The organism is Sphingomonas caeni, from assembly GCF_026013415.1.
Classification (GTDB): Bacteria; Pseudomonadota; Alphaproteobacteria; order Sphingomonadales; family Sphingomonadaceae; genus Sphingomonas; species Sphingomonas caeni.
In genome coordinates this window covers 55,071-168,873 of the sequence record NZ_JAPDOK010000008.1, presented here as the reverse complement: position 1 = coordinate 168,873, position 113,803 = coordinate 55,071, and the positions used below count along the sequence as shown (strand labels likewise).

Below are 113,803 nucleotides of genomic sequence, written 5' to 3'. Positions count from 1 at the left end.
ATCCCGCGACCAGCAATGCCGCGAGCAGCGCGCTACAGCGGGATATTGTCATGCTTCTTCCACGGGTTCTCGAGCTGCTTCCCCCGCAGCTTGCGCAGCCCCAGCGCGATCCGGCGCCGCGTCGAGTGCGGCATGATCACCTCGTCGATGAAGCCCTTGCTCGCCGCCACGAACGGGTTGGCGAAGCGCGCTTCATACTCCGCGGTACGCTCGGCGATCTCGTCCGCCGTCTTGCCGCGGAAGATGATCTCCACCGCGCCCTTCGCGCCCATCACCGCGATCTCGGCGGTCGGCCAGGCATAGTTCAGATCGCCGCGCAGATGCTTCGACGCCATCACGTCATACGCCCCACCATAGGCCTTGCGCGTGATCACGGTGATCTTGGGCACGGTCGCCTCGGCATAGGCGAAGAGCAGCTTGGCGCCGTGCTTGATGATCCCCGAATGCTCCTGCCCGACGCCCGGCAGGAAGCCCGGCACGTCGACGAAGGTCAGGATCGGGATCCCGAACGCGTCGCAGAAGCGCACGAAGCGCGCGGCCTTTTTGGACGAATTGATGTCGAGGCACCCGGCGAGCACCATCGGCTGGTTCGCGACCACGCCCACGGTGCGGCCCTCCACCCGGCCGAAGCCGATGATGATGTTGGCGGCGTGCGCGGGCTGGAGCTCGAAGAAATCGCCCTCGTCGAGCGTCTTCCGGATCAGCTCGTGCATGTCATAGGGCTGGTTGGCGCTGGGCGGGATCAGCGTGTCGAGGCTGTCCTCGATGCGGTCCCAGGGATCGTCGGTCGGCCGGTCGGGGGCATCGACGCGGTTCGACGCCGGCAGGAAATCGATGAAGTCGCGCGCCGCCAGCAGCGTCTCGATATCATTGTCGAACGCCACGTCCGCAACCGAGGATTTGGTGGTGTGGGTGACCGCCCCGCCCAGTTCCTCCTGGGTGACGACCTCGTTGGTGACGGTCTTCACCACGTCCGGACCGGTCACGAACATGTAGCTCGAATCCTTCACCATGAAGATGAAGTCGGTCATCGCCGGCGAGTAGACCGCGCCACCCGCACACGGCCCCATGATCAGCGAGAGCTGCGGCACCACGCCCGAGGCGAGCACGTTGCGCTGGAACACCTCCGCATAGCCCGCAAGGCTCGCCACCCCCTCCTGGATGCGCGCACCGCCGCTGTCGTTCATCCCGATCACCGGCGCGCCGACCTTCATCGCCATGTCCATGATCTTGCAGATCTTCTGCGCGTGCCGCTCGCTCAGCGACCCGCCGAACACGGTGAAATCCTGGCTGAAGACGAACACCAGCCGCCCGTTGATCGTGCCCGATCCGGTGACCACGCCGTCGCCGGGGACGACCTGCGCCTCCATCCCGAAATCGACGCAGTTATGCTCGACATACATGTCGAGCTCCTCGAAGCTCCCCTCGTCGAGCAGCACCTCGACCCGCTCGCGCGCGGTCAGCTTGCCCTTGGCGTGCTGCGCGTCGATCCGCTTCTCCCCGCCGCCCTTGCGCGCAGCTTCACGGCGCCGCTCCAGTTCCTCGATCGTCGAAGACACAAGTTTCTCCTGTTACGACCCGCCTTAGCTCCGGGGCCGGGCCTGCGCCACCCCGTCTAGCGGGGTTCGACGATCAGCAGCGATACGCCCTGCCGCGGCAGCCCGAAGGCGATATCCGCCCGCCCACGCTTCACGGCAACCGGCGCCGCCCAAGCCTCCGGCACCATCTGCGATGCAGTTTCGAGCGCGGCATATTGATCGCGATTGACCGAACGCGGTGATCCCATCGCGTTCCAGGCGGCGAAGGCGTTGCCATGGCTGCCGTCGACGCGCCACTGGGTCACCCTCGCCACCCGCGCCTTGCCGAGCCCCGTCAGCGCGATCGACACCTGCGCCGAGGGCCCCGCGACATCATCGTCATGATAATGCCAGACGAGGATCGCGATCCTGCCGTCGGCGGTCCGCGTCGCCAGCACGCCGACATCCGGGTCACCCCGGACCCCATCCTTGAGAATCGCGTCGAGCGGCGCCTGCCTCGCGCTCGTCGCCGCCAGCTGCGTCGGCCCCAGCATCGCAAACAGGCGGAAGGTGTTGAGCACCGGCAGGTCGATGCCGTTGCTCGCCAGCTGGCGGTATCCTGCGAACCAGGGCTGGTCCTCGAAGGTGAAGGCCCAGGTCAGCGCGCCTTCGAGGTTGACCCTGTGCCGCGCCGCCAGTTCCCACAGCCGCGGAAAGCTGGCGGCGGTATAGCTCGAATAGACGGTGCCGTTGCGGTAATTGACCCCCGGGCCCGAACAGGCCGCACAGCCTTCCGGATCATTCTCGCCGATCACGATCGGCTTGTCCTTGAGGGCCGGCACGGCCGCGATCTTGGCGAAGCCCTGATCGACGGTGCGCAACTGCGCGTCGAGCCCCATCCGGATATGCCCGTCGACCAGCGTTGGCGCCCCCTTGGCGTGGAAGGCAAGGAAATCGGTCGGCGTGCCCTGCGCCACGACATGCGCGAGGAAGCCGTCCATGAACGTCCCGCCCGCCCCGGCGACATCGGGCCCGCCCACCCGCGCACCGGGCAGCGCGCGGCGAATGCCAGCAACGGTCACGTCGTGGAGCCGGTAGAATTCCTCCGGCGTCCCCTTCCAATAGGCGGACAGATTGGCCTCGTTCCACGTCTCGAAATACCAGCGCAGCACTTCGTCGCGCCCGTATCGCTCCACATTGTGGAGCGTCCAGCGATAGACCAGCTCCTCCCATCGGCCATAGTCCCTGGGCGGATATTGCCAGCCGCCGTCGAAGCTCGAGCCACTGACGGTCGGGCGCCAGTCATGCTGGTAGCGCATCCCCGGCGGAGCGCTCGACAGCGCCTCGGGCATGAAGCCGACCTCGAGATAGGGATGGATGCCCCGTGCGCGATAGCTGTCGATGATCGCGTCGGAGATCGTCCAGTTGTACACCGGATTGCCCGCCGCATCCTCGGTATAGGCGTTGGTGCTCCCCCATTTGAACGCAGGCGTGCCGTCGCCGCTGGTGAGCAGGTTGTGCGCGCGGAACCAGATCTCGCCCGGGCGCAGCGCGCCCAGATGGGTGAGCAGCTTCCGCCCATCCTTCATCGTTGCGTAATTGGGCTCGTCGGCGCCGAAGAAGCGCCAGATCGGGGCGAGTTGCCCCACCGGCGTGCTCGCATCCACCGTCATCGGCACGGCAAAGTCCTGCGCCGAAACGGGCATTGCCAGCAGCGCGGCGGCAAACGCGAGGAGATAGCGCATCACAGCTCCTTCAACGGAATCCGCGTATCGGCCAGCAAGGCGGGATCGGGCGAGAGCCCCGCCACCACCAGCCGCCGCCCGCCGACATAATCCTTGGTCGCGTTGACGCAGTCGAGCGCGATCACCCGGCCCTGCCGCAGATACACCACCGAAAAACTCCGATCCTCCGGACGCCCGCGCACCACCGTCGCATCATGCCCGATCGAGAGCCCGACGGTCTGGAGCTTCAGGTCATACTGGTTCGACCAGAACCACGGCACCGCCTCATAGGCCGCCTCCTGCCCCAGGATCGTCTTCACCGCGACACTCGCCTGGTCGTTGGCATTCTGCACCGATTCCAGCCGGATGACGGCACCTTCTGCGAAGCGGTTCGAATGGAGCGCGCAATCGCCGACCGCGAAGACATCGGGCAGCGAGGTGCGGCACTGCGCGTCCACCAGCACGCCGTTCCCGCCCTCGGCCCCCGCCGCAAGCAGGGGCTCGACCGAAGGCACGATCCCGATTCCGACGATCACCAGATCGGCAGGCACGACTTCACCGTCAGCCAGCCGCACCCCGGCAACCTTGGTCTCGCCTTCAAGCCCCACGACCTGCTCGCCCAGCCGCACCGTCACGCCATGCGCGCGATGCTCGGCCTCGTAGAAGCGCGACAGCGGCTCGCCCGCGACGCGCGCCAGCACCCGGTCCATCGCCTCGAGCACGGTCACCTGCTTCCCGAACTTGCGCAGCACCGCCGCCGCCTCGAGCCCGATATAGCCCCCGCCGATCACCACCACGCGTTCGACGCCCTCAAGCTCACCCAGCATCGCATCGGCATCGGCCCGCGTCCGCACCGTATGCACGCCCGCCAATTCATGCCCGCCGCTCGGCAGCAGCCGCGGCTTGCCCCCGGCCGCCCAGATCAGCGCACCATAGCCGATCATCTCCTCGCCGATGCTGACGACATGCGACGTCGGCCCCACCCGCGTCACCCGCTTGCCGAGCAGCATCTCGATCCCCCGCTCGCCCCAAAAGGCCGCGGGCCGGATCAGGATCCGCTCGAACGCCTTCTCCCCCGCGAAATATTCCTTCGACAGCGGTGGCCGCTCGTACGGATATTCGGGCTCGTCCCCGATCACCGCGATCGAGCCCTCGAACTTGTTCTGCCGAAGCGCGATCGCCGCCTGCGCGCCGGCATGGCCCGCCCCGACGATCACGACGTCATAGCGCTTCACTGGCCGGTAAACTCCGGCTTGCGCTTCTGCAGGAACGCCGTCACGCCTTCCATGAAGTCCGCGGTCTTCGCCGCCGCGCTCTGGTGATCGGCCTCGACCTCCAGCGTGCTCGACAGGGTCCCCGTCAGCGCCGCCGCGACCTGCTTGCGGATCATCCCCAGCGCCTTGGTCGGCATCGCGGCGAGCTTCTGCGCGACGCCCATCGCCTCGTCCATCAGCGCCTCGTCATCGACCACGCGGCTCACCATCCCGGCGTCGCGCGCATCCTCGGCGCTCATCCGCTCGCCGAGCAGCGCCATTTCGAGCACCTTGGCGCGTCCCGCGCTCTTGGCGATCAGCCAGGTCGCCCCCGCATCGGGCACCAGCCCGATATTGGCGAAGGCGAGCAGCAGATAGGCCGAGCGCGCCATCACCACGATATCCCCCAGCAGCGCGAGCGAAGCCCCCGCCCCCGCCGCGGCGCCGTTCACCGCGGTCACCACCGGAATCGGCAACGCCGCGAAGGTCTCCGCCACCGGATGGTAATGCGCCCGCAGCGACACGCCCGGATCGCGCACCCCCATCCCCGCCGCGCTCGCCGCCAGATCGGCGCCCGAGCAGAATGCCCGCCCCTCGCCGGTCACCAGCACCGCGCGAGCGCCTTCCTCGACCGCGCGCAACAGCGTCTCGCGCAGCAGGTCGAGCATGTCGGGGCTCAGCGCATTGAGCCGGTCGGGCCGGTTGAGCCGCACCACGGCCACCTGGCGCTGCATCTCGAACAGAACGTCGCTCATGCCTCTTCCCTTCGCTCCTGCGTCCCCGCTAAGCCCGTCCGCACGAAGCGGCAAGCGACCGCATCCCGGGAGAGAATGCAATGAAGCTCGATTCATCCGTCGCCGCCGTGGTCACCGGCGCCGCCTCCGGCCTGGGCGCCGCTACGGCACGCGCGCTCGCGGCGCAGGGCGTCAAGGTCGCGGTGTTCGACATCCAGGAGGAAGCGGGCCCCAGGATGGCGGAGGAAATCGGCGGCATCTTCTGCCGCGCCGATGTGCTTTCGGACGACTCGCTCGACGCCGCCTTCGAAAAGGCCCGCGCCGCGCACGGTCAGGAGCGCATCCTCGTCAACTGCGCGGGCAGCGGCAATTCGATCAAGACGGCCTATCGCGACAAGGCGACCGGCGAGATCAAGCAATTCCCCAGCGCCGCCTTCGCCTTCATCCTCCAGCTCAACACCGTCGGCACCTTTCGCTGCATCACCCGCGCCGCGGCGGGCATGCTCGCGATCGATCCGGTCGAGGGCGAGCGCGGCGTCATCATCAACACCGCCTCGGTCGCCGCGCAGGACGGGCAGATGGGCCAGGCCGCCTATTCGGCCTCCAAGGGCGCGATCGTCGGCATGACCCTCCCCATCGCACGCGATCTCGCCCGCGACCTGATCCGGGTGAATTCGATCCTGCCCGGCGTTTTCGACACCCCGCTGCTGCGCGGCGTTCCCGAGAATGTCCGCACCGCACTCGAAGCCTCGGTCCCCAACCCCTCGCGGCTCGGCAACCCCGACGAATATGCCAGCCTCGCGCTAGAGATGATCCGCAACGGCTATTTCAACGGCGAATGCGTGCGGCTGGATGGCGCGATCCGGATGGGGATGCGCTGACGGTTCGGGGACAAACCCCAGTCGCGAAGGGCGGGGATTGGGTGGATTGCCGTCTGGCGGCTTTGAGCAGATGAAGGGGCAAATCGGACCTAAGGAGCGGGTCATGTTACGATGGATGGTCGTAGTATTCATTATCCTTAGCTCACCCGCCCTTAGCGCGGCCCCCGCCCCCGGTTCTTCTGCTTCGACGGAGTTGGGATTCAGCGGAGCAGTGCTCACCATACGCAGTTCCGGCATCGAAGCGCGGACGGGCGTAGATCACCGTACGATTGCTCTTCTAACCGCTGACAATAGACGGATCACGATGGCACTAAACGATGGAGGTGGCCGCCTCGGTAATGGGGGGTTGAATCTATATAGCGTCGGTCACGGCAGGTTCGCGATTATGAGCGAGAAAGACTGCGTTTCAATTGATCCGATAAAAGGTGTCCTTGCATCGTGCCCACTGCAGGAACCATGCACCCCGCAGCTAGGGTTGGACGCGGCGTTCCTTGGCCGATTTGATTGGATGAACGGGTTTGACCGTCCGACAGGGGTATTCGGGTGGCGGTTTCGGTATCTCCCTTTTTACGATGCTGCCTGCGCCAAATAAGTCCGCTATTGAGGATTGGCACTGGCCGCTTCGACGACCGGAATGGGTCGAAAGCGATCATGGTGCCCAGGGGTTTGAAAAACAGATGGTCGCCAACCTCTTTTGGCGCCTCCTCTTTAAGCAGCCTTGCCGCTTGCATTGTTGGATTTCAACGGCTTAGCTTGGTACGCCGGAGGCATTCCGGCCGCTCTTTGACATCGCAAATCCATCCGGAACGCAGGCCGCCGGGAAGGTGCGCGGCAGTGTGAAGCTAGTGTCAACTTTCGTTTCGGCGTGTCAGGCGACGACTGCGGTCGCGATCATCCGTTCGATCGCCGCATCGTCATAGCCCAGCCCCGCCAGCACCGCGCGCGTATCCTGCCCCAGCAGCGGCGGCGCGACCGGATCGACCACCGGCGTCCCCCCCAGCTTGAGCGGCGAGGCGACGATCTTCACCTCGCCCGCGCTCGGATGCGGCAGCGTCACCACCATCTCGCGCGCCACCGCCTCGGGCGCGTTCAGCGCCGCGCCGACGCCGCGCACCTCGCCCGAAGGCACCCCGACCTCGCGTAGCCCCTCCAGCCACCACTCGGTCGTCCGCGCCGCGATCAACGGCACGATCTCCGCCAGCAACGCCTCGCGGTTGGTCACCCGCCCCGCATTGGTCGCGAACCGCGCATCCGCCGCCAGATCGGGCCGCCCCAGCAGCTTCCCGCACAAAGCCGAAAACTGCCGGTCATTCCCCGCCGCGATCACCACGCGGCCGTCGCTCGTGTCGAACACCTGATAGGGCACCACCGTCGGATGCCCGTTGCCGAACCGCTTGGGCTCGCTCCCCGAAACCAGCGCCGCGCTCCCGACATTCGCCAGCATCGCCAGCTGGCAATCGTAGAGCGCCAGATCGATATGCTGCCCCACTCCGTCGCGGTCCGCCGCGATCAGTCCTGCCAGCACCGCCTGCGCCGCCGCCATGCCGGTGAACAGGTCCGCAACCGCCACGCCGACCTTCATCGGCTGCCCGTCCACCTCGCCGGTGATCGACATCAGCCCGCCCTCGGCCTGGATGACATAGTCATAGCCCGGCCGCGCGGCGATCGGCGACGTCCGCCCATATCCCGAGATCGAGCAATAGACGATCCGCGGGTTGATCGCCGCGATCGACGCATAATCGAGCCCGAATCTGTCGAGCCCGCCCAGCTTGTAATTCTCGACCAGCACGTCCGCGTCGCGGGCCAGCGCCCGGACGATCTCCTGCCCCTCGGCCGTCGACAGATCGAGCGCGATGCTGCGCTTGTTGCGGTTCGCGCACAGATAATAGGCGCTCTCGGTCCCGGCATAGGGCGGTCCCCAGGCGCGCGTATCGTCGCCGCCTTTGGGGTTCTCGACCTTGATCACCTCGGCGCCGAGATCGGCGAGCACCATCGTGGCCCATGGCCCCGCGAGCACGCGCGAGAGATCGAGGACTTTGCGGCCGGCAAGCGGAGCGGGTCGTGGATCGGTCATGCTCCCCACCTAGCCGCACCTTGCCGCGCGCGCTATCACCCCCGCCAAACAGGGAGAGGCGATATGGGCGAAGCACTGACGGGACTCGAACTCCGCTCGACGGTCACCAGCGCGGGCAAGCTCGTCCTCAATCTCGAGGAGGTGCAGGTCGGCGCCCCCGGCCCGGACGAAGTCGTGGTCCGCGTCGAGGCCGCGCCGATCAACCCCTCGGACCTCGGCCTCCTCCTCGGCCCCGCCGACATGGCCACCCTCGCTGCCGGCGGCACCGCCGAGCGCCCCATCCTCACCGCCGATATCCCCGCCCAGCGCATGCCCGCCATGGCCGCGCGGCTCGACGAATCGATGGCTGTAGGCAACGAAGGCGCGGGAACCGTCGTCGCGGCAGGCGACAACGTCACCGCGCTGCTCGGCAAGAAGGTCGGCATGATCGGCGGCGCGATGTACGCGACCTATCGCAAGCTCGCCGCACAGGGCGTCATGCCCCTGCCCGAAGGCGCCACCGCCGCCGACGGCGCCTCGATGTTCGTCAATCCGCTGACCTCGCTGATGTTCGTCGAGACGATGCGTGCCGAGGGCCACAAGGCCATCGTCCACACCGCGGCCGCCTCGAACCTCGGCCAGATGCTCAACCGCATCTGCCTCAAGGACGGCGTCCCGCTGGTCAACATCGTCCGTAGCGAAGAACAGGCAGCGATCCTGCGCGAGATCGGCGCGGCCGTAATCCTCGACAGCAGCGCCGAAGACTTCCAGGCCCAGCTCACCGAAGCCTGCGCCGCGACCGGCGCCACCCTCGCCTTCGACGCGATCGGCGGCGGCAAGCTCGCCAACCAGATCCTCCACGCGATGGAAGCGGCGGCCAGCCGCGGCCAGCCCTATAGCCGTTACGGTTCGAGCGTGCTCAAGCAGGTCTATATCTATGGCATGCTCGACGTGGGCCCCACCTATCTCGACCGCCAGTTCGGCCTGAGCTGGAGCGTCAGCGGCTGGCTGCTCACGCCCTTCCTGATGAAGGCCGGGATGGAAACCGGCATGCGCCTGCGCCAGCGCGTGGCCGACGAGCTCACCACCACCTTCGCGAGCCACTATACCGCGACGATCGGCCTGGCCGAAGCGCTCAAGCCGGACGTGGCGGCGGCCTATCAGCGCAAGGCGACGGGGGAAAAATATCTGATCGACCCGAGCCGTTAGGGCGATGATCGAGATTGAAGTCTTTGAAGGCGCAGACGACAGGAAGCTGTTGATGGTCGGAACATTTGCCTGCTTGCCGCGCGCCGGGGAGTATCTCGCGGTCGAGGTAGAGGGCTATTTTCGCTATTTCGATGTCGTCGAGGTGTGGCATCGTAAAGACGAAAGCGCGGATGCCTTTCGACCCTGCATCCGCGTCAAACTTGATGACTAGCGGCGAAAGCGTGGAGCGGGTGAAGGGAATCGAACCCTCGTCGTAAGCTTGGGAAGCTTCTGCTCTGCCATTGAGCTACACCCGCGAGCGCGGCGGGTCATATCGGCTGGGGTCCATGCCTTGTCAAATCCCTTTGCGGGGCGGGTGCCATATTCAGGGCATGACGAAGACGCGCCGCATGCCATAAAGCAGGTGCCGAGGGGGGATCGGCGATGAATCAGCGTTTCGGAGGGGCGGCAGTGCGGCTTCCCGGCTGGCCCGAGGGCGCGACGCGCGCGGCGCTGGTCCGGACGGCGCTGGCCTTCCTCGCCGCACAGCTGATCTATTGGCTGATCATCTCGCCCTTCGTCTTCGCGCCGCCGCCGCCCTTGCCGGGCGGGATCGAACTCAGCGCGCCGCTTTATGCCCGGCTCGCATCCCCCGATCCGGCGGGGCTCGCCCAGGCCGAGTTCAAGCCCGGGGAGCTCCCGATCGCCGATTGCTGCGATCCCGGATACCGCGCGGTCCGGCTGACCTTCGACCTGCCCGCGGGATCGCCGCCGCTGGGCATCATGCCGAAGATCGGGGCGGATAATTACCGGATGCTGGTCAACGGTTCGACGATCTACGCCGAAGGATCGATGCGGCTGCCGGGCGCGACCTATCACGGCAATGTCCGCCGCGTGTTCCGCATCCCCGAAGCGGTGCTCAAGCCGGGCAGGAACACGCTCGAATTCATCCTCGTCCGCGACGATGGCGCCCCCTTCTTCTTCGTCGGCGGGGCGACGATCGCGCCGTACGAACCGCTGGCCGCCGCCTTCGCCAGCCGGGCATTCACCCTCAACGACTATCTGACGATGAGCCTCGCCATCGGCGCGGTGATGGCGATTCTGGTGTTCGTGGTGTGGGTGCGCGGCAATCGCCAGGCGGTTTTGTTCTGGATGCTCGCGGTGGTGCTCGGCTGGACGCTGCGGCTGCTCTATTTCTACCTGACCGATCCGCCAATTCACGGCATCGCACGGATGTTCTTCCTGTTCGCGTGCGTCGGCTTCGTGCCGGTGGCGTGGCTGAACCTCGCCAATCACTGGATCGGAGCCCCAAGCAAATGGATCGGGCGCGTGTCGCTCGGGGCCTATGTCGTGCTGCTCGCAGCGATCGGGACGATCTTCGTGTTCGGACTGTGGGACAAGGTCGACACCGTCGATCTGGTGACGCAGTGGTTCGTGCTGGCGATAGTGGTCGCGGCGGCGGGGCTGTTCGGGTGGCGCGTGATCCGCAATCCCGAAGGCAGCTATTGGGAAACTGCGATCTTCGGCCTCTGCCTTTCCCTGATGGCGTGGGACGCGATCGGCGCGGTGGCGGGGTTCGAGTCCGACCAGCATTCGAACCGCGCCATGCCCTTCCTGACGCTCGGCATCGTCGCGGCCTATCTCGCGCGCAACATCCGCCTGTTCCAGTCGTCGCACCAGCTCAACACCATGCTCGAAGGGCAATTGGTCGAGCGCACCGCTGCGCTCGAAGCCGCGCATCTGCGCGAGAAGGAGATGGTGCGCGAGCAGGCGCATGGGGCCGAGCGCCAGCGGATCATGCGCGACATGCATGACGGCCTCGGCAGCCAGCTCATGTCGATGCTGCTGATGGCGAAGCGCGGCCAGGCCGAGCCTGCCGCGATCGCCGATGGCCTGCAGGCGGTGATCGACGAGATGCGGCTGATGATCGATTCGATGGATTCGGTGGGGGAATCGCTCGCCTCGGCGCTGTCGATCTTCCGCGAGCGGACCCAGGCGCGGGTCGAGGGCGCCGGCTTCGCGTTCGACTGGACCAATACGGCGGAGCGCCTGCCCGACTACGGCCCGCGCGACGTGCTGCAGATTTTCCGCATCCTGCAGGAGGCGGTGGTCAACGCGCTCAAGCATAGCGGCGGGGACCGTATCACGGTGCGGATCGCGCCCGCGCCCGATCCGGCCTTCGCGCTCAGGATCGAAGTCGCCGACAATGGGACGGGCATGAAGGGTGCCAGCACCCGCGGCCGTGGGCTGGTCAACATGGCGGCGCGCGCAGAGAGTTTGGGCGGCGCGCTGGCGCTCGACGATGCGGGCGGTACCCGCGTGACGCTCGATTTGCCCGAACGGAGCCAGCGCGCAGCATGAACCGCGAACCCACCAGGCGCATCGCGATCATCGACGACGATCCGATCGTGCGCGAGCATCTGATCGAGATCATCAGCGCCGCGCCCGATCTCGATCTCGCCGGGGTGGCGCCGACGCTTGGCAAGGCGCGCGAACTGCTCGCGCTCGCCCCCGACCTCTTCCTCGTCGATATCGGCCTGCCCGACGGCAGCGGGCTCGATTTCGTCCCCGAGATCAAGGCGGCGGGCGAGGCCAAGGCATTGATCCTGACCTCGTTCGGCGACCGCGAGACCGTGGTCAGCGCGATCCGCGCGGGGGCGGACGGCTATCTGCTCAAGGACAGCGATCCGGCTATCGTGCTCGACGGCATCCGTGTGACCCTGGAAGGCGGCGCGCCGATCAGCGCCGCCGCGGCGGTCTATCTGCTCGAGCGGCTCCGCCATGGCGGGGCGATGATCGAGCCGGCGGTGCAGGAGGATAGCGGGCTGACCCCGCGCGAAGTCGAATTGCTCCAGCTGTTCGCCAGGGGCGGCAGCTACAAGGAATCCGCCCGCCTGCTCGGCATCTCGCCGCTCACGGTCGGCAATCACGTCAAGTCGATCTACCGCAAGCTCGCGGTCCATTCGCGTGGCGAGGCGGTGTATGAGGCGGTGAAGACCGGCCAGCTCCAGCTCTGACCCACCACGTTCATGGCATCATAGCCATGGCATGTCGGCCCTGATTCCAAGGGAATAGCCTCCCCCGAATAGTTTTTCGGGAGGGGTATAGAGTGATCAGGGTTTTCAAGCGCAGCCTGCTGCTCAGCACGGCGATGATCGGCTGCACGCTCGCTTCGGCGGCGCAGGCATCGACGACCACCAACCTGACAATCACCTCGGTCCAGGCGATTGCCGGCCAGTGCCAGATATCCTTCACCGCCAATGTCGCGTTTTCCAGCGCCGACAATAACGGCGCCGATCAGTTCCGAACCGGCATCGGGCCCACCAACGGACCCGTTGCATTCGGCTCGCTGACCCAGTCGCTTTTCGGCGGATCGACCAGCGTTTCGCGATCGATCGCGATTGCCCCGACCCAGCAAGCCACCGCGGCGCTGTTCGTGCTCGTCGAGGACCGGATCCCCAACGGAAGCTTCTTCGTCGAGGAACGGGCGCAGATCCCGACCTCCAGCCTGCAATCCGCGGGCGGCGCGTGCCTGATGCTGATCCCCAATGCCCCTCCGGTCGCCAATGCGGGACCCGATCAGACCGTGCGCGAACTCGCCCCGGTGACGCTGGACGGCAGCGGATCGAGCGATCCCGAAGGCCAGCCGCTGACCTATGCATGGGTGGTTTCCGGTGGCCTGCCCGTCACGCTGACCGGCGCCAACACCGCCAACCCGACCTTCACCGCGCCGACGATCAGCGCCAACAACAACAGCATTTTCCAGCTGACGGTGAGCGACGGCGTGAGCAGCCGCACCGATACCGTCACGGTCAACTATATCGACAATATCGCCCCGGTCGCCTCCCCGCCGGTCCCGTTCCAGACGGTAACGGGCGGATCGACGGTCACACTCCAGGGCGCGGGCAGCGACGGCAATAACGACCCGCTGACCTATCGCTGGAGCTATCTGGGTTCGAACGTGCCGCTGACCGCGCCGACGCTCAGCAATCCGAACAGCCAGAATCCGAGCTTCGTGGCACCCGTGAAGACGACGGGCGTGCAGGAACTCTATTTCAGCCTGATCGTGAATGACGGCTTCGAGGATTCGGTGGCCGCGCAGGTTCAGGTCAATATCGCCGCGAACGTCGCGCCGGTCGCCAATGCGGGCACCAATTTCGCCGCGGGCGGCGGCACCACCGCAACCCTCAACGGCACCGCCTCGAACGGCGGCGACGGCGACCCGATCACCTATAGCTGGACGCAGGTGTCGGGCCCGACGGCGACCCTGACCGGCGCGACCACCGCGACCCCGAGCTTCACCGTCCCCGCCGCCTCCAACGTGGCGCAGACGATGACCTTCCGGCTGTTCGTCAGCGACGGGCTGGCAACCTCCTTCCCGTCCGACGTCACCGTCACCATCCCGACCAACGCGCCGCCGGTCGTCAATGCCGGCCCCGACGCGACCGTGACCGCGGGGAGCCTCGTCACCCTCTCGGGCTCGGGAACCGATCTTGAAAACGATCCGATAAGCTTTGCCTGGTCGCAGAATTCGGGAACACCGGTAACGCTCACTGGAGCGACGACGCTCAACCCGACCTTCACCGCGCCCGCCAAGACGGCCTCGTCACAGGTGCTCACCTTCGCGCTGACCGGCAATGACGGCAACACCACGGGCCAGCCCGACACGGTCGACATCACCGTCCCCGCCAATGTCGGCCCCACGGCCAATGCCGGTCCGCCCCAGACCGTGGGCGGAGGCACGCCGGGCACGCTCAACGGCAGCGGCTCGACCGATGGCGACGGCGATACGCTGACCTATAGCTGGGTGCAGACCGGCGGTCCGCCCGTGACGATCACCGGCGCGAACTCGGCGACCGCCAGCTTCACCGCGCCGCCCTCGACGCTTGCCGCACAGACGCTCACCTTCAGTCTCACCGTCAGCGACGGCATCGGCAGCAACACGGCGAGCACAACCGTGACCATCCCGGTCAATGGCGCCCCCATGGTTTCGGCGGGCCCCGATGTCACCGTCCCCGGCGGCTCGCAGGTTACCCTGGCCGGCACCGCGACCGACCCCGAGAGCGATCCGCTGACCTATCAATGGACCCAGCTGGGCGGCCCCACCGTGACGCTGACCGGCGCCACCACGCTCACGCCGAGCTTCACCGCCCCGGCGCGGACCGGATCGGCGCAGGTGCTGACTTTCGTCCTGACCGCCAATGACGGCACCTCAACCTCCGCACCCGACTCGATCGACGTCACCATCCCCGCGAACGTCACGCCGGTCGCCAATGCGGGACTCGACGTGACCGTCAATGGCGGATCGCAGGTGACGCTCAACGGTGCCGGCTCGGCCGATGGCGACGGCGACACGCTGACCTATCAATGGGTCCAGACCGGCGGGCCGCCCGTGACGCTTTCGAGCTCAACCGTCGCCAATCCGACCTTCACCACGCCGATCGGCGGCGCGCTCGCCCAGACGATCACCTTCGATCTGGTCGTCAGCGACGGCATCGCCAGCTCGGCGCCCGACAGCGTGACCATCTCGGTCAATCCCAACGCCGCGCCGGTCGCCAATGCCGGCGCCGACCAGGGGCCGATCAACAGCGGCCAGACCGTCACGCTCAACGGCAGCGGATCGAGCGATCCGGACAATAATCCGCTGACCTATCAATGGACCCAGATTTCGGGGCCCCCGGTCACCCTCTCCAACGCCGCCGCCGCCAATCCCAGCTTCGTCGCGCCCAATGTCACGGGCACGCAGAATCTGGTGTTCCAGCTCGTCGTCAACGACGGGACGGTGAATTCGCAGCCCGATACGGTGACGATCGCGGTTCGGGCGGTCGGCACGATCACGATCATCCAGCGTGTCGTCGGCGCGGATTCGAGCTTCAGCTTCACCTCCGACGTCACGCCGCTCGCCGGCACGATCATAACCACGAACGGCACGGGGCAGCGCGCCGCCACCCAGGTCTTTGCGGGCCAGCACACGCTTGCCGCCGCGGATACGCGTCCGGCCGGCTATGCGCTGACCTCGATCAGCTGCAACGACAGCGATTCGGTGGTCAATCTGGCCAACCGGAGCGTCGCGATCACGCTATCGCCCAACGAAAATCTGGTGTGCACCTTCACCAGCGCCGATACCCGCACCGCGGCGACCCTGGCGATCCGCAACTTCCTCACCGCGCGCAACGCCGCGATCCTCGCCAGCCAGCCGGACCTGCAGCGCCGGCTGGACCGGCTGAACGGGATGGCGCCGGGCGCGGGATCCGCTTCGGCCTATGGCGTGCCGATCCCGGGATCGGGCCATCTGCCGTTCCAGCTCACGCTGGGCAATTCGGGGATGCGCGCTTCGGCGAGCCTCGGGATGGCCAGCTCGGCGCTGAGGCCGGGCGCGGGCGGCTCGGCGTTCGACATCTGGGCCGAGGGCTATCTATCGACGCTCGGCTATGCGGGTCACCAGGGGCGGTTCAGCATCGTCTATGTCGGTGCGGATTACCGCGTGGGCGACGGCCTGCTGATCGGCGGGCTGGTCCAGTTCGACCGCTTCTCGCATCGCGGCGGATGGACGCCGGGCACGGCCGACGGAAAGGGCTGGATGGCGGGTCCCTATGCCACTGTCCGGCTGGCGCCGCGGCTCTATGCCGATCTCCGTGCCGCATGGGGGACCTCCGACAATCAGGTCTCGCCGCTCGGCACCTTCGTCGACGGCTTCGGCACCCACCGCGCCTTGTACAGCGGCTCGCTGATCGGCGACTTCGATCTCGGCACGAATACCGGAATCCGACCGGAAGTGACGGTTCGATATCTGGACGAGCGACAGAAGGGCTATGTAGACACGTTCGGGGTCAGCATTCCGGGCCAGCGCGTGGGACAGGGCGACATCAGCTTCCGCCCGCACGTCTATCATCTCTTCGATCTCGGCGGAGATTGGACGCTCCGGCCCTTTGCCGAGGGCGAAGGCATCTACACCTTCGGGCTCGACCCGGCCAATGTGCTGGGCAGCGACTTCCGGATGCGGATCGAAGGCGGCGCGGACATCGTCCTGATCGGCCGCTTCCGCATCGGCGTGTCGGGCTTCCACGACGGCATCGGCGGCGGGAGTTACGAGAATAGCGGCGTCCATGTGACGCTCTCGCTCGGCAGGTAGCAAGCGGGAGCGAAGGGAGGGGTGGCGCCGCGGCAACGACGCTCGGCTAGCGGACGACCACCCCTCCCTTCATCACCCCGCTCACATGCTCGAGCAGGCGAACGTCCTCCAGCGGATCGCCCTTCACCGCGACCAGATCGGCAAACCGCCCCGGCGCCACCGCGCCGACATCCCGATCCCAGCGCAGCAGCTGCGCGGCCACGCTGGTGGCGGCCTGGATCGCCTGCATCGGCGTCATGCCGTAGCGGACCATATAGGCGAATTGCAGCGCGTTCCGTCCATGCGGATAGACGCCCGCATCGGTGCCATAGGCGATCATCGCCCCCGCCTTCACCGCCGCCGCGAAGCCCATGCGCTGCGCCTCCGTCGTCTCCAGATTCTTGCGCAGATATTCGGCCGGCCAGCCCAGCCGGCGCCCCTCGGTATCGATATAATCGCCGTTGTAGATATCCATCACCAGCCACACGCCCTGCGCCCTGGCCATCGCGATCCCCTCGGCGTCGATCAGCGAGGCATGCTCGATCGAGCGCACGCCCGATCGGATCGCCGCCTTGATCGCCCCGGCGCCATGCGCATGCGCGGTCGCGTAGCTGCCATTCTCGCGCGCCTCGGCCACCGCCGCGCGCATCTCCTCCTCGCTCAGTTCGAGCCGCCCGGGCTCCGATCCCACCGCCAGCACGGCTCCGCTCGCGATCAGCTTGATCGTGTCGACATGGTGCTGGAACAAGTAGCGCACCTTCTCACGCGCCTCTTGCGGGTTGCGCACCACGCCCAGCCGCATGTCGAACGGGATCGCGACGTCGGGCGCGAAGCCGGTGATGTCGCCCCCGCCGCCGGGAACGGTGATATAGGCCCCGACCACGTTCATCCGCGGCCCCGGAATCCATCCCGCATTGATCGCGTCGCGCAGCGCCACATCGGTCAGCCCGCGATAGCAGCCGACGTCATGGACCGTGGTGAAGCCGCCCATCAGCGTCACCTTGGCGTTCTGCGCCCCCATCATCGCCGCCTCGGCCGGGGAATGCTGGAGGATCGATCCCGGATTGCTGTCGGCGAAATCGGCCAGATGGGTGTGCATGTCGATCAGGCCGGGCATCACCGTATAGCCCGACCAGTCGGTCACCGGCCCGTCCCGGGGCGCGCTCTTCCATGGCGCGACCGATACGATCCGCTCGCCCTCGATCCGGATCAGCTGGTCGGTCAGCACGCGCCCCGCAAGCACATCGATCAGCCGCCCCGCGCGGACGTAACTCACCTGCGCCGAGGCAGGCAGCGCCACCACCAGACAGACACAAAGCGCGATCCAGCGAAACATAGGGCGCCCAAAGACATTCATTGCCATTCCCCCTCTGCCTGGCCTAGCTTTACGCCCGTTCAACAAGGAGACAAGGCATGGCGGGGCGGGCAATCGCAGGTCTATTCGCGCTGGCGCTGGCAGCCACGCTTCCCGGCACCGCGATCGCGCAGAAATACCCCCAGGCCGAAGAGCAGGCGCTCGATCTGCTCAAGCGCGGCATCGCCTTCCGCACCGTCTCCGGCCCCGGCAACCAGACCCCGCAATATGCCAATTACCTGCGCGACCAGCTGATCGCGGGCGGCTTCCCGGCGGAGGACGTGACCGTCACCGTGCTCGGCGATACCGCCTATCTGGTCGCGCGCTATCGCGGCACCGGAAAGGGCAACCTCAAGCCCATCTATGTCTCGGGCCATATGGACGTGGTCGAGGCCAAGCCCGCCGAATGGGAGCGCGATCCCTTCACCCCGGTGATCGAGAAGGGCTATATCTGGGGCCGCGGCGCCAGCGACATGAAGTACGACCTGTCGACGATGGTCGCGACTTTGATCCAGCTGCGCCGCGAGGGTTTCAAGCCGCGGCGTGACATCTTCCTCCTGCTCTCGGGCGACGAGGAGACCTTCATGAAGACCACCGCCGCGCTGGCGGAGCACTATCACGATGCCGAGCTGCTGCTGAACGTCGATGGCGGCGGCGGCGCGATGAGCGAGGAGGGCAAGCCGATCGGCTTCGGCGTCGACGGCGCCGAAAAGACCTATGCCGATTTCGAGCTGAGCTTCACCGATCCCGGCGGCCACAGCTCGGCCCCGCACAAGGGCAACCCGATCTATGCGCTCTCCCATGCGCTCGACCGGATCGGCGCGTATAAATTCCCTGCCCAGATCAACGAGATCACCCGCCAGAGCCTCGCCGCCGCTGCCGAAGGCGAAGAGCCGCATGTCGCCGACGCGCTGCGTCGCTTCGTCAAGGACCCGACCGATGCGGGCGCGATCGACTTCCTGCGCGGCGTACCCGGCTATGTCGGCCAGATCGGCACGACCTGCGTCGCGACGATGGTCACCGCGGGCCACGCCCCCAACGCGCTGCCGCAGACCGCCAAGGCCAATATCAATTGCCGCATCTTCCCCGGCACGCCGGTCGCCGAGGTCCAGAAGACGCTCACCGAGGTCGTCGGCGATCCCGCGATGAAGATCCGCGAGGTCGAAAGCGGCTCGCTCGCCAGCCCCGCCTCGCCGCTCCGACCGGACCTGATGAAGCTCGTCGCCGACGCGATCCATGCGCGCTTCCCCGGCATCCCGATCGTCCCCACCATGGCATCGGGCGCGAGCGATTCGATGCATTTCCGCGCACGCGGCGTGCCGAGCTACGGCATCAGCCCGCTGTTCATGAAGAGTTCGGACGCCTTCGCCCACGGCCTCAACGAACGCACGCCCTTGAGCGAGATCGCCCCGTCGATCGTCTATTACCGCACGGTGCTGATGGCGCTGGCGAAGTAGAGACATATCCTCCCCCGGAGGGGGAGGTGGCAGAAGAAGGCCGACGGAGGGGTAGTCTCCACACGCGATGATGTCGCCTGTGGAGATTACCCCTCCACCGCTTCGCGGTCCCCCTCCCCCTCCGGGGGAGGATTGAGAAGCGTTCCAATCCACCGCCCCGCGATCCCGCTCGCCTCCTCGGGGGTGAAGGTCGCGGGGGCGAGGCACAATTCGAGCCACAGCCCGTCCACCAGCGCGGTGATCCCCACCGCCGCGAGCCTTACTTCGCCCGCCGCCAGCCCGCATTCGGCGAGCAGCGCCTCGACCTCGCCGCGATAGCCGGCATAGATTTCGCCGTGAAGCCGCTCCATGTCGGGGTTGGCCTTGACCAGGCTCCAAAAGGCAATCCAGGTCGCGAGCAGTTGCGGATCGGCGATCGGCGCGCGGAAGCTGGCGGTGACATAGGCCAGCAACCGAGCGCGGGGATCGCTCCCCGCCTCCGCCGCCGCACGGGCCAGCGCCTCGCTCACCTGCCCGCCGGTCCAGGCATAGGTCTCGGCGATCAGCGCGTCGATCCCGTCGAAATAATGCCGCAGCAGCCCCGGCGAGACCCCCGCCTCGGCGCAGATCACCCTGACCGACGCCCCCGCCGCGCCGCGCTCGGCCAGCACCCGTCCCGCCGCCTCGATCAGGCTCTGGCGGCGCGCATCGGGTTCGGCGCGGGTAAAGCTGCGGGACATGGCGCTACCCTAACACGGAAGGTTGCGCGGGGAAGGCGAGTTCTGTTATACATTCGTACAACAACAGGGGCTCAGTGATGGCGCACAGCTTTGCCGATGCGGGAGCGGATCCCGACGACAATCTCAGCCTGCCGGGCTGGATCTACACCGATCCCGAGTTCCAATCGGTCGAGATCGAGCGCGTCTTCCGCCCCTCCTGGCAGATCGTCTGCCACGAAAGCGATATCGCCAGCCCCGGCGACTATCACACGCTCGACTATATCGGCGAAAGCGTGATCGCGATCCGCCAGGCCGATGGCGGGATAAAGGCCTTTACCAATGTCTGCCGCCACCGCGCGATGCGGCTGGTCGAGGGACCCATGGGCTGCGCGAAGAAGCTGGTCTGTCCCTATCACGCCTGGACCTACGAAACCGACGGCCGCTTGACCGGCATCCCCTCGCGCGCCGACTATACCGGACTCGACCCCGGCAGGCACGGCCTCGCGCCCGTCGGTGTCGAGTTGTGGCGCGGCTTCGTCTTCGTGCGCCTCAAGGACGAAGGCGGGCCATCGGTCGCCGAGATGATGGCGCCCTACGCCCATGAGATTGCACCCTATCGTTTCGAGGAAATGCGCACGATCAGCCCGGTCCGCCTGCGCGACCGCCCGGTCAACTGGAAGAATGTCGGCGACAATTATTCGGACGGCCTCCACATCCCCGTCGCGCATCCCGGCCTGACGCGCCTGTTCGGCCGCAGCTATGCGATCGAGGCCCAGTCCTGGGTCGACAAGATGTCGGGCGTGATCCAGCGCACCTCGAAACACCCCTGGGAGGCCTTCTACCAGAAGCACCTCCCCCACGCGCCGCATTTGCCCGATGAAAGCCAGAAGCTCTGGCTCTACTACAAGCTCTGGCCCAACCAGGCGTTCGACATCTATTCGGACCAGATCGACTTCATGCAGTGGCTGCCCACCGGCCCAACCGAATGCGTGCTGCGCGAAATGGCCTTCGCGCTCCCCGATGACCGCCGCGAGATGAAGCTGGTCCGCTACGCCAATTGGCGGATCAACCGCATGGTCAATGCCGAGGACACCTGGCTGATCACCCGCGTCCAGCAGGGCATGGCAAGCCAGAGCTACACCGTCGGCCCGATCGGCGACGGCGAAGTCTGCCTGCGGAGTTTCGCGCGGAAGATCAGGGGGCTGATCCCCGAGGCGCGGCTGCATACGCCGCCGGCGCCGGGGTGGTCGAGAAGGCCGCGAAGTACCTAAGACTCCTCTCCCTTTGGGAGAGGAAGGGGCCCGCCGCGAAGCGGTGGGAAGGTGAGGGTGAATGGCGAGGGCGGTATCAAGTCACCCTCACCCAACCCTCTCCCAAAGGGAGAGGGCTTTAGGAAGCAGAATGACCCAGAAATACGACGCACTCATCATCGGCGGCGGGCATAACGGCCTGGTCTGCGCCTTCTATCTCGCCAGGGCGGGCCTCAAGGTCCGCGTGCTCGAGCGGCGCCATATCGTCGGCGGCGCCGCGGTGACCGAGGAGTTCCACCCCGGCTTCCGCAATTCGACCGCGAGCTACACGGTCAGCCTGCTCCGGCCAAAGGTGATCCGCGACATGCGGCTCCACGAGCGCGGCTGGCGGATCATCGAGCGGACGATCAGCAACTTCTTCCCGCACGAGGGCGGTTATCTGAAGCTCGGCGGCGGCACGGGCCGCACCCAGGCCGAGTTCGCGCGTTTCAGCCAGAAGGACGCCCAAACCTTCCCCAGATATGAGGAAGCCCTCGAACGCGTCGCCGAGGTGCTGCGCGACATGGCGCTCAAGACCCCGCCAAACGCCGGCGGCGGCATCCGCGCGCTTCTCGCGGCGGCGTCGCAGGGCAAGCGGCTCGCGGGCATGAGCCTCGAGGCGCAGCGCGACACGATGGATCTGTTCGTCAAATCCGCCCGTGATTTCCTCAATCACTGGTACGAGAATCCGTACATCCAGGCCGCGTTCGGTTTCGACGCGGTGGTCGGCAACTATGCCAGCCCCGACACGCCGGGCAGCGCATACGTCCTGCTCCACCACGTCTTCGGCGAGATCAACGGCAAGAAGGGCATGTGGGGCCACAGCGTCGGCGGGATGGGCGCGATCACCCAATATATGGCCGAGGCCTGCGCCGACATGGGGGTCGAGATCAGCCTAGAGGCGCCGGTCGCCAAGGTCCTCGTCGATGGCAACAAGGTGACAGGCGTGAAACTCGAAAGCGGCGAGGAGATCGCGGCAAACGTGGTCGCCTCGAACGCTGGCCCCGCCCTGCTCTACCGCCAGCTCGTCGACCGCGCCGACATGCCCGAGGCCTTTGCCCGCCGCATGGACGGTTACAAGACCGGCTCGGGCACCTTCCGCATGAACGTCGCGCTCTCGGAACTGCCCGACTTCGGCGTCCTCCCCGGCAAGGAAAAGGCCGAGCACCACACCGCCGGCATCATCATCTCGCCCACGCTCGACTATATGGACAAGGCGTTCACCGACGCGAAGGCCAAGGGCTGGTCCGACGAACCGATCGTCGAGATGAAGCTGCCCACCAGCGTGGACGACAGCCTCGCCCCCCCAGGCCAGCACATCGCCTCGCTCTTCTGCCAGCAATTCGCGCCAGTGCTCCCCGACGGCCGCTCATGGGACGACGAAAGGGAAAAGGCCGCCGACGTCATCATCGACACCGTCACCAAGCACGCCCCCAATTTCCGCAAGTCGATCCTCGGCGTCCAGATCCACTCCCCGCTCGATCTCGAACGCAAGTTCGGCCTGATCGGCGGCGACATCATGCACGGCCATATGTCGCTCGACCAGCTCTGGGCCGCGCGCCCCGTGCTCGGCCACGGCGATTACCGCGGCCCGATCAAGGGCCTCTACATGTGCGGCGCGGGCACCCATCCCGGCGGCGGCGTCACCGGCGCGCCGGGACATAACGCGGCGCACGAGATTTTGCGGGATCGGAGCCTGCTGGGGCGGCTGTTCGCCTGAAAATTCCTCCCCCGGGAGGGGGAGGGGGACCGCGAAGCGGTGGAGGGGTAGTCGCCACAGGCGACATCGCTCGCGGAGAATACCCCTCCGTCAGCTACGCTGCCACCTCCCCCTCCGGGGGAGGATTATTCCGCCCGCCCCCGCAACCAATACAGCGGCAACGCCGTCACCATCAGCACCACGCTCCACCCCACGGCCTCCATCCCCGTCCCGATCATCACCCAGATCGCAAAGGCGAACCCCAGTGCCGCCCAGGGCCGCGCGATGCGCTGCATCCAGGCCGAGGCGCAGGCGCCGATATAGAGCCAGACGGTCGCAGCGGCAGTGATGTTGAGCATGAAGGTCATCAGCCCCGACAGCGTCCGGAAGGCATTGCTCAGGATCAGCACGCTCGCGAGCACGCTGGCGATCAGGATCACGCCGGTCGGCACATCGCGGCTGCTCGTGCGCGCTATCCAGCGCGGCAGCAGCCCGGCGCGCGCCATGCCGAGCGGCACCTCGCCGAGCAGCAGCACATAGCCGTTGAGGCAGCCCAGCGCCGAGATCATCGCGAACGCCGCGGTGATCAGCCCCGCCGCGCTTCCCCAGAATTCGCCGACGAACAAGGCGATCGGCGCGCCCGAATCCGCGAGCTCCTGCTGGGGCATGGCATAGACGATGCCGGTCGATACCAGCAGGTAGAGCGCGCCCGTCACCACCACCCCCGCCATCGTCGCCAGCGGAACGATCCGCCCGGGATCGCGCACCCGCTCGGCACAGACGCCCGCGCATTCGAACCCGACCAGCGCGAAAAAGGCGAGGCCCAGCGCGGGCGTGATCTGGACCGGGTCGAACGGCGCATGCGCGTGCGCCGCGAACCGCCCCGGATCGGTCACCGCCAGCCCGGCAAGGATCAGCACGACCGCCACCAGCGGCAACAGCTTGAGCACGACCGTGACTACCTGCAGCCGCCCCACGTCGCGCGCGCCGAGCAGGTTGAAGAGCGTGAGCCCCCAGAGCATCGCCAGCGCCGCGATCGCCGAAATCAGCGTGCTCGATCCGAGCCAGGGCCAGAATTGGGCGAGATAGCGCGCCGCGGTGAGCGCGAGCACGGCGTTGGCGCACCAGGTGCTCACCCAATAGCTCCACGCGACCAGCATCGCGGGTAGCGGACCCAGCCCTCCGGCCACCACGTCCATCGCGCCGGTCGCCTCGGGCCGCGCCGCGAACAGCCGCGAAAACACCCAGGCGACCACCACCGCCCCCGCGATCGCCGCCACCCAGCCCGCCGCGCCGGTCGCGCCATAGGGCGCCAGCTGCGCGGGCAAGACGAAGATGCCGGCCCCGATCATCCCGCCGACGACGAGCGCGGTCGCGGTCCAGAATCCGAACGGGCGTGTTGCGGTTGTCATGCGGCGATCTCCCCGTCCGGAATGGAGCACGTTTCCACCCACGCCTCAATCGTCATCCCGGCGAAAGCCGGGACCCAGAGCCACGAGCGATGGCCCGGGTGACTCCGGGTCCCGGCTTTCGCCGGGATGACGAAGTGGCTAGGCATGAGGCGATGCAGCCCCTGCCCCCTGCCCGCTACCATCCGCGCCTGATCGAAGCCGCGCTCGCGCTGCACGACAATCGGCTGGGCGAGGCCGAACCGCTCCTCAAGGCACACCTCAAGCAGGACCCGTTCGACGTCGCCGCGATCCGCATGCTCGCCGAACTCGCCGGCCGCATCGGCCGCTACAGGGACGCCGAGCATCTCCTCCGCCGCGCGGTCGAGATCGCCCCGGGCTTCACCGCCGCGCGCGCCAATCTCGCGCTGGTGCTGTACCGGCTCAATCAGCCGAGCGAGGCGCTGGCCGAACTCGATCTGGTGCTCGGCGAGGACCCGGACAATGTCGGCCACGCCAATCTCAAGGCCGCGGCGCTTGCCCGGGTCGGCGGTTTCGACGAGGCGATCAAGCTCTATGAATCGGTGCTTTCGGTCGCCACCGAGCAGCCGCGCGTCTGGATGAGCTATGGCCATATGCTCAAGACGGTCGGGCGCCAGGCGGACGGCGTCGCCGCCTATCGCCGCGCGCTCGAGCTGGCGCCGGGGCTGGGCGAGGCGTGGTGGAGCCTCGCCAACCTCAAGACCGTCAAGTTCGACGAGGCCGATATCGCCGAGATGGAGGCGCAGCTCGCCCGCGGCCAGCTCTCCGACGAAGACCGGTTCCACCTCGATTTCTCGCTCGGCAAGGCGATGGAGGACCGCAGGCAGGCCGCGCGCGCCTTCGCGCATTATGACGCGGCCAACCGCCTGCGCCGCAGCAAGATGAACTACAGCGCCGACGAGGCCGGGGCGTTCGTCGACCGCAGCATCGCGCTCTACACGCGCGACTTCCTCGATGCCCGCGCCGGCCAGGGCTGCGCCGCGGCCGATCCGATCTTCGTCATCGGCATGCCCCGCGCGGGCTCGACGCTGATCGAGCAGATCCTGTCGAGCCACCCGCTGGTCGAGGGCACCAGCGAGCTGCCCGACATCCCCGCGCTCTCGCGCCAGACCGGCGGCTATCCGCAGGGCGTCGCCGAACTCTCGCCCGATCGGCTGCGCGAGATGGGCGAGGAGTATCTGCGCCGCGCCGCGGTCCAGCGCCAGACCGACCGCCCCTATTTCATCGACAAGCTGCCCAACAACTGGGCGCACCTGCCGCTGATCCACCTGATCCTGCCCAATGCGAAGATCATCGACGCGCGCCGCCATCCGCTCGGCTGCTGCTTCTCCAACTTCAAGCAACACTATGCCCGTGGCCAGCTCTTCAGCTATTCGCAGGACGATCTGGGGCGCTATTATCGCGGCTATGTCCGGCTGATGGCGCACGTCGATGCGGTCCGCCCGGGGCTGGTCCACCGCGTCTTCTACGAGGAGATGGTCGATGATACCGAGGCGCAGGTCCGCGGTCTGCTGGCCGCGATCGGGCTCGACTTCGATCCCGCCTGCCTCGAATTCCACAAGACCGAGCGCGCGGTGCGCACCGCCAGCTCGGAACAGGTGCGCCAGCCGATCTTCCGCGAGGGCACCGAGGCGTGGCAGCCTTTCGAGCAATGGCTCGATCCGCTCAAGGCGGCGCTCGGCGACGTGCTGACCGCCTATCCTGAGGTTCCGGTCTTCTCCGGTTCGTCCCAACCCTTGTAGGCGGCCCGTCCCCGCAAGCGTTGCAAAACTGTCACGCTGCACCCGCGAACCGCATCCGAACGAATCTGCACGAGCGTACAAGATTGACGATCGTTTCGCCGACGGACAGGTTTGCGAAATCAGAATTCCTCGTCGGAGCGAACTCGATGCACATGCCCAAGCGCCGCGCCACCCTTGCCGCCCTGCTCGCCTCGGCGGCTTTCACCTCGCCCGCCTTCGCCCAGGACGTGGTCGCCACGCCCGACGATGAAATCGTCGTGACCGCGCAGAAGCGCGAAGAGAATGTGCAGAAGGTCCCGATCAGCATCCAGGCGATCGGCACCACCCGCCTCGACAATCTCAACGTCACCAATTTCGAGGATTATTCGCAGCTCCTCCCCTCGCTGGCGTTCCAGACGACCCAGCCGGGCGTCACCAACGTCTATATGCGCGGCGTCGCATCGGGCGGCGACGGCAACCATTCGGGCTCGCTCCCCTCGGTCGGCGTTTATCTCGACGAACAGCCGGTGACGACGATCGGCGGCACGCTCGACGTCCATGTCTATGACGTGGCGCGCATCGAAAGCCTCGCGGGGCCGCAGGGCACGCTCTACGGCGCCTCGTCGCAGGCCGGCACGATCCGCATCATCACCAACAAGCCCGATAGCAGCAGCTTCTACGGCCGCGTCGACAGCGAGCTCAACACTGTGCGCAAGGGCGGGATCGGCGGCCGGCTCGAAGGCATGGTCAACGCGCCGCTCGCGCCTTACGCCGCGCTCCGCGTGGTCGGCTTCTACCAGCACGACGCGGGCTATATCGACAATGTCGCGAGCTTCCGCCGCTTCTCGACGGGCCATGTCGTGAACAACAATGCCTTCGTCAAAGAGGATTACAACACCGTCGATACCTGGGGCGGCCGCGCCGCGCTCAAGATCGATCTCGACGATAATTGGACCGCCACGCCGACGGTGCTCTACCAGGAGAGCCGCACCAAGGGCAGCTTCGGCAGCGATCCGCGCGTCGGCGATCTCAAGACCGAGCATTTCTTCGACGAATATCGCAACGATCGCTTCATCCAGGCGGCGCTGACGATCGAGGGCCGGATCGGCAATTGGGACGTCACCTATGCCGGCGCCATGCTCGACCGGAAGGACAATTCGTCCAGCGATTATACCGATTATTCCGAAGCTTACGACCAGCTCTACGCCAATTACACCGACAGCAGCGGCAATTTCGTCTGCAGCGGGATCGCGGGCTGCTTCTACTTCACCAATGCCGCGGGCAATCCGATCGATCCGCGCCAGCGCGTCGTCGGATCGGATCACTTCAAGAAGGTCAGCCAGGAAGTCCGCATCGCGTCGCCGCAGGATGCGTCGATCCGCGTCGTCGCCGGCGCCTTCTATCAGCGGCAGAGCAACGTCATCCATCAGGACTATAAGGTCGACGGCCTCGATCCGCTGCTCTCGGTCAACGGCCTCCCAGGCACGCTGTGGCTGACCCAGCAATATCGCGTCGACCGCGATTATGCCGCGTTCGGCGAGCTGAGCATCGACCTCGGATCGAAGGTGACGCTCACCGCCGGCGGGCGTTACTATAAATATGACAATTCGCTGATCGGCTTCTTCGGCTTCGGCCGCAATCCCGGCAACGGCTACTCCGACGGACCGCCCAATGCGGCCGCGAGCAACCGCACCGGCGTGGCGCAATGCTTCACCACATCGGGCCAGCGCCTCTACGATCGCGACACCAATACCTACGCCACCTCGCGCACGCTGCTGCCCGCCGCGGTCGCCGGCGGCCCCTGCACCAATCTTGCCCGCTACGTGAACGGCAAGCTCGTGCCCGTGTCCACCTCGGACACCGGCTTCCTCCACCGGCTCAACCTGCAATGGAAGCCGAACGAGGATATGATGTTCTACGGCACCTGGTCGCGCGGCTATCGCCCGGGCGGCATCAACCGCCGCGGCACCATCCCGCCCTATCAGGCCGATTTCCTCACCAATTACGAGATCGGCTGGAAGACCACGCTGGCCAACGGGCGGCTCCGCTTCAACGGCGCCATCTATCAGCAGGACTGGGCCAAGTTCCAGTTCAGCTTCCTAGGGCAGAACAGCTTCACCGAAATCCATAACGGCCCCAATGCCCGCATCCGCGGCATCGAGATGGACCTCAACTATCGCTCGGGCGGGCTCTCGCTGACCGCATCGGGATCGTACACCGACGCCAAGACCACGCAGAATCTCTGCGCGATCGACGATCCGACCTTCACCTGTGCGTCGAGTTCCATCTCCGCCCCGCGCGGCACCCGCCTGCCGGTCACGCCGCGGTTCAAGGGCAATATCACCGGGCGCTACACCTTCCCGACGGGGGCGACCGAGGGCCATGTCCAGTTCGTGCTCGCGCACCAGAGTTCGGCGACCGCGGACATCCGTACCAATATTTTCCAGGCGCCGACCCACAGCTTCATCAACCCGAGCGCGCTGCTCGGCATCCTCCCCGCCTATACGACGCTCGATCTGTCGGCGGGCGGCGAGATCGGGCGCTTCTCGTACGAATTCTTCGTCGCGAATGTCTGGGACGAACGCGGCCAGATCAGCCGTTTCCAGGAATGCGGCAGCTGCGGACAGCGCCCCTACGCCGTCTATATCAACCCGCAAACCTTCGGCGTGCGGCTGGGGACGAAGTTCTAGGCCAATTCGAATCGTCATCCCGGCGAAAGCCGGGACCCAGAATCGCCGGCGATGTCGCTTGTAATCCTGGGTCCCGGCTTCCGCCGGGATGACGCTCTCTTCGATAGCGCCGAACTAAGCGCTAAATCCCGCCCTCGACCGGCGCATGCCCTGCCGCGCGCAGGCCTTCCGCCAGCGCTCCGACACACGCGTCCACCACCGCCGCATCGGTCGCGCGGACCACGAAGTTCGCCCCGACGCGCCCTTCCTTGAAGAAGGGATAGCTCCCGATCGCCACGCCATCGAATGCCCGCTCGGTGCTCGCCAGCAGCTCGGCGACCTCGCTCTCCGGCCCCCAACTCCCGATCGTTCGCGACACGAGGGGCAGCCCGCCCTCGAGCTGCCCGGTCAACGCGTCGAGCATCCCCGCGGCGATATGCGGTACCCCCGCGAGCACGAACAGCGAACCCAGCCGGATCCCCGGCGCCCCCGACATGCGGTTGCGGATCAGCTCGGCCCCCTGGGGCATCCGCGCCATCCGCAGCCGCGCCTCGGTCAGTTCGAGCCCCCGCGCCGAATAATGCGCCTCCAGCGCCGCGCGCGCCTCGGCATTGACCTCCACCGGCACGGCGAGCGCCGCTGCGACCGCATCGACGGTGATGTCGTCATGCGTCGGCCCGATCCCGCCGGTGGTGAAGCAATAATCGTTGCGCGCCCTGAGCGCATTGACCGCCTCGACGATCGCCTCCTGCACGTCGGGCACCACCCGCACCTCGGCCAGGCGAATGCCCTGCGCATTGAGCCAGGTGCCGAGCTGCGCGATGTTGCGGTCCTGGGTGCGGCCCGAGAGGATCTCGTCGCCGATCACCACCAGTGCCGCGGTCCAGATACGCTCTCCCATGCGCCGTTGCCTACTCACTCGCAAAGCCCCGCGCAAACGACTATATGGCGCGCATGACCGACTATGTGACCGTCTCCGAAGACACCCCCATGGCCCGCACCGGCGCGATCAAGCTGCATGGGCCCGAGGGTTTCGCGGGCATGCGCGCCGCGGGCCGGCTCGCCGCCGAGATTCTCGACGCGCTGCCGCCGCATGTCGTGCCAGGTGCTACCACCGGCGAGATCGACGACTTCATCCGCGGCATGATGATCGCGGGCGGCGCCGTTCCCGCGACGCTCGGCTATCGCGGCTACACCCACAGTTGCTGCATCTCGATCAACCATGTCGTGTGCCACGGCATCCCGGGCGACCGCGTCCTCAAGGATGGCGACATCGTCAATATCGACGTGACGCCCCTGCTCGACGGCTGGCACGGCGACACCAGCCGCATGTATCTGGTCGGCGATGTCGGGCTCAAGGCGCGCCGCCTCGTCGACGTCACCTATGAATGCCTGATGCTCGGGATCGAGCAGGCCAGGCCGGGCAATTTCCTCGGCGATGTCAGCCACGCGATCCAGACCCATGCCGAGCGCCACCGCTACGGCGTGGTCCGCGATTTCTGCGGCCACGGCCTCGGCCAGATCTTCCACGACGCGCCCGAGGTCGTCCATGTCGGCCGCCCGCGCACCGGCCCCGAGCTCAAGCCCGGCATGTTCTTCACGATCGAGCCGATGATCAATATCGGCCGCCCCGACGTGAAGCTGCTCGACGACGGCTGGACCGCGGTCACCCGCGACCGTTCGCTCTCGGCGCAGTTCGAACATTCGATCGGCATCACCGAGGACGGCTGCGAGATCTTCACACAAAGCTCCAAGGGGCTGCATCGGCCGCCCTATTGAAGGCCGGGCAAGTCGACCTTCAAGCTTGGGCGCCGATTTGACCGTCACCCCGGACTTGTTCCGGGGTCCACCGGGAGGCGAGCGCGGAGCAAGCAGGTCAGGCTCTGAGCGTGAGGCTAAGTGGACCCCGGAACAAGTCCGGGGTGACGGGTTAGCGTATGTCAAGCGGCGCTAGTGCTTCGCCGACCAACGCCGCAGCGCCTCCTCGGCCTCCTCGAAGCTCAGGTCACCCATCTCGCTGGTGATCCAGAAGTCGCCGCGCGCCGAGGCGTCGACCGCCATCAGGCCGTGCGCCATGATGACGAGGGGTCCGCGGGCGACAATGATCTCCTCGGGGCGCAGGCGACCGCCTTCGCCTTCGCTCACCCGCCGGTGGATCTCGGCAGGCACATCCATCGGTAGAAGCCGCATCATGCCCCTCGACTACGCTCCGTTCCCGGAACGTAGCTTGAACGGCTTTGTTCCTGCCGCCCGATCGGGCAGCGCGTGCGCGTTTTGCTCGAAAAACAGGCACGCTTTCCCCGTTGCCCCTCGTACCGCCCAGCGTTTAGCTGTAGCGCCGCTCTGGCACGCTTGTTGCGATACGCGCGGCAGGAGACACGCCTTCCAATAGGGGCACACCCACGTGAAAAAAATCGAAGCGATCATCAAGCCGTTCAAGCTCGACGAGGTGAAGGAAGCCCTTCACGAAGTCGGCGTCTCGGGCATCACCGTCACCGAGGCCAAGGGCTTCGGGCGGCAAAAGGGCCATACCGAACTCTATCGCGGCGCCGAATATGTCGTCGACTTCCTGCCCAAGGTGAAGCTCGAGGTGGTGGTCGAGGACGCGCTGGCCGATCGCGTGGTCGAGGCGGTCGCCGCCGCCGCGCAGACCGGCCGGATCGGCGACGGCAAGATCTTCGTCATGCCGGTCGAGACCGCGCTGCGCATCCGCACCGGCGAGCGCAACGAGAACGCAATCTGATTTGACGCGACGCAGCATTCGGGGAATGCTGCGTCCGCACATTGAAATTTTATTGCCCGATTCGTCGGGCTCACGAAAGAGAGCGAAAGGGGTTCTACCAATGGCGAATTCGGCCAGCGACGTCCTGAAGATGATCAAGGACCAGGAGATCGAGTGGGTCGATCTTCGCTTCACCGACCCGAAGGGCAAGTGGCAGCACCTCACGATGGTCTCGAAGGTCATCGGCGAGGATGAGCTGACCGACGGCCTGATGTTCGACGGCAGCTCGATCGAGGGCTGGAAGGCGATCAACGAGTCGGACATGATCCTCAAGCCCGATCTCGACGCGGTCTGGGTCGATCCCTTCTCGGCCACGCCGATGCTGATCCTGGTGTGCGACATCGTCGAGCCCTCGACCGGCGAGCTCTACAGCCGCGACCCGCGCTCGACCGCCAAGCGCTCCGAGGCCTATCTCAAGTCGCTCGGCATCGGCGACACCGTCTATGTCGGCCCCGAGGCCGAATTCTTCATGTTCGACGATGTGAAGTTCGAGACGAGCTACGCCACCAGCTATTACGCGATCGACGATATCGAGCTGCCGACCAACACCGGCAAGGACTATGAGGCCGGCAATCTGGGCCATCGCCCGCGCGCCAAGGGCGGCTATTTCCCGGTCGCGCCCGTCGACTCGGCGGTCGACATCCGCGGCGAGATGGTCTCGACCATGCTCGAAATGGGTCTGCCCTGCGACAAGCATCACCACGAAGTCGCCGCCGCGCAGCACGAGCTCGGCCTGACCTTCGGCACGCTCGTCCAGACCGCCGACCGCATGCAGATCTACAAGTACGTCGTCCACCAGGTCGCGCATGCCTATGGCAAGACCGCGACCTTCATGCCCAAGCCGATCAAGGAAGATAATGGCTCGGGGATGCACACCCATATCTCGATCTGGCAGGGCTCGAACCCGTTGTTCGCGGGCAATGGCTATGCCGGCCTTTCCGACATGTGCCTCTATTTCATCGGCGGCGTGATCAAGCACGCCAAGGCGCTCAACGCCTTCACCAATCCGACCACCAACAGCTACAAGCGGCTGGTGCCGGGTTACGAAGCCCCGGTGCTGCTCGCCTATTCGAGCCGCAACCGTTCGGCCTCGTGCCGAATCCCGTACGGCGCGGGCAGCAAGGCGAAGCGCGTCGAGTTCCGCTTCCCGGATGCGCTGGCAAACCCGTATCTCTGCTACGCCGCGCTGCTGATGGCCGGCCTCGACGGCATCCAGAACCGCATCCATCCGGGCGACCCGATGGACAAGAACCTGTACGACCTGCCCCCGGCCGAGCTGGAAAAGGTCCCGACCGTGTGCGGATCGCTCCGCGAAGCGCTCGACAGCCTCGAGGCGGACATGGACTTCCTGCTCAAGGGCGACGTGTTCACCAAGGACCAGATCGAGGCCTATGTCGAACTCAAGCGCGCCGACGTCGCGCGTTGGGAAATGACGCCGAGCCCGGTCGAATATGATATGTACTATTCGAGCTGATCGTTGCGATCGGTGACATGAAAAGGGCGTCCGGACCGCGGTCCGGACGCCCTTTTCTTTTGGCACCCCTCCCAAATTACTTGCGCTCCGCTATGATCGGCCGCGGGAGGACCGATCATGTCCGAAATGCAGATGACGCCCGGAATGAAGTGCGGCACGCCCGCGCCGCCCGGCCCCGCCTCCCCGATCACCGAATTCGCCCTGTGCTGGCCGGGCGCGCCCTCTCCCACCGCCGAACAGCTCGCGATGGACCCCACCAGCTGCTGCACTCCGGGCGGCGGATCGACCCATGAGCTGGTCTGGGACCGCGCGCATGGCGGCCAGGTCTTCTGGGTCTCGGGCCAGATGTACGATCACATCGCCCGCGTCACGCTCGACGGCCATGCCGATTATTTCGCGATGCCGCAGGACAGCGCTCCGCATGGCACGGTGTTCGATGCGAACGGCTGGCTCTGGGTCACCTTCGAGGGGCTCGGCGAACTCGCGCGGATCAATCCCGACGGGACCATCGCCGAGCGGCTCGACGTCGCCATCCACGCCCAGGGCGGGCCCACCCCGCTCAACACCCGCCCGCACGGCATCGGCCTCGCCTCGGACGGGGCGCTCTGGTTCACCGGCAAGCTCACCAACACTGTCGGCCGCGTGTTCGCAGGGCAGGTCCAGCATTTCGAGCTGCCGACGATCGGCGCGGTGCCGATCTACCTGACCGCGGGCCCCGACGGCGACATGTGGTGCACCGAGCTGACCGGCAGCCGCATCGCGCATATCACCAGGGAGGGCGCGGTCACCGAGTTCGTCATCCCGACCGCCAGTCCCCGTCCGATCGCGATCGTCAAATCGCCCGACGGCAAGTCGCTCTGGTTCACCGAAGAAGCCGGCGGCAGGATCGGCCGGATCGCGATGGACGCCCGCAAGGACGGCCCCGGCGTCATCATCGAATTCCCGGTCCCGCTCACCCAGAAGGACGCGATCCTCGCCGGCCTCGCCTTCGACCGGCACGGCGCGCTGTGGGTCCAGCAATATGTCAGCCCGCCCGCGATGGGGATGCCCACCGCCAACGATTACATCGTCCGCATCGGCCCCGAGCTGATGAGCGCCCCGCCCGGCGACCTCACCGGCGTCTCGATCGAATACTTCAAGGCGCCCTCGCGCGGCACGGTGATGCACCGGATCACCGAGGGGCCAGACGGCAATATCTGGTTCACCGAGCTGGGGCTGAACCGGATCGGCCGGGTCAACCGCTGAGGCCGTCAGCCTTGTAACCCCGGCAAAGCCGTGGAATGCCGGTGCGCATGACGGCGCGCCTGCTCGCCCTGCTCCTCACGCTCCTCGCGCTCGCCGCCCCCGCCGCGGCGCAGCAAAGACGCGCCTTCACGCCCTGGCCCGCCAAGTGGATCGCGCACCCAGACGCCCCCGCGCAATCCGCCGGCGTCTTCCATTTCCGCAAGCGCTTCGACCTCGCCGAAGCCCCCCAGCACTTCATCGTCCATGTCTCCGCCGACAATCGCTACCGCCTCTTCGTCAACGGCCAGTCGGTCGCGATCGGGCCCGCGCGCGGCGATTTGATGCACTGGCGCTACGAGACGATCGACCTCGCGCCGTTCCTCAAGCCCGGCCGTAACCTGATCGCGGCACTGGTCTGGAACTGGGGCGAGTATCGCCCGGGCTTCCAGATCAGCCACCGCACCGCCTTCCTCCTCCACGGCGAAGGCGCGGCGTCGGTCGCCGACACCGGCGCCGGCTGGAAGGTGCTGTGGGACCGCGCCTATGGCTTCACCCGCGTCGAGGGGCCGGACGCGGGTGGCTGGTACGTCGCCTCGCCCGGCGAGACGCTCGACGCCGCGCAATATCCATGGGGTTGGGAACAGCCGGGGCTCGACGACAGCGGCTGGCCCGCGGCCAAACCCCTGGTCGCCCGCCCCGACGCCGCCGACGGCGCGCTCCTGCGCGGCTCGGAACCCTATGGCTCGGCCACCGAATGGCAGCTCGTCGCGCGCGATATCCCGCCGATGGAGGAGACCCCCGCCCGCTTCGCCACCCTCCGCCGCGCCGAAGGCATCGCGCCGGACCCCGGCTTCCTCACCGGCACGCGTCCGCTCGTCATCCCCGCCAACAGCCGCGTCTCGCTGCTGCTCGATCAGGGGACGCTGACCATGGGCTATCCGTTGCTGTCGACGACTGGCGGCGCGGGCGCGACCGCGACGCTCACCTATGCCGAAAGCCTGTTCGACGCGCAGGGCCGCAAGGGCAACCGCAACGAGATCGACGGCAAGACGATCCGCGGCCTGCGCGACCGCATCACCTTCGACGGCGGCAGCCGGACCTTCCAGACGCTGTGGCTGCGCACCTGGCGCTACGTCCAGCTCGATATCCAGACCGGCGCCCAGCCGCTCACCATCGCCGATTTCCACAGCATCTTCACCGCCTATCCCTTCGAGCAGAAGGCGGCGTTCGACAGCGACCAGGACTGGATCCCCGCCATCTGGGAGATCGACTGGCGGATGCTGCGGCTGAGCGCGTTCGAGAGCTTCTGGGACACGCCCTATTACGAGCAGCTCCAATATGTCGGCGATGCGCGGATCGAGGCTTTGCTCTCGGTCTACCAGACCGGCGACGCCCGGCTGATGCGCCACGCCATCACGCTGTTCGACGAATCGCGGACGCCCGAGGGGATCACCGCGGGCTCATGGCCCTCCTCGATCCCGGGCTACATCCCTCCCTTCTCCTTGTGGTGGGTGGCGATGGTCCATGATTACTGGATGCTGCGCGACGATCCCGCCTTTGTCCGCCGCCAGCTGACGGGCACGCGCGGCGTGCTCGACTGGTACGCCGCCCATGTCGACGCGACCGGCATGCTCGGCCCCATGGAGTGGTGGAATTTCCTCGACTGGAGCGGTGCCTTCGATCGCGGCGTGCCTCCGGGTGCCGAGAACGGCCATTCGACCGCGATCACCCTCCAATATGTCTATGCCCTCCAGATGGCGGTCGAGATGGAGGACAAGGTCGGCGAGCCCGGCCTCGCCCGCGGCTACCGCGAACAGGCCGCCCGGCTCATCGCCGCGGTCCGCAAGCTCGCATGGGATCCGGCGCGCGGCCTCTTCGCCGAGACGCCCGAAAGGACGCTCTACACCCAGCACAGCAACGCGCTCGCGATCCTCACCGGCGCCGTCCCTGCCGCCGACGCCCGCGCGGTGATGGAGCGCGTGCTCGCCGATACCACCCTTGTCCCGGCGAGCTATTATTTCCGCTTCTATGTCGACGAGGCGATGCGCGAGGCGGGGCTTGCCGACCGCTATCTCGACCGCCTGGCGCCGTGGCGCGAGATGATCCGCATCGGCCTGACCACCACCCCCGAAAATCCCGAGCCGACCCGATCGGATTCACACGCCTGGAGCGCGCATCCGAACTACCATCTGCTCGCCACCGTGCTCGGCATCCGCCCCGCCTCGCCCGGCTTCCGCTCCGTCGAGATCGCGCCCGCGCTCGGCCCGATGCGCCGCGCCTCGGGGCGCATGCCGCATCCCGCCGGCATGATCGAGGTCAGGCTCGAGCGCGTCGGCGCCACGGGCATCAAGGGCGAGATCACCCTCCCGCCCGGCCTGACGGGCAGCTTCACCTGGAACGGCGCCACCCGCCCGCTGAAGCCCGGCCGCAACCCGATCTAGGTGGCCGAAAAGCCACACGCTTCGCAGATGCACAATTGTCACAAAAGACTCATCGAACCGTAACCGAAATCGACCCGGACCGTTAGAAACGGCCCCTAGGGCGCCCCCGAACATCACATCCTAACGGGGGCGTCATGAAAATCGGGTCCAAGCTTCTCCTCACCGCCGGCACCTGCGCGATCGCGCTCGGCATGGCGACGGGCGCCGCCGCGCAAACCACTGATTCGAGCGGGGAAGACGCGATCGTCGTCACCGGCACCCGCCCGATCGCCGAATCCGAATCGGCCGCGCTCGAGGTCCAGCGCAACTCCGACTCGCTCGTCAGCGTCGCCGCGTCGGACAGCGTCGGCCGCCTTCCCGACCAGAATATCGCCCAGGCGACCGGCCGCCTCCCCGGCGTCGCGCTCGAGCGCGACCAGGGTCAGGCACGCTACATCTCGCTGCGCGGTGCTCCCAATTACTGGACCACCTTGTCGTTCGACGGGATCAACGTCGTCAGCCCCGAAGGCCGCGACGCGCGCTTCGATTCGATTCCCTCGGCGATCGCCTCGCAGATCATCGTCTCGAAGGCGGTGACCCCCGAAATGCCGGGCGAGACCGTGTCGGGCAATGTCAACGTCATCACCCGCTCGGCCTTCGATTATTCGGGCCCCCATTTCGCGGGCAAGGCAGGGATCGGCATCGCCGAGCTGGGCGACCGCATGCAATATGAGGCCTCGGGCGTCGCCTCGACCCGCTTCGGGCTGGGCGGCGGCGAGATCGGCATCCTGGTCTCGGGCAGCTATTATGAGCGCGCCATGATCACCGACAATTTCGAGACCGATTATGAGCGCGTCGCCCAGGACCAGCGCCCCGGTTTCCAGACCCGCTTCTGGGCGCACGAGGCCGAGAACAAGCTCTATCGACTGACGCGCCGCAACTGGTCGGTCTCGGGCCGGCTCGACTGGAAGCCCGACGCGAGCAACACCATTTCGCTCCGCTCGATCTACACCATCTTCACCGACGACGAGGCGCGCGACAATTACCGCTTCGATCTCGACGACCGCCAGGGCGACATGGCCGCCGATCCCGCTGCCTGCACCATCGCGGTCAACCCGACGCCGACCAACAGCGGCTATGCCGATGTCTGCATCGGCAATACCCCGCGCAAGGGCACGATCTACGGCATCGACATCCGCCAGCGCTCGACGCTGCGCGCCTTCCGCCAGTCGATCTTCACCAACACGCTCGCGGGCGATCACGAATTCGGCGGCGGCTGGCACCTCAACTGGCTCGGCAACTACACCCAGTCGGTCGATGACCGCTCGGTGGTCGGCGAGATCAGCTGGGACAGCCCGAGCACGCGCACGCTGCGCCCGACGGTCAGCTATGATTTCAGCGATCCGAACTTCTCGCGCCTGACGCTCTTCACCACCACCCAGCTGAGCGGCCCCACCCGCTTCCAGGCCGGCGCCCCGGTCACCGCGATCGACAGCTTCGCCAAGACGCCCTCGTCGCTGACGGTGCTCGACGCGGTCGACACGACCGACGCCTATACCGGCAAGATCGTGCTCTCGAACGAGACCTCGTTCCTGGGCGGCGATGCGGTGTTCAAGCTGGGCTTCCAGTTCGATCAGCGCACCAAGGTCGCCGACGAGCATCAGATCCTGGTCAACACCGCGGCCAATCTCTCTTCGGTCGGCGTGCCGCAGGATTATCTCGGCTTCTCGCTCGCCAACCAGCCTTTCCTCGGCAAGATCCCGATGGGCTACACCTTCCGCTATTTCGATACCGAGAAGATGCGGTTGGCCTCGGGCCTGGCGCGCGAGAAGTTCGCGATGACGCCCAACACCGCGAACAACTACAACGTGCGCGAGCAGGTCTTCGCGGGCTTCGCGATGGGTACACTCAAGTTCGACTGGGGTTCGATCCTGGGCGGCGTCCGCGTCGAGCATCTCACCAACCGCGGCATGGCGATCGCGACGGTCGGTGCCACCACGGGCCCGGTGACCGCCGAATCGAGCCAGACCATGGCCTTCCCCAGCCTCCACCTCAATTTCAACCTCGACGACACCAAGAAGCTGCGCCTCTCGTTCAACTCGGGCGCCGCCCGCGCCGATTACGACCAGCTCCGCCCGAACGTCGTCGTCAGCGACACCAACCAGTCGATCTCGGGCGGCAACCCCGCGGTCAAGCCCGAGCGCGCCTACGGCGTCGATGGCTATTTCGAATGGTATCTGCGTCCGCAGGGCTTCATCATGCTCGGCGCCTTCTACAAGCAGGTCGAGGACGTGCTGTACCGCCAGACGCGCCTCTTCGGGTCGAACGCGCTCGACAGCAACGGGATCGACCGTTCGGGCTACACCTTCACGGGCATCACCAATGGCGGCAGCGGCCGCGTGTTCGGTGCGGAAGCCGCGGCGCAGCTCCAGCTCGAGCCCTGGACCGGCAGCCTCGGCCTGCCCGACTGGATGGGCGGCTTCGGCGTCAGCGCCAACGTCACGCTCAACGACAGCCGCGTCACCAAGCCGGCTGTCGGCACCGTCCCGGCCCGTCATGTCCGCCTGCCGGGCACGTCGGACCTGGTCTACAATATCGGCGGCTATTACGAGAAATACGGCCTCTCGATCCGCGTCCAGTATCAGTATCGCAGCACCTGGCTCGACGGCATCGCTGACGACCTGACCGACGCCGGCGACACCTATTGGGCCGCCGACGACGAGATTGACGTCTCCGCGCGCTATGCGGTCACGCCGAACTTCGAAATCTATTTCGATGCGTCGAACGTGCTCAACGCGCCGGGCCGCCGCTATTCGGAGCCGGGCAACCTGCTGACCGCGACGGGCGTGCCCACCCCGACCAACACGATCCAGACGATCGAATGGGAGCGCTTCGGCCGGCGCTTCTCGGGCGGCGTCCGCGTCAACTTCTGATGACGCGCATCTCCGCCAGACTGGTGCTCAGCCTGCTGCCGTTCGCGGCGGCAGGCTGTGCCGCCACCCTCGCCACCGGCCCGGCGCCGGTCACGCACAAGGTCCAGGCGCGCGGCGAGACCATCGCGGTCGGCACCGCCAATGCCGACGCCGCCGACGATCCCGCGATCTGGCGCAACCGGGCCAATCCGCGCGCCAGCCTGATCGTCGCGACCGACAAAAAGGCGGGGCTCTATGTCTATGACCTGACCGGCAAGGTCCGCTCGTTCCGCGACGCGGGCCGGGTCAACAATGTCGATCTGCGCGACATGGGGCCCCGCACCGGGATCATCGTCGCCGCGAGCGACCGGACCGACAAGGCTAACGCGATCCTCGCGCTGTTCCGCCTCGACCCCAAGAGCGGCACGCTGACCCCGCTGGCGAAGATCCCCGCGGGCGCGGGCGAGGCGTACGGCATCTGCCTCTATCGCGAGCGCGGGGCGCTCTACGCGTTCAACGTCCTCAAGGACGGCACGATCAACCAGGTCGCGATCGACTTGTCGGGCACCCAGCCCAGCGGGCGCATCGTCCGCACGATGAAGCTCGCCACCCAGTCCGAAGGCTGCGTCGCCGACGAGCGCACCCATCGCCTCTATGTGGCGGAAGAGGATGTCGGCCTGTGGCGCTTCGACGCGCGCGCCACCGGCGGCACCACGCCGGTCAAGCTCGCCGCCGCCGACGGCGTCCGGATCGTCGCCGATACCGAAGGCCTCACCCTCGCCGCCGAGGGGACCGGCAATGGCGGCTATCTGCTCGTCTCGAGCCAGGGCGACAATGCCTATGCCGTCTATCGCCTGCGCGACGACCGCTTCATGGGCCGCTTCCGCATCGCTCCCGGCAAGTTCGGCGGCACCGAGGAAACCGACGGCATCGCCGCCATGACCGGCGATTTCGGCCCCGCCTTCCCCGGCGGGCTGTTCGTCGCGCAGGACGGCATCAACCCGCCCGGCGCGCAGAACTTCAAGCTGGTGGCGTGGCGCGACATCAAGCGGGCGCTGGGGCTGAGGTAGCTTGCACCACCAAATCCTCCCCCGCCAGGAGGAGGTGTCAGCGCAGCTGACGGAGGGGGAGAGCGGCGGCCACATCTGTTTCGTATCCTCCCCCTCCGTCGCCTTCGGCGCCACCTCCCCCTGGCGGGGGAGGATTTGAAGATGGATACGCCCCGTTTTACTCGACAGGCTTCCCCACCCGCATATAGTGCCCCTCAAGGGGAAGGAGGCACATCATGCCGCTGGAAATCAGTGAAATCGGAGTCCATGTCGCGGTCGGCCCCAGCGTCACGCCGCGGGGCCCATCCATGCCCTCCGGCGGGGGTGGCGGAGGCGGCGATCTGACCCCGGCCCAGCATGAGGCGATCGTCAATGCGTGCGTCCAGCAGGTCATGCAGAATCTGAGGCAGATGCAGGAGCGCTGACGTGCCGGCGCCCCACCGGATCGGCCGGCTCCTGATCGAGGCGGAGACCGGCGATCTCGACACCGCCCCGGCGCTGCGCGACCGCATCCAGGCGCTGACCCGGGACGCAATCCCTGCCGCCCTCGAACGCGCCTTCGACGCGCTCGGCCTCGGCGACCTTCATCTCAGGATCGACCGGCTCGATCTCGACCTGGGCGAGGTGCGCATCGAAACGCTCGAAGCCGACATCCTCGCCGCGCTCGACCGCGCAATCGGCCCCGCGCTCAAGGCGGGCAAGCGCCTGGCTGCCGACAAGGCCGAGATCCAGACCCTGCGCGACTATCTCGCCACCGGCGTCACCCCGGCCTTTGGCGGCAGCGATTTCGACCCCGCCGCCCGGCTGCGCGCGCTCCAGACCCGCGATCCCGCCGCCTTCGCGAGGCTCGCCAGAGCCGCGTCGCGCCGCGGCACCGCGCGCAGGCGGCTCGCCACGCTCGGCCATGGCGCGATGCCCCGCGGCGAGGCGCGCCCGCGCGATTCCGCCCCGGGCCACCCGCTCTACATCGCCAATGCCGGGCTGGTGCTGCTCAACCCCTATCTGCCCGCGCTGTTCGAGCGCCTGAATTTGCCGAACCCGGAAGGACGCATCATCGGCCTCGCGGCGGCCTCGCGGGCGGTCCACCTCCTCCAATATTGCGCCACCGGCCGGCTCGACACGCCCGAGCCCGCGCTCGCCCTCAACAAGCTCCTCGCCGGCTTGCCCCTCGACACCCCGGTCGCGCCGCACATCGCGCCGTCACAGGCCGATCTCGAAACCTGCGACAGCCTGCTCGCCGCCATGATCGCCAATTGGCCGGCCATCCGGGGAACCTCGGCCGATGGCCTGCGCGAGACCTTCCTCCAGCGCGAGGGCCGGCTGGACCGGACCGATACCGGCTGGCGCCTCACCGTCCAGCGCAAGGGGCTGGACGTGCTGGTCGATCAGCTCCCCTGGTCGATCGCGGTCGTCTTCCACCGCTGGATGCCCGCCCCGATCCACACCCGCTGGTGATTGCATTTCCTGCAACCGCGATTTCCGCAATTCATCTCGGTTCGCACCCGTAACGGGCGTAAATGATGCGGCGCGGCGTCCGCCGCACCTCGCCGCGTGCCAGCGGCATTCTTGAGGGCATCATGCTTTCCACATCGCTGTTCATTCTCGCCCCTTTGGGGCTGGGCGCGCTCGTGCTCGCGCTCAATTCGTTCGGCATCAACCAGGAATATGAGCGCGGCGTCGTCTTCCGCCTCGGGCGGCTCAGGGCGACCAAGGGCCCGGGCTGGTTCTGGCTCATCCCCCTCATCGAGCGCGTCGTGAAGGTCGATCTGCGCACCATCACCTATGCGCTCGACACCCAGGAAACCGTCACCCGCGACGGCGTCGCGGTGCGCGTCAACGCGGTGCTCTGGTTCCGCGCATCGGTCCCGGCCGACGTCGTCACCACCGTCGCCAACTGGCATTCGGCCGTGATCCAGGCGGCCGAGACCGCGATGCGCGACGCGATCGGCCAGAGCGACCTCGATCAGATGCTCAAGGAGCGCACCCTGATCAACCAGCGCCTGCTCGATCTGCTGATCCGCACCTGCGAGCGCTGGGGCGTCGCGATCGACGCGGTCGAGATCAAGGACCTCGACATCCCCCAGCAGATGCAGCGCGCCATCGCCAAGGAGGCCGAGGCGATCCGCGAGAAGCGCGCGCGCATCATCAAGGCCGAGGGCGAGCAGGAGGCCGCGCGCACCCTCGCCGATGCGGCGGCGGTGATCGGCGGCACCCCCGGCGCGCTCGAACTGCGCCGCCTCCAGACGCTCACCGAGATCGGCGTCGAGCATAATTCGACGATCATCGCGATGTTCCCGACCGAGCTGCTCGAAGCGGCGAAGAAGCTCGGCGCTGCGGTGTAAGGGCCATGCGGGGCGCCCGGGAGACTGGGTGGGCGCCCCGCCGGTCAGGCGCAGGTCACGCCCAAGCTCGCCACCACATTGCCCTCGCCGCCGCCCGCCATCGGCACCGTCTCCACCGATCCGCTGAACGCCACGATCGATTGCCCCGCGGGCGCCGAGAGGGTGAAGGGCGTCTGCGAGGTCGATCCCGCCATGCTCCCGAACGGGCCGTAGCTTGCGCCCTTGGCGGTATGGACGGTGATCTGCAGCACCACCTGCCAGCCATACCAGGTTCCGGTATAGCCGCTGATGCTGGTGATCGTGTCCCCCGTCGCCAGCGTCACGGGCGTGGGGTTGCCGCCATTCCCGCCATGCTGGACTGTCGTATAGGTGACCGGGTTCCCCTCGAAGCTCGAGCTGCTCGTCGCCTGGATCGCGTCGAGCACATTGCCGCTGCGGATGGCAAGGCTGGTGATCGGCGGATTGCCCGCCGCGGCGGCGATATGGGTGTCGTCGAACGGGCCCGTGGGGCTGCCCTTGATCAGCTGGTACAGGATCATCTGCTGCGCCTGCTCGAACTGGAAATCGCCCGAGTTGAGCCGCCACTGGGTCAGCTTGTCGTACGGCCCCGCCTGATAGCCGGCATAGGCCTGCTGCGCGTCCTGATAGGGCGCGAGATCGTCGCTGTTCACGCTCTCGAACTTGGCGCCATAGCCGAGCAGGTTCGCATTGATCCCGTAGCGGATGAATTGCCCGCGATCCGCCGCGCCATAGAGCTGGAGCGTGACGATATCGAAATAGGTGTTCACCGTCGCCGGATCGAGATTGCTGGTCTCGTTGGGGCACATGCTGAGGATATAGGGCGTCCCCGCGAACGCGTTGCCGATCGCGGTGAAGGCCTGCTGGAATTGCGACTGGGTGGTCGAATCGGAGAAGGGCCATTCCCAATCGACGTCGAGCCCGTCCAGATCATAGGTCTGCAGATAGGTGACGATATTCTGCGCATATTGCGCGAGCACCGCCGGCCAGCCGCTCGACGGGCCCGAAAAGAGCTGGCTGATCTCGTCCGCGGCATAGCCCATCGTCACGAGGATCTTGATGCCCGGATTGGCCGCGCGGGCATCGGCGATGATCCACTGCATGTACTGGAGGTTGGTGACGCCACCGGTATGCGTGCATTCGCCCAGCGCGATCGAATAGCCGTTCGGGGTCGAGACGGTATCGACGAAGCAGATGTTGAGGATGTCGACGCTCTTGTAAACGCCGTTGACGATCAACGACTGATAGCTGCCGCCCGGATAATCATAAGGCGTGTTGGCCGGGTCCTCCTCGGACGGAAGAATCCACGCGCCCACGCTGGGGGTCGGTATCGCCATCGCCGCATCTCCTATGCGATAGGGAGCAAAGTCCCCGTCTTTCGAATAGTGAAACAACCGGAGATGACGGAATTCTTATTCCTGAACTGATCTCGACGCGACTCGACTAGTTCACGGACGATACGATGGTTTCAATTGCGGATCGAGCGTTTTTCATGGGATTTCTATCAAATTCATTGCCGGGAACGGCAACACCCTCGAACCGTTTGCGCAGGATGCGCACCCTCTCCGCCTTGCCGCTGCTTTTCCTCGCCGCTTGCTCGAGCGGAGGGAGCGGCGGCGGCGGCGGAGGTACCCCCACACCCACGCCGAGCTCCGCCAACCGCGCGCCCAGCTTCACCTCACCTGCCACCACCAGCGTCGCCGAAAATACCGCCCTCGCCTATCAGGCCGCGGCGAACGATCCCGACGGCAACCCGCTCAGCTTCACCATCGCGGGCGGCGCCGATGCCGCGCTCTTCACCATCACCGGGGCCGGCGCGCTCAGCTTCAATACCGCGCCCAGCTTCGAAACCCCGCGCGATAGCGGCGCCAACAATGTCTACAACCTCCAGCTCCGCGTCAGCGACGGCAGCCTCAGCGCCACGCTCGATCTCGCCATCACCGTCACCAACAGCCGCGAAGGCATCGCCGTGCGCCGCGTCGGCACCGGCTTCAACCAGCCCCTCTATGTCGAGCCGATCCCCGGCAGCAGCGACGTGCTCGTCGCGGAGAAGCCCGGCAATATCTACCGCCTCACCCCTTCGACCGGCGCCAAGACCCTCGTCCTCACCGCGGGCAATCTCTCCACCGATGGCGAACGCGGGCTCCTCGGCATCGCGGTCCGCCCCAATTTCGCGACCTCGAACCAGCTCGTCGCCCACGCCACCGCCCCCAACGGCACGATCGAGCTCCGGCTCTACACGCTCACCGGCAACGTCAACACCGGCTACACCAACCTCGTCACCATCCCCCACGCCGGCGCGAACAACCATAATGGCGGCTGGATCGGCTTCGGGCCGGACGGCAATCTCTACGACGCGGTCGGCGATGGCGGCGGATCGGGCGATCCCGAGAATGACGCGCAGGACCCCAATTCGCGCCTCGGCAAGATCCTCCGCCTCGCGCCTTCGGGCAACACCTTCGTCGCGGCCCCCGGCAACCCGTTCGCGAGCGGCGGCGGCGACCCCTATGTCTTCGCGCTCGGGCTCCGCAATCCGTTCCGCAACAGCTTCGGCCCCGATGGCCGGCTCTATATCGGCGATGTCGGCCAGGGCGCGATCGAGGAGATCGATGTGGTTCGCCCCGATCAGCCCGGGCTCAATTTCGGCTGGCACTATCTCGAGGGCACCAGCGTCTTCACCGGCACTGCCCCCCCGGGCCTCACCGCCCCGGTCTCGCAATATGCCCATGGCACCGGGGCGACCCAGGGCAACACGATCATCGGCGGCTATGTCTATCGCGGGCCGGTGACGTCGCTGGTCGGCAGCTATGTCTTCGCCGATTACGTCAACGGCCATATCTGGACGCTTCCCGCCAACCAGCTCGTCCAGGGCAGCCTGTTCCCCGCGGGCAGCTACGAACGCCGCAATCTCGATTTCACCCCCGATGCCGGCACCATCGACCAGATCGTCTCGTTCGGCGAGGACAGCGCGGGCAATCTCTACATCGTCGACATCACCGGCGAGATTTTCGAGGTGGTGCCGGGCTGAGTGGCCACTTCCCCTCTCCCATCGGGAGAGGGTTGCGCAGACTTGGGTCCGCTTCTTCAGCGGGCCCTAGTCGGAGCTGGGTGAGGGGATCACCCCATCGATAGGGTGTAACCCCTCACCAACTCCGACTAGGCAGCAAGCTGCCAAGTCTCCGTATCCTCTCCCGATGGGAGAGGGAGACAAGAGACCCTCACGCCTCTACCCTCCACCCCATGATCCGTCTCCTCCTCGCTACCCTCGCGCTCCTCCTCGCCACACCCGCCGCCGCCCAGCTCACGAAACCCGAAGCCCGCATCGCCGCCGCCGTCGATGCCGACACGCCCCGCGCCATCGCGTTCCTCGAACGCATGGTGAACCAGAATAGCGGCTCGCTGAACCTCCCCGGCGTCGATGCGGTCGCCGCCATCGTCCGTCCCGAATTCGAGGCCCTGGGCTTCGACACCCGCTGGATCGACATGCGCGCCACCGGCCGCGCGGGCCACCTGATCGCCACCCATCGCGGCAATGGCCGAGGGAAACGCATCCTGCTGATCGGCCATCTCGACACCGTCTTCGAGCCCAGTTCCCCCTTCCAGAAGTTCGAGCGCAATGGCGACCGCGCCACCGGCCCCGGCGTGATCGACGACAAGGGCGGGATCGCGGTGATCGTGATGGCGCTCAGGGCGATGCAGGCCGCGGGCACGCTCAAGGACGCCGACATCATCGTCATCCTCACCGGCGACGAGGAGCGCACCGGCGCACCGATGGATATCGCCCGCAAGGACCTGATCGAACTCGGCAAATGGGCCGATATCGCGCTCGAATTCGAGCCGCTCGCGCGCGATGCCGGGGTCGATTACGGCTCGGTCGCGCGGCGCAGCTCGACCAATTGGACGATCACCGCCAAGGGCAGGACCGGCCATTCGAGCGGCGTGTTCGGCAAGACGCTCGGCTATGGCGCGATCTACGAGCTGGTTCGCATCCTTGACAGCTTCCGCCGCGAGCTCGCCGAGCCGAACCTCACCTATAATGTCGGCGTGATCGGCGGCGGCACCCCCGCGACGATCGACGATCAGGGCCTGTCGATCGCGTCCTCGGGCAAGACCAACATCGTCCCCGAAACCGCGATCGCGCGCGGCGACATCCGCAGCCTCACCCCCGAGCAGGACGCCCGCGTCCGCGCCCGCATGGAGGCAATCGTCGCCCAGAACCTGCCCGGCACCAGCGCCACCATCGCCTTCTCCGAAGGCTATCCCTCGATGCCCCCGACCGAGGGCAACCGCGCGCTGCTCACCCGGCTCAACGCGGTGAACGCGAGCCTCGGCCTGCCCGCCATGCCCGAATACGACCCCGCCAAGCGCGGCGCCGCCGATTCGAGCTTCGTCGCCGCGGACGCCGACGTCCTTGCCGGCCTGGGCGCGGCGGGCGAAAACAGCCATGCCGAGGGCGAATGGATCGACCTGACCTCGATCCCCCTCCAGGCCAAGCGCGCCGCGATCCTGATGACGCGCCTCAGCCGCGAACACCGTTGATCGCAATCCCCACCTCGCTTTGGCTTCACTATGCCGGCGACGCCGCGGCGTGGCTGCTCGCCTTTCTCGGCGCGCGCTGGGTCTATCGGCACCGCCGCCAGTCGGTCTCCACGCTCGCCGCGCAGACCGAGCCCGGCTATTTCCTCGCGCTCGCGGCAGGCGGAGTCCTGGGCGCCTGGCTCGCAGGGTCGCTCAACAGCCTGCGCTTCGCCTTCCCCACCCCCTCGCACAGCATCGCCGGCGCGCTCGCCGGGGCGATCGTCGCGGTCGAGATCTGGAAATGGCGCGTGGGGCTGCGCCAATCGACCGGCGGTCCCTTCGTTATCCCGCTCACGATCGGCATCGTCGCCGGGCGCTGGGGCTGCCTGTTCGCCGGGCTCGGCGACGGCACCTATGGCACCCCGACCAGCCTGCCCTGGGCGGTCGATCTCGGCGACCATATCGGCCGCCATCCGGTCCAGCTCTACGAATCGCTGACGATGGCGGTCTTCCTCGCCGTCTATTGGCGGGCGCTGATCGGGGAGCGCGGCTGGGCGGTCCGCCACGGCTTCCACGCCTTCGTCCTGGTCTATGCGGTCCAGCGCTTCGTCTGGGAATTCCTCAAGCCCTATCCAAGCCTGCTGGGGCCGCTAAACCTGTTCCACCTGCTGATGATCGGATTGGCCGCCTATGCACTCGCCTGGATCGCTCGAGACGCTCGCAGACCCGTTACCGGCTGAGCGCAAGGCAGCGCCCTATATCTTCCACGGCCAGACGACGAGCCTGTGCGAGACCTGCCTCGTGCCGGTCCCCGCCAAGGTAATCATCGAGGACGACCGGGTCTTCTATCTCAAGCGCTGCCGCGATCACGGCGTGATGAAGACGCTGATCAGCGACGATCTCGATTATTGGCGCGCGCAGAAATTGTGGCTCAAGCCGGGCGATCGTCCGCTCGCCGTCCAGACCCGCACCGAGGCCGGCTGCCCCTTCGATTGCGGCCTCTGCCCCGATCATGAGCAGCATAGCTGCCTCGCGATCGTCGAGATCAATTCGGCATGCAATCTCGCCTGCCCGGTCTGCTTCGCCGATGCCGAGGACATGCACGGCGCGCATCTGCCGCTGGCGACGGTCGAGCGCATGCTCGATGCGCTGGTGGCGAGCGAGGGCGAGCCCGATGTCGTCCAGCTTTCGGGCGGCGAGCCGACGATCCATCCGCAATTCTTCGAGATACTCGATGCGGTGAAGGCGCGCCCGATCCGCCACGCGATGATCAACAGCAACGGGGTCCGCATCGCGCAGGACCCCGAATTCGTCGACCGGCTCGCTAGCTATATGCCGCGGCTCGAAGTCTATCTTCAGTTCGACAGCCTCGACGACGACGCGCTGATGGACCTGCGCGGCGCCAGGCTCTCGCGCATCCGCCGCCAGGCGCTCGAGGCGCTCGAAGCCGCCGGCATCTCGACCACGCTCGTCGTCACGGTCAAGCGCGGGGTCAACGATCACGAGGTCGCCGACATCGTCAATTACGCGCTGACCTGGTCATGCGTGCGCGGCATCACCTTCCAGCCGGTCCAGGATGCGGGCCGGAACGAGGGCTTCGACGCCAAGCTGAACCGCATCCTCCCCACCCAGATCCGCCGCGAGATCGCCAAATCGGGGGTGTTCGCGATCGAGGACATGATCCCGCTCCCCTGCAACCCCGACCAGATCTGCATCGGCTATGGCCTGCGCCAGGGCCCCAGCGTCACCCCGATCACCTCGCTGCTGCCGCGCGAGATGATCCTCGAGGGGCCGAACACCGTCGCCTATGAGGATTATCCGGCGCTCAAGCAGGGCATCATGAACCTGCTCAGCCTCGCCACCGCCGATTGCAACACCGGGGAAAAGCTCGCCGGGGTGCTCTGCTGCCTGCCCCAGGCGATGGTCCCGGCCGAACTCAGCTACGCCAACAGCTTCCGCGTCGTGATCCTCCAGTTTCTCGATCGCTACAATTTCGATCTGGCCACGGTGAAGCGCAGCTGCATCCATTTCGTGACGCCCGAGGGCCAGATCATTCCCTTCGACACCTACAACACCTATTACCGCCAGGGGGCGGAAGGCGCGGGCGTGCTGGCGCGGGCGCGATCGGGAGAGCGGCTATGAAGATGCTGTTTGGGGGTATCCTGCTCGCTGTCGGCGGGCTGATCGCGCTGGCGAGCGGGCTGTGCTCGGGCTGGTTCCTCGTCATGATGCTCAGCAGCAGTGGCAGCGGCGCGGAGATTCTCGGCATGATCCCCATGATCCTGGCCTTCGGCGGCGTACCGTTCGTGATCGGACTGGGACTGTTCTTCTGGGGCCGCTCCCTGATCCGCTCGGCGCAGAGGGACCAGCAGGAGTGACCGGTCGGTTGCATCTTGCAACCGCTCCCCGCCCCCGCCATCTAGCTGCCCATACCGGAACTTCGAATCGGAGAGCGAGATGCGCGGCCAGCTGAAGCACTATATCGACGGCGCCTGGGTCGAGAGCGAAGGCGGCACCCGCCACGCGGTGATCAACCCCGCCACCGAGGAGCCGGTCTCCGAAATCACCCTCGGCAGCCAGGCCGATGTCGACAAGGCCGTCGCCGCCGCGCGCAAGGCGTTCGAGACCTGGTCGCGCACCTCGGTCGAGGAGCGCGCGACGCTGCTCGAGCGCATCCTCGAGGAATATAAGAAGCGCGCCGGCGACATGGCCGAGGCGATCAGCCTCGAAATGGGCGCCCCGCTCAGCCTCGCCAAGACCGCGCAGGTCGGCTCGGGCATCGGCCATCTCATGTCCGCCGCCAAGGCCGTCCGCGCGTTCGAATTCGAGGAGGTGATCGGCAATTCGATCGTCGTCCACGAACCGATCGGCGTGGTCGCGATGATTACGCCCTGGAACTGGCCGCTCAACCAGATCGTCTCGAAGGTCGCCCCGGCGCTCGCCGCGGGCTGCACCATGGTCCTCAAACCCAGCGAAGAGGCGCCGACCTGCGCCTGCATCTTCGCCGAAGTCCTCGACGCGGCGGGGGTGCCGCCGGGCGTGTTCAACCTCGTCAATGGCGACGGCCCCGGCGTCGGCGCCGCGCTCTCGGCGCACAAGGGCGTCGACATGGTGAGCTTCACCGGCTCGACCCGCGCCGGCATCCTCGTCGCCAAGGCCGCGGCCGATACCGTCAAGCGCGTCCATCAGGAGCTTGGCGGCAAGTCGCCCAGCCTGATCCTCGAAGGCGCCGATCTCGGCAAGGCCGTCCCCGGCACGCTCTTCTCGGTGCTGATGAACTCTGGCCAGAGCTGCATCGCCCCCACCCGCCTGCTCGTCCCCCGCGCCCAGCAGGCCGAGGTCACCGCGCTCGCCGCCGAGATGATGAAGGCGACGCAGACCGGCAATCCCGCCGAGGAAGGCCGCCATATCGGCCCGGTCGTCAACAAGGCGCAATGGACCAAGATCCAGGGCCTGATCGCCAAGGGGCTCGAGGAAGGCGCCAAGCTCGAGACCGGCGGCCCCGGCCGCCCCGACGGCGTCGAGACCGGCTATTTCGTCAAGCCGACGCTCTTCTCGAACGTCACCAACGACATGACGATCGCGCGCGAGGAAGTGTTCGGGCCCGTCGTGACGATCATCCCCTACGACAGTGAGGAAGACGCCGTCCGCATCGCCAACGATACCGATTACGGCCTCTCGGCGGTCGTGTTCGGCTCGCCCGAAGCGATCAAGCGCGTCGCGCCGCGGCTGCGCGCCGGCATGGTCTATGTGAACGGCGGCCAGCCCAATCCCGACCTGCCCTTCGGCGGCTACAAACAGTCGGGCAATGGCCGCGAGCACGGCAAGTTCGGTCTCGCCGAGTTCATGGAAGTCAAGTCGATGGTCGGCGCGCTGGCCTGAAACCGTTTCGAATAGGGGTTATACCTAGGGATTGGGTCATTTTGGACTAATCTTTCTTAAGTAACTGGGCTCCACCACAAGGGGGAGCCCGATGAGCTACGAGAGAGTGATCGCCGAACATGCCCAGATCGGCACGATATTGCGGCAGCTGGAACGGCTGATCGCCGCCGATGCGCCCGATGCGGCGGCGGCGACGATCACGCTCAGCGATCTCGCCCAGGAGCTCGAACATCACCTCGCCTATGAAGACGGCGTCGTCTATCCGCGAATGATCGCCAGCGCGAACGCCGAGGTGTCGGCAACCGCGAAACGGTTCCTCGAGGATTTCGCGGGGCTCCGCGAAGACCTCCACATCTTTCTCGGCGAATGGAACAGCGACTGCATCGCGGCGGACTGGGCCGAATTCCGCCACCAGTCGCAGGCCCTGATCGCCCGCCTCGTCGCGCGGATCCGCGCGGAGAACGAACTGCTGTACACCGCCGCGCTCCAGGCCAACGCCATCCGCCTGCGCCGCGCGGCCTGACAAGGACTCCCGGTTTTCGGGGAAGGGGTATCGGGCCGGTCTGCCGGGGGGCTGACCGTTCCGGTGCCCCTCATCATTTGCGCAGGACCCGTTCGCCCGGGCGAACGGCAGAGAGATCCGATCCCCTGTCCTAGGACGGGTCGACATTTGGTCCAGACCGAGTCGAAAATGGTGGTTTTGCGTGATCCCGGAGCGCAGCGTGCTTTCGGCACGTGAGCACCGGAAGCACGCGAAACCGCCATTTGCAGGCCGGTATGGGCTGAATGGCGATCCGTCCTAGTGGACCGTCCCCACCGCGCGCTCGACCGACATCAGCACGATCAGCCGCTCGATCTGGCGCCAGCGGCAGAAATGCACGTGATTGCCCAGCTCGCGGCTCTTGTCGGCGCGGGCGGCGGCCTGGAAGCCCGCATCGTCGCCGAACATCATGATCAGCTCGGCCGCATCCTTCACCTCGCCGCGGTCGCGCAGATAGGGCATATATTCCATGGGAACTCCAACGCACGCGGGGGGTCGCGCGGGCGTATAGACTCAAGCCGCGTGCCAGCTTCGCCGATCGACGCATCTCCGCGCCAGACGAGGGTAAAATGCTGTAAACCATGGCGTTTTGGCCGTCCCGCCTGCCCCGCCCCGGGACAGGTGGCGTGCCGGGGTGGGACAGGCTCTTCTAACTCCCCTCCCTAAAAGGGAGGGGAAGAAACTAGAGCAACGCCCGGCTCAGCCACACCACGCGCCCGATCACCTCGGCCTCTCCGGCCGCGACGATCCGCACCGCCCAGTCGGGATTGTCGCTGACGATCTCCACATCCCGTCCCAAGGTCCGCAGCCGCTTCACCATCAACTCGCCGTCGAGCCGCAGCACGAACAGCGCACCGCGCGCGCCGGGTATCCGCCGGTCGCCATCGACCAGTATCTCGTCGCCATCCACCAGCGTCGGCGCCATCGACTCGCCCTGCACCCGGATCATCGAGGCCGCCGCCGCGCGCACCCCCAGCTGGCGCAGCAACGCCGGATCGAGCGCTCCCGGCCGCCGCCGCGCCTCCTCGCCCACCAGCCCGCCCGGCCCCGCCGACGCCCCGACATCGAGCCGCGCCACCGCGACCAGCCCGGCCGGCTCGCGCCCGCCCAACGCCGTCTCCGCCACCCCCAGATAGGCCGCCAGCCGCGCCCGGTCGCGCTCGGCCAGTTCGCGCGGCGACCCCCGCGTCACATATTGCTGAAGGTAGGCGGCATTCCGCCCGATCAGCCGCGACAGCGCGGCATAGCGATGCCCGCCCCGATCGATCAGCGCCGCCAGCGCGGCCCGTTGCGCAGCTGAATCCATGATCGGTCCATAGCCGTAGGAAATTTCCTAGACAAGTAGGATTTGGAGAACAAAACAGGATCATCAACACCGACTCGGGCAGAGAGGAAGCGGCGAATGACGGTCCTGCGGAAGATCCACAAATTCCTGAATCACAGCGGCATGCCGCCCACCAAATTCGGGCGGCTTGCGGTCAACGACCCGCGTTTCGTGGGCGACCTGCGCAACGGCCGCGAGCCGCGCGAGCAGACGGTCCGGCGGGTCGAGGCCTTTCTCGAGACGCATGGTGGGGACGCACGATGAGCCGCGGCCCCGATGCCGCGACCCAGCTCGAACGCGCGCTGCTCGCCGGCGCCGAGGCGGCGGGCTGCCCGCTCGCCGTGACCGAGGCCGAGCTCACCCGCTGGGCGAGCGTCACCTTCACCGGCGCGCGCCATATGCTGACGCTCGCGGGAACCGCCTCCCCCGCGCTCACCCGCTGGATCGACGCGCTCCCCGAAGCCGAGTTCGCGCTGCGCGGCCATCTCGTCGCCGATCTGAGCGTCGAAGCCGTCCGCCGCGAAGGCGCGGCGGTGCGGGTGATGCTGGAGGTGCTGACGGTGGAGGAACGATGACGTGCGCGCATGCGCACCAGTGTCAAGTTAGTGTCAACTTAGACCGCGTTTGTGATGTCAGCTTGCGTCGAGATTCAGCTCAGGGCGGAGCGAAAATGGTGATTGGCCGTGACCCGGAGCGCAGCGTGCTCAAGGCACGTAAGCACCGGAAGCGCGGACAATCGCCATTTGCAGCCCGCCATGGGCTGAATATCGATGCAAGCTAGGCCCGGCGCGCGAGGTTGCGCAGCGCCACCAACGCCTCTTCGAGCCCGCGCTCGGTCTCGCGCGGATTGGCCTCGGGCTCGGGCCCGGTCGCAAGCCCGCGGCGAACCACGCCCTTTTCGAGCCGGTCGAGCAGCGCGTGGATCGTGGCGTCGGTCTTGGGCGTCGCGATCGGCTCGTCCTGCCCGCGCGGTTCGGGGCGCGGCGCCGGGCGCAGCCGCGGCGGCGGCGCGGCGCGGCGCATCGGGGTCAGCTCGAACGTCTCGAACCGCTCGCTCGAATCGAACACCGCCGGGCGCGGGCGCAGCGGCGACACGCTCACCGGGGGCGGCATCGGCACATCGGGGATCGCCTGCGGATCGAACGCCGCGAGCGGTTGTTCGAGGTCGATCGGCAAGTCCTGCTCGGCCGGCGGTACCGCGGCAGCGGCGGGCTCGGGCGCGAAAAGGGGGACTACCCCCTCACTTTTGTAACTTTCGGCCTCGGCCTTGGCCGGCGCGGTCACTTCGAGGAAGGGCGTCCCCAGGTCGCGCGTCGCCAGCAGCGGCGCGCGCGCGGGCGCATCGGGATGGGCGTCGGCGCGGCGCAGCACCGGCACCGCTTCGCCAGCTTGCGGAGCCTTGCCGATGGTCACGCCGCGCGAACCCAGGATCAGGAACAGCCCGAACCAGGTGAACAGCGCCACCAGTCCGCCGGCGCCCGCCGCGACCAGCAGCCGCGCGGTCATGCCCAGGGGCGGCTCGGCAGCGGAGATCACCGCGGGCAGCCCCGAATCCATCACCAGCCCTTCGAGCATGGCGGCGGGCATCAGCGCGCACGCGGCGGCGAGACCCACGCCGATCACGCCGGCGACGACCGGGGCGAGGGGCAGGTTCATGCGCGCAAGGCCTTGTGCGACCACGAGTCTTCCATGGCGCCCATATTGACCAGTTTTTGGTAAACAGAATCATACCGGCCGACATTCACCGACCAGTTTCTTTCGGTTTCGACATAGGCTCGCGCCCGCGCCCGCCGCGCCTCCCAATGGTCGCGGTCGCCGAACAGGGTCGCCACCGCCCGGGCCAGCGCCTGGGGATCGTCGGGTCGGAACAGCGTTCCGGTATCGCCGTCGCGGATCAGCTCGCGATGCCCGCCCACGTCCGACGCCGCGACCAGCCGCCGCTGCGCCATCGCCTCGAGCGGCTTGAGCGGCGTCACCAGATCGGTCAGCCGCATCCGCTTGCGCGGATACACCAGCACATCGACCACGCTGTAATAGCGCTCGACATCGTGATGCGGCACGCGGCCTACGAAATGGATCCGGTCCGCCACCGGCGAAGCCTCGGCCTGTGCGCGCAGCGCCGCCTCGGCGGGCCCGCCGCCGACCAGCACCAGATGCATGTTCGGCCGCCACGTCACCAGCTGCGGCATCGCCGCGATCAGTATGTCGAGCCCTTCATAATCGTAGAAGCTGCCGATGAACCCGATCGTCTCCGCACCCTTCAGCCCGAGCTCGTCCGCGAGCCTGGCGTCGTACGGCAAGGGCTCGCCGAACAGGGTCAGATCGACCCCATTGGGCGACACGAAGATCTTCCCCGGATCGATCCCGCGCCGGATCAGGTCGGTCTTGAGCCCCTCGCAGATCACCGCGACCGCATCGGCCCGCTTGACCGCGCGCGTCTCGAGCGCCCGCGTCGCCCTGTATTTGAGGCTCCCCTCGCGCCCGTCGCCATTACCGACCGCGGCGTCCTCCCAAAAGGCGCGGATCTCATAGACGAAGGGCAATTTGAGCCGGTTCGCCACCCGCTGCCCCGCCATCGCGTCGAGCACCGGCGAATGGGCATGGAGCAGATCGGGCTTGAACCCCTTGGCCACTTTCTTGATCCGCCGCGCGAACCGCCCCACCTCGCGCCATTCGCCGAACGGCGGCGGCGCGGGCGGCACCGGATCGGTGCGGAAGAAGCGCAGCCCGTCAATCTCTTCCTCGGCCGCGGGGCTCGCGCCATGCCGTGGTCCGGTAACGGCGGCGACGTCCCACCCGCGCGCAATCTGCGCCTTCAGGATCGCACGCGTCCGGAACGCATAGCCGCTATGGAGCGGCAGGCCGTGATCGAGGATATGGAGCACCCGCATTGCGACTCCGTCCCTGCCACACCCTCCCTTAACGCAGCGTCAACCGCGGGCTTAACGGCAAATCAACCGCGCCCGCGTACCCCGTGCATACGTACGGGAGCATCCGCAGGCCGATGATCGACAATTTCTCGCTGGCGATCACGCATGGCCTGATGCTGCTCGCGGCATTCCTGTTGCTGCGCCGCCCCGATCTCGACCGCGAGGACGGCGAGGCGCCCAAGTTCCGACCGAAGCGCCCGCCCCGGGGCAAGCCCGATGCATGACATCCCCTTCCTCGTCTTCCTGGGCAGCCTGCTCGCGTTCGGCTTTCGCAAGCCGTTCCTGTTCGTGCTCACCTATGCCTATATCGACATCGTCTCGCCCCAGCGGCTCACCTATGTGCTGCTCAATTCGGTCCCCGTATCGCTGATCTCGGTCGCGCTCGCGGTGGGGAGCTGGCTGGCGTTCGACGACAAGAAGGATCTGCGCTTCACCCCGCGCCAGGCCGGATTGCTGATCCTGCTCGGCTATTGCTGGTACACCACGCTCAATGCCGATTTCAGGCTCGAGGCGCTCGATAAATGGGATTGGGTGTGGAAGGCGCTCGCCTTCGCGATCTTCCTGCCCTTCACCTTGCGCACCCGGCTGCGCATCGAATCGCTGCTGCTGTTCATGCTGCTTTCGGCGGGCTCGATCATCATCGTCGGCGGGATCAAGACCGCGGCGGGCGGCGGCGGTTACGGCGAGCTCAATTTGATGATCGACAACAACAGCGGGCTCTACGAGGGCAGCACGATCTCGACCGTGGCGATCTGCATCATCCCGCTGATCCTGTGGTTCACCAAACACGGCACGATCTTCAAGCCCGACTGGAAGGTGAAGACCTTTTGCTACGCGCTCGTCTTCGCCTGCTGCCTGATCCCGGTGGGCACCTCGACGCGCACCGGACTGCTCTGCATCGCCCTCCTCGCCGCGCTCAGCCTGCGCAACGTGAAGCGCCCGCTCCTCTATATCGGCGCGATCGCCCTGCTCGGGATGATGTCGGTCCCGTTCCTCCCCAAGGCGTTCGTCGAGCGGATGGGGACGATCCAGAACCACCAGGCCGACAGCTCGGCCTCCACCCGCGTCGCGGTGTGGAACTGGACGATGGACTATGTGAAGACCCACCCGATGGGCGGCGGCTTCGAGGCGTATCGCCAGAACCGCATCCAGTATGAAAAGGTCGAGGCGGTCGGCGAGGGCAACAATATCACCCTCAAGACCACGATCGAGAAGGACCAGGCCCGCGCCTATCACAGCGCCTATTTCGAGATGCTCGGCGAGCAGGGCTATTTCGGGCTGGGCCTGTGGCTGCTCATCAACATCGCCGGCCTGTTCCGCATGGAAGTGATCCGCCAGCGCTACAAAAAGGCCGATCCCGAGGGCGACGAAGCGTGGATCGCCCCGCTCGCGAGCGCGCTCCAATCGGGGCACATCGTCTATCTGCTCGGCGCCTGCTTCATCGCGATCGCCTTCCAGCCCTTCGTCTACATGCTGATCGGGCTGCAGATCGGGCTCGACACTTATTGCGCGCGGAAGCGCGCCGCGGCGAGCTGGCGCCCGATCCGAAAGCAGCGCATGGTCGCCGCCGCATGACGGCACGGCACGAGTTGAAGGCGCTCACCGGCGCGCGCGGTATCGCCGCATGGCTGGTGGTGCTGTTCCACCTGCGCTTCATGATGCCGGGGCTCGGCGGCGCCTGGGGCCCGCTCAGCTACGGCTATCTCGCGGTCGATTTCTTCTTCGTCCTTTCGGGCTTCGTCATCTGGCTCACCTATGCCGAGCGGCTGCGCGAGCAGGGCCTTGCCGGCATCCCCGATTTCCTCAAGCGCCGCGTCGCGCGCGTCTGGCCACTGCACCTGTTCATGCTCGGCTGCGCGATCCCCTTCGCGCTGCTGCTCGCCATCTCGGGCCGCCCCGACTGGGCGCAATATCCGCCCGCCGAGCTGCCGCTCCATTTCCTCCTGCTCCAGAATTGGGGCCTGACCGACCGGCTGACCTGGAACGTCCCCGCCTGGTCGATCTCGTGCGAGCTCGCCGCCTATCTGCTCTTCCCCTTCCTCGTGATGGCGGCCGACTGGCGCAAGCTGCCGGCATGGGCGCTGCTCGGACTTGCCCTGGTCTGCGCCGCGCTGGTCTGGGCCGTCTTCGCCCTCACCGGCGCGACGGTGCTGGGCCAGGCGATCCTCACCCTGGGCGTCCCCCGCTGCCTCGGCGAGTTCGCGCTCGGCACCCTGATCTGCGCCCTCTGGCTCCGCTGGCGCGGCAAACCCACGATCCCCGCGCTCGCCGCGGCCGTGACCGGCGCCGCCCTGCTCGCCGCGCACGTTGCCGGGCTCCTGCCCCAGCCCTTCGCGATCCCGCTCGTCTTCGCCGCGTTGGTCCTGCTGCTCGCGCTCACCTCGGGGATGCGCTTCAACCCGTTCGAGACCCTGCCCGTCCACTATCTCGGCGAGATCAGCTACGCGACCTATCTCGGCCATTGGCTGCTCTGGATGGCGTTCAAGCTCGTCTTCATCCGCGATCACGACATGGGCTGGCCGCTCTTCATCCTGTTCCTCGCAATGGTCCTGGCCAGCTCGGCCTTCCTCTACCATGTCGTCGAGCGCCCCGCGCAGCGCTGGCTCAACCGCCTCCCCCTGCCCCGCCCGCAACGTCAGGTGAGCGCCTAGTACAGCTTGTTACAAATCGCCGGTTTCGCGCCGCATTCCCGGCTGACCCTCCGCCATATTGTTTCCGCACAGAAACGATCCACCGAGGTTGACGGGGAGAGGACGTCAATGCCGCAGATCAGCTTCGCCGCGACCGCGCGGGCCCTGTTACTCGCATCGTGCATGTCCCTCGCCGGCTGCTCGGGCGGCGGATCGGCCGGCACCGCAGGCGGTGGCGGCGCGGTGATCGTCACCCCGACCCCCACACCCGTCCCGGTTCCGACACCGACCCCGACGCCCACCCCGGTCACCCCTGCAGGCGTCAGCGCCGTCACCACGCTCGATTTCACCGCAGTCGCCGATTACGCGAACCCGGCGCTCCCCGCCTATTACGACGCCACCGTCAACGGCGACGACAACACGCCGCCGAACAACGCGATCGACAACCGCATCGCCACGCTCGGCCGCGTCCTCTTCTACGACAAGCGCCTCAGCACCACCGACACCGTCTCCTGCGTCTCGTGCCACCAGCAGGCGCTCGGCTTCACCGACAGCGCGCGCTTCAGCGCCGGCATCAATGGCGGCACCTTCACCAACGCTCATGCGATGCGGCTGGGCAATGTCCGCTATTACCGGCCCGGCTCGATGTTCTGGGACAAGCGCGCCGCCTCGGTCGAACTGCAGGCGAGCCAGCCGATCCAGAACGCGGTCGAGATGGGCTGGACCCCCGCCGCGGGCGGCATCTCCGCGCTGACGGTCAAGCTCGGCGCCACCAGCTTCTATCCCGATCTCTTCACCTGGGCCTTCGGCACGCCGATGATCACCGAGCCGCGCATCCAGTTCGCGCTCGCCCAGTTCGAACGCGCGATGGTCTCCTATTCGAGCAAATGGGATACCGGCTATGCGGCGGTGTTCAGCCCCACCGGGCCGAACCGCAACCTCAACGTCGATTTCCCCAATTTCACGGCGCAGGAAAATCGCGGGCGCCAGCTCTTCATGTCGCCCCCAAACGCCCCCGGCGGCGGCGCGGGCTGTGCCGCGTGCCATGTCCCGCCCACCTTCGCGCTCGCCGCCAATTCGCAGGGCAACGGCCTCGATGCGGGCGAGACGATCGCCTTCAAATCGCCCTCGCTCAAGAGCATCGGCCTTACCGGCCCCTATATGCATGACGGCCGCTTCGCGACCTTGCTCGACGTGGTGATCCACTACGACACCGGCATCCAGCTCGGGCCCGCGCTCGACAACCGGCTGCGCCTCCCCGGCGGCGCGCCGATGCGGCTCAACCTCTCGGCGGCGGACCGCGCCGCGCTCGTCGCCTTCCTGCTCACCCTCAGCGACACTGTCCTGATCGCCGATCCGAAGTTCGGCTCGCCCTTCCGCCCCTGACCCGGAACGAAGGCGCCGATAGCGCATTGAGGCCGGACCCATGTCCGCCGCCCTCATCTATGTCGACGACCAGCAGCCCGGGATCACCCGCAGACAAGTCCGCAACGGCTGGGGCTATTGGGACGCGCACGGCAAGCGCATCGCCGACCGCGACGAGATCGACCGGCTGAACGCCATCGGCATGCCCCCGGCGTACCGCGACGTCTGGTTCTGCCCCGATCCGAACGGCCATATCCAGGCGACCGGCTATGACGACAAGGGCCGCAAACAGTATCGCTACCACAAGGATTTCCGCGAGGCGCAGGAGGCGGCGAAGTATGATCGCTGCGCCGCATTCGGCGAACATCTCCCCAAGCTCCGCGCCAAGGTCGAGGCCGACCTCAAGTTGCGCGGCCTCCGCAAGGAAAAGGCGGTCGCTGCGGTCGTCCGCCTGCTCGATCTCGGCAGCATCCGCGTCGGCAATGAGGAATATGCCGCGACCAACAAGAGCTTCGGCGCCACCACGCTGCGCAAGCGCCACGCCAGGCTCCGCGGCAACACCCTCCGCCTCCAGTTCCGCGCCAAATCGGGCAAGCTGCGTGTGCTCACGATCACCGACGGCTCGCTCAGCCGCTTCGTCAAGAAATGCCAGGACCTGCCCGGCCAACATCTGTTCCGCTGGTGCGACGAAGCCGGCGACTGCCACCCCGTCACTTCGACTGACGTCAACGCCTATATCCGCTTGTGCGTGGACGAGGATTTCACCGCCAAGCATTTCCGCACCTGGGGCGCCAGCGTCCTCGCCTTCGAAGCGCTCGCGAACGCGGACGACCATCTCGGCCTCAACGCGATGCTCGAGCCGGTCACCGAGGCCCTCGGCAACACCCCCGCCATCGCGCGCAAATCCTATGTCCACCCGGCGCTGGTCGCGCTCGCCAAGGACCGCGACGCACAAGCCGCGTTCCGCGAGGATTTGCACCTGCCGCGCGCGACGCGCTACCTCAGCCGCGCCGAACGCGGCCTGATCGCCTTCCTCGAAGCCGATGGGGCCGCGCCGGCGCACGCCAAGGCCGCCTGAGGAATCGCGAGTGACCAATGCCATCCTGCCCTCGGGCGACGATATCCAGCTTCAGGCGCGCAGCTTCCTGACCGAGGCGAGCGACTGGGTGCGCGTCCACTGGGCCGATATCCTGCTGGCGGGCGCGCTCGCGGTTGGAATCTTCTTCGCGATCCATCTCGTCCGCGCCTGGGGCCTGCGCCTGTGCAGGCGCGGCGAGGGCGCGGCGACCTGGTATTCGATCCTCGGCCGCGCGCTCGGCAAGACCAACAATTTCTTCATCGTGATGACCTCGATCTGGCTGGTCAGCAGCCTCGCCAACCCCAGCCCGTCGATCGCAAACGTCATCCATGTCCTCTCCACCGTCGCCACGGTGCTCCAGGGCGCGGTGTGGATCCGCGAACTCATCTTCGGCGTGGTCGAGCACCGCACGCTCGACGAGAGCAACCAGAATTACGCCCTTTCCAGCGCGCTCGGCATCATCCGGATGCTCGTCACCATCCTGGTGTTCGCGATCGCCCTGGTCGTGGTGCTCAGCAACCTCGGGGTCAACGTCACCGGCCTCGTCGCGGGCCTCGGCATCGGCGGCATCGCGATCGGCTTGGCGGCGCAGGGCATTTTCGCCGACCTGTTCGCCGCGCTCGCGATCATCTTCGACAAGCCGTTCCGGATCGGGGACAATATCGCCTTCGGCACGAGCAAGGGGAAGGTCGAGCGGATCGGGCTCAAATCGACCCGCCTGCGCGGCCCCAATGGCGAGGAGCGGATCGTCGCCAACAAGAAGCTGCTCGATTACGAGCTGCTCAACAATTCGAACCGCGAATATCGCCGCATCACCCTCACCATCCGCCTCGCTTACTCGACGCCCGGCGAGAAGGCAGCGATGGTCCCCGAGCTCGTCCGCCAGGCCGTGGAGGGCGAGAAATGCATCTTCGGCAAGGCCTGGCTGTCGGACTTCGCGGTCAGCTCGATCGATTACGAGATCGAGTTCGACAGCCCCTCCCCCAGCGCCGACGAAGCCGATGAGAAGAAGCACAAGGTCGCGATGGCGATCCTCAAGCGCTTCGACGACGAGGGCATCAATTTCTTCGCCCCCACCCAGGCACCTGCGACGCCGCCGAGCGTCTCACCCTGAGCTGAACCGCTCGCCAGGCCAGGCCTCGAATGCGCCCCGGCCTGCCGCACCGCGCGGTGCCTTCGGGGTGCGTCGTGCGTTGGGTGCCGCGTGAGAGGAGACGGCAAATGATGCTCAAGAACAAGGCAAAGCTGGGCGACAAGCCCGCGTCCGCGATCCTTGCCGTGCGCGACCTCGATCGTGCGCGGCGCTTCTACGGCGAGACGCTCGAACTCGAGCCCGGTGACCATCACGAGCAGGTGGTGGCCTTTCGGACCGGCGACACCCAGTTGCTGATCTACAAATCCGAATTCGCGGGAACCAACAAGGCCAACGCGGTGGTATGGTATGCCGGCGCGGACTTCGATGCGCTGGCGGACCAGCTCCGCGCCAACGGCGTGACCTTCGAGGAATATCCCGAGATGGGAATGGAAATCGCCGGCGGCGTCCATAGCCAGGGCGACTTCAAGGCCGTCTGGTTCAAGGACCCCGACGGCAATATCCTCCATTTCAACAATATGTGACCCGCAATCCGTCATCCCGGCTTGCGCCGGGATGACGTTTCCCGCTCACGCCACTCCCGGCGGCCCCGCCAGCGCGTCCTGCATCTTCATCCACAGATACTCGGCCTGCATCTCGGGCGTCAGCACCTCGATCAGCCGCGTGCCCTCGACCCAGAATTCGAGCACGCCGAACACCCCGCCGCGCTTGCGATACTTCACCGGCCAGCCTTCGCGCGCGCCGATCGCCTCGACCTCGGCGATGCTCATCCCGGTCGCCATCGCGAAGTGGGTCGAGGAACGCGGCCCGTTGCCGCCGATCACGCCATAGCTGTCGGCATCGCCCTCGGCCACGACCAGCTCGCAGCCGCGCGGATAGATCTCCACCGTCGTGTTGCGATCGTCACACGCCATCGCGACCCAGCTTCCCGCCATCACCGGCGGAAACGGGATCGCCTTGCCGCCCCAGAGTTCGGCGATGACCTCGGCCACATGCCGCGGATCCTCGGCGTCGAACGAAAGATGGAAGATCACGTGTCGGCTCCTTGAATGCTGTATTATCGCCCCAATACGCATGGCACAAATTGTGTCAAGTAGGATTTGACACTTTTTGTGCCATCGTCCATCAACGCCCTCATGGCCGCCCGCAAATTCCTCCTCGCCGATCCCGCCAAGCCTGAAGGATCGGACAATCCCCACACCCGCGAAAAGATCGTCGATGCGCTCACCGAACTGATGGCCGAGGGCGAGCGGCTGACGCACGACGCGGTCGCCGCGCGCGCGAACATCTCACGCCGCACCATCTATCGCTACTTTCCCGATCAGACATCGCTGCGCGCCGCGGTCTGGGCGCGGCTCGGCCCCGAGGGCGGCATCCCGGCCACGCTCGAGGACCTGCTCGGCGGCATGGCCGAGCGCTTCGCCAATTTCGACCGCAAGGCCGCGACCATGACCGTCGCCATGGCCAGCGCCGAGGGCCGCGCGATCCGCAACGTGATGAAGCCCGAACGCGTCGCCGCATGGCGCGCGATGTTCGACGAACGCGTGGCGGCCCTCCGGGAACCCGACCGCACCCGCGCGATCGCGGTGATCCAGCTCATCGGCACCGGCCTCGCCTGGCGCGAGATGCGCGACCAATGGGACATGGAGGCCGAGGGCATGACCGTGGCCTGCCGCTGGGCGATCGAGACGCTGCTCGCGGACCTGGAGCGGCGCGGGAGCAGGCCGCTGAGCGAGGGGCCGGCAAGCTGAACAAACCCGTCATCCCGGCGAAAGCCGGGACCCAGGGTTACTCAGCTGAATCGCTTGCGGCTCTGGGTCCCGGCTTTCGCCGGGATGACGAAAAAGGCTAAATCCCGCCCTCGTCCAGGCTCAGCAACGTCGCATTTCCCCCGGCACTGGTCGTATCCACCGACACCGACCGCTCGGCGCAGAAGCGCTGGAGATAGTGCGGCCCGCCCGCCTTGGGCCCGGTGCCCGATAGCCCCTCGCCCCCGAATGGCTGCGAGCCGACCACCGCGCCGATCATCGAACGATTGATGTAGAGATTGCCCACCCGCGCGCTCGCCTCGATCAGCTCGCCCGATCGCGCGATGCGGCTGTGCAGGCCCATGGTCAGCCCGAAGCCCTTGGCGTTCACCCGCGCGATCGTCTCGGCCAGCTTGCCCGCCTCCCATGTCGCGACGTGCAGGATCGGTCCGAACCATTCGGCCTTGAGATCGTCCATATCGTCGAGCCGGATCAGCGTCGGCGGCACGAAGCGGCCCTTTTTAGGCACCGGCAGCGTCTTGATCCAGCGCCCCTTCACCGACTCGCGATACGCCATCAATTTGTCGTATGCGGCATCATCGATCACCGGCCCGACATCGGTGGCGGGATCGCCGGGATCGCCGATCACCAGCAGCTCCATCGCGCCCTTGAGCATCTCGATCACGGTGTCGGCGACATCCTCCTGCAACAGCAGCAGCCTGAGCGCCGAGCAGCGCTGCCCCGCCGAGCGATAGGCCGAGGTCAGCACGTCGGCCACGACCTGCTCGGGAAGCGCCGTCGAATCGACGATCATCGCGTTGATCCCGCCCGTCTCGGCGATCAGCGGCACAATCGGCCGGTCGTCTCCCTCCAGCAACGCCCGTGCGATCTTCTTCGCGGTCGGCGTCGATCCGGTGAACGCCACCCCCGCGATCCGCGGATCGGCGGTGATCGCCGCGCCCACCTCGGGCCCGCCCGGCACCAGGATCAGCGCATCCTCGGGCACCCCCGCCGCGTGCGCCAGCCGCACCGCCGCGGCCGCGATCAGCGGGGTCTGCGGCGCCGGCTTGGCGACGACGGCGTTCCCCGTCACCAAGGCCGCCGCTGTCTGCCCGAGGAAAATCGCCAGCGGGAAGTTCCACGGCGCGATCGTCGCCCAGACCCCGCGCCCCTCCATCCGCAGTTCGTTGCGCTCGCCCGTCGGCCCCGGCAGCACCAAGGGCGCCAGGTCGCTCCGCGCGCGCGCGGCATAGTAGCGGCAGAAATCCTCGGCCTCGCGCACCTCGCCCAGCGCGTCGGGGAGCGTCTTGAACGCCTCCTTGACGCAGATCGCCATCAGCTCGATCCGGTTCTCGTGGAGCAGGTCCGCCAGCCGTTCGAGGATCGCGGCGCGATCGTCCATGCTGCGCCCCGCCCAGTCGGGAAACGCCGCCTGCGCCCGGCCGATCTCGTCGCGCACCGAGCCCTTCCACGCCGCCTGCTTCCGCACCGGGGTCGCCGCGATCGCCGCCGCCGTCTCGGCCAGGATACTCCGCTCGGCCAGGTCGATCCCCGCCGAATTCCGCCACTCGCCGAACAACTCCACCGGCAGCGGAATGCTCGGATGCCGCGTGCCCCCGACACTCGCGATCTTCTCGACCGGATCGGCGAGCAATTCCTCCTCGCTCAGCCCTTCATCGGCCAGCTGGTGCACGAAGGAGGAATTCGCCCCATTCTCCAGCAGCCTGCGCACGAGATAGGCCAGCAGGTCGCGATGCCCGCCCACCGGCGCGTAGATCCGGCAATGATAGCCCTCCTCGCGCACCAGCCGCTCGTACAGTCCCTCGCCCATCCCGTGCAGCCGCTGGAACTCGAAGTCTCGGGCTTTGCCCGCCCACTCCAGGATCGTCGCCACCGTCAGCGCATTATGGCTCGCGAACGCCGGCACGATATTCTTCGCCTCGAGCATGTCGCGCGCGCAGGCGAGGTAGGACACATCGGTCGCCGCCTTGCGGGTGAACAGCGGATAGTCGCTCATCCCCTCGACCTGGGTGCGCTTGATCTCGCTGTCCCAATAGGCGCCTTTCACCAGCCGCACATGCATCGGCCGCCCCAGCGTATCGGCCCAGGCGATCACCGCACGGCAGCGTTTGCCATAGCCCTGCACCGCCATGCCAAACCCGTCCCAGCCCTTCAGCTCGGGCCCGCGCGCGACATTGCCGATGATGTCGAGGCTCATCTCGAGCCGCTCGCTCTCCTCGGCATCGACGGTCAGCGCGATATTCTGGTGCGCCGCCTCGCTGGCGAGCTGCGCGAGCATCTCGGTCAGCTCGGGCACGCAGCGATGATATTGCCCCACCTCATAGCGCGGATGCAGCGCGGAGAGCTTCACCGAGATCGAATTGCCCGCCTTCGGATCGCGCCCGACCGCCTTGATCGCTTCGAAATAGGCCTGGAAATAGCGTTCGGCATCCGCCTTGGTCCGCGCCGCCTCGCCCAGCATGTCGAAGCTCGCGGTGAAGCCCTCATGCTCGGGCCGCTTCATCCGCCTGGCGGCCTCGTCGATGGTGCGGCCCATCACGAAGACCTCGCCCATCATCTTCATCGCCGCGCCGACGGCCTGGCGCACAAACGGCTCGCCCGCGCGCGCGATCAGCCGGCGCAGCGTCCCGCCCGACTCGCCGCCGACCACCGCGCGCCCCAGCACAAGCCCCCAGGTCGCCGAGTTGACCAGCAGCGAGTTCGATTTGCCCGCATGGCTCTTCCAGTCGGCATCGCCCATCTTGTCGGCGATCAGCAGGTCCGCCGTCTCGGGATCGGGCACGCGCAGGAATGCCTCGGCCAGCGAAAGCAGCGCCACGCCCTCGGACGAATTGAGCCGATATTCCTGCAGGAACCGGTTCACCCACCCCTTGTTCTGCGCCGCGCGCAGATCGGCGAGCAGCCCGGCCGCATGACCCATCACCCCCGCGCGCGACTCGGGGCTTAGCCGCGCGCGCTCCAGCAGCGGCTTTAGAACATCGGGTTCGCTCGCGCGGTGGAGCCGCGCCATGGTTTCGCGGGGGGATGACGCTACGTCGCTCGGCATTTTCATATTCTCGGTTTTGAGAGGCTTGCTTCGTCCGCGAAAGTCTCTCTAGGGATGCGCGAGCGCTATGCGAGAAACGCGCGCGGGAGGCCAGTCTCAATGGATACCATCTCGGTCGAGCAAATGGCCGCCAGCATCGGCACCGAGCGCGTCTCGGACTGGGTCGAGGTCAGCCAGGCGATGATCGACAAGTTCGCCGACGCGACGGGCGATCACCAGTTCATCCATGTGAACCCGGAAATGGCGGCGCTGACCCCGTTCGGCGGCACGATCGCGCACGGCTTCCTGTCGCTCTCGCTGATGCCGATGCTCGCCGCCAAGACCGACACGCCCAGGATCGCCGGGGTCAAAATGGGCGTGAATTACGGCGGCAACAAAGTCCGTTTCCTCACGCCCGTCCGCTCGGGCAAGCGCGTCCGCGGCCGCTTCAAGCTGCTCAGCTTCACCGAGCGCAAGCCCGGCGTGTGGGAGCAGATCAACGAATATACGCTCGAGATCGAGGGCGAGACCAAGCCCGCCCTGATCGCCGAGTGGATCAGCCTGATCTACATCTGAGAACCGACAAGAAGGATACCGTCATGTCCCGCTCCGCAGTCATCGTCTCCACCGCCCGCACCCCGATCGGCCGCGCCTATCGCGGGGCGTTCAACAATCTCCCCTCGCCCACCCTCGCCAGCCATTCGATCAAGGCCGCGGTCGAGCGCGCCGGGATCGAAGGCGCCGAGGTCGATGACGTCGTCATGGGCTGCGCGCTCCAGCAGGGCCACCAGGCCGGCAATATCGCGCGCACCTCGCTGCTGCGCGCCGGGCTCCCGGTCAGCGTCGCGGGCCAGTCGATCGACCGGCAATGCTCGTCGGGGCTGATGGCGATCGCGACGGCCGCCAAGCAGATTATCACCGACAATATGGACGTGACCATCGGCGCCGGGGTCGAGAGCATCAGCCTGGTCCAGACGCCGCAGATGCGCTTCGCTCCCGATCACGAGCTGCTGGCGATGCACAAGGATGTGTACATGCCGATGCTCCAGACCGCCGAAGTGGTCGCCAAGCGCTACGGCATCGGCCGCGAGGCGATGGACGAATACAGCCTCGAATCGCAGCGCCGCACCGCCGCCGCGCAGGCCGCGGGCTATTTCGACAAGGAGATCATCCCCGTCACCGCGGCGATGAACATCGTCAACAAGGAGACCAAGGAGGTCACCACCAAGGAGGTCACCCTCACCAAGGACGAGGGCAACCGCGCCGACACCACGCTCGAGGGGCTGCAGGCCCTCAACACCGTTCTCCCCGGCGGCACGATCACCGCGGGCAATGCCTCGCAGCTGTCGGACGGCAGCTCGGCATCGGTGCTGATGGAGGAATCGCTCGCCTCGAAGCGCGGCCTCACCCCGCTCGGCCGCTATGTCGGCATCGCCGTCGGCGGCACCGAGCCCGACGAGATGGGCATCGGCCCGGTCGTCGCGATCCCCAAGCTGCTGAGCAAGTTCAACCTCAAGATGGACGATATCGGCCTGTGGGAATTGAACGAGGCCTTCGCGGTCCAGGTCATCTATTGCCGCGACAAGCTCGGCATCCCGAACGAGCTGCTCAACGTCAATGGCGGCTCGATCTCGATCGGCCATCCTTACGGCATGACCGGCGCCCGCTGCACCGGCCACGCGCTGATCGAGGGCAAGCGCCGCGGCGCGAAATATGTCGTCGTCACGATGTGCGTCGGCGGCGGCATGGGCGCGGCGGGGTTGTTCGAGGTGCTGTAACCGGATTGACGGGAGGCAGCCGCGCAGGCAGCCTCCCGTTTCATGGAAGCCGACGAACATTATCAGCGGGCGAGCTGGGTGCGCACCGCATTCCAGCCGCTGCGCGACATGTTCGTCTTCTCGGGCCGTTCGACGCGCACCGAAGTGGTGACCTTCTTCCTCCTCGGCACGCTTGCGAATATGGGGCGTTTCACCATGGCGCCCCCGTTCAATGTTCCGCTTGCGGCGTTCAAGCTCGTCTGGGGTTTTGTCTGGAGCTTTCCCTGGATCGCGCTGTTCGCGCGGCGCCTTCACGACCAGGGTCGCGCCGGCTGGTGGGCGCTGCTGCTGATGGCACCCTATGCAGTGCTTTTCGCGATGGCCGTTACCACCGGAACCCTGAGCCCATCGGGCCCACCGTTCGAATGGTCGCCCACCGGGCCGTCATGGATCGGCTTCATGAGCGTGTGGGCCATGATCGGCGTCGCGATCCTGATTCTCCATCTCCTCCCCGGCACCCCCGGCTTCAACCGCTACGGCGCTGATCCGCGTCTCGCCTCCGAACCCCAGCAAACCGCCGCCGCGTGAACGAGGTCCCCTCCCGCTACATCACGCTCGCGCGCGGGCTCAAGGCGTTCCGTGAGACGCTCAACTTCACCGGCCGCTCGACCCGCACCGAAGTTGTGAGCTTCTGGCTGCTCTACATGCTGGCGGTGCTGATTTTTACCGTCTCGCATATCGTACTTCTCACGCTCCACCTCATGCCGCCGCATTTTCTGACCGACCTGGTGGGGTTCCTGTTTCTGCTCCCGTCATTTGCCTTGCTCGCGCGCCGCTTGCAGGATCAGAATCTGCCAGGCTGGCCCGGCGCGCTACTCTATGCGGCCACCCAGGCATTGGGGTTCTGGCTCACCAGGGACGGTCCCAACCCATATCAGCGCGAAATCTGGTGGATGGCCTTCGTCGTGGTCGCGATCACCGCCTATCTCATCGCGCTGTTCCGTGCGGGCACCCCCGGCCCCAACCGCTACGGCCCCGATCCGCGCCTCGATGCCGCAACTCAAGTCTAACGGGTTTTCCCGGATGACCGCCGTCACCCCATTCTAACTCTCTGTGGCTATGCACCTTTCCGTGCCGCCGCTCGTTGATGGCGCAGCTTGTTTTCGCCAACGTTGTCATTTCTGCATCAATACAAACGTTTCCTAAATCATATTGTCATTTTATGTGCGCCTGTTAGCGTTACCAGCTGACGGACCGGGAAAACACGGAACGCAATAACAAGGAGGGGTCGCGCCGATGCGCGAAGGATTGGCACTTGTGGCCGATATCGGCCGCCAATCGGTCCGTTTCGGCTTGACCGGCGGCGAGCAGGGCCTTGCGCCCCGCGACATTCGCAAGTTCATGACCGCCGAACACCCGACCTTCACGAGCGCGCTCGTCTCGTACCTCACCGATCTCGACCTGCGCGACGCGCGCCTGCCGAGCGTCCTCGCGGTCGCGGGCGCGGCGCGCGGCGACCTGATCAACCTGACCGGAAGCCGCTGGTACATCTCGCTCTCGGGCGTCGAGGCGGTGCTGCGCGAGCGCCCGCGCGCGCTCAACGAATGCGCCGCCAATGCGCTGGCGCTGACGATGCTGCCCGCCGCCGCCTTCACCCCGCTGCGTGGCCCCCCGCCCAAGCCGGTGCAGCCGGGCGGCAATTATGTCGTGGTGGGCACGGGTACCGGGCTCGGCGTCGCGGCGCTGATCAGCGCGGGAGACAAGCTCGTCCCGATCCAGACCGAGGCGGGGCACATGTCCTTTTGCGCCAACACCGCCGACGAGCGCACCTTCGCGCAATATGCCCAGTCCAAGGGCCATATGATCGATGCCGAAACCCTGCTGAGCGCGCCCGGGCTGATGCTCGCCTATGAGGCGCTGAGCGGCGGCAAGAAGCTCGCCCGCCCCGAGGATGTTACGCGTAACATCGGCCGCGACCCGCATGCGACCGCAGCGGTCAAGATGTTCACCGAGCATCTCGGCGCCTTTTGCGGCGATCTGGCGATGGCGTTCGGCGCGTGGGACGGGGTGTTCCTGACCGGCGCGATCGCGCGCTTCCTCCACCCGCAGCTCTCGGATCCCGGCTTCCGCCAGCGGATGGAAGGCAAGGCCGCGTTCCGCCGTCAGCTCGGCGAGGTGCCGGTGGCGCTGGTCAACCGCAACGACCTCGAACTGCTCGGCGCCGCGGCTTTCATCGGGACGGCGTAGGTCCAGCATGTGCTCCTGCGAAAGCAGGAGCCCAGAGTCTCAAGCGAACCGTCCGTGAACCTGGCCCCCTGCTTTCAGAGGGGAACCGCCAATGCAAACTATCGTTCTCTCCTCAACCCATTGAAGGAGAACGACAATGCCGATGGACGAAACCGCCGACCCTGCCGAAGTCCTCAACCGAATGTGGGAGAAGATGGCGAAGAGCCCCTTCGTGATGGTCAGCCTGATCGGATCGGATGCCCATGCCGAGCCCCTCACCGCCCAGCTCGACGACGATGTCACCGGCAAATTCTGGTTCTACACGCGCAAGGACAATCGCATCGCCGCTGGCGGCCCCGCAATGGCGCAGCATATGTCGAAGGACCACAAGATCTTCGCCTGCATCCGCGGCAATCTGGTCCCCGAGACGAACGAGGCGATCATCGACAAATATTGGTCGAACATCACTGAGGCCTGGTTCGACGGCGGCCGCGACGATCCCAACCTTCTCATGCTCCGCTTCGAACTCGAGGATGCCGAGATCTGGGAAGGCGACGAATCGATCCTCGGCAAGGTCAAGATGCTCACCGGCATGAAGATCAGCGGCGAGGAAATGGGCCGGCATGTCGAGACGGCGCTGTAATGCGCCTACCTTTTCCCCTCCCTTGCAGGCAGGGGAGACAGCGTGCGAAGGGTCCCCCATGGGCCCCAGCCTCGCACACCGCATCCGCATCGAGACCCACGCCGTCTGGCTCGCGATCCGCGACCCGCGCACGCCGCTGCTCGCCAAGCTGTTCGGCACCCTCGTCGCCGCCTATGCGCTCTCGCCGATCGACCTGATCCCCGATTTCATCCCCGTGCTCGGCCTGCTCGACGATGCGATCCTGATCCCGCTCGGCGTCTGGCTGTTCGAGAAGCTCGTCCCCGCCGGCCTGATGGCCGAACACCGCGCCACCGCCGAAGCCGCGGCCGAACGCCCGGTCTCGCGCTGGGGAATCCTGATCGTCCTCGCGATCTGGGCGCTGGCGGCGTGGCTGGTCTGGAGCGTGGTGACGTTCGAATACGATTGAGCCGCGCTCAGCCCGCGTGCCCGGCGATCCACTGCTCGACCACCGGCGCGATCCGGCCGCGCCATTTCGAGCCGTTGAAGATGCCGTAATGGCCGACATCCTGGGCCATCAGATAGTGCTTCATCCCTTCGGGCAGCCCGGTCGCCAGCGTCAGCGCCGCCTTGGTCTGCCCCACCCCCGAAATATCGTCATGCTCGCCCTCGATCGCGAGCAGCGCCACGTCGGTGATCGCGCCCGGATCGACCGGCCGCCCGCGATGCGTCATCTCGCCCTTGGGCAGCGAATGCTTCTGGAACACCACCTCGATCGTCTGGAGATAGAATTCGGCGGTCATGTCGCAGACCGAGCGATATTCCTCATAGAAGCGCATCGTCGCGTCGGCGCTGTCGCCATCGCCCTGGACCAGATGTTTGAACATCTCCCAATGGCTGACCATGTGGCTGCCCAGGTTCATCGTCATGAAGCCGGCGAGCTGGAGGAAGCCGGGATACACCTTCCGCCCCGCGCCCGGATAGGTCATCGGGATGGTAGCGATCACATTCTGCTCGAACCACGCCTTGGGCCGCTCGGTCGCGAGCGTGTTGACCGCGGTCGGCGCCTCGCGCGTATCGATCGGTCCGCCCATCAGCGTCGCGGTGAGCGGGCGGCAGGGATGCTTGTCCGCGCTCATCAGCGCGACCGCGGCATAGCAGGGGACCGAGGGCTGGCACACCGCGAGCAGATGCGGCCGCTCCTTGCCTTCCCCGATAAAGCTCAGAAACTCGACGATATAATCGATATAATCGTCCAGATCGAAGCGCCCGTCCGAAAGCGGCGCCAGCTTCGCGTCGCGCCAGTCGGTGATGTAGACGTCGCAGGTCGGCAGCATCCGGGCGACCGTGCCGCGCAGCAGCGTGGCATAATGGCCCGACATCGGCGCGACGATCAGCAGCTTCGGTCCACCCTCGACGCCCTCGCGCACGAAGCGCTTGAGCTGGCCGAACGGCTTGCGGAGCACGATCTCCTCATGAACCTCGACCTGCCGGCCATCGACGCTGGTGAAATCGATCCCGAATTCGGGCTTGCCGCGCGGCGCGCTCGCATGGGCGAACACTTCCAGCGCCGATCCCAGCACGGTGCCTCCGCCCAGATAGGCGAAGGGATTGGCGGGATTGTTGAGCAGCCCGGCCGAGAAATTGGCCATCGCGCTGGCGCCCGCCAGCATCGAGCGCTGAAGTTCATACGCGTCGTACAGCATGTGCTTCTCCGCCCCGCTCCCCCCGGATAAACGGCGCGAGGGAGCGGAGTTATAGCGCTAACATTGTGCGGTGCAACGCCGTAGAAGCCGCACCGCTCTACCGACTGTGCACAACTTCCAGCCCCCTCTGTTCGCCCGCCCCCAATCGCGCTAGGCCCCGCAGGCCATGGCCGAACAACCCACCGCCGAAACGACCTCGCCCGCGCCCCCGCCGCGCAAGCTGAGCAACCTGCTGATCATCTGGGGCTTCACGCGCCGCTATCCGCTCCAGCTCGTCGTCGCCACGCTGGCGCTGACGGTTTCGTCGCTCGCCACCCTGTCGATCTCGGTCATGTCGCAGCTGATCGTCGACAAGGGCTTCGCCGCCCGCGCCGATCATGGCCAGATCGCCTTCTATTTCGAGTTGATGCTCGGCGTGGTGGTGGTGCTCGGCTTCGCCACCGCGGTCCGCTTCTTCTTCGTCTCGTGGATCGGCGAGCGCACCGTCGCCGACATGCGCATCGCGGTGCAGCGCAACCTGCTGCGCCTGCCCCCCAAATGGTTCGAGGAAAACCGCCCGTCGGAGATCGCTTCGCGCCTCACCTCGGACACCGCGATCGTCGAGCAGATCGTCGGCAGCACCGTCTCGATCGCGCTGCGCAATTTCGTCACCGGCATCCTCGGCGTCGCCTATCTCTTCATCCTGTCACCCAAGATCGCCGCCTATCTGATCATCGGCATCCCGGTGACCGTGCTTCCGATCATGTGGCTCGGCGGCCGCGTCCGGCAGCTGTCGCGCAAGAGCCAAGACAGCATCGCGACGATCGGTTCGCTGATCTCGGAGACGCTCGGCGCGATACGCATCGTCCAGGCCTTCGGGCAGGAACAGCGCGAGAGCGAGCGGTTCGAGGACGCGGTGTGGCGCACCTTCGCCGCGGGCAAGCGCCGCTTCGCGCTGCGGGCGGTGATGACCGCGCTCGTCATGTGGCTGCTCTTCACCGCGATCACGCTGATCGTCTGGTCGGCGGTGGGCGAGGTCGCGACGGGGCGGATCAGCCCGGGTTCGCTCCTCGCCTTCATCGTCACCTCGACCATCGTCACCGGCTCGTTCGGCGCATTGACCGAAGTCTATGGCGATCTGCTCCGCGCCTCGGGCGCCGCCGCGCGCATGGCCGAATTGCTCCACGAACAGCCCGACATCGCCGCCCCCGCCAACCCCGTCGCGCTCCCCCAGCCGCCCCAGGGCGCGCTCGCCTTCGACAAGGTCAGCTTCCGCTACCCGACCCGCCCCGAAGTCTCGGCGCTCCAGGACTTCACGCTGTTCGTGAACCCCGGCGAGACCGTCGCCGTGGTCGGCCCCTCGGGGGCCGGCAAGTCGACCCTCTTCCAGCTCGTCCAGCGTTTCTACGATCCCGAAAGCGGCGAGATCCGCGTCGACGGCGTGCCCCTGCCCGCCGCCGACCCCGCCGAGATCCGCGCCCGCATGGCGATGGTGCCGCAGGAAACGGTGATCTTCGCCGCCTCGGCCCGCGACAATCTCCGCTACGGCGAATGGAACGCGAGCGACGAGGCGATCTGGGCGGCCGCCGACGCGGCCAACGCGAGCGAGTTCCTCCGCGAGCTCCCCCAGGGCCTCGACACCTTTCTCGGCGAAGCCGGCGCGCGCCTCTCGGGCGGCCAGCGCCAGCGCATCGCCATCGCCCGCGCCTTGCTGCGCGACGCCCCGATCCTCCTCCTCGACGAAGCCACCTCCGCGCTCGATGCCGAGAGCGAACGCCTCGTCCAGGACGCGCTCGACCGGCTGATGGAGAACCGCACTACTCTCGTCATCGCCCACCGCCTCGCCACGGTCCGCGCCGCGGGCCGGATCATCGTGATGGACGAGGGGCGGATCGTCGACACCGGCACCCATGCCGAACTGGTCTCGCGCGGCGGGCTCTATGCCCGGCTGGCGGCGCTGCAGTTCAACGACGCGGCGTAATCCTTTTTGTCGAAGCCGGTCTATGTTTTGGGCACGGGCCTGTCGCACAATGGCTCGGCGGTTCTTCTGAAGGACGGCCGCGTGTGCGTCGGCATCGAAAAGGAACGGATCACCCGGCAGAAGCATGACGGCGGCAATGATAACGCCGCGATCCGCTACTGCCTCGACGCCGAAGGCATCGCGCTCTCCGACATCGACCTCGTCGTCCAGTGCGCCAATTACGAGATTCCCGACCGCGACGTCTTCGCCGGCCCCCGCCCGTTCGCCGGATCGGACCATCCGCCCATCCTCAGCATCTCGCACCATCTGGCGCATGCCTGGAGCGCCGCGGGCACCTGCCCGTTCGACGATTGCGCGATCATGGTGCTCGATGGCTGCGGTAGTCCCTTCGTGCAATGCACCGATACGGGCCGCGGCATCCTCCTTCCCGAAGACCTGCCCCGGCAGCCCGCCATGTGGTGTGAGAAGGACAGCTTCTACCATTTCGACGGGCGCGAGGTCGTGCCGCTGCTCAAGGATTTCAGCCTCTACCGGCCGCAGACCTCGCCGCACATCCGGATGCCCGGCACCGAGCATTCGGTCGGCGGCTTCTATGCGGCGGTCAGCCGCTACGTCTTCGGCAATCTCGACGACGCCGGGAAGCTCATGGGCCTCGCCCCTTATGGCAGGCCCGGCGCGGTGGCGCACCAGGCGTTCAGCGTCCGCGACGACCGCATCTTCGTCGAGGAGGAATGGCAGGCCACGCTGACCCGCCCGGCCTCCGGTTACGAGGATTTCCGCGCCAACTTCCAATATTATGCCGACATCGCCTGCTGGGCCCAGCAACAGGTCGAAAACGCGGTGATCGCGCTGTTCGAGGCAAGGCTGCGGCGCTTCCCTGCTGGCCGCGTCTGCTACGCCGGTGGCATCGCGCTCAATGCCGTCGCGAACGCGCGGCTGCTCGACGAGGCTGTGGTGCACGATTTCTATATCGAGCCCGCCGCCGGCGATAATGGCGTGGCGCTCGGATGCGCCTTCTACGGCTGGATCAAGGCGCTGGGCCGCGACCGCGTGCCGCATGACGGCAACACCTGCTTCGGCAGGACCTATACCATGGCGGAGATCGGCGAGGCGCTGGCCGACGCACCGTCGGACTGGCGGATAACCGAGCCGGACGATCTCGCCGCCCGCGTCGCCGAACAGCTCGCGCAGGGCAATACGGTCGGATGGTTCCAGGGCGGCAGCGAGTTCGGCCCCCGCGCGCTGGGCCGACGCAGCATCTTGGCGCACCCCGGCAAGCCGGGCATGCGCGACCATATCAACGCCGCCATCAAGTTCCGTGAGGATTTCCGCCCCTTCGCCCCCGCCATACTCCCCGAATTCGCCGGGGATTGCTTCGTTTCCGGCCGCGACAGCCCCTACATGATCCTGATCGACCGGACGAAGCCCGCCTATGCCGACGCCCTGCGCAACGTCACGCATGTCAACGGCACCGCGCGGGTCCAGACCGTCGACCGCGCCTGGAATCCCGCCTTCGCCGGACTGATCGAGGCCTTCCACGCGCGCACCGGAATTCCGGTGCTCCTCAATACCAGCTTCAACCGGCGCGGCATGCCGATCGTCGAGACGCCCGGGGAGGCGGTCGCACTGTTCGCCGAGAGCGCGCTCGACGTGCTGGTGCTGCAGGACGTGCTGGTGGTCAAAACCGGGACTGCACCCGAGTCGGCGCGCCTCCAATCCCACTGATCGATTTTATCACTCTCCGACATGGGACGGACTTGTTTCTCCCGCCAGTGTTGTGGGCCTAGGTGAGGCCAACATCAAAACAGAGAGGACTCGACTCATGGACGCGAAGACCGGATCGATCGATGGCGGCGGCTGCCCGCATGCGGGCGGGGTGCGGGGGCTGCTGGGCCGCACCAACAAGGATTGGTGGCCCGAGATGCTCGCCACCGAGATCCTCAACCCCAATGGCCCGTCGAACCCGATGGGCTCCGATTTCGACTATGCCGAGGCGTTCAGGGCGCTCGACTATAACGCGCTCAAGGCCGATCTCACCGCGCTGATGACCGACAGCCAGCCCTGGTGGCCCGCCGATTACGGGCATTACGGCCCCTTCTTCATCCGCATGGCCTGGCACGCCGCGGGCACCTATCGCACCGCCGACGGCCGCGGCGGCGCCAATAGCGGTCAGCAGCGCTTCGCCCCGCTCGACAGCTGGCCCGACAACGGCAACCTCGACAAGGCACGCCGCCTGCTGTGGCCGATCAAGCAGAAATACGGCAAGCATATCAGCTGGGCCGATCTGTTCATTCTCACCGGCAATGTCGCGATCGAATCGATGGGCGGGCCCGTGTTCGGCTTTGGCGGCGGCCGCGCCGACGTGTTCGAGCCCGAGCGCGACATCTATTGGGGCTCGGAAGACAAGTGGGTGAACCAGGGCGTCCAGACCCGCATCGCCCCCGAACATGGGCTTCACGAGCTCGAGGGGCCCCTCGCCGCGATCCAGATGGGCCTGATCTACGTCAATCCCGAAGGCCCGCAGGGCAACCCGCATGACGATGCCGGCATGGCGCGCGACATGAAGGAGACCTTCGCGCGCATGGCGATGAACGCCGAGGAGACAGTCGCGCTCACCGCGGGCGGCCACACCTTCGGCAAGGCGCACGGCAATGGCGACGCCGCGCTGCTCGGCGCCGCGCCCGCGGGCGCCGATCTCGCCGCGCAGGGCTTCGGCTGGGTCAGCGGCCATGAGAGCGGCGGTATCGGCGAGCACACCGTCACCAGCGGCATCGAGGGCGCCTGGACCAACACGCCCAAGGAATGGACCGCGAATTATTTCCGCCTGCTGCTCGACTATGACTATGAGCTGGTGAAGTCGCCCGCCGGCGCCAACCAGTGGCAGCCGATCAACCAGAAGGAAGAGGACAAGGCCCCGGCAGCGTGGGACCCGAACATCAAGGTCCCGACGATGATGACCACCGCCGACATGGCCTTGAAGCGCGACCCCGAATTCCGCGCGATCAGCGAGAAGTTCCGCAACGACCATGAGGCGTTCAAGGACGCCTTCGCCCGCGCCTGGTTCAAGCTCACCCACCGCGACATGGGCCCCAAGATCCGTTACCTCGGGCCTGAAGTCCCCACCGAGGACCTGATCTGGCAGGATCCGATCCCCGCGGGCACCATGCCTGCGGACGCGGACGTCGCGGCGGTGAAGGCCAGGATCGCCGCGAGCGGCCTCACCGTCAGCCAGCTGGTCAAGACCGCCTGGGCCTCGGCCAGCACCTATCGCAAGTCCGACCATCGCGGCGGCGCCAATGGCGCGCGCCTCCGGCTCGCCCCGCAGAAGGACTGGGAAGTCAACGAGCCGCAGGCGCTCGCCAAGGTGCTGTCGACCCTCGACGGCCTGCGCGGCAACCTGTCGCTCGCCGACGCCATCGTCCTCGGAGGCGTGGTCGGCCTCGAAAAGGCGATCAAGGATGCCGGCTTCAGCGTCGCGGTGCCCTTCACCGGCGGCCGCGGCGACGCGACCGCGGAGCAGACCGACGCCGACAGCTTCGCGGTGATGGAGCCCGAGGCCGACGCCTTCCGCAACTATGTCGGCAAGAAGAGGCTGGCGGTGAAGGTCGAGGAGATGATGCTCGACCGCGCCTCGCTGCTCGGCCTGTCGGTGCCCGAGATGACCGTGCTGATCGGCGGCCTGCGCGTGCTCGGCGCCAATCACGGCGAGCGCGGCCATGGCCATTTCACCCGGCGTTCGGGCCAGCTCACCAACGACTTCTTCGTCAACCTCTACGACATGACCAATGTCTGGAAGGCCGCCGAAGGCAGCGACGACGAGTATATCGCGACCGACCGCAAAGCGGGCCACGAGACGTGGCGCGCCACCCGCGCCGACCTCATCTTCGGCTCGAACGCCGAGCTCCGCGCAGTGGGCGAAGTCTATGCCGAGACCGGGCATGAGGAGAAGTTCGTGAAGGACTTCGTCGCCGCCTGGACCAAGGTGATGAACGCCGACCGCTTTGATCTGAAGTAAAGGGAGCCCCCTCCCCAATGGCGCGCGCCGTGGCCCCCGGGCCGCGGCGCGCGCTTTCGTTTTACTCCCCCCGTTCGTGCTGAGTAGAGACCGAGTAGCGGCGTAGCCGCGTATCGAGGGCTCGTATCGAAGCACCGTGGGTCGGACTCACCTGTCCTTCGATACGCCACTTCGACAAGCTCAGTGGCTACTCAGGACGAACGGAGGTGGAAATGCCTTAGCGGGTATGGCGATCCCTTGCGCCCCATGCCATGACACCTCCAACAATTCGAAAGTCCGGTATCCATCCCGGCGCAGGAGAGCGACATGGCCGAGTTCGACATCATCATCTACGGCGCCACCGGCTTCACCGGCCGCCTCGTCGCCGAATATCTCGCCAACAACTACGCCGATGGCTCGATCAACTGGGCGATGGCCGGCCGCTCGCTCACCAAGCTCCACGAGGTCCGCGACGAGATCGGCGCCCCCGCCGATACCCCGCTCATCACCGCCAATGCCGACGATCCGCAAGCGCTGCTCGCACTCGCCAGCCGCGCGGCATGCGTGATCACCACGGTCGGCCCGTACCAGCTCTATGGCGAGCCCCTCCTCGCCGCCTGCGTCACCGCGGGCACCGCCTATGTCGATCTGTGCGGCGAGCCCAACTGGATGCACGACATGATCCGCAAATACGATGCCGACGCCCGGACAAGCGGCGCGCGGATCGTCTTCTCGTGCGGGTTCGATTCGATCCCCTTCGATCTCGGCGTCTGGGCCGCGGAGCAAGCCGCGATCGCCAAGTTCGGCAAGCCCGCCCCGCGCGTGAAGGGCCGCGTCCTTTCGATGAAGGGCACCTTCTCGGGCGGCACCTTCGCCAGCGGCAAGGCCACTGCCGCCGCCGCGATGAAGGACCCCTCGGTGTTCAAGGCGCTGATCGATCCCTTCGCGCTCACCCCCGGCTTCGAGGGCCCGCCCCAGCCCAAGGGCGTGCTCCCCGAATATGACTCCGCCGTCGATGCCTGGGTCGCGCCCTTCATGATGGCGGTGATCAACACCAAGAATGTCCACCGCTCGAACTTCCTGCTCGGCCATCCCTATGGGCGGGACTTCCAATATGACGAGATGATGGTCGCCCCCGGCATCGGCGATCTCGGCAAGGCGGCCGCCGAAGCCATCGCCAAGATGAACCCGATGAACGCCGAAAAGGGCCCCGCCCCCGGCGAAGGCCCCTCAAAGGAGGAGCGCGAGACCGGCTATTACGAGATCGTGTTTGTCGGCGAGATGCCTGACGGCCAGTCGGTCCGCGCGACCGTCAAGGGCGACCGCGATCCGGGCTATGGCTCGACCAGCAAGATGATCGCCGAAAGCGCGATCTGCCTGATCAAGGACGTGAAGGGCGAAGGCGGGGTCTGGACCCCGGTGGCGATCATGGCCGAACCGCTCAAAAAGCGGCTCGAGGCGCATGCCGGGCTGAGCTTCAGCTGAAGCCGTAGAGCAGCATGATCGCCCCGGCGATCGCCAGCGATACCGCGATCACGATCGGCACCATCTTCGAGCGCCGCTTCTGGACATCGGCATAATAGGCCGGCACGTCGAGCCAGTAATGCCCCTTGATCGCCTCGCGCACCACCCCCGCGGCGCGCATCCGGTCGAACTCGCGCTGCACCGCGGGCCGGCGCGGCACGAACGCCGCCGCATCGCCCGCCGAGATCGCGTGGAGCGCCATGAAATGCCCGGTAATCTCCTGGCTGGCGCGGTTGGTCGCGTGCGCGACGATCACGGGTCCGGCCGGGACGGTCATGCGCTCAGCCCTTGCCCAGGGTGAAGAACAGCACCCCGCCGATTACCAGTACCGCCGCCAGCAGCACGATCTTCAGCCGCATATGCGTATCCGAATGCCAGGCGTTCCAGGCGGGCATATCGACATAATAGCGGCCCGGCTTGGCCTCGCGGATCACGCCGCGCGCGAGGAAGCGCTCGAACTGGCGCTGCTGCAGCCGCCGGTCGGTGGCGAAGGGCACGGCATTCTCGGGCGTCACCGCGTTCGCCGCGAAAAAATGGCTGAACACGCGCCGCCGCGCCACCGCCATCGCTGCTGCCGCCGAAGTCGCCATTCCCGCCTCCCGGTCAATCCCTTGAAGCGACGATGGCACGAAGCAGGCGGCCCTTCAACGGCTCAGCGCTTGCGCCCCTGATGCCGGATATTCGCCGGCCTGCCGCGATGCTTGATCACGCGCTTCGGCCCGCGCCCGTGCGCGCCGCGCCCGGCCGAGCCCTTGCCGTCGGGCAGCTCGAAGCGCAGCGCCCCCGATACCGGGTTCGCCTCGGCCAGCCGCAGCTGGAGCCGCTGGCCCAGCTTGAATTCGTCCCCGCTCTCATCGCCCACCAGCCGCTGCCCGGCCTCGTCATAGCGGAAATATTCGGTCCCCAGGGCGCGCGCCGGCACCAGCCCGTCGCCACCCACGCCCTCGACGGTCGCGAAGAAGCCGAAGGGCTGCACGCCGGTGATCCGCGCCTCGACCACCTCGCCGACATGGCTCGCCAGATAGGCGGCGACATAGCGGTCGATCGTGTCGCGCTCGGCCTCCATCGCGCGGCGTTCGAGCTGGCTGATGCTCGTGCCGGTACGCTCCATGCTCGCCTGATCCTCGAGCACCCCGCCCGGCCCGAGCGCATAGGCCGCGACCAGCGCGCGGTGCACCACCAGGTCCGAATAGCGCCGGATCGGCGAGGTAAAATGCGCATAGCTGCCCAGCGCCAGCCCGAAATGCCCGGCATTGGCGGGGCCGTAATAGGCCTGGGTCTGGGTCCGCAGCACCTGCTGCATCACATCGTCGCGGAAATCGCTTTCGCCCACCCGCTTGAGGATATGGTTGAAGGTCTTCGGCTGGATCACCTGCCCCAGCGCGAACTCGACATCGAGCGTCTTCAGATATTCCTTGAGCGCCACCAGCTTCTCGCGCGCGGGCGGCTCATGGATGCGGTACATCACCGGCGCCTTCTTCGCCTCGAGCGCCTTGGCCGCCGCGACGTTCGCCGCGATCATGTAGTCCTCGATCAGCTTGTGCGCATCGAGCCGCTCGCGCGGCGCGACCGACAGGATGCGCCCCTTCTCGTCGAGCACGATCCGCCGTTCGGGCAGGTCGAGATCGAGCGGCTCCCGCTTCGCCCGCGCCTTGGTGAGCGCCCCCCAGCAGTCCCAGAGGGGCTTGAGCGCCGCCGCGATGGCGTCGTACCGCTCGGTTCCCCGGCGAAGGCCGGGGTCCAGCAGCGGTGCGTCCGATTTGTCGGTGATCGCCTGGGCGTCCTCATAGGCGACATTGCCGATCAGCCGCACCACGGCCCGGCTGAACCGCCAGCGCTTGAGCTCGCCATGCTTGCCGATCTGCATGTGACAGGCCAGCGCCGCGCGATCGACACCCTCCTTCAGCGAACACACATCCGCCGAAAGGACCTCGGGCAGCATCGGCACGACCCGGTCGGGGAAGTAGACCGAATTGCCCCGCCGCCGCGCCTCGCGGTCGAGTTCGGAGCCCGGCCGGACATAGAAACTCACATCGGCAATCGCGACGATCGCGTTCCACCCGCCCTCGGTCGCCTCGGCCCAGACCGCATCGTCATGGTCGCGCGCGTCCGCGGGATCGATCGCGACGATCGGCAAATGCCGCAAATCCTCGCGTTCGCCGAGCCCCTGCTTCGCCACCTTCGCCGCCTCGGCCAGCAACTCCTCCGAAAACACATTCGGAATGCCATGCTTGTGGATCGCGATCAGCGAGAAGCTGCGCGGCGCGAAGGGATCGCCCAGGATCTGCGTCACCTTAGCGGTGATCCGCGGCGGCCGCCCGGCCTTTTCGGCGAGCACCAGGTCGCCCGGCTCGGCGCCGCCCGCGTCCGACACGAGGAAATCGCGCCGCTCCTTCTTCTCGACGCCCTGCAGCCAGAGCTTGCCGCCCTCTTCGCGCAGCACGCCGAGCATCAGTTCCTCGCCCTTGGCGAGCTTCTTCATCGGATGCGCGATCCAGCCCTTCCCGGCCTCTTCGGTGCGCGCGAGGATACGGTCGCCGACGCCCAGCGCCGAGCCCTTGCCGCCCCGCTCGCGCACGCGCAGCCGCGGCACCGGAATGCCCTCGGCTTCCCAGCGCTCGGGCACCGCCCAGACGGTATCGCCCTCGATATCGCTGATCCGCAGCACCGTGACCTTGGGCAGTCCGCCCATCTTGTGGAAGGCGCGGCCGGGGGCGCTGTCGATCAGTCCCTCGTCGCTCATATCCTTGAGCAACGCCTTGAGCGCGATCTTGTCCTGGGCATGCAGCCCGAACGCCCGCGCGATCTCGCGCTTGCCGGCGGGGGTATCGGAATTGGAGATGAAATCGATGATTTGCTGCCGCGTGGGCAGCCCGTTTTTCTGTTTTTGGTTTTTCATTGACCCTGAAGATAGGGACTCGGGCGCCGAAAACCAACCGGAAGCAGCAAAAGGCGCCGCTTTCCCCTTCCCGCAAATAGGGGGAAATCGTCCGCTAACTAACTAAACCTCACAGAAGATAAGACTCTTAAGCGTTATTGATCGATCCTCATTATGCTACAGTAACAATGTAGATATTGGAGGATCGGATGCAAATTTCTCGACGCGCAATGCTTGCCGGTTCGCTCGCGGTTCCGATGACGGCATTCCTGCCGCTCCGCGCCTGGGCCGACGACCACGGCACCGATCTCACCCCCGCCCAGGCCTATGCCAAGCTGGTCGCCGGCAATGACGATTTCGTCGCCGGCAAGCTGCGCCCGGCGGCCGACCAGGCCTCCATCGCCGGGCTCGCCGCGGCGCAGAATCCCTGGGCCACCGTGGTCTGCTGCTCGGACAGCCGCGTGCCCCCGGAGCTGATCTTCCAGACCGGCTTCGGCGAGCTGTTCGTGGTGCGCAACGCGGGCAACACCGCGGCCACCAGCCAGTCGCTCGGCAGCGTCGAATATTCTGTGTACAAGTTCCACACCCCGCTGATCATCGTCCTCGGCCACAGTAAGTGCGGCGCGGTCGAGGGCGCGACGGCGGTGGTCCAGAGCAATGGCAGCGCGGTCTTCCCGGGCAGCATTGGCCCGATGGTCGAGCCGATCGTCCCCGCCGCGCTCGCCGCGCGCACCCTGCCCGGCGACCCGGTCGTCAACGGGGTCCGCGAAAACGTCATCCGCGTCCGCGACCGTCTGCGCTCGCCCGAACAGCCGGTCCTCTTCCCGCCCTATCGCCGCGGCGACCTCGCCATTGTCGGCGCGATCTACGATCTCGACACGCGGCACGTAACCTTCCTCGATCCGATCCCCAGCGCGGCGCATTAGGGCGGGTTGCAATGTAGGATTTCGTCTGCTTCGCTCGCGCGGCCGGTCGATCCGGCCGCTCTTTGACCCTGTCGATCCGCGCATCGCAAACGGCGCATTTCTCCCGGAGACTGCGCGGCGGAAAACATGCGCGATAGTGTGAAGCGAGTGTCAACTTTCACATGCTGGGACGATTTGGATCCTGGGCGGCGCAAAACCGCGTCTTGGCCTAAACTTTATTAAACTTCCGCGGCTTTCGGCTATGCCGCCCGCATGGGCTTCGACCTCCTCATTGTCGGTGGCGGGATCAATGGCTGCGCGATCGCGCGCGAGGCCTCGCTGCTCGGGCTCAAGGTGCTGCTGGTCGAGAAGGACGATCTCGCCAGCCATACCAGTTCGGCCTCGACCAAGCTGATCCACGGTGGCCTCCGCTATCTCGAGACCTATGAGTTCCGCCTCGTCCGCGAGGCGCTGCACGAGCGCGAACGGCTGCTCAGTGCCGCGCCGCACCTGATCCGCCCGATGACCTTCGTCCTTCCCCACGCCCATTCGGTGCGGCCGTGGTGGATGGTCCGCGCGGGGCTCTATCTCTACGATCTGCTCGCCGCGCCTTCCTCGCTGCCGCGATCGCGCGGGCTCCACCCGGATGACAAGGCCTTCAACGATCCGCTCAAGGGCGAGCATCGCGGCTTCGTCTATTCGGATGCCTGGGTCGATGATGCCCGTCTCACCCTCGCCAACGCGCTCGATGCCGCCGCCCATGATGCCGAAATCGCGACACGAACCGAGCTGGTATCGGCAAAACGTCAGGGCGAAGCCTGGCATGCCGTGCTTTCTGACGGCCGCACGGTCGAGGCCCGCGCGATCGTCAATGCCGCCGGCCCCTGGGTCGCCCGGCTTTTCGACCGCCTCGATGCCGATGCCCGATCGAAGGTCCGGCTGGTCAAGGGCAGCCATATCGTCGTCCCCCGCCTGTTCGACGGCGATCATGCCTATATCCTCCAGCAGCCCGACCGCCGCATCGTCTTCGCCATCCCCTATGAGGGCGAATTCACCGAGATCGGCACCACCGATATCCCGGTCGAGCGCCCCGAGGACGCCATCTGCTCGGGTGAAGAGGTCCAGTATCTCTGCGACGCCGTGAACCGCTACTTCACCCGCCAGGTCGCCCCCGCCGACGTCCACTACAAATGGTCCGGCGTCCGTCCGCTCCATGACGACGGCGCGGCCAAGGCCCAGGCCGTTACCCGCGACTACGTCCTCGAACTCGACGAGCAGGGCCCGCCCCTGCTCTCCGTCTTCGGCGGCAAGATCACCACCGCGCGCGCGCTCGCCGAGGAAGCGATGCACAAGCTCGCCCCCGGGCTCGGCGTCACGCCCCAGCCCATGACGCGCGCCCGCGTCTTCCCCGGCGGCGCCATCCCCGAATTCCCCCGCTTCCTCGCCCAGGTCCGTGCCCGCTGGCCCTTCCTGGGGGACGCCCGCTCGGCGCGCATGGCCCATGCCTATGGCGCCGCGCTCAACGACATGCTCCGCGACGTCACCGATCCGGGCGAGGATCTGGGCGGCGGCCTGACCGAGACCGAGGTCCGCTGGATGCACGACCATGAATGGGCACGCACCGCGGAGGACGTGCTCTGGCGGCGGAGCAAGGTCGGGCTGCATGTGGACGCGGATGCGGCACAGCGCGTCGCGTCGCTCCTTGCCGATTTCCCACGTTAAAGTCTTGTTAGCATCCGACCCGCACCTTCGCGGCACGGGCGAGGGACATGGCCACACGATTCTCACAATATCGCAGCGTCGCACCGGCGCTGGTCGAGCATCGCGCAGCACCGCGCCACCGCGTGCAGGTGACGCGCGCCACGCTGGCCAAGCGCGGCAACGCCCCCGTCGATGCCGAGCTGCACGACCTGTCCATCTATGGCTGCCGCTTCGCCTGCCAAACGCGCTTTGCCGAGGGCGACCGGCTGTGGCTGCGCTTCGGCGAAGGCCTTCCCATCGCCGCGACCGCGATCTGGAACGACGGCACCCATCTCGGCTGCCGCTTCGACAGCCCGATCGACCGCAGCCTGGTCCGCTCGCTCACGCTGGTGATCTGCTAGCCTCCGGGGAACTACCAATCGCCCCGTCGGCCACGCCCGTTAAGCCTGGGCGGAATGGCTGACCCACTCGCTTCCGCCAATCTTCGCCGCTGGATCGTCGCGTGCGCGATCGGCGAGCTGCTCGGCATCGCCTGCGCGGCTTTATGGTGGGTGGCGATCGACCGGATCGATCCCGAGCCTGTGGCGCTCGGGGCGAGGCTGGCGATGCTCGCGCTCAAATCGCTGTCGGGACTTGTCGAGGGCTGGCTGCTCGGCACGCTGCAAGCCCGCGCGCTCGCGCATTTCTACCCGCGCCTCTCACGCTCGGCCTGGGTCGGCGCCACGGTCTCGCTCGCCCTATTCGGCTGGGCGGTCGGATCATCCTTCTCGGTGTTCGCCGCCGGCCCGGCCAGTGCCGCGCCCGCGGCGGATCCCGGGATGCTCGTGACGCTTGGGATGGCCGCGGCCTTCGGGCTCGGCGTGGGTGCTTTGTTCGGCGCGGTCCAGGCGCTGGTGCTCCGCCGGGCCGCGCGCCGGGCGAGCTGGTGGATCGTCTTCAACGCGCTCGGCTGGGGCGCAGCGCTGCCCGCCATCTACTTGTTCGCCGGGATCGATCTGGGGATCGGCCCTGCCGGTGCAGTGCTCAACGGGCTCGCGGGCGGAATCATCGCCGGGCTTGTCCTCGGCGCGATCACCGGCCTGGCCTTTCGCCACATGCCGGCACGCTAAAGCCGCTAGCGCCAGCCCCCCAGGACATTCGCCCGGGTAAAGCGCTTGGCCGACGCCGCATCGAGCGCTTTGCGCGTCGCGCTCACCGGCCCCGCGCCTGGGCCGGCGCTCCCGAACTCGAACATCCGCGCTTCCTCGGGCGTCAGCTTGCGCTGGTCGCCCTCGGGGCCCTTGTATCCCATCCAGGTCCAGCCCTCGTGGCGGATATGGCCGTCCATCCAGCAATTCAGGAACGCCGCCTGCCCCAACAGGCTCATATTGCCCCCCGCCCGCCACGGCCGCCCCAGCCACACGCTATGATCGGGCACGCCGGGCTCACGCCCGATCCGGCAGTGGCTGAACACCAGCCCGAACTCCTGCGCGGCGGGGGTGCTCGGCGCGGCGATATAGCCGAGACTGTCGGTGTTCGGCACGAAGCGGGTGACGATGCTGCACCGGTCGAACCACACCGCACCGCCGCCGAAGATGAAGTCCACCCCGCCGACGATCCGGCACCCCGTGATCCGCGCCCGCGGCTGGATGTAGAGCGTGTCCTGATACCCCTCGAGCGCGCAGTCCTCGACCGTGCACCGGTCCGCCTCGCGCCCGATCAGCAGCGCCACCGCCTGCGCTCCATTGCCCGCATTGTCGCGCTTCGCCCCGATATAGTCGTAGCTGTTGCGGATCGTCAGGTTGCGAAAGGTGACGTCGGGCGCGGCGACGGTGATCGTCGCCGATCCGCTGGTGCCGGTATTGCTCCCGTCAGCCTTTCTGAGCCCGGCATAGGCGCCATAGCTGACCACGCTCGCGGGTCCGCTGCCGATGACCGTCACGCCGCGCGTGGCGATGGTCAGCTTCTCGACAAAGGTACCGGGCGCAAGCCGGATCACGGTCGCGCCGCCCGCCAGCGCCTCGGCGATCGTCCCGACCGTGCCGGGCGCCCGCCGCGGATCGACCACCACCTCGCCCGGCGCGGTGCGCGCCACGGCAGGCTGCATCGCCAGGCCCGCTCCCAGTCCCAGCAGGCCTCGCCGATCCATCCACCGTCTCCCCTCAGCGGTAGTTGAAACTCACGCTGATCCGTTTGCCCTTGGAGCCGCCCGCCGGGACTTCGTGCCGCAGCCAGCTCTCCCACAACAGGATCGTCCCGGAAACCGGTGTCACGGTCAAGAAGCTTTGCAGCATCTCGGGCGCGTCGGCGCGCCGCACCGGCGCCGCCATCATCATCGCCAGCCGCGGGTCCTCCAGCCGCAACCCGGCCGCGCCCTCGGGGATCGCGATATAGACCGTGCCCGAAACCACGCTGTGCGGATGGATATGCCCCGAATGCCCGCCCCCGCCGGCGAGGATATTGACCCACAGGCTGTCGAGCTTGAGCTTGCGCCCGCCAAGATCGAACGCGCATTCCTTCGCGAACGCCGCGACATGCTTGTCGAGCTTGCGCCTCAGATCGTCGAACGCCGGATCGCGTAAGGGAAGATCGTTGAGCGAGGCATAGCTGGTATAGCCGCTATAGCCGTGCGCCTTCGCCCAGCGCCGCCCGGCCGCATCGTCCTCGGCGAGTTGCAGGCACGACGCCTCCAACTCCCCGACCAGCGCCTCGTCGCCCAGCGCAGCCTCGTAGAGGAGCGAGGCGAACAGCGCGCGCGTGCTCAATATGCCCGCCCGACCAGGATGCGCTCGACCGCGGGCTTGCCGGTGAAGATGCAATTGCCCGTCGGCGCCCCGGCATCGAGCGGTACGTTGCGCAGCGTCAGCTTGAGCGCCTTGATCTTCTCCGCCACCGCATCGAGTTCGGCGCCCGAGGGCTTCGACCAGTTGACCTCGAGCAGGCCCTTGCCGCCCTTCTCGAAGAACGCCAGCAGCCCCGCCCAGTCGGTCACGTCGCGCGCAATGGCCGCATCGCGCCGCGCCTTGGCATCGTCGAACAGCGCGTTCTGGATGCTCTCCAGCGTTGCCACCGCCTGACCGACAAAATCCCCACGCGCGACGACCGCGCTGTCGAGCTTGCCGTCCTCGCGATAGAGCCGGTCGCGGCGGATCACCGAGACATTGCCCCCCGCCATGTCGCGCCCGCCGACCTCGATCACCAGCGGCGCGCCCTTCTTGACCCAGCCCCAGCGCTTGGTCGCCGCCTTGGTCCATTTGAGATCGAGCAAAGCGCGTACCGGCTCGCCGAACGCGCTCAGCTTCGCCAGCTCGCCCTGCAGCGTCTTGCAGTAATCGACGATCGCAGCGTCCTCGTCATTGTCGCGCAGCATCGGCACGATCACGATCTGCCAGGGCGCGATCCGGGGCGGCACGCGCATCCCGTCATCGTCGCCATGGATCATGATCGCGGCGCCGATCATCCGCGTGGTCATACCCCAGCTGGTGGTCTGCGCCAGCTCGAGCTCGCCCGAGGCATTCTGGAACCTGATGTCCTGCGCCTTGCTGAAGGTCGTGCCGAGGAAGTGGCTGGTCGCCGCCTGCAGCGCCTTGCCGTCCTGCATGATCCCCTCGATCGAATAGGTCGCCACCGCGCCGGGGAAGCGCTCATTCTCGGGCTTTTCGCCCGCGATCATCGGCATCGCGCAGCATTCCTCGGAAAAGCTGCGATAGACCTCGAGCATCTTCATCGTCTCTTCGCGCGCCTCTTCGGCGCTGGCGTGCGCGGTATGGCCCTCCTGCCACAGGAACTCGGCGGTGCGCAGGAACATGCGGGTGCGCATCTCCCAACGGACGACATTCGCCCATTGGTTGATCAGCACCGGAAGGTCGCGCCACGACTGGACCCAGCGGCTGAACGCGGTGCCGATCACCGTCTCCGAGGTCGGCCGCACCACCAGCGGCTCCTCCAGCTTCGCCTCGGGATCGACCACCAGCCTGCCGTTCACCGACTTCAGCCGGTGATGCGTGACGACCGCCATTTCCTTGGCAAAGCCTTCGACATGCTCGGCCTCCTTCTCGAAATAGGAGAGCGGGATGAAGAGCGGGAAATAGCAATTCTCGTGCCCCGTCGCCTTGATGCGATCGTCGAGCAGGCGCTGGATGCGCTCCCAGATGCCGTAGCCCCATGGCCGGATCACCATGCAGCCGCGTACCCCCGATTCCTCGGCCAGATCGGCCTCGGCGATGACGGCCTGATACCAGGCGTTGAAATCCGCTTCGCGGGTGACGTTGAGGGCATGCTTGATCATGGGGGCGCCGATAGACCAACTTGCCGGGCCCCGCCAATGATGTTCTATCTGCCCCGGGGGACAGGGACATGAGCTACGTCCAGAAGAGCTACAAGGGCGGCACGCCGCTCTGGGTTGGTGGGTTGGTCGCGCTGGTGCTGCTCAGCCGGTGCGCGATGATGGGCGCCGCCGGTGGCGCCTCCACCGCCCGGATGGATACGCCCGAAGGCGTCGAGCGCGCGATGTTCGCCGAAGCCAGCACCGCCGAACTCTACCGCACGATCAAGCGCACCCATCCCGACGAGTTCCGCGCGCTGACCTGGGAGATTGCCGGCCGCGTCAAGGACGGCCAGAGCCAGGCCCAGATCCAGACCGCCATCTCGAACTTCGTCGCCGATGCCGAAGCGCGCCATCGCAAGGAAATGAACCAGGCCGGGCCCGCCGCGCTCGCCGCCTATCTTCGCGCCGAAACCGGGCTGATCGAGGCGCTCAAACAGACCGATCCGCGCTCCTGCGCCACCTATGTGACCAACGGGACGGTCGAGCTTCCGGCGGGCTATTCGGGGCCGGTCAAACCCATCACCGATTTTCACGTCGCGAACTGGCAGGCCTATGCCGACGGACGCGACCATCCGGTCCGGCGCGGTCCCGCGCAGCCGACCCCCGCCGATTGGGCGCTGATCGACAAGGCGATGCTGGCGAACGGAACCGACCGCCAGACGATCAAGGCCTTCTTCGATCCCAGGCGCAGCGCAGCGCTCGATCCCATGGTCCAGTGCGACGCCGGGCTCAGTTTCCGCCGCGCGATCGCCACGCTGCCCGCCGACAGGATCGACCAATTCTATCTCGGGCTGCTCGGCGCCGCCGCATCCTGACCGGGCTTGCCGCACCGGTGCGCACCGCCTAGCGCCGTGCCATGCCCGCCGCCCCGAATCCGGATCGCGCCCTGACCGGACTCGCGCTGCGCCTTTTCGCGATCTTTTGCCTCGCATCGATGGCGGCGCTGATCAAGCTGGCGGAGGCGCACGGGGCCTCGTTGGTCGAGATCCTTTTCCACCGTCAGCTCTGGGCGGTGCCGGTGGTGATGGCGTGGCTCGCCGCGGGCGACGGCCTCGGCACGATCCGCACTACGCGGTTCGGCGCGCATGTCGGGCGCACCGCAGTGGGGCTCGCGGGCATGGTGTTCAACTTCGGCGCAATCCTGCTCCTGCCGCTCGCCGAGGCCACCACCCTCTCCTTCACCGTGCCCATCTTCGCCACGATCCTCGGCGCGCTGGCGCTGCGCGAAACGGTCGGCCGGCACCGCTGGAGCGCGGTGGTGATCGGCTTTGCGGGCGTGCTGATCGTCGCCCAGCCCAGCGGGGGCCATTTCCCGCTGATCGGCACCTTGGTCGGCCTCACCGCCGCCTTCTTCGTCGCCACCGTCGCGATCCTGCTGCGCCAGCTCGGCAAGACCGAAAGCGCGGGGACGACCGTCTTCTGGTTCTCGCTCCTCTCGGTGCCGCCGCTGGCGATCGCCTACGCCTTCGATTTCCACCCGCATGACTGGACCGTCTGGGCGATGCTGCTCGCGATCGGGCTGGTCGGCGGCGTCGGCCAGCTCGCGCTCACCGGGGCGCTGCGCTACGCGCCGGTCTCCACCGTGGTGCCGATGGACTATTCGAGCCTGGTCTGGGCGACGCTCTATGGCTGGACCTTTTTCGGGATGCTGCCAACGCCCTATACCTGGATCGGCGCGCCGATCATCATCGCGAGCGGGCTCTACATCGTCTGGCGCGAGCAGCGCCGCGGCGCCCCGGTCAGCGCCGCCGATACACCAGCATGAGATTGTTCGCAGGCATCTCGACCAGCCGTGCCAGATCGAACGCCTCCGCGGCCGCGCTCACATCCTCGACATGGCGCAGGCCATATTCGGGGCTCTTCTCCTTGAGCCAAAGCTCGAACTGCTCGTTCGAAGCCGCGGTCGGCACGCCGTGCCGGCGGTACGGCCCATAGAGGATCAGCGGCGCGCCCGGTTCGAGCAGCCGCTTCGCCCCGGCCAACAGCCCCAGGGTCGCCGCCCAGGGGCTGATATGGACCATGTTGATGCACAGGATCGCGTCCGCCCGGGCGACCGGCCACGCTGCCGCGGCGGCATCGAGAGCCAGCGGGGGCAGGACGTTGGCGAGCGCCGCGCACCAATCGGCGATCGAGGCCAGCGCTTCCGGATCGGGATCGCTCGGTTGCCAGCGCAACCCGGGGAAGCGCTCGGCGAAGGCGGCAATATGCTCGCCCGTCCCGCTCGCGACCTCGAGCACCAGTCCCGCGGCCGGCAATTCCTCCGCGAGCACCGCGGCGATCGGCTCGCGGTTCCGCTCGGTCGCGGGCGCGTGGCGCCTCATGTCGGGCGCGCTTCCTCCAGCAAGCGCTTGGCGCGCAGATACATTTCGACACGCTGCATCGTCAGCAGCCCCAGCGCCAGCGCGACCAATATGTCGGTGAGCAGCATCACGTCGAAATGCCACGCCGAGCCTTCCACCCGCGCCACGGTGCGCAACGCGATCAGTCCGAGCAGGAAGAACATCGAGGCGAGCGACGCCTTCTGCTTCAGCGTCTGCGTCGCCGGATCGACCGAGATGTGCATCATCCGGCCGCGCTGCCATCCCAGCGCCCCGCCGATCGCCAGCGCGGCCAGGCAATAGGCCATAGCCATGCCCTTGGGCGGCATGCTGTAGAACAGCAGGCCCGCGACCACCGCATAGATGCCCGGCACGATCCAGAGCTGGCCCAGCTTGAGCGGGCGCTCGCGGTTCACGTTGCGCAGGCGGAAGAACAGGACCACGCCGATAATCGCAAGCGTGATGACGGTGCCGGTCAGGTTGCCCTGAGGAGAAGCGCTCGGGTTCATGGGGCCTGCTTCTCCCCGAGCACGAACGGTTGCGCAAGCCCAACATTAGCGCCATCTGATATGGGGTTACGGGAGGAAGCCATGGATATCGACAGGGACAGCGCCGGCGTGAACATCCCGCCCCCGCTCGCCTTTATCGGCACCTTCGTGCTGGGCGTGATCATCGACCGATTCTCATGGTGGCATCTCGGGATCCCGCTCGGCCATTGGTTCGAACGGATCGTCGCCGGGCTTGCGCTGGTCATGGGGTTCGGAATCATGATGACCGCGGTGGGGCTGTTCAAAAAGGCCGGCACCGATCCCAAGCCGTGGAAGCCCGCCAGCGCAGTCGTCACCGACGGCGTCTATCGCTGGACGCGCAACCCCATGTATCTCGGCATGGCGCTGATCTATCTGGGGCTGGCCTTCTTCCTCGACAGCGTGGTGACGCTGCTGCTGCTCGTGCCGCTGTTCGTCTGGATCACCCGCGAAGTGATCGAGAAGGAGGAGGCCTATATGGCGGCCAAGTTCGGCGAGCCCTATCTCGCCTACAAGGCGGCGACTCGGCGCTGGTTCTGAGGCTCGAGGGCGCCCGCAAAGGTCGCGCAACATCGCTTCATTGGTGACCTTTGACAGAGGGGAAATGCATCACTCTGTTGGAAGCAGCGGGATCACGATTCAAAGAGCGGCCGGCAGCGCCGGACCACCCGACTCAAGCAAGCCGAATCCTACATTGCAAGCCCCCTCAGGGCGCCGCGATCACCATCGTCTCGAAGGCGATATCGACCGATTCCACCGCGACCTCATTGCCCTCGGACTCGAGATCGGTGCCGGTCACCTTGATGGGGAAGGCATTGTTCAGCGTCCACATCATCTTGGGGGCGCCGGTGTCGTCGAGCAGGTTCACGATCACGGTCTGGCGCGCGATCGTGCCCAACTTGACCTGATCGAGCCAGTCCCAGAGTCCGCTGCCCTGCACGAAGATGCCCTTGCGCAGCGTGACGTTGCCGACCTTGCCCAGCCCCGGCATCTTGATCGGATAGAAGCTCGGGCTGTTGCCGTGACGATAGTCGACCGTCACGCCCTCATTGTCGAGCCCCGTGACTTCCTGAAAGGTCGCGGTCAGCCCGTTGGCGAAGGTCACGCTGAAGTAGAATTTGGGCAGCGGCCAGACATTGTCCTGTGTTTCACCGGCCATGATCTTCCACCCATCAATTGAGACGAGCTCTGTTCATACGACAGTTGCCGCAATTCGGACAATCACTCAGTCGTCATCCCGGCGAAAGCCGGGACCCAGAGCCCCGGGCGACAGCATCTGTTGCTCTGGGTCCCGGCTTTCGCCGGGATGACGGCCAAGACTCTATTCCGCCGCCTGGGCGACGTCCGGATCCTTCCACGCCAGCACCGGCTTGCGCGCCGCCAGCGTCTCGTCGAGCCGGCGCCGCGGGGCGAAGTGCGGCGCGGTCTTGACGCTCGGATCGCCGTTGCGCGCCCGCGCCGCGACCGAGCGGAACGCGCCGATGAACTGATCGAGCGCCGCCTTGCTCTCGGTCTCGGTCGGCTCGACCAGCATCGCGCCGTGCACCACCAGCGGGAAGTACATCGTCATCGGATGATAGCCCTCGTCGATCAGCGCCTTGGCGATGTCGATCGTCGAGAAGCCCTCGGGCAGCCCCTCGTCGCTGAAGATCGCCTCGTGCATGCACGGGCCCGACTTGGCGAAGGGCGCATCGAGCACATCCTCCATCGAGCGCAGGATGTAATTGGCGTTGAGCACCGAATCCTCGGCGACCTGGCGCAGGCCATCGGCGCCGTGCGAGAGGATATAGGTCAGCGCGCGGGTGAACATGCCCATCTGGCCATGGAAGGCGACCATGCGGCCGAAGGTGCCCGCATGATGCTCGCCCGCCGTCTCCTCCTCGACCAGCCGGTAGCCGGCCCCGTCCTTCTCGACGAAGGGCAGCGGCGCGTACGGCGTCAGCGCCTCGGACAGCACCACCGGCCCCGAACCCGGCCCGCCGCCGCCATGCGGGGTCGAGAAGGTCTTGTGCAGGTTGATGTGCATCGCATCGATGCCGAGATCGCCCGGGCGGACGCGCCCGACGATCGCGTTGAAGTTGGCGCCGTCGCAATAGACGTAACCGCCGGCCGCATGGACCGCGTCGGATATGGCCTTCATGTCGCGCTCGAACAGCCCGCAGGTGTTGGGGTTGGTAATCATCACGCCCGCGATATCGGGCCCAAGGCGCGCCTTGAGCGCCTCGAGGTCCACGCGGCCATCGTCGGTCGCCGGAATATCCTCCACCGTGAAGTTCGCGAAGGCCGCGGTCGCCGGGTTGGTGCCGTGCGCGCTGATCGGCACGAGCAGGATCTTGCGATCCCCCTCGCCCCGCGCCTCGAGCGCCGCGCGGATCGCCAGCACGCCGCAGAGTTCGCCATGCGCGCCCGCCTTGGGGCTCATCGCGACCGAATGCATGCCGGTGAGCGTGATCAGCCAGTGCGCGAGCTGGTCGATCACTTCGAACGCGCCCTGCGCCGAATCGACCGGGGTGAGCGGGTGGAGGTCCGCGAACCCAGGAAGGCGCGCCACGCGCTCGTTAAGCCGCGGATTATGCTTCATCGTGCAGCTGCCGAGCGGGAAGAGGCCCAGGTCGATCGCGTAATTCTGGCGGCTGAGGCGGGTGTAATGCCGCACCGTCTCGGGCTCGGAGAGGCCGGGGAGGCCGATGCTCTTGCGCTCAAGCCCGCCGAGCCGCGACTTGCCCTCGGGCATCTCGCCGAAATCGACGCCAGTCGTGTCGCTCGAACCGATCTCGAAGATCAGCGGCTCCTCGAGCATCAGCGCCCGGTTGCCGGTGAAGGTCGCACCGCTCGCTTCGCCCGCTTCGGGGGTGGTGGGCCGCCAGCCGCTCTGGTTGATCGTGCTCATGCCAGCGCCTCCCGGAGCGCGGAGGCAAGCGTCGCAACGTCCTCCTCTGTGGTGGTCTCGGTAACGGCCACGACCAGCCCATTGGCCAGTTCGCCCGCCCCCGGATAAAGCCGCCCGAGCGACACGCCCGCAAGGATGCCCTTGTGCGCCAGATCGCGCACCACGGGCCGCGCTTCCTTCGACAGCCGAAGCGTGAATTCGTTGAAGAAGCTCGGCGTCACCAGCTCGACGCCCGGCACGCCCGCCAGCATATCCGCCGCCGCGCTGGCGCCCGCATGGTTGATCGCCGCGAGCTGCTTGAGCCCCATTTCGCCCAGCAGGGTCATATGGATCGACCAGGCGAGCGCGCACAGCACCGAGCTGGTGCAGATGTTGCTCGTCGCCTTTTCGCGCCGGATATGCTGCTCGCGGGTCGACAGCGTCAGCACGAAGCCGCGCTTGCCCTCGGCGTCGACCGTCTCGCCGCACAGCCGCCCCGGCATCTGGCGCACCAGCTTCTCCGAACAGGCGAACAGCCCGACATAGGGTCCGCCGAACTGGAGCCCCACGCCGATCGACTGGCCCTCGCCGACGACGATGTCCGCGCCCATCTCGCCCGGCGCCCGGATCGCGCCCAGCGCCACCGGCTCGGTCACCACCGCGACCAGCAGCGCCTTCTTCGCGTGCGCCGCCTCGGCCAGTTTCGAGAGATCGCCGATCCGCCCGAGAATATCGGGATATTGCACCACCACGCACGACGTATCGTCGTCGATCAGCGCGATCAGATCGTCGGTATCGGGATTCGCGCCCAGCACCGGCAGCCGCGTGTCGAGCACGTCGCCGGTGAACTTCGCCATCGTCCGCGCGACCGAGACATAGTGCGGATGCAACCCGCCCGAGAGGATCGCCTTGCCCCGCCGCGTCACCCGCCGCGCCATCACGATCGCTTCCCAGCACGCGGTCGATCCGTCGTACATCGAGGCGTTCGCCACGTCGCAGCCGAGCAGCCGCGCGACCTGGCTCTGGAACTCGAACATCATCTGCAGCGTGCCCTGCGCGATCTCGGGCTGGTAGGGCGTGTACGCGGTGAGGAACTCGCCGCGCTGGATCAGGTGGTCGACGCTTGCGGGCACATGATGACGGTACGCCCCGCAGCCCAGGAAGAACGCCGCATCCCCCGCCGCGAGATTCTTCTTCGCCAGCGCGGTCATGTGCCGCTCGACCGCCAGTTCGCTGGCATGGAGCGGCAGGCCATGTATCGGCCCGTCGAGCACCGCGGCCTCGGGCACATCGGCGAACAGATCGTCGATCGACGTGGCGCCGATGACGCCGAGCATGTCCTGCCGGTCGGCGGGGGTAAGGGGAAGATAGCGCATCAGGGCCTTCTCATTGGGTCTTTGCGAGCTTGCCTTCGGACGGAGTCCAGGCGCGGATATCGGTGGGTTCGATCCCGGCGGCGCGGTCGAGGGCGGCGCCGGTGCAATGCTTCTCGTCGACCACACGGCCGGTGATGATCACATAGCTTTTCTGGAACGCCGCCGCCTTGCGGTCGAACGCCGCGCCGCCGCCAATGCCGATCCTCGAAGCCGTACCGGTCGAAGTATCGGCATAGAGGCTGCAGTCATAGCCGGCGCAGGTGGCGAGATAGCCCGCCGCCCGCACCGTCTTGCCCTTCACCGCCTCGCAATGCCGCACGATCTGCTCGACCGTGTAGAGCGGCGGCGCGGCCGGCGTGCAGGCCGCGAGCATCAGGATCGGGGCGAACGCGGCCCTCACAGCTTGGCGACGAACGCCGCATAGGCTGCTTCATCCATCAGGCTTTCCAGCTCGGACGGATCGCTCAGCGTCAGCTTGAAGAACCAGCCATCGCCCTCGGGGTCCTCGTTGACCAGCTCGGGCGTGTCGGCGAGCGCCGCATTGCCCTCGATCACCGTGCCCGAGACCGGCGAATAGACGTCCGACGCGGCCTTGACGCTCTCGACCACCGCGGCCTCGTCGCCCTTGCTCACGTCCTTGCCTTCGTCGGGGGTCTCGACGAACACGATGTCGCCCAGCTGGCCCTGCGCATAATCGCTGATGCCGACGGTGCCGATATCGCCATCGACCTCCACCCATTCATGATCTTCGGTGTAGTAGCGGCTCATTGGTCAGCCTCCCTTTCTGACATAGCGATGGGGGACGAAGGGCATTTTCACGACCTCCGCGGTGTGGATCTTGCCGCGCTGGGCAAGCGTGATCCTGGTGCCCGGCTCGGCGAGCGCGAGCGGCACATAGGCCATGGCGATCGGCACCCCGAGCGTCGGCGCGAAGCCGCCGCTCGTCACCTTGCCGACCTCGCTGCCCTCGGCATCGACCACGATTGCGCCCTCGCGCACCGGCTGGCGGCCCTCGACGATCAGCCCGACGCGCCTGACGATCGAGCCCTGCTCGCGCTCGATCATGATGCGTTCGTGCCCCGGGAAACCGCCTTCCTCGCGGCGGCGCTTTTTGATCGCGAAGCCGAGCGCGGCGGCGACCGGCGTCGTCTCGGTATCGAGGTCGTGGCCATAGAGCGGCAGGTCCGCCTCGAGCCGCAGCGAATCGCGCGCGCCAAGGCCGATCGGCTTGACCTCGTCGAACGCGGTCAGCGCATCGGCCAGCGCCGCCACGGCCTCGGCCGGCACCGAAATCTCGAACCCGTCCTCGCCGGTATAGCCCGACCGGCTGATCCACAGCTCATGGCCCTGCCATGCGAACGCCGCACCCTGCATGAAGCCGAGCGCCGCGACCCCGGGGACCAGCCGCTCCAGCGCGGTCACCGCCTCGGGTCCCTGCAGCGCCAGCAGCGCCCAGTCCTCCAGATAGTTGATCTCGATCTCGTCGGGCAGATGCTCGCGGAAATGCCCGATATCGTCCCATTTGCACGCGCCGTTGACGACCATGTAGATCGATCCGTCGGCGCGCTTGGTCAGCATCAGATCGTCGAGGATGCCGCCATTCTCGGCCATCAGCAGCGAATAGACCGGGTTGCCGATCTTCGCGGCGGCAAGATCGACGGGCATCAGCGCTTCGAGCGCGGCGTCCAGCCCCCCCTTGTCACCATTGGCGCCCGAGAAGACGAGCTGGCCCATGTGCGAAACGTCGAACAGCCCGGCATGCGCGCGCGTCCAGAGATGCTCGGCCATGATGCCCTCATATTGGACGGGCATTTCATAGCCGGCAAAGGGCACCATCCGGCCGCCGCGGTCGCGATGCCATTGGTCGAGCGGGAGGTTGAGCAGCTCGGTTTCGAGCGCTTCGTCCTGGATATCCTGGCTCATCGCGGCACTCCGGCTTCGAGGGGAATCGACGGCGCTCCAACGCGCCGAAGCGCATCCAAGTCCATCGCCCCCTCTGTCACGGGAACCTGAGAGCTTTCTCCGCCATAGCCTGAGCGACTGCGGATTACCCCTTCGGTGGCCACTCTTCCGAGCGACGCTTTCCAGAGTGTCCTGACGCGCGCGGTCCCTGATGCCTGAGAGATTCCGGGGCGGTTGCTCCTTCGGCGGTGGGACATCCTCTTGCTCCAATCGAACCGCCGGCAAGCCGGCTACGATTGGAGAGAAGCCCCACACTCTCCCGCGCGCGTCCGCATTGGCGAACCGCCGCAGACGTTCCAGCTACTCGCCCGCGTCCGGACGCGAGTCAATCGCTTTTGACGGGGTTGCCCGCCGCAGCGCACAACGCCTATCCTGCGCGCCGGAAAAGGGAGTGTCGCGTGTCGGACGCAGCGAAGCATGAGCGTCTGGATACGTTGCAGGCGGGCCGCGCCGCCGCGGCCTTCGCGGTGGTGCTGTTCCACCTGAACGGATCGATCTTCGACAAGGCCAAATATTTCCCCGGCGAGCTGTTCGTCCCCTTCAGGACGGGTCATGTCGGCGTCGAATTCTTTTTCGTTCTCAGCGGCTTCCTGATGACCTGGCTCTATGCCGGCCGCCTCGGCGAGCGCGCCGCCGCCGGCCGCTTCCTCTACAAGCGCGCGCTGCGCATCTATCCGACCTATTGGGCCGCGCTGCTGGCGATCCTGCCGGTCTATTTCCTCATCCCCGGCACCGGAAAGGGGATCGAGACCGATCCCTTCTACATCGTCGCCAGTATCCTGCTGCTCCCCACCCCGGAAATGCCGATTCTGGGCGTCGCCTGGACGCTCCAGTTCGAGATGTTCTTCTACCTGGTCTTCGCCGGCCTGCTCGCCTTTCCCCGGCTGTTCAAACCACTGATCCTGCTCTGGGCGGCCGCGGCCGTGGCGCGGATGTTCCTGCCCGAACCCTTTTTCCCGCTATCCTTCTTCACCAATCCCTGGATCCTGCTGTTCCTGATCGGCGGCGGCGCGGCGCTGGTGGCGCGGCGGGGGATCGCGCGACCGTTGCTATGGGTGGCGCTGGGCGTCGCGTTGTTCGCGGTCTCCGCCTGGGCGGACGAATTCACCCCGCTGGCGCGGGGCCTCACCCGGAACGCGATGGGGCTGGGCGCGGGGGCGGCGATCGTCGGGCTCGTCACCGCCGAAGCGCAAGGACGTATCCGGGTGCCGCGCTGGCTCGCCTATCTCGGCGACGCTTCTTATGCGCTTTATCTCGTGCACGTGCTTGCCCTGTCGGTCGGCGCCAAACTGCTGGTGGCGAGCGGGCTCGCGGCGGCGCTGCCGCGGCCGGTCAGCGCGCTGCTGCTGATCGCCGCCAGCCTGATCGCGGGAATCCTGCTCCACGAGATTGTCGAGAAACGGCTGATGAAGCTGCGGCCTCGCCGCAGCGGCCCCAACCTCGGCGCCGAATCGGCCGCTTAGCGGGTGACGTTATACTTCAGCTGGTCGTCGGTCAGCTGGAAGCCCACCAGCGCCTCGAAGGTCGCGGCGACCACCGACTGGCGGATCGCCGGATCGGCGAGCGGGTCCATCGCGGCGTCCTGGTCGCCCGCGCGGCGGCGGCGGCTCAGACGCTCGCGGACCTCGGCGGGGAGCGTCGCGGCCGAGCGCGACACGGTGGCGTTCGCGCTGCCCTTGGCGCTCGCGCGCAGCTGGCCGGCGTCGAAGTGGAGCGTCACCTGGCCGACGCGCTTGGCGATCACCGACGATCCGCCGCGCACCACGGTGATGAAATAGGGGAGCGTCACGTCGCGCGCGCCATCGGCGCTGGCACGGCGGGCGAAGACGTCGAAGGTCACATTGGTCACCACCTGCTCGCCCGAATCGTCGCAGGTCGAGACGACATTGGTCATCACGGCGTTGACGTCGATCGCCTGGGCCTCGCGGCTGGCGGGCGGGTTGAACAGGGTCACGTCGCCGGTCCCGGCGGGCACGCCGACGCGCGGGCAGGGCGAACGCAGCGAAGTGATGCCGACGCCGCCGCGCGTGTCGATCTCTCCGGTCTGGGCGCAGCCGGCTACGAGCAGGAAGGCCGGGAGCATGGCGGCGGGAACAGCGAACTTGGCGACGGTCACGAGCGGCAAGACCTTTCAACAAAAACAGCGGGCCCGGCGCGGATTCACGCCCGGTCCGAAACGCGGCGGCACCATAGGAAGCGCCTTCCGCCGGTGCAAGCAATCGCGTAGGGACGCGCCATGTCCGGAATAAGGCCGCCCTTGGACCTCCTCATCGCCGCCCCGCGGGGCTTCTGCGCCGGCGTCGACCGCGCGATCCGCATCGTCGAGCTGGCGATCGGCAAATATGGCGCGCCGGTCTATGTCCGGCACGAGATCGTCCACAACAAGTTCGTCGTGGACAGTCTCAAGGCCAAGGGCGCGATCTTCGTCGACGAGCTCGATCAGGTGCCCGACGGCGCGCCGGTAGTCTTCTCGGCGCACGGCGTGCCCAAGGCGATCCCCGCCAAGGCCGCCGAGCGCGGACTCGACTATCTCGATGCCACCTGCCCGCTGGTCTCCAAGGTCCATCGCCAGGCCGAGCGGCTGGTGGCGAGCGGCAAGCACATCCTCTTCATCGGCCATGCCGGCCATCCCGAGGTGATCGGCACCTTCGGCCAGGTGCCCGAGGGGGCGATGACCCTGGTCGAGACGGTCGAGGATGCCGAGGCCGTCGCCCCCGCCGATCCCGCCAACCTCGCCTTCCTCACCCAGACGACGCTGTCGGTCGACGATACCGCCGCGGTGCTGGGCGTGCTCAAGCGCCGCTTCCCGGCGATCCTCGCGCCCGGCCCCGACGATATCTGCTACGCCACCTCGAACCGCCAGAGCGCGGTCAAGGCGATCGCGCCTTTGGTCGATCTGGTGCTGGTGATCGGCGCGCCCAACAGCTCGAACTCGCTTCGCCTGGTGGAAGTCGCCGAGCGCAACGGCACCCCCGCCTATCTCGTCCAGCGCGGCGACGATCTCGATTTCGCCTGGTTCGCCGGCGCGCGCAGCGTCGGCATCACCGCAGGCGCCTCGGCCCCCGAGCTGCTGGTGCGCGAGCTGGTCGACCGCATCGCGGAGCATTTCGAGGTAAGCGAGCGCGAGGTCGAGACCGTCGCCGAACAGGTGGTGTTCAAGCTCCCGCGCGGCCTCGAAGCGGCATGAGGCACCACCCCGATCGTCATCCCGGCGAAAGCCGGGACCCAGAGTCGCAAGCGATGCGCTCCGGGCCCGGGGCCCCGGCTTTCGCCGGGGTGACGATGTAATGGCCGTCTACACGCAAGTCTCCGCCGAGGCCCTGTCCAGCTTCCTGAGCGGCTTCGACGTCGGCGAGCTCGTCTCCGCCAAGGGCATCGCCGAGGGCGTCGAGAACAGCAACTATCTCGTCGATACCACCCAGGGCCGCTTCATCCTGACCCTCTACGAAAAGCGCGTCGCGGCGGACGACCTGCCCTATTTCATGGCGCTGCTCGATCACCTCAAGGCGCATGGCGACCCCGTCCCCCCCGCGATCCGCGACCGCGCGGGGCGCGCGATCCACGAGCTTCGGGGCCGCCCTGCCTGCCTGATCGAGTTCATCACCGGCGTCTCGGTCACCCACCCCACCGCTGGCCAGGCCCGCGCCGCCGCGCAGGCGATGGGGCACATGCACGCCAGCCTCGCCGATTTTGCGCGCGACCGCCCGAACTCGATGGGTCACGCCACCTGGGCCGCGCAGCTCGCCCGGTGCGGCCGCGACCTCGACAGGATCGAGCCCCGCCTGTTCGACCGCGTCTCGGGCGGACTGGACAAGGTGCTCGCGCAGTGGCCCGCGCACCTGCCGACCAGCGCGATCCATGCCGATCTCTTCCCGGACAATGTCCTGATGCTCGGCGACCGCGTGACCGGGCTGATCGACTTCTATTTCGCCTGCACCGATGTCCGCGCCTTCGATCTCGCGATCATGCACACCGCCTGGGCGTTCGACGGCACCGGGCATGACTATGACGCCGCGATCGGCCGCGCGCTGATCGAGGGCTATGACGCCGCCTTCGGCCTGTCTGCCGAGGAACGTGCAGCGCTCCCCATCCTCGCCGAGGGCGCAGCGATCCGCTTCCTGCTCAGCCGAGCATGGGACTGGCTCAACACCCCCGCCGACGCGATGGTGACGCGCAAGGACCCGCTCGCCTATCTGCGCCGCCTCGATTTCTACACCGAACATGGGGCCAGCCTTTTCGCATGACCGAAATGCAGCATGTCGAAATCGCCACGGACGGCGCGTGCAAGGGCAATCCCGGGCGCGGCGGCTGGGGTGTCGTGCTGCGCATGGGCGGCACCGAGAGGGAAATATCGGGCAGCGAGTCGCATACCACCAACAACCGCATGGAGCTGAAGGCCGCGATCGAGGGCCTGAAGGCCCTCAAGCGCCCCTGCCGCGTCACCCTCTCGACCGACAGCCGCTACGTCATGGATGGGCTCACCAAATGGGTCCATGGCTGGATGAAGAATGGCTGGAAGACCGCGGACAAGAAACCGGTCAAGAATGCCGATCTGTGGTTCGCCCTGCTCGAGGCCGCGCGGCCGCATCAGGTCCAGTGGGTCTGGGTGAAGGGCCATTCGGGCCACCCCGACAATGACCGCGCCGACAAGCTGGCGAGCGACGCGGCGACGGCGCGCTAGATTTCCCTTCTTCGATCGTCATCCCGGCGGAAGCCAGGATGACGATTGAGGAACACGGATCCCGTCTCTGAGGCCCTTGACACCGTCGCCCCGGCACGGCCTCCTGACGCAAACAAGAGGGGATGCCATGTTGCGGATGTTCGCCGCGCTTGCCGCGATGCTGCTCGCCGTGCCCGCCCAGGCCCAGCAGCTCCCGCCGCGCGATAAGGTCCTCGCCTCGATGGAGAGGCTCGCCGACTGGCAGCTCGCGCATCTCGATCCCTCCTATATCTCGGGCCCCGCCTGGTCCCGCCCCCGCGACGCCCGCGACTGGCAGGCGGCGACCTTCTGGGTCGCGCTCACCGGCCTCGCCGACCGCAGCAAGAGCTCGCGCTTCATCGATGCGATCCGCGCGACCGGCACCGCGCTCGGCTGGACGATGGGCGAGCGCCTCCATCATGCCGACGATCATCTGATCGGGTCGGCCTGGATCTGGGCGGCACAGCGCGGCACACCCGAGGTGCTGGCGCCCACCCGCGCCCAGTTCGACCGGATGCTCGCGGCACCTTCCACCGTCGGCCTCGAATTCATCCCCCGCACCCCCGACGCGGGCGATTCGGCCTGCACCGACCGCTGGTGCTGGTGCGACGCTTTGTTCATGGCGCCGCCGACGCTGTGGCAGCTGAGCAAGGCCACCGGCGACCCGCGCTACGCCGATTTCGCCGACCGCGAGTTCCGCGCCACCACCGCCTACCTCCTCGATCTTAGCGAGAACCTTTATTTCCGCGACAGCCGCTTCTTCAGCCGCAAGGGCACGCACGGCGAGAAATTGTTCTGGAGCCGCGGCAATGGCTGGGTGTTTTCGGGCCTCGCGCGGATCATTCCCTCGATCGCCAGGGACGATCCGCGCCGCGCTTATTATGTCGGCCTGTTCCGCCGCTTGGCCGCGCGGCTGGTCAAGCTCCAGCGGCCGAACGGCTATTGGCCGCCCTCCCTGCTCGGCGATCCCGTTACCGCCGCCGACGAGACCAGCGGCACCGCATTCTTCGTACACGGCATGGCCTGGGGTATCCATCAAGGCATCCTCGACCGCGGCACCTATCTGCCCGCCGTCACCCGCGGCTGGGCCGCCCTCAACAGCGCGATCCAGCCCGACGGACGGCTCGGCTGGGTGCAGCAGGTCAGCGACCGGCCCGATGCGGTCGCGGCGAACGACTCCCAATTCTACGGCACGGGCGCCTATCTGCTCGCCGGCGCCGCGATCCTCGATCTGGAGACGGTGCGATGAAGGCTGTGCTGCTGCTGGGCCTGCCGTTGCTGCTGATGGCGGCACAGGATGCCCCCGCCCCCTATGCCCTCGCGACGCTCAACGTGCAGCAGGGCGGCACCCGCGACGCCGAGGGCATCTATCGCGGCGGCGCCTATACCCAAGTCGACAGCTTCGCGCCGCCCGCCGAACATGGCCCGCGCGACGCGCTGATCGCGTTCGAGGGGCCGGGCTGGGAAAGCGACAAGGTCGCCTACCGCCTCTATCTCGACGAGCGCAACGTGCCCGACATCTACGGCAAGCGCCTGCCCCGCCCGGTGCTGCCGCATATCGGCCAGGGCAAGGACGATTATCACGCGATGGCGGACTGGGGGCAGGACATCCTGCAGGTCAACCAGTCGCTCGGCGCGGGCGGGATCGGCGTCATGCGCGCGAACGCCGAGACCCGGCGCTGGGGCGTCACCCAGCTCGGCCGCTCGCGGATCAGCGCCACCGTGGTCAATGCCCCCGGACGCGCCGCGGTGCGCGTCACCAGCCTGGGCTTTGCCGGCAAGGATGGCCCGGCGGACCTCAGCGCGCTCTATGCCCTCCCCGCGGGCTCACGCATCACCGAGGTCACGGCCGATGTGAGGGGCTCGGTCCCCGAAATGATTGCGGGGATCATCCGTCATCCCGGGGTCGAGATCGTTCGCGGCGCATCGGGACGCTGGGCCTTTATCGGAACCTGGGGGGTGCAGAGCCTCGCCAAGGACGAGCTCGGCATGGTGCTTTTCTATCGCACCGATTCGATCGGCGCGCTCGATATCGGGGAGACCGACATCAGCATCAGCTTCTGCAACCCCAGCCATTTCCGCTACGCCTTCGCCGCCGCCTGGATTCAGGAACCCGGCGCGCCGAAGACCCGGGCCGCTTTCGAAGCCTGGGCCGGATCGGCCGCGGCCGACTTCGACCGCGCCGATGAGGCTCCCGCCGCGAGACCGTGCCAGATATCGCGGGGCATCGCGGTGACGGGGTGACCGTCAGTCCTCGGTGTCGGCGCCGGGCCCGTTCTTCTTGATCGAATCGATCGCGTTCTGCGCGCCGGCCTTCGAGCTATAGCCCTCGGTCCAGAAGATCACTTCCGAGTTGAATTTGAACTTGGCGACATATTCCCCCGCCTTGTTCTGCTCGATCACGAACTTGTGCGCCATGCGGTCACTCCCTGCAAAACTGACCTGGATCAGCTAGCCGAGAAGCGCGCCGGCGAATAGCGATTCGCGTCGATATGCGCGACCGATGCGTCCGGCGCGGTTCCGAGCAGCAGCGCGGCGGCGAGCTTGGCCGCAGCGGGAGCGGTCTGGATGCCGAATCCGCCTTGCCCCGCGCACCAGAAGAACCGCTCGATTCCCGGATCGAAGCCATAAACGGGCAGCCGATCGGGCGCGAAGCTGCGCAGGCCCGCCCATTTATGCTCGAGTTTCGCCACCCGCCAGTCGACGCAATGCTCGAACCGGTCGATGGCGATCGCGACGTCGAGATCCTCGGGCTGGGCATCGCAGGGATCGGTGGGGATCTCGTCATGCGGGCTCAGCCATAGCCGCCCGCCGGCCTCGGGCTTGAAATAAAAGCTGCCGGTCAGATGCCCGACATGCGGCAGGTCCGCGGGCGGCGCGGGATCGGTGACGAGCTGGACCATGGTGCGGCGATAGGGCTGGATGCCGATCGGCCGCGCCCCCGCCATCGCCGCGACCGGATCGGCCCAGGCTCCTGCCGCGTTGACGAGGATATCGGCCTCGAAGGCCCCGGCGCGGGTCTCCAGCTTCCACCCCCCCGCGTAGCGCGCCGCCTCCAGCCCCGCCGAGGTGACAATCTCGCCTCCCGCCTGCCGGATCGCCTTGAGATAGGCCCCATGCAGCCCGCCGACATCGATATAGGTGCAGCTCGGCTCCCAGATCGCCATCGTCCAGTCGTCGCGCAGCCCCGGAATCCGCTCGCGCGGATCGACCAGCGCCAATTCGACGCCGCTCGCCGCGAACGCCGCCAGCTCGGCATCGACGGCAGCGCGCTCGTCCGCCCGCGCGATATGGAGCGAGCCGAGCGGCTCGAGATAGCCGTCGAGCAGCGGGCCGGAGGCGGTGGTGAGCGGCTGGATATAGGGCCCGCCATAGGTCTCGGACCAGAAGGCCGCCGACCGCCCGGTCGCATGATATCCCGGCTGCTCCTCCATCTCGAGCACCAGCACCCGCGCATGCGGCGCGAGTTCGGCGGCAAGGCTCGCCCCCGCGATCCCCGCCCCCACCACGGCAATGTCGTAGCGCTTCACTTCTTCGGCGCCCTCGCCTGCAAGAAGAGGTCGATCTCGCCGATGGCGCGGTTGCGCACCTTGTCGGCCTCGCGCAGGATCTCATGCGCGCTCTCCTTGCCGAACTTGACCACGCGCGCATCGGGCAGCTTCGCGGCGATGGCGGCGGCGGCCTTGGGATCGACCAGCCCGTCGGCCTCGGCGATCAGCATCAGTACCGGAACGTTCATGGTCTTGAGCCTGGGGCTGGTGCGCATCTCGCGGGTCGAGCGGAAGCCCTCGATCACCCATTTCCAGCTTGGGCTACCGGTCGCGAGCTCGGGCTTCTGCGCCTTCCACCACAATTCGTCCGAATAGCGGTCCTTGTCGTGCGTCAGCAGCTTGAGCCGGCTCTCGGTGGTATAGGGCTTCTCGTTGGTCTTCCACGCGGGCCGCGACACGTCGCCGACGCCCCCCATCGTCTTGGCGAGCCATTCGCCGAACGAGGGGCCGCCGATCGCGTGGAAGCCGAGCATCGGCGCGACCAGCACCGCGGCGTCGGGCTTGGCGGCGCCCTCGATCAGGCCGCGCAGCACCAGATGCCCGCCCATCGAATGGCCGATCACGACATGCGGCCCCGGAGTCGCCGCTTCCCATTCGGCATAAAAGGCGCGGAAGTCGGCGATGTAGTCGGCGAAATCCTCGATATGCCCGCAATTCTTAGCCTCGGTCAGCCGGCCCGATCCGCCCTGGCCGCGCCAGTCGAACGAGGTGATCGACCAGCCCTGGCCGTGCCAATGGACGAACAGCTCGAGATATTTCTCGAAAATATCGCCGCGCCCGCCCTCGAAAAGGATGCTCCCCCGGCTGGCGCCGGCCGCGGCGGGCCAGGCGAAGGCGCGCAATTCCCACCCGTCGGTGGCGGTCCATTGGTGGAGCTGCGATCCCTCGGGATAACTACGGCGGACAGATTCAGGTGCGGTCATGCCGCTTGGTTACGTTTTGATAAGCCACTCCGTCTAGGCATTTGGCGTGATGGGGGAGTTGTTTGTCACCTTTCTGCTGGCCGCGCTCGGCCTGCTCCTGGTTTCCGCGGGGATTCAGGACGCACGCACGCGTGAGATCGCCAACTGGAAAAACGCCGCGATCGCGCTGCTCGCGCCGGTCTGGTGGTGGGCAAACGGGCTTGCCTTGTGGCCGGACATGGCGATCCAGCTCGGCGTCGCCTGCCTCGTCTTCGCCTTCTTCACCGGCGCCTTCGCGCTCAACCAGATGGGCGGCGGCGATGTGAAGATGATCGGCGCGCTCGCGCTGTGGCTGCCGGTCCAGCCCCTCATTTGGACGATCGTGATGATGTCGCTGCTCGGCGGACTGCTGACGCTGGTGATGGTGATCGAGAAGAAGCTGCGCCGCCACGAGCGGCTACTGGAAATCCCTTATGGCGTGGCGATCGCGATCGCCGGCCTGATCACACTTCGCGAACCGATTATTAACCATTTCGGGTGAAAGCTTAACGGCGGTTCAACCCGGCCCGAACGAATTGAAAAGGCCTGACGCGACATGGATGCTCGGAAGCTCATTCTCCTGGTCGGGGCGCTGCTGGTGGCAGCGATCACCGCATTCATGGCGCGCAACCTGATGGTTGGGTCGCCCACACCGCAATCGTCGGCCGCGCCCGCGGCTGCGCCCGCGCAGAACACCAACGAGGTGCTGGTCGCCACGCGCCCGCTTCCGGTCGGCACTCTGCTCGATCCGACCGCGATGAAATTCGTCCCCTGGCCCAAGGAGCTGATCGAAGGCGCCTATTACCAGAAGGACCAGGTCGATCCGAAGTCGCTTCAGGGCACCGTCGTGCGTTTCGCGATTCCCGCGGGCCAGCCGCTGACCCAGGGCGCGCTCGTCAAGCCGGGCGATCGCGGCTTCCTCGCCGCCGCACTGGCGCCGGGCATGCGCGCGGTCACCATTCCCGTCGAGGGCAAGGGCTCCAACGTCTCGGGCTTCGTCTTTCCGGGCGACCGCGTCGATCTGATCATGACGCAGGACGTGGTCGGCGGCGGCGACGGTCCGCCGCTCAAGGCCTCGGAGACGGTGCTGCGCAACCTGCGCGTGCTCGCGACCGACCAGCGCACCGACAAGCAGACCGACGACAAGGGCAACACCGTCGTCACCACTTACGCGACCATCACGGTCGAGGTTTCGCCGCAGATCGCCGAGCGGCTCGCGGTGGCGAAGAGCATCGGCGGCCTTTCGCTGTCGCTGCGGTCGATCGCCGACAATCAGGGCGAGCTCGAGGACGCGATCGCCGATGGCAGCGTCAACGTGCCCAGCGATCCCAAGGCCGAACAGGCGATGATGTCGCGCGTCTCGGCGCAGCCCGAATGGGGCAGCCAGGGCGTCACCACCGGCGCCGATGTGTCGCGCTTCCAGCGCCGCACCGTGCCGGCCAAGCCGGTCGAGCGGAACGGGTTCACGCCCGGCCCGCAACAGCAAAATTATCCGGGCGCACCCGCGCCCGTGCCGCAGGGGCCGATGGTCACCATTTCGCGCGGCAACAGCGTGACCGTGGTTCCGGTCGGGGGGAAACAATAATCATGCGAAATCTGGCCAAGCCTATCGGGCTGACGCTCGCGGCGCTGCTGGCGTCTGCCGGCGCCGTCGGGGTCGCGGCGCCCGCCGCGGCGCAGACCGCCGCGCCGCCCGTGGTGCAGATCAACACCGGCCGCGGCCGCCTGGTCCAGCTCGACTCGCCGATCTCGGGCGTGTTCGTCGCCAACGATCAGATCGCCGACGTGTCGGTCCGCTCGCCCACCGAGATCTACATCTTCGCCAAGGGCCCGGGCGAAACCACCATCTATGCCAACAACAAGGCCGGCCGGACGATCTATTCGGCCACGGTCCGCGTCGGCAACAATATCGATTCGGTCGACGCGATGCTGCGCCTGGCGATGCCCGACGCGCAGATCACCGCGACGACGATGAACGGCCTCGTGCTGCTCACCGGCACCGTCGCCAGCCCGGCTGACGCCGCCGAGGCCGAGCGCCTCGTCCAGGCCTTTGTCGGCAAGGAAGTCCAGGTCGTCAGCCGGCTCCGCACCGCGACCCCGCTGCAGGTGACCCTCCAGGTCCGCTTCGCCGAGGTCAGCCGCAACTTCGTCAAGAATGTCGGCGCCAACCTGCTGTCGCGCGACATGGGCAACGGCTTTTTCGGCGGCGTCATGTCGGGCGGCCGCTCGCCGGGCACGATCGGCGCGATCGACACCTCGGGGCTGCCGATGCTCGACGCCTCGTCGCGCTTCGGCTTCCCGGCGGGCACGATCAGCCTGCCCTTCGATCCGCGCCTCGGCGACTTCGTCTATCCGGGCACCGGCACGCGCTTCACCGCCACCAAGGGCACGCAGAACACCACGCTGGCCGCGGCCGGCAAGCTGCTCGGGCTCGATCTGCTCGGCACGCTCGATCTGGGCGAGCGCATCGGCCAGGTGACCACGCTCACCGAGACCAACCTCACCGCGCTGTCGGGCGAGACCGCGACCTTCCTCGCGGGCGGCGAGATCCCGATCCCGATCAGCCAGGGGCTGGGCGCGGTGTCGGTCGAGTATAAGCAATACGGCGTCAGCCTCTCCTTCACCCCGATCGTGCTGTCCGACGGGCGCATCTCGATCCGCGTGCGGCCCGAGGTCTCGCAGCTCTCGGCCGCCGGCGCGGTCCAGATCAACGGCACCACCATTCCCGCGCTCACCACGCGGCGCACCGAAACCAGCGTCGAAATGGGTTCGGGCGAATCGATGATGATCGGCGGCCTGCTGTCGAACAGCCATGACAATTCGATCGACAAGGCCCCGGGGCTGGGCGACGTGCCGATCCTCGGCGCGCTGTTCCGCTCGAACGCCTTCCAGCGCAACGAGACCGAATTGGTGATCGTGATCACCCCGCTGCTCGTGAAGCCGGTCAACGCCAACCAGATCGTGCTGCCGACCGACGGCTATCGCGCGCCCAATGACTTCGAGCGCATCATCCTGGGCGAGCTCGGCAAGGGGAGGACCGGCGGTGACCGGCCCAAGCCGACCATGGCCACCCCGCCCGACGCCACCCCGTCGGTCGGATCGCTCCAGAACGCCCCCGCCGGCCCGCCGCCGGTGCAGGAGCAGCGCCGCGAACAGGCATCCATCGCCCCCGCGCAGCCCGCGCCGCAGCGTCAGCAGCCCCAGCCGCAGCCCGCGCGCCGCGGCAAGGCGGTCGCCACCGTAAACCCCGGCTTCGGCCAGTGACCCGCGAGGAGAACAGCATGTTCAAGCGTATCGCCCTTCCCGCGCTCCTCGCGCCCGCGCTGCTGCTCGGCGGCTGCGGGACGTATAATGGCGGCGTCGGCTCGATCTACCAGCCGGTCGTCCAGCGCACCGACTATGTCTTCGATCTCAACACCACGGGCTATGGCCTGGCGCAGGGTGAGCAGCAGCGGCTGGCCGGCTGGCTCGGCTCGATGCGGCTCGGCTATGGCGACAAGATCGCGATCGACGATGGCGGCGACGGAAGCACCGCGCGCGAGGCGATCGCGGCCGAGGCCGGCCGCTACGGCGTGCTGCTCAGCGACAAGGCGCCGGTGACGGTCGGCCAGGTCGCGCCAGGCACGGTCCGTGTCGTGGTGACGCGCACGACCGCGTCGGTTCCCAACTGCCCCGATTTCTCGCGCGTCTATCAGCCCGATTACTCGGCGAGCACCAGCTCCAACTATGGCTGCGCCACCAATTCGAACCTGGCGGCGATGGTCGCCGATCCGGCGGATCTGGTCCGCGGTCAGCCCGGTTCGCCCGTGAGCGATCCGGCCAGCGGCAGCCGCGCGGTCAAGGTCTATCGCGACGCGACGCCGACCGGGGCCGCGCCGCTCAAGCCCGCCGGTGCGCCGGGAGGTGGTGGCAAGTGAACGCGCCCTTCAATCCCGGCCGCACCGGCCATCGCGAGCCTTTCTCTGCATTCGTCTGCGACGAGACGACGGCCGAAGCGCTGCGCCCGATCGCGATCGAGCTCGGCTGGTCGCCCGAAAAGGTCAACAAGGGCGGGCTGCGTAATGCCGTCCAGACGCTGTCGGTCTCGGCGAGCCCGAACGTGCTGTTCGTGGACCTTTCGGAAAGCGGCGACCCGCTCAACGACATCAACGCGCTCGCGGAAGTCTGCGAGCCGGGCACGGTCGTGATCGCCTCGGGCCAGGTCAACGACGTCCGGCTGTACCGCGATCTCATCGCGAGCGGCATCCAGGATTACCTGCTCAAGCCGCTCAACCCCGATTCGCTGCGTGAAGCCTTCGCAAACGCCCAGGCGATCCTCAACGCGCCCAAGCTCGCCGATCCCGGCTCCGATCGCCCGCACTGCGCGGTGGCGGTGATCGGTGCGCGCGGCGGCGTCGGCGCCTCGACGGTGGCGACCTCGCTCGCCTGGCTGATCAGCGAGAAGCAGAAGCGCACCACGGCTTTGCTCGATCTCGACGTGCATTTCGGCACCGGCGCGCTCGCGCTCGATCTCGAGCCGGGCCGCGGCCTGACCGACGCGATCGAGAATCCGAGCCGCATCGACGGCCTCTTCATCGAACGCGCGATGGTCAAGGCGTCGGACACGCTGGCGGTGCTCAGCGCCGAAGCCCCGATCAACTCGCCCGTCCTCACCGACGGCGCCGCCTTCTACCAGTTGCAGGAGGAGATTCGCGGCGCGTTCGAGTGCACGATCGTCGATCTGCCGCGCGGCATGCTGGTGCTCCACCCGCATCTGATCACCGATATCCAGATCGCGGTGCTGGTGACCGAGTTCACCCTCGCCGCCGCGCGCGATGCGATCCGCATCCTCAGCTGGTTCAAGTCGAA

At 67.2% G+C, this 113,803-nt stretch carries 103 protein-coding genes, 1 tRNA gene, 1 pseudogene and 2 riboswitches (2 of these 107 only partly in view); of the genes and pseudogenes, 67 read left to right on the top strand and 38 right to left on the bottom strand.

Translation table 11 applies throughout. The features are described from left to right. The 5 genes in view from OF829_RS17615 to OF829_RS17595 are tightly spaced (at most 56 nt apart) and all read right to left on the bottom strand, a layout consistent with a single transcriptional unit that may run on beyond the window. On the bottom strand, positions 1-52 hold the start of the coding sequence (locus OF829_RS17615) for a hypothetical protein (protein WP_264941469.1). 704 nt of this gene lie to the left of the window's left edge; the window shows 52 of its 756 coding nt (coding positions 1-52); it begins with the start codon at positions 50-52; its stop codon lies off the left edge, out of view. After that, positions 33-1,559, bottom strand: coding sequence for an acyl-CoA carboxylase subunit beta (locus tag OF829_RS17610; RefSeq protein ID WP_264941468.1), 1,527 nt, complete (start codon positions 1,557-1,559; stop codon positions 33-35). The genes OF829_RS17615 and OF829_RS17610 overlap by 20 nt, the downstream gene beginning before the upstream one ends. Before the next feature lie 56 nt (positions 1,560-1,615). Beyond that, positions 1,616-3,262: a GH39 family glycosyl hydrolase gene (locus OF829_RS17605; protein WP_264941467.1), complete on the bottom strand. Its 1,647-nt coding sequence runs from the start codon at positions 3,260-3,262 to the stop codon at positions 1,616-1,618. Next, positions 3,262-4,476, bottom strand: a complete 1,215-nt coding sequence (locus tag OF829_RS17600; RefSeq protein ID WP_264941466.1) for an NAD(P)/FAD-dependent oxidoreductase — start codon at positions 4,474-4,476, stop codon at positions 3,262-3,264. The genes OF829_RS17605 and OF829_RS17600 overlap by 1 nt, the downstream gene beginning before the upstream one ends. Then, positions 4,473-5,249: an enoyl-CoA hydratase-related protein gene (locus OF829_RS17595; protein WP_264941465.1), complete on the bottom strand. Its 777-nt coding sequence runs from the start codon at positions 5,247-5,249 to the stop codon at positions 4,473-4,475. Before OF829_RS17595 ends, OF829_RS17600 begins: the two co-directional genes overlap by 4 nt. Positions 5,250-5,329: 80 nt before the next feature. Here OF829_RS17595 and OF829_RS17590 point away from each other — a divergent pair, with 80 nt between their 5' ends. Continuing rightward, a complete protein-coding gene (locus OF829_RS17590) occupies positions 5,330-6,109 on the top strand; it encodes an SDR family NAD(P)-dependent oxidoreductase (protein WP_264941464.1) in 780 nt (259 codons plus the stop codon). Between the two features lie 868 nt (positions 6,110-6,977). On the opposite strand, the gene OF829_RS17585 is transcribed toward OF829_RS17590, so the two are convergent. Continuing rightward, positions 6,978-8,183 (bottom strand): CaiB/BaiF CoA transferase family protein, encoded by a 1,206-nt coding sequence (locus tag OF829_RS17585; protein ID WP_264941463.1) that lies wholly within the window; start codon positions 8,181-8,183, stop codon positions 6,978-6,980. A gap of 63 nt (positions 8,184-8,246) precedes the next feature. Here OF829_RS17585 and OF829_RS17580 point away from each other — a divergent pair, with 63 nt between their 5' ends. Both OF829_RS17580 and OF829_RS17575 read left to right on the top strand, forming a co-directional pair. After that, the gene (locus OF829_RS17580) at positions 8,247-9,371 is read left to right on the top strand and encodes a zinc-binding dehydrogenase (protein ID WP_264941462.1); all 1,125 of its coding nucleotides are present in this window, start codon (positions 8,247-8,249) and stop codon (positions 9,369-9,371) included. A 4-nt stretch (positions 9,372-9,375) separates the two neighbouring features. After that, positions 9,376-9,582: a hypothetical protein gene (locus OF829_RS17575; protein WP_264941461.1), complete on the top strand. Its 207-nt coding sequence runs from the start codon at positions 9,376-9,378 to the stop codon at positions 9,580-9,582. Positions 9,583-9,593: 11 nt separating this feature from the next. On the opposite strand, the gene OF829_RS17570 is transcribed toward OF829_RS17575, so the two are convergent. After that, positions 9,594-9,667: transfer RNA gene (locus OF829_RS17570), tRNA-Gly, on the bottom strand. Between the two features lie 127 nt (positions 9,668-9,794). Here OF829_RS17570 and OF829_RS17565 point away from each other — a divergent pair. The 3 genes from OF829_RS17565 to OF829_RS17555 all read left to right on the top strand — a co-directional run bounded on the left by OF829_RS17565 (position 9,795) and on the right by OF829_RS17555 (position 16,482). Beyond that, entirely contained in the window at positions 9,795-11,711 is a 1,917-nt protein-coding gene (locus OF829_RS17565) for an ATP-binding protein (RefSeq protein WP_264941460.1), read from the top strand. Then, complete coding sequence (locus OF829_RS17560; RefSeq protein WP_264941459.1) at positions 11,708-12,367, top strand: response regulator; 660 nt, start codon at positions 11,708-11,710, stop codon at positions 12,365-12,367. The genes OF829_RS17565 and OF829_RS17560 overlap by 4 nt, the downstream gene beginning before the upstream one ends. A 92-nt stretch (positions 12,368-12,459) precedes the next feature. After that, the gene (locus OF829_RS17555) at positions 12,460-16,482 is read left to right on the top strand and encodes a PKD domain-containing protein (protein WP_264941458.1); all 4,023 of its coding nucleotides are present in this window, start codon (positions 12,460-12,462) and stop codon (positions 16,480-16,482) included. Positions 16,483-16,528: 46 nt separating this feature from the next. Here the strand turns inward: OF829_RS17555 and OF829_RS17550 are convergent, their stop codons facing one another. Further along, positions 16,529-17,797 carry a Xaa-Pro dipeptidase gene (locus tag OF829_RS17550; RefSeq protein WP_264941457.1) on the bottom strand — a complete coding sequence of 423 codons (1,269 nt, stop codon included), beginning with the start codon at positions 17,795-17,797 and terminating at the stop codon, positions 16,529-16,531. Positions 17,798-17,874: 77 nt separating this feature from the next. On the opposite strand from OF829_RS17550, the gene OF829_RS17545 reads away from it, so the two are divergent. Then, positions 17,875-19,272 carry a M20/M25/M40 family metallo-hydrolase gene (locus OF829_RS17545; RefSeq protein ID WP_264941456.1) on the top strand — a complete coding sequence of 466 codons (1,398 nt, stop codon included), beginning with the start codon at positions 17,875-17,877 and terminating at the stop codon, positions 19,270-19,272. Between the two features lie 86 nt (positions 19,273-19,358). On the opposite strand, the gene OF829_RS17540 is transcribed toward OF829_RS17545, so the two are convergent. Next, positions 19,359-19,991, bottom strand: a complete 633-nt coding sequence (locus OF829_RS17540) for a TetR family transcriptional regulator C-terminal domain-containing protein (protein WP_264941455.1) — start codon at positions 19,989-19,991, stop codon at positions 19,359-19,361. A 77-nt stretch (positions 19,992-20,068) separates the two neighbouring features. Between OF829_RS17540 and OF829_RS17535 the strand changes: the two genes are divergently transcribed. Next, on the top strand, positions 20,069-21,241 hold the full coding sequence (locus OF829_RS17535) for an aromatic ring-hydroxylating oxygenase subunit alpha (protein WP_264941454.1): 1,173 nt from the start codon (positions 20,069-20,071) through the stop codon (positions 21,239-21,241). 130 nt (positions 21,242-21,371) lie between these two features. Next, positions 21,372-22,979, top strand: coding sequence for a phytoene desaturase family protein (locus OF829_RS17530; protein WP_264941453.1), 1,608 nt, complete (start codon positions 21,372-21,374; stop codon positions 22,977-22,979). A gap of 125 nt (positions 22,980-23,104) precedes the next feature. Here OF829_RS17530 and OF829_RS17525 read toward each other — a convergent pair whose 3' ends face one another. Further along, positions 23,105-24,370, bottom strand: a complete 1,266-nt coding sequence (locus tag OF829_RS17525; protein WP_264941452.1) for an APC family permease — start codon at positions 24,368-24,370, stop codon at positions 23,105-23,107. A 152-nt stretch (positions 24,371-24,522) separates the two neighbouring features. Here OF829_RS17525 and OF829_RS17520 point away from each other — a divergent pair, with 152 nt between their 5' ends. Both OF829_RS17520 and OF829_RS17515 read left to right on the top strand, forming a co-directional pair. Next, complete coding sequence (locus OF829_RS17520) at positions 24,523-26,130, top strand: tetratricopeptide repeat-containing sulfotransferase family protein (RefSeq protein ID WP_264941451.1); 1,608 nt, start codon at positions 24,523-24,525, stop codon at positions 26,128-26,130. A gap of 146 nt (positions 26,131-26,276) precedes the next feature. After that, complete coding sequence (locus OF829_RS17515) at positions 26,277-28,799, top strand: TonB-dependent receptor (protein WP_264941450.1); 2,523 nt, start codon at positions 26,277-26,279, stop codon at positions 28,797-28,799. Positions 28,800-28,920: 121 nt separating this feature from the next. Here the strand turns inward: OF829_RS17515 and OF829_RS17510 are convergent, their stop codons facing one another. After that, complete coding sequence (locus OF829_RS17510; protein WP_264941449.1) at positions 28,921-29,679, bottom strand: competence/damage-inducible protein A; 759 nt, start codon at positions 29,677-29,679, stop codon at positions 28,921-28,923. A gap of 53 nt (positions 29,680-29,732) precedes the next feature. On the opposite strand from OF829_RS17510, the gene map reads away from it, so the two are divergent. Beyond that, on the top strand, positions 29,733-30,557 hold the full coding sequence (gene map, locus OF829_RS17505; RefSeq protein WP_264941448.1) for a type I methionyl aminopeptidase: 825 nt from the start codon (positions 29,733-29,735) through the stop codon (positions 30,555-30,557). 171 nt (positions 30,558-30,728) lie between these two features. Here the strand turns inward: map and OF829_RS17500 are convergent, their stop codons facing one another. Next, positions 30,729-30,971: a hypothetical protein gene (locus OF829_RS17500; protein WP_264941447.1), complete on the bottom strand. Its 243-nt coding sequence runs from the start codon at positions 30,969-30,971 to the stop codon at positions 30,729-30,731. Between the two features lie 211 nt (positions 30,972-31,182). Between OF829_RS17500 and OF829_RS17495 the strand changes: the two genes are divergently transcribed. From OF829_RS17495 to OF829_RS17455, 9 genes and pseudogenes are all read left to right on the top strand, one after another. Next, positions 31,183-31,521, top strand: a complete 339-nt coding sequence (locus OF829_RS17495) for a P-II family nitrogen regulator (RefSeq protein WP_264941445.1) — start codon at positions 31,183-31,185, stop codon at positions 31,519-31,521. Positions 31,522-31,621: 100 nt separating this feature from the next. After that, entirely contained in the window at positions 31,622-33,034 is a 1,413-nt protein-coding gene (gene glnA / locus OF829_RS17490) for a type I glutamate--ammonia ligase (protein ID WP_264941444.1), read from the top strand. A 117-nt stretch (positions 33,035-33,151) separates the two neighbouring features. After that, positions 33,152-34,042 (top strand): annotated as a pseudogene (locus OF829_RS17485) (Vgb family protein); the annotation flags it as partial. A 284-nt stretch (positions 34,043-34,326) separates the two neighbouring features. Continuing rightward, positions 34,327-36,699, top strand: coding sequence for an alpha-L-rhamnosidase-related protein (locus tag OF829_RS17480; protein ID WP_264941442.1), 2,373 nt, complete (start codon positions 34,327-34,329; stop codon positions 36,697-36,699). A 134-nt stretch (positions 36,700-36,833) separates the two neighbouring features. Beyond that, complete coding sequence (locus OF829_RS17475; RefSeq protein WP_264941441.1) at positions 36,834-39,611, top strand: TonB-dependent receptor; 2,778 nt, start codon at positions 36,834-36,836, stop codon at positions 39,609-39,611. Beyond that, complete coding sequence (locus OF829_RS17470; RefSeq protein ID WP_264941440.1) at positions 39,611-40,660, top strand: phytase; 1,050 nt, start codon at positions 39,611-39,613, stop codon at positions 40,658-40,660. The genes OF829_RS17475 and OF829_RS17470 overlap by 1 nt, the downstream gene beginning before the upstream one ends. A 215-nt stretch (positions 40,661-40,875) precedes the next feature. Next, positions 40,876-41,064 (top strand): DUF5908 family protein, encoded by a 189-nt coding sequence (locus OF829_RS17465; protein ID WP_264941438.1) that lies wholly within the window; start codon positions 40,876-40,878, stop codon positions 41,062-41,064. A 1-nt stretch (position 41,065) separates the two neighbouring features. Further along, on the top strand, positions 41,066-42,094 hold the full coding sequence (locus OF829_RS17460) for a contractile injection system tape measure protein (protein ID WP_264941437.1): 1,029 nt from the start codon (positions 41,066-41,068) through the stop codon (positions 42,092-42,094). Positions 42,095-42,156: 62 nt separating this feature from the next. Then, the gene (locus OF829_RS17455) at positions 42,157-42,981 is read left to right on the top strand and encodes an SPFH domain-containing protein (protein ID WP_264941436.1); all 825 of its coding nucleotides are present in this window, start codon (positions 42,157-42,159) and stop codon (positions 42,979-42,981) included. A 44-nt stretch (positions 42,982-43,025) separates the two neighbouring features. Here the strand turns inward: OF829_RS17455 and OF829_RS17450 are convergent, their stop codons facing one another. Beyond that, the gene (locus OF829_RS17450; RefSeq protein ID WP_264941435.1) at positions 43,026-44,336 is read right to left on the bottom strand and encodes a jacalin-like lectin; all 1,311 of its coding nucleotides are present in this window, start codon (positions 44,334-44,336) and stop codon (positions 43,026-43,028) included. Positions 44,337-44,551: 215 nt separating this feature from the next. On the opposite strand from OF829_RS17450, the gene OF829_RS17445 reads away from it, so the two are divergent. From OF829_RS17445 to OF829_RS17415, 7 genes are all read left to right on the top strand, one after another. Then, positions 44,552-46,027, top strand: coding sequence for a PQQ-dependent sugar dehydrogenase (locus tag OF829_RS17445; RefSeq protein WP_264941484.1), 1,476 nt, complete (start codon positions 44,552-44,554; stop codon positions 46,025-46,027). Positions 46,028-46,239: 212 nt separating this feature from the next. Then, entirely contained in the window at positions 46,240-47,538 is a 1,299-nt protein-coding gene (locus OF829_RS17440; RefSeq protein ID WP_264941434.1) for a M20/M25/M40 family metallo-hydrolase, read from the top strand. Continuing rightward, complete coding sequence (locus tag OF829_RS17435) at positions 47,535-48,257, top strand: prolipoprotein diacylglyceryl transferase (protein ID WP_264941433.1); 723 nt, start codon at positions 47,535-47,537, stop codon at positions 48,255-48,257. The genes OF829_RS17440 and OF829_RS17435 overlap by 4 nt, the downstream gene beginning before the upstream one ends. Further along, positions 48,208-49,659 (top strand): radical SAM protein, encoded by a 1,452-nt coding sequence (locus OF829_RS17430; protein WP_264941432.1) that lies wholly within the window; start codon positions 48,208-48,210, stop codon positions 49,657-49,659. The genes OF829_RS17435 and OF829_RS17430 overlap by 50 nt, the downstream gene beginning before the upstream one ends. Next, positions 49,656-49,895, top strand: coding sequence for a hypothetical protein (locus OF829_RS17425; RefSeq protein WP_264941431.1), 240 nt, complete (start codon positions 49,656-49,658; stop codon positions 49,893-49,895). The genes OF829_RS17430 and OF829_RS17425 overlap by 4 nt, the downstream gene beginning before the upstream one ends. Positions 49,896-49,974: 79 nt before the next feature. Further along, complete coding sequence (locus OF829_RS17420) at positions 49,975-51,399, top strand: aldehyde dehydrogenase family protein (protein WP_264941430.1); 1,425 nt, start codon at positions 49,975-49,977, stop codon at positions 51,397-51,399. 91 nt (positions 51,400-51,490) lie between these two features. Next, on the top strand, positions 51,491-51,922 hold the full coding sequence (locus OF829_RS17415; protein WP_264941429.1) for a hemerythrin domain-containing protein: 432 nt from the start codon (positions 51,491-51,493) through the stop codon (positions 51,920-51,922). Between the two features lie 276 nt (positions 51,923-52,198). Here OF829_RS17415 and OF829_RS17410 read toward each other — a convergent pair whose 3' ends face one another. Then, positions 52,199-52,411, bottom strand: a complete 213-nt coding sequence (locus OF829_RS17410) for a hypothetical protein (protein ID WP_264941428.1) — start codon at positions 52,409-52,411, stop codon at positions 52,199-52,201. Positions 52,412-52,622: 211 nt separating this feature from the next. Next, on the bottom strand, positions 52,623-53,246 hold the full coding sequence (locus OF829_RS17405) for a S24 family peptidase (protein WP_264941427.1): 624 nt from the start codon (positions 53,244-53,246) through the stop codon (positions 52,623-52,625). Between the two features lie 96 nt (positions 53,247-53,342). On the opposite strand from OF829_RS17405, the gene OF829_RS17400 reads away from it, so the two are divergent. Both OF829_RS17400 and OF829_RS17395 read left to right on the top strand, forming a co-directional pair. Beyond that, positions 53,343-53,528 (top strand): hypothetical protein, encoded by a 186-nt coding sequence (locus OF829_RS17400; RefSeq protein WP_264941426.1) that lies wholly within the window; start codon positions 53,343-53,345, stop codon positions 53,526-53,528. Then, positions 53,525-53,839, top strand: coding sequence for a hypothetical protein (locus OF829_RS17395; protein WP_264941425.1), 315 nt, complete (start codon positions 53,525-53,527; stop codon positions 53,837-53,839). Before OF829_RS17400 ends, OF829_RS17395 begins: the two co-directional genes overlap by 4 nt. Positions 53,840-54,041: 202 nt before the next feature. Here OF829_RS17395 and OF829_RS17390 read toward each other — a convergent pair whose 3' ends face one another. Then, positions 54,042-54,920, bottom strand: a complete 879-nt coding sequence (locus OF829_RS17390; RefSeq protein ID WP_264941424.1) for a hypothetical protein — start codon at positions 54,918-54,920, stop codon at positions 54,042-54,044. After that, on the bottom strand, positions 54,917-56,155 hold the full coding sequence (locus tag OF829_RS17385) for a TIGR04063 family PEP-CTERM/XrtA system glycosyltransferase (RefSeq protein WP_264941422.1): 1,239 nt from the start codon (positions 56,153-56,155) through the stop codon (positions 54,917-54,919). The genes OF829_RS17390 and OF829_RS17385 overlap by 4 nt, the downstream gene beginning before the upstream one ends. A gap of 113 nt (positions 56,156-56,268) precedes the next feature. Between OF829_RS17385 and OF829_RS17380 the strand changes: the two genes are divergently transcribed. The 7 genes from OF829_RS17380 to OF829_RS17350 all read left to right on the top strand — a co-directional run bounded on the left by OF829_RS17380 (position 56,269) and on the right by OF829_RS17350 (position 62,884). Next, positions 56,269-56,418 (top strand): hypothetical protein, encoded by a 150-nt coding sequence (locus OF829_RS17380; protein WP_264941421.1) that lies wholly within the window; start codon positions 56,269-56,271, stop codon positions 56,416-56,418. Beyond that, a complete protein-coding gene (locus OF829_RS17375; RefSeq protein WP_264941420.1) occupies positions 56,411-57,769 on the top strand; it encodes a DUF5935 domain-containing protein in 1,359 nt (452 codons plus the stop codon). Before OF829_RS17380 ends, OF829_RS17375 begins: the two co-directional genes overlap by 8 nt. Continuing rightward, positions 57,766-58,845, top strand: a complete 1,080-nt coding sequence (locus tag OF829_RS17370; protein ID WP_264941419.1) for an acyltransferase family protein — start codon at positions 57,766-57,768, stop codon at positions 58,843-58,845. The genes OF829_RS17375 and OF829_RS17370 overlap by 4 nt, the downstream gene beginning before the upstream one ends. A gap of 108 nt (positions 58,846-58,953) precedes the next feature. Next, the gene (locus OF829_RS17365; RefSeq protein WP_264941417.1) at positions 58,954-60,210 is read left to right on the top strand and encodes a cytochrome-c peroxidase; all 1,257 of its coding nucleotides are present in this window, start codon (positions 58,954-58,956) and stop codon (positions 60,208-60,210) included. 40 nt (positions 60,211-60,250) lie between these two features. After that, entirely contained in the window at positions 60,251-61,267 is a 1,017-nt protein-coding gene (locus OF829_RS17360) for a DNA topoisomerase IB (RefSeq protein WP_264941416.1), read from the top strand. A gap of 10 nt (positions 61,268-61,277) precedes the next feature. Further along, a complete protein-coding gene (locus OF829_RS17355; RefSeq protein WP_264941415.1) occupies positions 61,278-62,381 on the top strand; it encodes a mechanosensitive ion channel family protein in 1,104 nt (367 codons plus the stop codon). Between the two features lie 107 nt (positions 62,382-62,488). Beyond that, positions 62,489-62,884 (top strand): VOC family protein, encoded by a 396-nt coding sequence (locus OF829_RS17350; protein WP_264941414.1) that lies wholly within the window; start codon positions 62,489-62,491, stop codon positions 62,882-62,884. A gap of 45 nt (positions 62,885-62,929) precedes the next feature. Here OF829_RS17350 and OF829_RS17345 read toward each other — a convergent pair whose 3' ends face one another. Then, on the bottom strand, positions 62,930-63,394 hold the full coding sequence (locus OF829_RS17345; protein WP_264941413.1) for a hypothetical protein: 465 nt from the start codon (positions 63,392-63,394) through the stop codon (positions 62,930-62,932). Positions 63,395-63,496: 102 nt separating this feature from the next. Here OF829_RS17345 and OF829_RS17340 point away from each other — a divergent pair, with 102 nt between their 5' ends. Then, complete coding sequence (locus tag OF829_RS17340; RefSeq protein ID WP_264941412.1) at positions 63,497-64,111, top strand: TetR/AcrR family transcriptional regulator; 615 nt, start codon at positions 63,497-63,499, stop codon at positions 64,109-64,111. A 97-nt stretch (positions 64,112-64,208) separates the two neighbouring features. Here the strand turns inward: OF829_RS17340 and OF829_RS17335 are convergent, their stop codons facing one another. Further along, positions 64,209-67,139, bottom strand: a complete 2,931-nt coding sequence (locus OF829_RS17335) for an L-glutamate gamma-semialdehyde dehydrogenase (protein ID WP_264941411.1) — start codon at positions 67,137-67,139, stop codon at positions 64,209-64,211. 135 nt (positions 67,140-67,274) lie between these two features. On the opposite strand from OF829_RS17335, the gene OF829_RS17330 reads away from it, so the two are divergent. The 7 genes from OF829_RS17330 (at position 67,275) to OF829_RS17300 (ending at position 72,207) form a co-directional block, all read left to right on the top strand. After that, the gene (locus tag OF829_RS17330) at positions 67,275-67,730 is read left to right on the top strand and encodes a MaoC family dehydratase (RefSeq protein ID WP_264941410.1); all 456 of its coding nucleotides are present in this window, start codon (positions 67,275-67,277) and stop codon (positions 67,728-67,730) included. A 23-nt stretch (positions 67,731-67,753) separates the two neighbouring features. Next, entirely contained in the window at positions 67,754-68,932 is a 1,179-nt protein-coding gene (locus tag OF829_RS17325) for an acetyl-CoA C-acyltransferase (RefSeq protein ID WP_264941409.1), read from the top strand. A gap of 42 nt (positions 68,933-68,974) precedes the next feature. Next, positions 68,975-69,499 (top strand): DUF805 domain-containing protein, encoded by a 525-nt coding sequence (locus OF829_RS17320; RefSeq protein WP_264941408.1) that lies wholly within the window; start codon positions 68,975-68,977, stop codon positions 69,497-69,499. After that, entirely contained in the window at positions 69,496-69,981 is a 486-nt protein-coding gene (locus OF829_RS17315; protein ID WP_264941407.1) for a DUF805 domain-containing protein, read from the top strand. The genes OF829_RS17320 and OF829_RS17315 overlap by 4 nt, the downstream gene beginning before the upstream one ends. Positions 69,982-70,207: 226 nt before the next feature. Then, the gene (locus tag OF829_RS17310) at positions 70,208-71,158 is read left to right on the top strand and encodes a glucokinase (RefSeq protein WP_264941406.1); all 951 of its coding nucleotides are present in this window, start codon (positions 70,208-70,210) and stop codon (positions 71,156-71,158) included. Positions 71,159-71,294: 136 nt separating this feature from the next. Further along, positions 71,295-71,780 (top strand): pyridoxamine 5'-phosphate oxidase family protein, encoded by a 486-nt coding sequence (locus OF829_RS17305; protein ID WP_264941405.1) that lies wholly within the window; start codon positions 71,295-71,297, stop codon positions 71,778-71,780. A gap of 58 nt (positions 71,781-71,838) precedes the next feature. Then, entirely contained in the window at positions 71,839-72,207 is a 369-nt protein-coding gene (locus OF829_RS17300; protein ID WP_264941404.1) for a YkvA family protein, read from the top strand. A 7-nt stretch (positions 72,208-72,214) separates the two neighbouring features. On the opposite strand, the gene OF829_RS17295 is transcribed toward OF829_RS17300, so the two are convergent. Next, positions 72,215-73,444 (bottom strand): polyhydroxyalkanoate depolymerase, encoded by a 1,230-nt coding sequence (locus tag OF829_RS17295; RefSeq protein ID WP_264941403.1) that lies wholly within the window; start codon positions 73,442-73,444, stop codon positions 72,215-72,217. Between the two features lie 166 nt (positions 73,445-73,610). Here OF829_RS17295 and OF829_RS17290 point away from each other — a divergent pair, with 166 nt between their 5' ends. From OF829_RS17290 to OF829_RS17275, 4 genes are all read left to right on the top strand, one after another. Beyond that, the gene (locus OF829_RS17290) at positions 73,611-75,404 is read left to right on the top strand and encodes an ABC transporter transmembrane domain-containing protein (protein WP_264941402.1); all 1,794 of its coding nucleotides are present in this window, start codon (positions 73,611-73,613) and stop codon (positions 75,402-75,404) included. Positions 75,405-75,410: 6 nt separating this feature from the next. Continuing rightward, entirely contained in the window at positions 75,411-77,129 is a 1,719-nt protein-coding gene (locus tag OF829_RS17285) for a carbamoyltransferase family protein (RefSeq protein ID WP_264941401.1), read from the top strand. 97 nt (positions 77,130-77,226) lie between these two features. Further along, the gene (katG, locus tag OF829_RS17280) at positions 77,227-79,419 is read left to right on the top strand and encodes a catalase/peroxidase HPI (protein WP_264941399.1); all 2,193 of its coding nucleotides are present in this window, start codon (positions 77,227-77,229) and stop codon (positions 79,417-79,419) included. 306 nt (positions 79,420-79,725) lie between these two features. Further along, on the top strand, positions 79,726-80,883 hold the full coding sequence (locus OF829_RS17275) for a saccharopine dehydrogenase family protein (protein ID WP_264941397.1): 1,158 nt from the start codon (positions 79,726-79,728) through the stop codon (positions 80,881-80,883). On the opposite strand, the gene OF829_RS17270 is transcribed toward OF829_RS17275, so the two are convergent. The 3 genes from OF829_RS17270 to rnr all read right to left on the bottom strand — a co-directional run bounded on the left by OF829_RS17270 (position 80,876) and on the right by rnr (position 83,821). Then, the gene (locus OF829_RS17270) at positions 80,876-81,199 is read right to left on the bottom strand and encodes a hypothetical protein (RefSeq protein ID WP_264941396.1); all 324 of its coding nucleotides are present in this window, start codon (positions 81,197-81,199) and stop codon (positions 80,876-80,878) included. The genes OF829_RS17275 and OF829_RS17270 overlap by 8 nt on opposite strands. A gap of 4 nt (positions 81,200-81,203) precedes the next feature. After that, the gene (locus tag OF829_RS17265) at positions 81,204-81,512 is read right to left on the bottom strand and encodes a hypothetical protein (RefSeq protein WP_264941395.1); all 309 of its coding nucleotides are present in this window, start codon (positions 81,510-81,512) and stop codon (positions 81,204-81,206) included. 62 nt (positions 81,513-81,574) lie between these two features. Then, complete coding sequence (gene rnr / locus OF829_RS17260; protein WP_264941394.1) at positions 81,575-83,821, bottom strand: ribonuclease R; 2,247 nt, start codon at positions 83,819-83,821, stop codon at positions 81,575-81,577. 236 nt (positions 83,822-84,057) lie between these two features. On the opposite strand from rnr, the gene OF829_RS17255 reads away from it, so the two are divergent. The 4 genes from OF829_RS17255 to OF829_RS17240 all read left to right on the top strand — a co-directional run bounded on the left by OF829_RS17255 (position 84,058) and on the right by OF829_RS17240 (position 87,515). Further along, positions 84,058-84,726 (top strand): carbonic anhydrase, encoded by a 669-nt coding sequence (locus tag OF829_RS17255; protein WP_264941393.1) that lies wholly within the window; start codon positions 84,058-84,060, stop codon positions 84,724-84,726. A gap of 252 nt (positions 84,727-84,978) precedes the next feature. Further along, the gene (gene glpD / locus OF829_RS17250) at positions 84,979-86,427 is read left to right on the top strand and encodes a glycerol-3-phosphate dehydrogenase (RefSeq protein ID WP_264941392.1); all 1,449 of its coding nucleotides are present in this window, start codon (positions 84,979-84,981) and stop codon (positions 86,425-86,427) included. A 47-nt stretch (positions 86,428-86,474) separates the two neighbouring features. Beyond that, complete coding sequence (locus OF829_RS17245; protein ID WP_264941391.1) at positions 86,475-86,807, top strand: PilZ domain-containing protein; 333 nt, start codon at positions 86,475-86,477, stop codon at positions 86,805-86,807. Between the two features lie 54 nt (positions 86,808-86,861). Further along, positions 86,862-87,515 (top strand): hypothetical protein, encoded by a 654-nt coding sequence (locus tag OF829_RS17240; RefSeq protein WP_264941390.1) that lies wholly within the window; start codon positions 86,862-86,864, stop codon positions 87,513-87,515. Between the two features lie 5 nt (positions 87,516-87,520). Here OF829_RS17240 and OF829_RS17235 read toward each other — a convergent pair whose 3' ends face one another. From OF829_RS17235 to OF829_RS17225, 3 genes are read right to left on the bottom strand one after another with little or no spacing between them, the layout of a single operon-like run. After that, positions 87,521-88,534, bottom strand: coding sequence for a pectinesterase family protein (locus OF829_RS17235; protein WP_264941389.1), 1,014 nt, complete (start codon positions 88,532-88,534; stop codon positions 87,521-87,523). Between the two features lie 13 nt (positions 88,535-88,547). Next, on the bottom strand, positions 88,548-89,150 hold the full coding sequence (locus OF829_RS17230; RefSeq protein ID WP_264941388.1) for a TIGR02466 family protein: 603 nt from the start codon (positions 89,148-89,150) through the stop codon (positions 88,548-88,550). Then, entirely contained in the window at positions 89,147-90,673 is a 1,527-nt protein-coding gene (locus OF829_RS17225) for a proline--tRNA ligase (protein WP_264941387.1), read from the bottom strand. The genes OF829_RS17230 and OF829_RS17225 overlap by 4 nt, the downstream gene beginning before the upstream one ends. A gap of 68 nt (positions 90,674-90,741) precedes the next feature. Here OF829_RS17225 and OF829_RS17220 point away from each other — a divergent pair, with 68 nt between their 5' ends. Both OF829_RS17220 and OF829_RS17215 read left to right on the top strand, forming a co-directional pair. Then, a complete protein-coding gene (locus tag OF829_RS17220; RefSeq protein WP_264941385.1) occupies positions 90,742-91,527 on the top strand; it encodes a hypothetical protein in 786 nt (261 codons plus the stop codon). A 41-nt stretch (positions 91,528-91,568) separates the two neighbouring features. Beyond that, positions 91,569-92,477: a DMT family transporter gene (locus OF829_RS17215; RefSeq protein ID WP_264941384.1), complete on the top strand. Its 909-nt coding sequence runs from the start codon at positions 91,569-91,571 to the stop codon at positions 92,475-92,477. On the opposite strand, the gene OF829_RS17210 is transcribed toward OF829_RS17215, so the two are convergent. Both OF829_RS17210 and OF829_RS17205 read right to left on the bottom strand, forming a co-directional pair. Further along, positions 92,452-93,033, bottom strand: a complete 582-nt coding sequence (locus OF829_RS17210; RefSeq protein WP_264941383.1) for a class I SAM-dependent methyltransferase — start codon at positions 93,031-93,033, stop codon at positions 92,452-92,454. The genes OF829_RS17215 and OF829_RS17210 overlap by 26 nt on opposite strands. Then, on the bottom strand, positions 93,030-93,539 hold the full coding sequence (locus tag OF829_RS17205) for a cytochrome c biogenesis protein CcdC (protein ID WP_264941382.1): 510 nt from the start codon (positions 93,537-93,539) through the stop codon (positions 93,030-93,032). The genes OF829_RS17210 and OF829_RS17205 overlap by 4 nt, the downstream gene beginning before the upstream one ends. Before the next feature lie 81 nt (positions 93,540-93,620). On the opposite strand from OF829_RS17205, the gene OF829_RS17200 reads away from it, so the two are divergent. Next, on the top strand, positions 93,621-94,097 hold the full coding sequence (locus tag OF829_RS17200; protein ID WP_264941381.1) for a methyltransferase family protein: 477 nt from the start codon (positions 93,621-93,623) through the stop codon (positions 94,095-94,097). 166 nt (positions 94,098-94,263) lie between these two features. On the opposite strand, the gene OF829_RS17195 is transcribed toward OF829_RS17200, so the two are convergent. The 6 genes from OF829_RS17195 to gcvT all read right to left on the bottom strand — a co-directional run bounded on the left by OF829_RS17195 (position 94,264) and on the right by gcvT (position 99,725). Then, on the bottom strand, positions 94,264-94,716 hold the full coding sequence (locus tag OF829_RS17195; protein ID WP_264941380.1) for a phage tail protein: 453 nt from the start codon (positions 94,714-94,716) through the stop codon (positions 94,264-94,266). A 162-nt stretch (positions 94,717-94,878) separates the two neighbouring features. Next, complete coding sequence (gene gcvPB / locus OF829_RS17190; protein WP_264941379.1) at positions 94,879-96,447, bottom strand: aminomethyl-transferring glycine dehydrogenase subunit GcvPB; 1,569 nt, start codon at positions 96,445-96,447, stop codon at positions 94,879-94,881. Then, positions 96,444-97,802 carry an aminomethyl-transferring glycine dehydrogenase subunit GcvPA gene (gene gcvPA / locus OF829_RS17185; RefSeq protein WP_264941378.1) on the bottom strand — a complete coding sequence of 453 codons (1,359 nt, stop codon included), beginning with the start codon at positions 97,800-97,802 and terminating at the stop codon, positions 96,444-96,446. Before gcvPA ends, gcvPB begins: the two co-directional genes overlap by 4 nt. Positions 97,803-97,812: 10 nt before the next feature. After that, on the bottom strand, positions 97,813-98,202 hold the full coding sequence (locus OF829_RS17180) for a hypothetical protein (protein WP_264941377.1): 390 nt from the start codon (positions 98,200-98,202) through the stop codon (positions 97,813-97,815). Continuing rightward, on the bottom strand, positions 98,199-98,570 hold the full coding sequence (gcvH, locus tag OF829_RS17175; protein ID WP_264941376.1) for a glycine cleavage system protein GcvH: 372 nt from the start codon (positions 98,568-98,570) through the stop codon (positions 98,199-98,201). Before gcvH ends, OF829_RS17180 begins: the two co-directional genes overlap by 4 nt. Before the next feature lie 3 nt (positions 98,571-98,573). Then, a complete protein-coding gene (gcvT, locus tag OF829_RS17170) occupies positions 98,574-99,725 on the bottom strand; it encodes a glycine cleavage system aminomethyltransferase GcvT (RefSeq protein WP_264941375.1) in 1,152 nt (383 codons plus the stop codon). A 63-nt stretch (positions 99,726-99,788) separates the two neighbouring features. Beyond that, a riboswitch (glycine riboswitch) is annotated at positions 99,789-99,896 on the bottom strand. Further along, a riboswitch (glycine riboswitch) is annotated at positions 99,897-100,036 on the bottom strand. 126 nt (positions 100,037-100,162) lie between these two features. On the opposite strand from gcvT, the gene OF829_RS17165 reads away from it, so the two are divergent. Further along, the gene (locus OF829_RS17165; protein WP_264941374.1) at positions 100,163-101,227 is read left to right on the top strand and encodes an acyltransferase family protein; all 1,065 of its coding nucleotides are present in this window, start codon (positions 100,163-100,165) and stop codon (positions 101,225-101,227) included. Here OF829_RS17165 and OF829_RS17160 read toward each other — a convergent pair. After that, positions 101,224-101,847: a hypothetical protein gene (locus OF829_RS17160; protein WP_264941483.1), complete on the bottom strand. Its 624-nt coding sequence runs from the start codon at positions 101,845-101,847 to the stop codon at positions 101,224-101,226. The genes OF829_RS17165 and OF829_RS17160 overlap by 4 nt on opposite strands. Before the next feature lie 153 nt (positions 101,848-102,000). Between OF829_RS17160 and ispH the strand changes: the two genes are divergently transcribed. From ispH to OF829_RS17135, 5 genes are all read left to right on the top strand, one after another. Continuing rightward, the gene (ispH, locus tag OF829_RS17155; RefSeq protein ID WP_264941373.1) at positions 102,001-102,951 is read left to right on the top strand and encodes a 4-hydroxy-3-methylbut-2-enyl diphosphate reductase; all 951 of its coding nucleotides are present in this window, start codon (positions 102,001-102,003) and stop codon (positions 102,949-102,951) included. 100 nt (positions 102,952-103,051) lie between these two features. Further along, entirely contained in the window at positions 103,052-104,008 is a 957-nt protein-coding gene (thrB, locus tag OF829_RS17150; RefSeq protein ID WP_264941372.1) for a homoserine kinase, read from the top strand. Beyond that, a complete protein-coding gene (gene rnhA / locus OF829_RS17145) occupies positions 104,005-104,445 on the top strand; it encodes a ribonuclease HI (protein WP_264941371.1) in 441 nt (146 codons plus the stop codon). The genes thrB and rnhA overlap by 4 nt, the downstream gene beginning before the upstream one ends. A gap of 127 nt (positions 104,446-104,572) precedes the next feature. Further along, positions 104,573-105,712 (top strand): glycoside hydrolase family 88/105 protein, encoded by a 1,140-nt coding sequence (locus OF829_RS17140; protein ID WP_264941369.1) that lies wholly within the window; start codon positions 104,573-104,575, stop codon positions 105,710-105,712. Continuing rightward, entirely contained in the window at positions 105,709-106,707 is a 999-nt protein-coding gene (locus OF829_RS17135) for a DUF4861 domain-containing protein (protein WP_264941368.1), read from the top strand. The genes OF829_RS17140 and OF829_RS17135 overlap by 4 nt, the downstream gene beginning before the upstream one ends. A 3-nt stretch (positions 106,708-106,710) precedes the next feature. On the opposite strand, the gene OF829_RS17130 is transcribed toward OF829_RS17135, so the two are convergent. The 3 genes from OF829_RS17130 to OF829_RS17120 are packed head-to-tail and all read right to left on the bottom strand — an operon-like array spanning position 106,711 to position 108,937. After that, positions 106,711-106,881, bottom strand: coding sequence for a YegP family protein (locus OF829_RS17130; protein ID WP_264941367.1), 171 nt, complete (start codon positions 106,879-106,881; stop codon positions 106,711-106,713). A gap of 29 nt (positions 106,882-106,910) precedes the next feature. After that, on the bottom strand, positions 106,911-107,993 hold the full coding sequence (locus tag OF829_RS17125; protein ID WP_264941366.1) for an NAD(P)/FAD-dependent oxidoreductase: 1,083 nt from the start codon (positions 107,991-107,993) through the stop codon (positions 106,911-106,913). Then, positions 107,990-108,937, bottom strand: coding sequence for an alpha/beta fold hydrolase (locus OF829_RS17120; protein WP_264941365.1), 948 nt, complete (start codon positions 108,935-108,937; stop codon positions 107,990-107,992). The genes OF829_RS17125 and OF829_RS17120 overlap by 4 nt, the downstream gene beginning before the upstream one ends. 49 nt (positions 108,938-108,986) lie before the next feature. Between OF829_RS17120 and OF829_RS17115 the strand changes: the two genes are divergently transcribed. The 5 genes in view from OF829_RS17115 to OF829_RS17095 are tightly spaced (at most 54 nt apart) and all read left to right on the top strand, a layout consistent with a single transcriptional unit that may run on beyond the window. Next, positions 108,987-109,457, top strand: a complete 471-nt coding sequence (locus OF829_RS17115; protein ID WP_264941363.1) for an A24 family peptidase — start codon at positions 108,987-108,989, stop codon at positions 109,455-109,457. A gap of 54 nt (positions 109,458-109,511) precedes the next feature. After that, complete coding sequence (gene cpaB / locus OF829_RS17110) at positions 109,512-110,540, top strand: Flp pilus assembly protein CpaB (RefSeq protein ID WP_264941362.1); 1,029 nt, start codon at positions 109,512-109,514, stop codon at positions 110,538-110,540. 2 nt (positions 110,541-110,542) lie between these two features. Beyond that, a complete protein-coding gene (locus OF829_RS17105) occupies positions 110,543-112,219 on the top strand; it encodes a type II and III secretion system protein family protein (RefSeq protein WP_264941361.1) in 1,677 nt (558 codons plus the stop codon). Between the two features lie 17 nt (positions 112,220-112,236). Next, positions 112,237-112,872 carry a CpaD family pilus assembly protein gene (locus tag OF829_RS17100; RefSeq protein WP_264941360.1) on the top strand — a complete coding sequence of 212 codons (636 nt, stop codon included), beginning with the start codon at positions 112,237-112,239 and terminating at the stop codon, positions 112,870-112,872. Next, positions 112,869-113,803 carry the 5' portion of a P-loop NTPase gene (locus OF829_RS17095; protein ID WP_264941359.1) on the top strand. The gene runs 361 nt beyond the window's last position, so 935 of the gene's 1,296 nt are visible here — the first part of the coding sequence; it begins with the start codon at positions 112,869-112,871; the stop codon falls past the right edge of the window. Before OF829_RS17100 ends, OF829_RS17095 begins: the two co-directional genes overlap by 4 nt.

Excerpts from the sequence above, each read along its gene's own strand:
- thrB (WP_264941372.1), top strand. The coding sequence starts at position 103,052 with ATGGCCGTCTACACGCAAGTCTCCGCCGAGGCCCTGTCCAGCTTCCTG.
- OF829_RS17580 (WP_264941462.1), top strand. The coding sequence starts at position 8,247 with ATGGGCGAAGCACTGACGGGACTCGAACTCCGCTCGACGGTCACCAGC.
- OF829_RS17205 (WP_264941382.1), bottom strand. The coding sequence starts at position 93,539 with ATGAACCCGAGCGCTTCTCCTCAGGGCAACCTGACCGGCACCGTCATC.
- OF829_RS17515 (WP_264941450.1), top strand. The coding sequence starts at position 26,277 with ATGCACATGCCCAAGCGCCGCGCCACCCTTGCCGCCCTGCTCGCCTCG.
- OF829_RS17400 (WP_264941426.1), top strand. The coding sequence starts at position 53,343 with ATGACGGTCCTGCGGAAGATCCACAAATTCCTGAATCACAGCGGCATG.
- OF829_RS17445 (WP_264941484.1), top strand. The coding sequence starts at position 44,552 with ATGCGCACCCTCTCCGCCTTGCCGCTGCTTTTCCTCGCCGCTTGCTCG.
- OF829_RS17605 (WP_264941467.1), bottom strand. The coding sequence starts at position 3,262 with ATGCGCTATCTCCTCGCGTTTGCCGCCGCGCTGCTGGCAATGCCCGTT.
- OF829_RS17470 (WP_264941440.1), top strand. The coding sequence starts at position 39,611 with ATGACGCGCATCTCCGCCAGACTGGTGCTCAGCCTGCTGCCGTTCGCG.
- OF829_RS17525 (WP_264941452.1), bottom strand. The coding sequence starts at position 24,370 with ATGACAACCGCAACACGCCCGTTCGGATTCTGGACCGCGACCGCGCTC.
- OF829_RS17370 (WP_264941419.1), top strand. The coding sequence starts at position 57,766 with ATGACGGCACGGCACGAGTTGAAGGCGCTCACCGGCGCGCGCGGTATC.
- ispH (WP_264941373.1), top strand. The coding sequence starts at position 102,001 with ATGTCCGGAATAAGGCCGCCCTTGGACCTCCTCATCGCCGCCCCGCGG.
- glnA (WP_264941444.1), top strand. The coding sequence starts at position 31,622 with ATGGCGAATTCGGCCAGCGACGTCCTGAAGATGATCAAGGACCAGGAG.
- OF829_RS17420 (WP_264941430.1), top strand. The coding sequence starts at position 49,975 with ATGCGCGGCCAGCTGAAGCACTATATCGACGGCGCCTGGGTCGAGAGC.
- OF829_RS17585 (WP_264941463.1), bottom strand. The coding sequence starts at position 8,183 with ATGACCGATCCACGACCCGCTCCGCTTGCCGGCCGCAAAGTCCTCGAT.
- OF829_RS17275 (WP_264941397.1), top strand. The coding sequence starts at position 79,726 with ATGGCCGAGTTCGACATCATCATCTACGGCGCCACCGGCTTCACCGGC.
- OF829_RS17220 (WP_264941385.1), top strand. The coding sequence starts at position 90,742 with ATGAGCTACGTCCAGAAGAGCTACAAGGGCGGCACGCCGCTCTGGGTT.
- OF829_RS17380 (WP_264941421.1), top strand. The coding sequence starts at position 56,269 with ATGATCGACAATTTCTCGCTGGCGATCACGCATGGCCTGATGCTGCTC.
- OF829_RS17480 (WP_264941442.1), top strand. The coding sequence starts at position 34,327 with ATGACGGCGCGCCTGCTCGCCCTGCTCCTCACGCTCCTCGCGCTCGCC.
- gcvH (WP_264941376.1), bottom strand. The coding sequence starts at position 98,570 with ATGAGCCGCTACTACACCGAAGATCATGAATGGGTGGAGGTCGATGGC.
- OF829_RS17510 (WP_264941449.1), bottom strand. The coding sequence starts at position 29,679 with ATGGGAGAGCGTATCTGGACCGCGGCACTGGTGGTGATCGGCGACGAG.
- OF829_RS17255 (WP_264941393.1), top strand. The coding sequence starts at position 84,058 with ATGACGGCATTCCTGCCGCTCCGCGCCTGGGCCGACGACCACGGCACC.
- OF829_RS17160 (WP_264941483.1), bottom strand. The coding sequence starts at position 101,847 with ATGCTCCCGGCCTTCCTGCTCGTAGCCGGCTGCGCCCAGACCGGAGAG.
- OF829_RS17235 (WP_264941389.1), bottom strand. The coding sequence starts at position 88,534 with ATGGATCGGCGAGGCCTGCTGGGACTGGGAGCGGGCCTGGCGATGCAG.
- OF829_RS17560 (WP_264941459.1), top strand. The coding sequence starts at position 11,708 with ATGAACCGCGAACCCACCAGGCGCATCGCGATCATCGACGACGATCCG.
- OF829_RS17390 (WP_264941424.1), bottom strand. The coding sequence starts at position 54,920 with ATGAACCTGCCCCTCGCCCCGGTCGTCGCCGGCGTGATCGGCGTGGGT.
- OF829_RS17210 (WP_264941383.1), bottom strand. The coding sequence starts at position 93,033 with ATGAGGCGCCACGCGCCCGCGACCGAGCGGAACCGCGAGCCGATCGCC.
- rnr (WP_264941394.1), bottom strand. The coding sequence starts at position 83,821 with ATGAAAAACCAAAAACAGAAAAACGGGCTGCCCACGCGGCAGCAAATC.
- OF829_RS17395 (WP_264941425.1), top strand. The coding sequence starts at position 53,525 with ATGAGCCGCGGCCCCGATGCCGCGACCCAGCTCGAACGCGCGCTGCTC.
- OF829_RS17270 (WP_264941396.1), bottom strand. The coding sequence starts at position 81,199 with ATGACCGTCCCGGCCGGACCCGTGATCGTCGCGCACGCGACCAACCGC.
- OF829_RS17265 (WP_264941395.1), bottom strand. The coding sequence starts at position 81,512 with ATGGCGACTTCGGCGGCAGCAGCGATGGCGGTGGCGCGGCGGCGCGTG.
- OF829_RS17330 (WP_264941410.1), top strand. The coding sequence starts at position 67,275 with ATGGATACCATCTCGGTCGAGCAAATGGCCGCCAGCATCGGCACCGAG.
- cpaB (WP_264941362.1), top strand. The coding sequence starts at position 109,512 with ATGGATGCTCGGAAGCTCATTCTCCTGGTCGGGGCGCTGCTGGTGGCA.
- OF829_RS17140 (WP_264941369.1), top strand. The coding sequence starts at position 104,573 with ATGTTGCGGATGTTCGCCGCGCTTGCCGCGATGCTGCTCGCCGTGCCC.
- OF829_RS17415 (WP_264941429.1), top strand. The coding sequence starts at position 51,491 with ATGAGCTACGAGAGAGTGATCGCCGAACATGCCCAGATCGGCACGATA.
- OF829_RS17590 (WP_264941464.1), top strand. The coding sequence starts at position 5,330 with ATGAAGCTCGATTCATCCGTCGCCGCCGTGGTCACCGGCGCCGCCTCC.
- OF829_RS17295 (WP_264941403.1), bottom strand. The coding sequence starts at position 73,444 with ATGCTGTACGACGCGTATGAACTTCAGCGCTCGATGCTGGCGGGCGCC.
- OF829_RS17440 (WP_264941434.1), top strand. The coding sequence starts at position 46,240 with ATGATCCGTCTCCTCCTCGCTACCCTCGCGCTCCTCCTCGCCACACCC.
- OF829_RS17120 (WP_264941365.1), bottom strand. The coding sequence starts at position 108,937 with ATGACCGCACCTGAATCTGTCCGCCGTAGTTATCCCGAGGGATCGCAG.
- OF829_RS17405 (WP_264941427.1), bottom strand. The coding sequence starts at position 53,246 with ATGGATTCAGCTGCGCAACGGGCCGCGCTGGCGGCGCTGATCGATCGG.
- OF829_RS17340 (WP_264941412.1), top strand. The coding sequence starts at position 63,497 with ATGGCCGCCCGCAAATTCCTCCTCGCCGATCCCGCCAAGCCTGAAGGA.
- OF829_RS17565 (WP_264941460.1), top strand. The coding sequence starts at position 9,795 with ATGAATCAGCGTTTCGGAGGGGCGGCAGTGCGGCTTCCCGGCTGGCCC.
- OF829_RS17385 (WP_264941422.1), bottom strand. The coding sequence starts at position 56,155 with ATGCGGGTGCTCCATATCCTCGATCACGGCCTGCCGCTCCATAGCGGC.
- OF829_RS17290 (WP_264941402.1), top strand. The coding sequence starts at position 73,611 with ATGGCCGAACAACCCACCGCCGAAACGACCTCGCCCGCGCCCCCGCCG.
- OF829_RS17545 (WP_264941456.1), top strand. The coding sequence starts at position 17,875 with ATGGCGGGGCGGGCAATCGCAGGTCTATTCGCGCTGGCGCTGGCAGCC.
- OF829_RS17130 (WP_264941367.1), bottom strand. The coding sequence starts at position 106,881 with ATGGCGCACAAGTTCGTGATCGAGCAGAACAAGGCGGGGGAATATGTC.
- OF829_RS17245 (WP_264941391.1), top strand. The coding sequence starts at position 86,475 with ATGGCCACACGATTCTCACAATATCGCAGCGTCGCACCGGCGCTGGTC.
- OF829_RS17305 (WP_264941405.1), top strand. The coding sequence starts at position 71,295 with ATGCCGATGGACGAAACCGCCGACCCTGCCGAAGTCCTCAACCGAATG.
- OF829_RS17595 (WP_264941465.1), bottom strand. The coding sequence starts at position 5,249 with ATGAGCGACGTTCTGTTCGAGATGCAGCGCCAGGTGGCCGTGGTGCGG.
- OF829_RS17225 (WP_264941387.1), bottom strand. The coding sequence starts at position 90,673 with ATGATCAAGCATGCCCTCAACGTCACCCGCGAAGCGGATTTCAACGCC.
- OF829_RS17455 (WP_264941436.1), top strand. The coding sequence starts at position 42,157 with ATGATGCGGCGCGGCGTCCGCCGCACCTCGCCGCGTGCCAGCGGCATT.
- katG (WP_264941399.1), top strand. The coding sequence starts at position 77,227 with ATGGACGCGAAGACCGGATCGATCGATGGCGGCGGCTGCCCGCATGCG.
- OF829_RS17425 (WP_264941431.1), top strand. The coding sequence starts at position 49,656 with ATGAAGATGCTGTTTGGGGGTATCCTGCTCGCTGTCGGCGGGCTGATC.
- OF829_RS17240 (WP_264941390.1), top strand. The coding sequence starts at position 86,862 with ATGGCTGACCCACTCGCTTCCGCCAATCTTCGCCGCTGGATCGTCGCG.
- OF829_RS17535 (WP_264941454.1), top strand. The coding sequence starts at position 20,069 with ATGGCGCACAGCTTTGCCGATGCGGGAGCGGATCCCGACGACAATCTC.
- gcvPA (WP_264941378.1), bottom strand. The coding sequence starts at position 97,802 with ATGCGCTATCTTCCCCTTACCCCCGCCGACCGGCAGGACATGCTCGGC.
- OF829_RS17320 (WP_264941408.1), top strand. The coding sequence starts at position 68,975 with ATGGAAGCCGACGAACATTATCAGCGGGCGAGCTGGGTGCGCACCGCA.
- OF829_RS17335 (WP_264941411.1), bottom strand. The coding sequence starts at position 67,139 with ATGGCGCGGCTCCACCGCGCGAGCGAACCCGATGTTCTAAAGCCGCTG.
- OF829_RS17450 (WP_264941435.1), bottom strand. The coding sequence starts at position 44,336 with ATGGCGATACCGACCCCCAGCGTGGGCGCGTGGATTCTTCCGTCCGAG.
- OF829_RS17430 (WP_264941432.1), top strand. The coding sequence starts at position 48,208 with ATGCACTCGCCTGGATCGCTCGAGACGCTCGCAGACCCGTTACCGGCT.
- map (WP_264941448.1), top strand. The coding sequence starts at position 29,733 with ATGACCGACTATGTGACCGTCTCCGAAGACACCCCCATGGCCCGCACC.
- OF829_RS17135 (WP_264941368.1), top strand. The coding sequence starts at position 105,709 with ATGAAGGCTGTGCTGCTGCTGGGCCTGCCGTTGCTGCTGATGGCGGCA.
- OF829_RS17105 (WP_264941361.1), top strand. The coding sequence starts at position 110,543 with ATGCGAAATCTGGCCAAGCCTATCGGGCTGACGCTCGCGGCGCTGCTG.
- rnhA (WP_264941371.1), top strand. The coding sequence starts at position 104,005 with ATGACCGAAATGCAGCATGTCGAAATCGCCACGGACGGCGCGTGCAAG.
- OF829_RS17550 (WP_264941457.1), bottom strand. The coding sequence starts at position 17,797 with ATGTTTCGCTGGATCGCGCTTTGTGTCTGTCTGGTGGTGGCGCTGCCT.
- OF829_RS17530 (WP_264941453.1), top strand. The coding sequence starts at position 21,372 with ATGACCCAGAAATACGACGCACTCATCATCGGCGGCGGGCATAACGGC.
- OF829_RS17410 (WP_264941428.1), bottom strand. The coding sequence starts at position 52,411 with ATGGAATATATGCCCTATCTGCGCGACCGCGGCGAGGTGAAGGATGCG.
- OF829_RS17100 (WP_264941360.1), top strand. The coding sequence starts at position 112,237 with ATGTTCAAGCGTATCGCCCTTCCCGCGCTCCTCGCGCCCGCGCTGCTG.
- OF829_RS17475 (WP_264941441.1), top strand. The coding sequence starts at position 36,834 with ATGAAAATCGGGTCCAAGCTTCTCCTCACCGCCGGCACCTGCGCGATC.
- OF829_RS17575 (WP_264941461.1), top strand. The coding sequence starts at position 9,376 with ATGATCGAGATTGAAGTCTTTGAAGGCGCAGACGACAGGAAGCTGTTG.
- OF829_RS17375 (WP_264941420.1), top strand. The coding sequence starts at position 56,411 with ATGCATGACATCCCCTTCCTCGTCTTCCTGGGCAGCCTGCTCGCGTTC.
- OF829_RS17300 (WP_264941404.1), top strand. The coding sequence starts at position 71,839 with ATGGGCCCCAGCCTCGCACACCGCATCCGCATCGAGACCCACGCCGTC.
- OF829_RS17325 (WP_264941409.1), top strand. The coding sequence starts at position 67,754 with ATGTCCCGCTCCGCAGTCATCGTCTCCACCGCCCGCACCCCGATCGGC.
- OF829_RS17200 (WP_264941381.1), top strand. The coding sequence starts at position 93,621 with ATGGATATCGACAGGGACAGCGCCGGCGTGAACATCCCGCCCCCGCTC.
- OF829_RS17215 (WP_264941384.1), top strand. The coding sequence starts at position 91,569 with ATGCCCGCCGCCCCGAATCCGGATCGCGCCCTGACCGGACTCGCGCTG.
- glpD (WP_264941392.1), top strand. The coding sequence starts at position 84,979 with ATGGGCTTCGACCTCCTCATTGTCGGTGGCGGGATCAATGGCTGCGCG.
- OF829_RS17310 (WP_264941406.1), top strand. The coding sequence starts at position 70,208 with ATGCGCGAAGGATTGGCACTTGTGGCCGATATCGGCCGCCAATCGGTC.
- OF829_RS17195 (WP_264941380.1), bottom strand. The coding sequence starts at position 94,716 with ATGGCCGGTGAAACACAGGACAATGTCTGGCCGCTGCCCAAATTCTAC.
- gcvPB (WP_264941379.1), bottom strand. The coding sequence starts at position 96,447 with ATGAGCACGATCAACCAGAGCGGCTGGCGGCCCACCACCCCCGAAGCG.
- gcvT (WP_264941375.1), bottom strand. The coding sequence starts at position 99,725 with ATGAGCCAGGATATCCAGGACGAAGCGCTCGAAACCGAGCTGCTCAAC.
- OF829_RS17350 (WP_264941414.1), top strand. The coding sequence starts at position 62,489 with ATGATGCTCAAGAACAAGGCAAAGCTGGGCGACAAGCCCGCGTCCGCG.
- OF829_RS17360 (WP_264941416.1), top strand. The coding sequence starts at position 60,251 with ATGTCCGCCGCCCTCATCTATGTCGACGACCAGCAGCCCGGGATCACC.
- OF829_RS17520 (WP_264941451.1), top strand. The coding sequence starts at position 24,523 with ATGCAGCCCCTGCCCCCTGCCCGCTACCATCCGCGCCTGATCGAAGCC.
- OF829_RS17500 (WP_264941447.1), bottom strand. The coding sequence starts at position 30,971 with ATGATGCGGCTTCTACCGATGGATGTGCCTGCCGAGATCCACCGGCGG.
- OF829_RS17465 (WP_264941438.1), top strand. The coding sequence starts at position 40,876 with ATGCCGCTGGAAATCAGTGAAATCGGAGTCCATGTCGCGGTCGGCCCC.
- OF829_RS17115 (WP_264941363.1), top strand. The coding sequence starts at position 108,987 with ATGGGGGAGTTGTTTGTCACCTTTCTGCTGGCCGCGCTCGGCCTGCTC.
- OF829_RS17540 (WP_264941455.1), bottom strand. The coding sequence starts at position 19,991 with ATGTCCCGCAGCTTTACCCGCGCCGAACCCGATGCGCGCCGCCAGAGC.
- OF829_RS17365 (WP_264941417.1), top strand. The coding sequence starts at position 58,954 with ATGCCGCAGATCAGCTTCGCCGCGACCGCGCGGGCCCTGTTACTCGCA.